102 protein-coding genes and 1 tRNA gene (2 of these 103 running past the window's edge) are annotated in these 112,994 nt (G+C 62.6%); 60 read left to right on the plus strand and 43 right to left on the minus strand.

Going from position 1 to position 112,994, the window contains the following annotated elements; genetic code table 11:
- Window positions 1-768, minus strand: partial view of an SDR family oxidoreductase gene (locus tag HK107_RS01950; protein ID WP_173196277.1) — the 5' portion only. The gene continues 27 nt to the left of window position 1, outside the view; only the first 768 of its 795 coding nucleotides appear in the window; it begins with the start codon at window positions 766-768; the stop codon falls past the left edge of the window.
- A 179-nt stretch (window positions 769-947) separates the two neighbouring features.
- Here HK107_RS01950 and HK107_RS01955 point away from each other — a divergent pair, with 179 nt between their 5' ends.
- Complete coding sequence (locus tag HK107_RS01955) at window positions 948-3,044, plus strand: M13 family metallopeptidase (protein ID WP_173196279.1); 2,097 nt, start codon at window positions 948-950, stop codon at window positions 3,042-3,044.
- A 76-nt stretch (window positions 3,045-3,120) separates the two neighbouring features.
- A complete protein-coding gene (locus tag HK107_RS01960; RefSeq protein WP_173196281.1) occupies window positions 3,121-3,960 on the plus strand; it encodes an alpha/beta hydrolase in 840 nt (279 codons plus the stop codon).
- Window positions 3,961-4,092: 132 nt separating this feature from the next.
- Here the strand turns inward: HK107_RS01960 and HK107_RS01965 are convergent, their stop codons facing one another.
- A complete protein-coding gene (locus HK107_RS01965) occupies window positions 4,093-5,223 on the minus strand; it encodes a M14 family metallopeptidase (protein ID WP_173196283.1) in 1,131 nt (376 codons plus the stop codon).
- A 63-nt stretch (window positions 5,224-5,286) separates the two neighbouring features.
- Between HK107_RS01965 and aat the strand changes: the two genes are divergently transcribed.
- Complete coding sequence (gene aat, locus HK107_RS01970; protein ID WP_173196285.1) at window positions 5,287-5,934, plus strand: leucyl/phenylalanyl-tRNA--protein transferase; 648 nt, start codon at window positions 5,287-5,289, stop codon at window positions 5,932-5,934.
- Here the strand turns inward: aat and HK107_RS01975 are convergent.
- The 3 genes from HK107_RS01975 to HK107_RS01985 all read right to left on the minus strand — a co-directional run bounded on the left by HK107_RS01975 (window position 5,886) and on the right by HK107_RS01985 (window position 7,572).
- Window positions 5,886-6,536 (minus strand): DUF2155 domain-containing protein, encoded by a 651-nt coding sequence (locus HK107_RS01975; protein WP_173196287.1) that lies wholly within the window; start codon window positions 6,534-6,536, stop codon window positions 5,886-5,888. The genes aat and HK107_RS01975 overlap by 49 nt on opposite strands.
- Before the next feature lie 37 nt (window positions 6,537-6,573).
- A complete protein-coding gene (locus HK107_RS01980; RefSeq protein ID WP_173196289.1) occupies window positions 6,574-6,993 on the minus strand; it encodes an NADH:ubiquinone oxidoreductase subunit NDUFA12 in 420 nt (139 codons plus the stop codon).
- A gap of 78 nt (window positions 6,994-7,071) precedes the next feature.
- Window positions 7,072-7,572 carry a GAF domain-containing protein gene (locus HK107_RS01985; protein ID WP_173196291.1) on the minus strand — a complete coding sequence of 167 codons (501 nt, stop codon included), beginning with the start codon at window positions 7,570-7,572 and terminating at the stop codon, window positions 7,072-7,074.
- 108 nt (window positions 7,573-7,680) lie between these two features.
- Here HK107_RS01985 and HK107_RS01990 point away from each other — a divergent pair, with 108 nt between their 5' ends.
- Window positions 7,681-8,826: a M48 family metalloprotease gene (locus HK107_RS01990; protein ID WP_173196292.1), complete on the plus strand. Its 1,146-nt coding sequence runs from the start codon at window positions 7,681-7,683 to the stop codon at window positions 8,824-8,826.
- Here HK107_RS01990 and HK107_RS01995 read toward each other — a convergent pair.
- Complete coding sequence (locus tag HK107_RS01995) at window positions 8,814-9,104, minus strand: I78 family peptidase inhibitor (RefSeq protein ID WP_173196293.1); 291 nt, start codon at window positions 9,102-9,104, stop codon at window positions 8,814-8,816. The two genes, HK107_RS01990 and HK107_RS01995, sit on opposite strands and share 13 nt — an antisense overlap.
- 83 nt (window positions 9,105-9,187) lie before the next feature.
- Here HK107_RS01995 and HK107_RS02000 point away from each other — a divergent pair, with 83 nt between their 5' ends.
- The 7 genes from HK107_RS02000 (at window position 9,188) to HK107_RS02030 (ending at window position 15,905) form a co-directional block, all read left to right on the plus strand.
- Window positions 9,188-9,970 (plus strand): SDR family oxidoreductase, encoded by a 783-nt coding sequence (locus HK107_RS02000; protein ID WP_173196294.1) that lies wholly within the window; start codon window positions 9,188-9,190, stop codon window positions 9,968-9,970.
- Between the two features lie 112 nt (window positions 9,971-10,082).
- Complete coding sequence (locus HK107_RS02005; protein WP_173196295.1) at window positions 10,083-10,664, plus strand: VPLPA-CTERM sorting domain-containing protein; 582 nt, start codon at window positions 10,083-10,085, stop codon at window positions 10,662-10,664.
- A 93-nt stretch (window positions 10,665-10,757) separates the two neighbouring features.
- Entirely contained in the window at window positions 10,758-13,571 is a 2,814-nt protein-coding gene (locus HK107_RS02010) for a TonB-dependent receptor (RefSeq protein ID WP_173196296.1), read from the plus strand.
- A 147-nt stretch (window positions 13,572-13,718) separates the two neighbouring features.
- The gene (locus HK107_RS02015) at window positions 13,719-14,360 is read left to right on the plus strand and encodes a murein L,D-transpeptidase catalytic domain family protein (protein WP_173196297.1); all 642 of its coding nucleotides are present in this window, start codon (window positions 13,719-13,721) and stop codon (window positions 14,358-14,360) included.
- 78 nt (window positions 14,361-14,438) lie between these two features.
- Complete coding sequence (locus HK107_RS02020; RefSeq protein WP_173196298.1) at window positions 14,439-15,104, plus strand: hypothetical protein; 666 nt, start codon at window positions 14,439-14,441, stop codon at window positions 15,102-15,104.
- Window positions 15,105-15,161: 57 nt separating this feature from the next.
- Window positions 15,162-15,437 (plus strand): hypothetical protein, encoded by a 276-nt coding sequence (locus tag HK107_RS02025; protein ID WP_173196300.1) that lies wholly within the window; start codon window positions 15,162-15,164, stop codon window positions 15,435-15,437.
- 12 nt (window positions 15,438-15,449) lie between these two features.
- Window positions 15,450-15,905 carry a hypothetical protein gene (locus HK107_RS02030; protein WP_173196302.1) on the plus strand — a complete coding sequence of 152 codons (456 nt, stop codon included), beginning with the start codon at window positions 15,450-15,452 and terminating at the stop codon, window positions 15,903-15,905.
- A 6-nt stretch (window positions 15,906-15,911) separates the two neighbouring features.
- Here the strand turns inward: HK107_RS02030 and HK107_RS02035 are convergent, their stop codons facing one another.
- The 3 genes from HK107_RS02035 to HK107_RS02045 all read right to left on the minus strand — a co-directional run bounded on the left by HK107_RS02035 (window position 15,912) and on the right by HK107_RS02045 (window position 19,548).
- Complete coding sequence (locus HK107_RS02035; protein ID WP_173196304.1) at window positions 15,912-17,396, minus strand: ShlB/FhaC/HecB family hemolysin secretion/activation protein; 1,485 nt, start codon at window positions 17,394-17,396, stop codon at window positions 15,912-15,914.
- A gap of 277 nt (window positions 17,397-17,673) precedes the next feature.
- The gene (locus HK107_RS02040; RefSeq protein ID WP_173196306.1) at window positions 17,674-19,023 is read right to left on the minus strand and encodes a glycoside hydrolase 5 family protein; all 1,350 of its coding nucleotides are present in this window, start codon (window positions 19,021-19,023) and stop codon (window positions 17,674-17,676) included.
- Between the two features lie 339 nt (window positions 19,024-19,362).
- Complete coding sequence (locus HK107_RS02045; protein ID WP_173196308.1) at window positions 19,363-19,548, minus strand: hypothetical protein; 186 nt, start codon at window positions 19,546-19,548, stop codon at window positions 19,363-19,365.
- 748 nt (window positions 19,549-20,296) lie between these two features.
- Between HK107_RS02045 and HK107_RS02050 the strand changes: the two genes are divergently transcribed.
- Window positions 20,297-22,999: a S8 family serine peptidase gene (locus HK107_RS02050; RefSeq protein WP_173196310.1), complete on the plus strand. Its 2,703-nt coding sequence runs from the start codon at window positions 20,297-20,299 to the stop codon at window positions 22,997-22,999.
- Between the two features lie 1,075 nt (window positions 23,000-24,074).
- Here the strand turns inward: HK107_RS02050 and HK107_RS02055 are convergent.
- The 3 genes from HK107_RS02055 to HK107_RS02065 all read right to left on the minus strand — a co-directional run bounded on the left by HK107_RS02055 (window position 24,075) and on the right by HK107_RS02065 (window position 27,856).
- Entirely contained in the window at window positions 24,075-24,641 is a 567-nt protein-coding gene (locus HK107_RS02055; protein WP_173196312.1) for a recombinase family protein, read from the minus strand.
- A 253-nt stretch (window positions 24,642-24,894) separates the two neighbouring features.
- Window positions 24,895-26,190, minus strand: coding sequence for a DUF6538 domain-containing protein (locus tag HK107_RS02060; RefSeq protein WP_173196314.1), 1,296 nt, complete (start codon window positions 26,188-26,190; stop codon window positions 24,895-24,897).
- 532 nt (window positions 26,191-26,722) lie between these two features.
- Window positions 26,723-27,856, minus strand: a complete 1,134-nt coding sequence (locus HK107_RS02065; protein ID WP_332871470.1) for an AAA family ATPase — start codon at window positions 27,854-27,856, stop codon at window positions 26,723-26,725.
- A 334-nt stretch (window positions 27,857-28,190) separates the two neighbouring features.
- Here HK107_RS02065 and HK107_RS16050 point away from each other — a divergent pair, with 334 nt between their 5' ends.
- Both HK107_RS16050 and HK107_RS02075 read left to right on the plus strand, forming a co-directional pair.
- Window positions 28,191-28,598, plus strand: coding sequence for a very short patch repair endonuclease (locus tag HK107_RS16050; RefSeq protein ID WP_173196318.1), 408 nt, complete (start codon window positions 28,191-28,193; stop codon window positions 28,596-28,598).
- 64 nt (window positions 28,599-28,662) lie between these two features.
- Window positions 28,663-30,174: a DNA cytosine methyltransferase gene (locus HK107_RS02075; protein ID WP_198912270.1), complete on the plus strand. Its 1,512-nt coding sequence runs from the start codon at window positions 28,663-28,665 to the stop codon at window positions 30,172-30,174.
- Window positions 30,175-30,179: 5 nt separating this feature from the next.
- On the opposite strand, the gene HK107_RS02080 is transcribed toward HK107_RS02075, so the two are convergent.
- The 7 genes from HK107_RS02080 to HK107_RS02110 all read right to left on the minus strand — a co-directional run bounded on the left by HK107_RS02080 (window position 30,180) and on the right by HK107_RS02110 (window position 36,365).
- The gene (locus tag HK107_RS02080) at window positions 30,180-31,277 is read right to left on the minus strand and encodes an MvaI/BcnI family restriction endonuclease (protein WP_173196320.1); all 1,098 of its coding nucleotides are present in this window, start codon (window positions 31,275-31,277) and stop codon (window positions 30,180-30,182) included.
- A gap of 286 nt (window positions 31,278-31,563) precedes the next feature.
- Window positions 31,564-32,859, minus strand: a complete 1,296-nt coding sequence (locus HK107_RS15930; RefSeq protein ID WP_173196322.1) for a DUF6538 domain-containing protein — start codon at window positions 32,857-32,859, stop codon at window positions 31,564-31,566.
- Between the two features lie 94 nt (window positions 32,860-32,953).
- Window positions 32,954-33,030, minus strand: a tRNA-Lys gene (locus HK107_RS02090).
- 98 nt (window positions 33,031-33,128) lie between these two features.
- Window positions 33,129-34,037: an alpha/beta hydrolase gene (locus HK107_RS02095; RefSeq protein WP_173196324.1), complete on the minus strand. Its 909-nt coding sequence runs from the start codon at window positions 34,035-34,037 to the stop codon at window positions 33,129-33,131.
- 131 nt (window positions 34,038-34,168) lie between these two features.
- Window positions 34,169-35,293, minus strand: a complete 1,125-nt coding sequence (gene tgt, locus HK107_RS02100) for a tRNA guanosine(34) transglycosylase Tgt (protein WP_173196326.1) — start codon at window positions 35,291-35,293, stop codon at window positions 34,169-34,171.
- Window positions 35,294-35,888: 595 nt separating this feature from the next.
- Window positions 35,889-36,068, minus strand: a complete 180-nt coding sequence (locus tag HK107_RS02105) for a hypothetical protein (protein ID WP_173196328.1) — start codon at window positions 36,066-36,068, stop codon at window positions 35,889-35,891.
- A 6-nt stretch (window positions 36,069-36,074) separates the two neighbouring features.
- The gene (locus HK107_RS02110; protein ID WP_173196330.1) at window positions 36,075-36,365 is read right to left on the minus strand and encodes a hypothetical protein; all 291 of its coding nucleotides are present in this window, start codon (window positions 36,363-36,365) and stop codon (window positions 36,075-36,077) included.
- Window positions 36,366-36,514: 149 nt separating this feature from the next.
- Here HK107_RS02110 and HK107_RS02115 point away from each other — a divergent pair, with 149 nt between their 5' ends.
- The gene (locus HK107_RS02115) at window positions 36,515-37,723 is read left to right on the plus strand and encodes a serine hydrolase domain-containing protein (RefSeq protein WP_173196332.1); all 1,209 of its coding nucleotides are present in this window, start codon (window positions 36,515-36,517) and stop codon (window positions 37,721-37,723) included.
- Here the strand turns inward: HK107_RS02115 and queA are convergent.
- Window positions 37,720-38,775 carry a tRNA preQ1(34) S-adenosylmethionine ribosyltransferase-isomerase QueA gene (gene queA / locus HK107_RS02120; protein WP_173196334.1) on the minus strand — a complete coding sequence of 352 codons (1,056 nt, stop codon included), beginning with the start codon at window positions 38,773-38,775 and terminating at the stop codon, window positions 37,720-37,722. The two genes, HK107_RS02115 and queA, sit on opposite strands and share 4 nt — an antisense overlap.
- 163 nt (window positions 38,776-38,938) lie before the next feature.
- On the opposite strand from queA, the gene HK107_RS02125 reads away from it, so the two are divergent.
- Window positions 38,939-39,613, plus strand: a complete 675-nt coding sequence (locus tag HK107_RS02125; protein WP_173196336.1) for a DUF1013 domain-containing protein — start codon at window positions 38,939-38,941, stop codon at window positions 39,611-39,613.
- A 71-nt stretch (window positions 39,614-39,684) separates the two neighbouring features.
- Here HK107_RS02125 and HK107_RS02130 read toward each other — a convergent pair whose 3' ends face one another.
- The gene (locus HK107_RS02130) at window positions 39,685-40,248 is read right to left on the minus strand and encodes a hypothetical protein (RefSeq protein ID WP_173196338.1); all 564 of its coding nucleotides are present in this window, start codon (window positions 40,246-40,248) and stop codon (window positions 39,685-39,687) included.
- 206 nt (window positions 40,249-40,454) lie between these two features.
- Here HK107_RS02130 and HK107_RS02135 point away from each other — a divergent pair, with 206 nt between their 5' ends.
- The 4 genes from HK107_RS02135 (at window position 40,455) to HK107_RS02150 (ending at window position 44,859) form a co-directional block, all read left to right on the plus strand.
- The gene (locus HK107_RS02135; RefSeq protein WP_173196340.1) at window positions 40,455-41,885 is read left to right on the plus strand and encodes an MATE family efflux transporter; all 1,431 of its coding nucleotides are present in this window, start codon (window positions 40,455-40,457) and stop codon (window positions 41,883-41,885) included.
- A gap of 55 nt (window positions 41,886-41,940) precedes the next feature.
- Window positions 41,941-43,035 carry a PA0069 family radical SAM protein gene (locus HK107_RS02140; RefSeq protein WP_233061110.1) on the plus strand — a complete coding sequence of 365 codons (1,095 nt, stop codon included), beginning with the start codon at window positions 41,941-41,943 and terminating at the stop codon, window positions 43,033-43,035.
- A 42-nt stretch (window positions 43,036-43,077) separates the two neighbouring features.
- Window positions 43,078-43,686, plus strand: coding sequence for a ribonuclease HII (locus HK107_RS02145; protein ID WP_173196345.1), 609 nt, complete (start codon window positions 43,078-43,080; stop codon window positions 43,684-43,686).
- 144 nt (window positions 43,687-43,830) lie between these two features.
- A complete protein-coding gene (locus HK107_RS02150; protein ID WP_173198698.1) occupies window positions 43,831-44,859 on the plus strand; it encodes a site-specific DNA-methyltransferase in 1,029 nt (342 codons plus the stop codon).
- On the opposite strand, the gene HK107_RS02155 is transcribed toward HK107_RS02150, so the two are convergent.
- Window positions 44,852-45,877 (minus strand): A/G-specific adenine glycosylase, encoded by a 1,026-nt coding sequence (locus HK107_RS02155; protein WP_173196347.1) that lies wholly within the window; start codon window positions 45,875-45,877, stop codon window positions 44,852-44,854. The two genes, HK107_RS02150 and HK107_RS02155, sit on opposite strands and share 8 nt — an antisense overlap.
- A gap of 30 nt (window positions 45,878-45,907) precedes the next feature.
- Between HK107_RS02155 and HK107_RS02160 the strand changes: the two genes are divergently transcribed.
- From HK107_RS02160 to HK107_RS02170, 3 genes are all read left to right on the plus strand, one after another.
- Complete coding sequence (locus HK107_RS02160) at window positions 45,908-46,414, plus strand: DUF721 domain-containing protein (protein ID WP_173196349.1); 507 nt, start codon at window positions 45,908-45,910, stop codon at window positions 46,412-46,414.
- A gap of 32 nt (window positions 46,415-46,446) precedes the next feature.
- Window positions 46,447-47,166 carry a DsbA family protein gene (locus HK107_RS02165; RefSeq protein WP_173196351.1) on the plus strand — a complete coding sequence of 240 codons (720 nt, stop codon included), beginning with the start codon at window positions 46,447-46,449 and terminating at the stop codon, window positions 47,164-47,166.
- A gap of 63 nt (window positions 47,167-47,229) precedes the next feature.
- Window positions 47,230-50,667: a chromosome segregation SMC family protein gene (locus HK107_RS02170; protein ID WP_173196353.1), complete on the plus strand. Its 3,438-nt coding sequence runs from the start codon at window positions 47,230-47,232 to the stop codon at window positions 50,665-50,667.
- Here the strand turns inward: HK107_RS02170 and HK107_RS02175 are convergent.
- The 4 genes from HK107_RS02175 to sppA form a co-directional block, all read right to left on the minus strand.
- Complete coding sequence (locus HK107_RS02175; RefSeq protein WP_173196356.1) at window positions 50,656-51,852, minus strand: CCA tRNA nucleotidyltransferase; 1,197 nt, start codon at window positions 51,850-51,852, stop codon at window positions 50,656-50,658. The genes HK107_RS02170 and HK107_RS02175 overlap by 12 nt on opposite strands.
- Window positions 51,839-52,480, minus strand: coding sequence for an NUDIX hydrolase (locus HK107_RS02180; protein WP_173196358.1), 642 nt, complete (start codon window positions 52,478-52,480; stop codon window positions 51,839-51,841). The genes HK107_RS02175 and HK107_RS02180 overlap by 14 nt, the downstream gene beginning before the upstream one ends.
- Window positions 52,477-53,016 (minus strand): DUF1285 domain-containing protein, encoded by a 540-nt coding sequence (locus HK107_RS02185; protein WP_198912271.1) that lies wholly within the window; start codon window positions 53,014-53,016, stop codon window positions 52,477-52,479. Before HK107_RS02185 ends, HK107_RS02180 begins: the two co-directional genes overlap by 4 nt.
- Before the next feature lie 81 nt (window positions 53,017-53,097).
- On the minus strand, window positions 53,098-55,041 hold the full coding sequence (sppA, locus tag HK107_RS02190) for a signal peptide peptidase SppA (RefSeq protein ID WP_173196359.1): 1,944 nt from the start codon (window positions 55,039-55,041) through the stop codon (window positions 53,098-53,100).
- A gap of 181 nt (window positions 55,042-55,222) precedes the next feature.
- Between sppA and HK107_RS02195 the strand changes: the two genes are divergently transcribed.
- The 5 genes from HK107_RS02195 to HK107_RS02215 are packed head-to-tail and all read left to right on the plus strand — an operon-like array spanning window position 55,223 to window position 62,781.
- Window positions 55,223-56,200 (plus strand): AAA family ATPase, encoded by a 978-nt coding sequence (locus tag HK107_RS02195; protein ID WP_173196360.1) that lies wholly within the window; start codon window positions 55,223-55,225, stop codon window positions 56,198-56,200.
- Window positions 56,197-57,066 (plus strand): DUF58 domain-containing protein, encoded by an 870-nt coding sequence (locus HK107_RS02200; protein ID WP_173196361.1) that lies wholly within the window; start codon window positions 56,197-56,199, stop codon window positions 57,064-57,066. The genes HK107_RS02195 and HK107_RS02200 overlap by 4 nt, the downstream gene beginning before the upstream one ends.
- Window positions 57,063-59,693, plus strand: a complete 2,631-nt coding sequence (locus tag HK107_RS15935; RefSeq protein WP_173196362.1) for a DUF4159 domain-containing protein — start codon at window positions 57,063-57,065, stop codon at window positions 59,691-59,693. The genes HK107_RS02200 and HK107_RS15935 overlap by 4 nt, the downstream gene beginning before the upstream one ends.
- Window positions 59,683-61,788 carry a hypothetical protein gene (locus tag HK107_RS02210; protein WP_173196363.1) on the plus strand — a complete coding sequence of 702 codons (2,106 nt, stop codon included), beginning with the start codon at window positions 59,683-59,685 and terminating at the stop codon, window positions 61,786-61,788. The genes HK107_RS15935 and HK107_RS02210 overlap by 11 nt, the downstream gene beginning before the upstream one ends.
- Before the next feature lie 45 nt (window positions 61,789-61,833).
- Window positions 61,834-62,781 (plus strand): tyrosine recombinase XerC, encoded by a 948-nt coding sequence (locus tag HK107_RS02215; RefSeq protein WP_198912272.1) that lies wholly within the window; start codon window positions 61,834-61,836, stop codon window positions 62,779-62,781.
- On the opposite strand, the gene HK107_RS02220 is transcribed toward HK107_RS02215, so the two are convergent.
- Window positions 62,687-62,962, minus strand: a complete 276-nt coding sequence (locus HK107_RS02220; RefSeq protein WP_173196364.1) for a hypothetical protein — start codon at window positions 62,960-62,962, stop codon at window positions 62,687-62,689. The two genes, HK107_RS02215 and HK107_RS02220, sit on opposite strands and share 95 nt — an antisense overlap.
- Window positions 62,963-63,114: 152 nt before the next feature.
- Here HK107_RS02220 and topA point away from each other — a divergent pair, with 152 nt between their 5' ends.
- From topA to HK107_RS02235, 3 genes are all read left to right on the plus strand, one after another.
- Complete coding sequence (gene topA / locus HK107_RS02225; protein ID WP_173196366.1) at window positions 63,115-65,715, plus strand: type I DNA topoisomerase; 2,601 nt, start codon at window positions 63,115-63,117, stop codon at window positions 65,713-65,715.
- A 173-nt stretch (window positions 65,716-65,888) separates the two neighbouring features.
- Window positions 65,889-66,209, plus strand: coding sequence for an antibiotic biosynthesis monooxygenase family protein (locus HK107_RS02230; protein ID WP_173196368.1), 321 nt, complete (start codon window positions 65,889-65,891; stop codon window positions 66,207-66,209).
- 82 nt (window positions 66,210-66,291) lie between these two features.
- Window positions 66,292-66,444, plus strand: coding sequence for a hypothetical protein (locus HK107_RS02235; protein WP_173196370.1), 153 nt, complete (start codon window positions 66,292-66,294; stop codon window positions 66,442-66,444).
- A gap of 2 nt (window positions 66,445-66,446) precedes the next feature.
- Here the strand turns inward: HK107_RS02235 and HK107_RS02240 are convergent, their stop codons facing one another.
- Both HK107_RS02240 and HK107_RS02245 read right to left on the minus strand, forming a co-directional pair.
- Window positions 66,447-68,120, minus strand: a complete 1,674-nt coding sequence (locus HK107_RS02240) for a CRTAC1 family protein (protein WP_173196371.1) — start codon at window positions 68,118-68,120, stop codon at window positions 66,447-66,449.
- 92 nt (window positions 68,121-68,212) lie between these two features.
- A complete protein-coding gene (locus HK107_RS02245; protein WP_173196372.1) occupies window positions 68,213-69,391 on the minus strand; it encodes a dipeptidase in 1,179 nt (392 codons plus the stop codon).
- 108 nt (window positions 69,392-69,499) lie between these two features.
- Between HK107_RS02245 and HK107_RS02250 the strand changes: the two genes are divergently transcribed.
- The gene (locus HK107_RS02250) at window positions 69,500-70,807 is read left to right on the plus strand and encodes an amidohydrolase (RefSeq protein WP_173196374.1); all 1,308 of its coding nucleotides are present in this window, start codon (window positions 69,500-69,502) and stop codon (window positions 70,805-70,807) included.
- A 143-nt stretch (window positions 70,808-70,950) separates the two neighbouring features.
- Here the strand turns inward: HK107_RS02250 and HK107_RS02255 are convergent, their stop codons facing one another.
- On the minus strand, window positions 70,951-73,572 hold the full coding sequence (locus tag HK107_RS02255; protein ID WP_173196376.1) for a M14 family metallopeptidase: 2,622 nt from the start codon (window positions 73,570-73,572) through the stop codon (window positions 70,951-70,953).
- Window positions 73,573-73,813: 241 nt separating this feature from the next.
- On the opposite strand from HK107_RS02255, the gene HK107_RS02260 reads away from it, so the two are divergent.
- The 8 genes from HK107_RS02260 to HK107_RS02295 all read left to right on the plus strand — a co-directional run bounded on the left by HK107_RS02260 (window position 73,814) and on the right by HK107_RS02295 (window position 82,099).
- Window positions 73,814-74,356: an ECF-type sigma factor gene (locus tag HK107_RS02260; protein ID WP_173196384.1), complete on the plus strand. Its 543-nt coding sequence runs from the start codon at window positions 73,814-73,816 to the stop codon at window positions 74,354-74,356.
- On the plus strand, window positions 74,343-76,700 hold the full coding sequence (locus tag HK107_RS02265) for a protein kinase domain-containing protein (RefSeq protein WP_173196393.1): 2,358 nt from the start codon (window positions 74,343-74,345) through the stop codon (window positions 76,698-76,700). The genes HK107_RS02260 and HK107_RS02265 overlap by 14 nt, the downstream gene beginning before the upstream one ends.
- A 180-nt stretch (window positions 76,701-76,880) precedes the next feature.
- On the plus strand, window positions 76,881-78,089 hold the full coding sequence (locus HK107_RS02270) for an MFS transporter (RefSeq protein WP_173196395.1): 1,209 nt from the start codon (window positions 76,881-76,883) through the stop codon (window positions 78,087-78,089).
- Between the two features lie 64 nt (window positions 78,090-78,153).
- The gene (locus tag HK107_RS02275; protein WP_173196397.1) at window positions 78,154-79,398 is read left to right on the plus strand and encodes a putative DNA modification/repair radical SAM protein; all 1,245 of its coding nucleotides are present in this window, start codon (window positions 78,154-78,156) and stop codon (window positions 79,396-79,398) included.
- A gap of 125 nt (window positions 79,399-79,523) precedes the next feature.
- A complete protein-coding gene (locus HK107_RS02280; RefSeq protein ID WP_173196399.1) occupies window positions 79,524-79,934 on the plus strand; it encodes a hypothetical protein in 411 nt (136 codons plus the stop codon).
- The gene (locus HK107_RS15940; RefSeq protein WP_198912273.1) at window positions 79,931-81,379 is read left to right on the plus strand and encodes a UdgX family uracil-DNA binding protein; all 1,449 of its coding nucleotides are present in this window, start codon (window positions 79,931-79,933) and stop codon (window positions 81,377-81,379) included. Before HK107_RS02280 ends, HK107_RS15940 begins: the two co-directional genes overlap by 4 nt.
- Window positions 81,376-81,672 (plus strand): RNA-binding S4 domain-containing protein, encoded by a 297-nt coding sequence (locus HK107_RS02290; protein ID WP_173196401.1) that lies wholly within the window; start codon window positions 81,376-81,378, stop codon window positions 81,670-81,672. Before HK107_RS15940 ends, HK107_RS02290 begins: the two co-directional genes overlap by 4 nt.
- The gene (locus HK107_RS02295) at window positions 81,665-82,099 is read left to right on the plus strand and encodes a tellurite resistance TerB family protein (RefSeq protein ID WP_173196403.1); all 435 of its coding nucleotides are present in this window, start codon (window positions 81,665-81,667) and stop codon (window positions 82,097-82,099) included. Before HK107_RS02290 ends, HK107_RS02295 begins: the two co-directional genes overlap by 8 nt.
- A gap of 74 nt (window positions 82,100-82,173) precedes the next feature.
- Here the strand turns inward: HK107_RS02295 and HK107_RS02300 are convergent, their stop codons facing one another.
- From HK107_RS02300 to gyrA, 4 genes are all read right to left on the minus strand, one after another.
- Window positions 82,174-82,617, minus strand: a complete 444-nt coding sequence (locus HK107_RS02300) for a peptidylprolyl isomerase (protein WP_173196405.1) — start codon at window positions 82,615-82,617, stop codon at window positions 82,174-82,176.
- On the minus strand, window positions 82,617-83,504 hold the full coding sequence (locus HK107_RS02305) for a peptidylprolyl isomerase (protein WP_173196407.1): 888 nt from the start codon (window positions 83,502-83,504) through the stop codon (window positions 82,617-82,619). Before HK107_RS02305 ends, HK107_RS02300 begins: the two co-directional genes overlap by 1 nt.
- Window positions 83,505-83,561: 57 nt before the next feature.
- The gene (gene coaD / locus HK107_RS02310) at window positions 83,562-84,065 is read right to left on the minus strand and encodes a pantetheine-phosphate adenylyltransferase (protein ID WP_173196409.1); all 504 of its coding nucleotides are present in this window, start codon (window positions 84,063-84,065) and stop codon (window positions 83,562-83,564) included.
- A gap of 826 nt (window positions 84,066-84,891) precedes the next feature.
- Window positions 84,892-87,621, minus strand: a complete 2,730-nt coding sequence (gyrA, locus tag HK107_RS02315) for a DNA gyrase subunit A (protein ID WP_173196411.1) — start codon at window positions 87,619-87,621, stop codon at window positions 84,892-84,894.
- 91 nt (window positions 87,622-87,712) lie between these two features.
- On the opposite strand from gyrA, the gene HK107_RS02320 reads away from it, so the two are divergent.
- Window positions 87,713-88,276, plus strand: a complete 564-nt coding sequence (locus HK107_RS02320) for a superoxide dismutase family protein (RefSeq protein ID WP_173196413.1) — start codon at window positions 87,713-87,715, stop codon at window positions 88,274-88,276.
- Here the strand turns inward: HK107_RS02320 and HK107_RS16055 are convergent.
- Both HK107_RS16055 and HK107_RS02330 read right to left on the minus strand, forming a co-directional pair.
- Window positions 88,273-88,500: a DUF1272 domain-containing protein gene (locus HK107_RS16055; protein WP_173196415.1), complete on the minus strand. Its 228-nt coding sequence runs from the start codon at window positions 88,498-88,500 to the stop codon at window positions 88,273-88,275. The genes HK107_RS02320 and HK107_RS16055 overlap by 4 nt on opposite strands.
- Before the next feature lie 3 nt (window positions 88,501-88,503).
- Entirely contained in the window at window positions 88,504-89,778 is a 1,275-nt protein-coding gene (locus HK107_RS02330) for an MFS transporter (protein ID WP_173196417.1), read from the minus strand.
- Window positions 89,779-89,870: 92 nt separating this feature from the next.
- Between HK107_RS02330 and HK107_RS02335 the strand changes: the two genes are divergently transcribed.
- Window positions 89,871-90,446, plus strand: coding sequence for a hypothetical protein (locus tag HK107_RS02335; protein ID WP_173196419.1), 576 nt, complete (start codon window positions 89,871-89,873; stop codon window positions 90,444-90,446).
- Here HK107_RS02335 and HK107_RS02340 read toward each other — a convergent pair whose 3' ends face one another.
- The gene (locus HK107_RS02340) at window positions 90,447-92,225 is read right to left on the minus strand and encodes a monovalent cation:proton antiporter-2 (CPA2) family protein (protein ID WP_173196422.1); all 1,779 of its coding nucleotides are present in this window, start codon (window positions 92,223-92,225) and stop codon (window positions 90,447-90,449) included.
- A 76-nt stretch (window positions 92,226-92,301) separates the two neighbouring features.
- The gene (aroA, locus tag HK107_RS02345; protein WP_173196424.1) at window positions 92,302-93,591 is read right to left on the minus strand and encodes a 3-phosphoshikimate 1-carboxyvinyltransferase; all 1,290 of its coding nucleotides are present in this window, start codon (window positions 93,589-93,591) and stop codon (window positions 92,302-92,304) included.
- Window positions 93,592-93,694: 103 nt separating this feature from the next.
- On the opposite strand from aroA, the gene HK107_RS02350 reads away from it, so the two are divergent.
- The 3 genes from HK107_RS02350 (at window position 93,695) to HK107_RS02360 (ending at window position 96,410) form a co-directional block, all read left to right on the plus strand.
- Window positions 93,695-94,180 carry a TIGR02300 family protein gene (locus tag HK107_RS02350; protein WP_173196426.1) on the plus strand — a complete coding sequence of 162 codons (486 nt, stop codon included), beginning with the start codon at window positions 93,695-93,697 and terminating at the stop codon, window positions 94,178-94,180.
- A 112-nt stretch (window positions 94,181-94,292) separates the two neighbouring features.
- On the plus strand, window positions 94,293-95,504 hold the full coding sequence (locus tag HK107_RS02355; protein ID WP_173196428.1) for an NADP-dependent isocitrate dehydrogenase: 1,212 nt from the start codon (window positions 94,293-94,295) through the stop codon (window positions 95,502-95,504).
- 249 nt (window positions 95,505-95,753) lie between these two features.
- Complete coding sequence (locus HK107_RS02360) at window positions 95,754-96,410, plus strand: hypothetical protein (protein WP_173196430.1); 657 nt, start codon at window positions 95,754-95,756, stop codon at window positions 96,408-96,410.
- Window positions 96,411-96,481: 71 nt separating this feature from the next.
- On the opposite strand, the gene HK107_RS02365 is transcribed toward HK107_RS02360, so the two are convergent.
- Window positions 96,482-97,144, minus strand: a complete 663-nt coding sequence (locus HK107_RS02365; RefSeq protein WP_173196433.1) for a hypothetical protein — start codon at window positions 97,142-97,144, stop codon at window positions 96,482-96,484.
- Between the two features lie 71 nt (window positions 97,145-97,215).
- Window positions 97,216-97,371, minus strand: coding sequence for a hypothetical protein (locus HK107_RS02370; RefSeq protein ID WP_173196435.1), 156 nt, complete (start codon window positions 97,369-97,371; stop codon window positions 97,216-97,218).
- A gap of 48 nt (window positions 97,372-97,419) precedes the next feature.
- Here HK107_RS02370 and recG point away from each other — a divergent pair, with 48 nt between their 5' ends.
- A complete protein-coding gene (gene recG, locus HK107_RS02375; RefSeq protein WP_173196436.1) occupies window positions 97,420-99,516 on the plus strand; it encodes an ATP-dependent DNA helicase RecG in 2,097 nt (698 codons plus the stop codon).
- Between the two features lie 4 nt (window positions 99,517-99,520).
- Here the strand turns inward: recG and HK107_RS02380 are convergent, their stop codons facing one another.
- Window positions 99,521-100,348, minus strand: coding sequence for a DUF502 domain-containing protein (locus tag HK107_RS02380; protein WP_173196438.1), 828 nt, complete (start codon window positions 100,346-100,348; stop codon window positions 99,521-99,523).
- A gap of 132 nt (window positions 100,349-100,480) precedes the next feature.
- On the opposite strand from HK107_RS02380, the gene HK107_RS02385 reads away from it, so the two are divergent.
- A complete protein-coding gene (locus tag HK107_RS02385) occupies window positions 100,481-101,584 on the plus strand; it encodes a DUF3089 domain-containing protein (protein ID WP_173196440.1) in 1,104 nt (367 codons plus the stop codon).
- Between the two features lie 33 nt (window positions 101,585-101,617).
- Here the strand turns inward: HK107_RS02385 and HK107_RS02390 are convergent, their stop codons facing one another.
- Both HK107_RS02390 and HK107_RS02395 read right to left on the minus strand, forming a co-directional pair.
- Window positions 101,618-102,058 (minus strand): hypothetical protein, encoded by a 441-nt coding sequence (locus tag HK107_RS02390; RefSeq protein WP_173196442.1) that lies wholly within the window; start codon window positions 102,056-102,058, stop codon window positions 101,618-101,620.
- A gap of 1 nt (window position 102,059) precedes the next feature.
- Window positions 102,060-103,343: a hypothetical protein gene (locus tag HK107_RS02395; protein ID WP_173196444.1), complete on the minus strand. Its 1,284-nt coding sequence runs from the start codon at window positions 103,341-103,343 to the stop codon at window positions 102,060-102,062.
- A gap of 156 nt (window positions 103,344-103,499) precedes the next feature.
- On the opposite strand from HK107_RS02395, the gene HK107_RS02400 reads away from it, so the two are divergent.
- From HK107_RS02400 to HK107_RS02460, 13 genes are all read left to right on the plus strand, one after another.
- Complete coding sequence (locus tag HK107_RS02400; RefSeq protein WP_173196446.1) at window positions 103,500-103,640, plus strand: hypothetical protein; 141 nt, start codon at window positions 103,500-103,502, stop codon at window positions 103,638-103,640.
- Window positions 103,641-103,676: 36 nt separating this feature from the next.
- Window positions 103,677-103,889: a twin transmembrane helix small protein gene (locus tag HK107_RS02405; RefSeq protein WP_173196448.1), complete on the plus strand. Its 213-nt coding sequence runs from the start codon at window positions 103,677-103,679 to the stop codon at window positions 103,887-103,889.
- A 51-nt stretch (window positions 103,890-103,940) separates the two neighbouring features.
- A complete protein-coding gene (locus HK107_RS02410) occupies window positions 103,941-104,507 on the plus strand; it encodes a cob(I)yrinic acid a,c-diamide adenosyltransferase (protein ID WP_173196450.1) in 567 nt (188 codons plus the stop codon).
- 126 nt (window positions 104,508-104,633) lie between these two features.
- A complete protein-coding gene (locus HK107_RS02415; protein ID WP_173196453.1) occupies window positions 104,634-105,383 on the plus strand; it encodes an electron transfer flavoprotein subunit beta/FixA family protein in 750 nt (249 codons plus the stop codon).
- A gap of 3 nt (window positions 105,384-105,386) precedes the next feature.
- Complete coding sequence (locus tag HK107_RS02420; RefSeq protein ID WP_173196455.1) at window positions 105,387-106,316, plus strand: electron transfer flavoprotein subunit alpha/FixB family protein; 930 nt, start codon at window positions 105,387-105,389, stop codon at window positions 106,314-106,316.
- 309 nt (window positions 106,317-106,625) lie between these two features.
- Complete coding sequence (locus HK107_RS02425; RefSeq protein ID WP_173196457.1) at window positions 106,626-107,144, plus strand: PEP-CTERM sorting domain-containing protein; 519 nt, start codon at window positions 106,626-106,628, stop codon at window positions 107,142-107,144.
- A gap of 145 nt (window positions 107,145-107,289) precedes the next feature.
- On the plus strand, window positions 107,290-107,823 hold the full coding sequence (locus HK107_RS02430) for a hypothetical protein (protein ID WP_173196459.1): 534 nt from the start codon (window positions 107,290-107,292) through the stop codon (window positions 107,821-107,823).
- Between the two features lie 45 nt (window positions 107,824-107,868).
- Window positions 107,869-109,032: a lycopene beta-cyclase CrtY gene (gene crtY / locus HK107_RS02435; RefSeq protein WP_173196461.1), complete on the plus strand. Its 1,164-nt coding sequence runs from the start codon at window positions 107,869-107,871 to the stop codon at window positions 109,030-109,032.
- Window positions 109,029-110,606 (plus strand): phytoene desaturase, encoded by a 1,578-nt coding sequence (locus tag HK107_RS02440; protein ID WP_173196463.1) that lies wholly within the window; start codon window positions 109,029-109,031, stop codon window positions 110,604-110,606. The genes crtY and HK107_RS02440 overlap by 4 nt, the downstream gene beginning before the upstream one ends.
- A 2-nt stretch (window positions 110,607-110,608) precedes the next feature.
- The gene (locus tag HK107_RS02445) at window positions 110,609-110,914 is read left to right on the plus strand and encodes a hypothetical protein (protein ID WP_173196465.1); all 306 of its coding nucleotides are present in this window, start codon (window positions 110,609-110,611) and stop codon (window positions 110,912-110,914) included.
- 1 nt (window position 110,915) lies between these two features.
- A complete protein-coding gene (locus tag HK107_RS02450; protein WP_173196467.1) occupies window positions 110,916-111,884 on the plus strand; it encodes a phytoene/squalene synthase family protein in 969 nt (322 codons plus the stop codon).
- Complete coding sequence (locus HK107_RS02455; protein WP_332871474.1) at window positions 111,881-112,609, plus strand: fatty acid desaturase; 729 nt, start codon at window positions 111,881-111,883, stop codon at window positions 112,607-112,609. Before HK107_RS02450 ends, HK107_RS02455 begins: the two co-directional genes overlap by 4 nt.
- A 93-nt stretch (window positions 112,610-112,702) precedes the next feature.
- Window positions 112,703-112,994 carry the 5' portion of a sterol desaturase family protein gene (locus tag HK107_RS02460; protein WP_173198708.1) on the plus strand. It continues 206 nt past the right edge of the window, so the window shows 292 of its 498 coding nt (coding positions 1-292); it begins with the start codon at window positions 112,703-112,705; the stop codon falls past the right edge of the window.

Here is a 112,994-nt window from a genome sequence, read left to right on the forward strand (position 1 = left end):
GCCGAGGGTGGTGCCGCCTTCGACCTCGAGGATCGTGCCGGTGACATAGTCGGCGCCTTGCGAGGTCAGCCACAGAGCGGCGTCAGCGATGTCGTCGCGGTTGCCGAATTCCTTTAGCGCGAGGGCCTGGCGGTACTTCTCCCGCATCTCCTCATTCGGCGCGAGGCGGTCCATCCCTTCGGTGCCGTCGATGGGGCCAGGGCTGATCGCATTCACACGGACGCCCGAGACGCCCCATTCCATCGCGAGGCATTTGACCAGCATGTTCACGCCAGCCTTCGCGGCGCAGACGTGGGACTGGAAGAGCCAGGGCTGGGTCGCCTGGGGCGCGGTGATCGCGATGAAGCTCGCGCCGGGACGGTTCGCCTCGTGCACGGCCGCGCGGAAGACGTTGAAGGTGCCAAGAAGGTCGATATCGACCACCGACTTGAAAGCATTGGCCGACATCTGGGCCGCGCCTGCGGGGAAGTTCCCCGCCTGCCCCGCAAGGCACATGTCGATCTTGCCGAACTTTTCAGCGCAGGCCTGCACGGCGGCTTCGACGTCAGGGTAGCTCCTCGCATCGACGGACTGGCCAGCGGCGTCTTCAGCGCCCGCTTCCTTGAGCATGGCGACGGTCGCCTCGACCTTCTCGATCGAGCGGCTGACGACGAAAACCTTGGCGCCAGCTTCGGCAAAGCGGCGGGCGATCTGTTCGTTGATGCCGGAGGTGGCACCGGACATGAAGCAGGTCTTGCCCTTCATGTCATAGGTCGGGGCGTTGGCCATTTTCGGTCTCCCTTGGAACTGTTTGGGGACCACTTAGCGCGCTCGCGAGCAGGCGCGAGGGTGAAGCGCAGGGCGCGACTCTCCGACCTTTCATTTCTGTTTTACGATAAGGGGTGTTGTTTCTCAGGGGTCTTTTTATCAAAACCCCGCGCATCGCTTACAAGAAAGTGGACCAGTTGATGATCCCGACGAAGCCCAAACCTTCTCTTCTCCTCAAGACCGCCCTTGGCGGCGCTCTCGCGCTGACCCTCGCGGCCTGTGCAGAGCAGGCTGGCGATTCGGCCAGCTCGAAGCCTGACATGGAGAAAGCAGAGGCCTCGAACACCCCAGAACTCGGCACCTTCGGCATCGAAACCGCCGACATGAAGCCCGAAGTCGACCCGGGCGACGATTTCTTCGAATACGTCAACGGCAAGTGGCTCGATACGTTCGAGATCCCTGCTGAGCGTTCGAGCTATTCGAGCTTCACGGCCCTCTTCGAGCGCTCCGAAGAGCGTATCCGCAAGATCATCGAGGAAGCCGCTGAGACCGACGCCCCTGCAGGCTCGGTCGAGCAGAAGATCGGCGACTACTACGCCGCCTTCATGGACACCGACGCCATCGAAGCTGCTGGCCTTGCTCCGATCCAGGACGAGCTTGGCCTCTACCGCTCGGCTGAGAGCCACGAGGACGTCGCGCTCCTGATGGTCAAGCCGGACCTCGGCACGCGCACCCCGTTCGGCGTTGGTGTTTCGATCGATGCGAAGCAGCCTGACCGGTATTCCGTCTACATCGGACAGTCGGGCCTCAGCATGCCTGACCGCGAATACTATCTCGACGAGAAGTTCGCCGACAAGGCTGATGCGTATAAAGAGTATCTCGTCACGATCCTCTCTGCCGCCGGCACCGAAAACGCCGAACAAGCCGCAGCCGACGTCTTCGCGTTCGAGATGGCCATCGCAGAGATCCACTGGACCCGCGCAGAGCGTCGTGACCGCGACAAGACCTACAACAAGTACACCCTCGCCGAGCTCGAAGAAATGGCTAGCGGCTTTCCGTGGCAGATGATGATGTCTGACCTCGGCATCGCCGATCAGGACTACTTCGTCGTCAGCACACCGAGCGCTATCGAAGGCGCAGCGGAAGTGTTCGCGAACACCCCTGTCGAGACCCTCCAGAACTACATGGTCGCCTCGGCCGTGCGTAGCTATGCGAGCGTGCTGCCGAAAGAAATCGACGACGCAGTCTTCGCCTTCTTCAGCACGGAGCTTTCGGGTGTTCCCGAGCAGCGCCCCCGCTGGAAGCGCGGCGTCTCGGCCGTTGGCGGTGCCCTCGGTGAGGCCGTTGGTGAGGTCTATGTCGAGCGCTACTTCCCGCCTGAAAGCAAGGCGCAGATGGAAGAGCTCGTCGCCAACCTCCGCGTTGCCTTCAGCCAGCGTCTCGATGAGCTCGACTGGATGGGTGAAGAAACCAAGGCCGAAGCGCAAGCCAAGCTCGAAGCCTTCACCCCGAAGATCGGCTACCCGGACAAGTGGACGGATTACTCCGCTCTCGAAGTGTCTGCGGACTCGCCCGTTGCGAACATCCGCGAGAACCGGATCTTCAACCACGAAGACAGCTTCTCCCAGCTCGGTCAGCCGATTGATAAGGATGAGTGGTTCATGACCCCGCAAACGGTCAATGCCTACTACTCCTCGACCCGCAACGAGATCGTCTTCCCGGCGGCTATCCTGCAGGCTCCGTTCTTCGATCCGAATGCTGACCTTGCGGTCAACTATGGCGGCATCGGCGCCGTCATCGGCCACGAGATCGGCCACGGCTTCGATGACCAGGGCCGCAAGTCCGACGGCACCGGCGCGCTGCGTGACTGGTGGACCGAAGAGGACAAGGCCCGCTTCCAGGAGAAGGCTGACGCCCTTGGTGCTCAGTATGCGACCTATGAGCCTGTCGAAGGCTACCCGCTGATCCCGAACCTGACGATGGGCGAGAACATTGGCGACCTTGGCGGCATGGCCATGGCCTACGCGGCCTACAAGCTGGCGACCGAAGGTCAGGACGTCCCCGTCATCGACGGCTTCACCGGTGACCAGCGCTTCTTCATGGCATGGGCGCAGGTCTGGAAAGGCCTCTACCGCGAGGAAGCCCTCAAGCGGCAGATCTCCACCGGGCCGCACTCGCCGGGCATGTTCCGCGTGAACGGCATCGTCCGCAACATGGACGCCTGGTACGACGCCTTCGAAGTCACCGAAGACGATGACCTCTACCTTCCGGAAGATGAGCGCGTTGCCATCTGGTAACGTCCTGCCAGCCGGTCTGGACCGGCGATGGAACTAACGACAAGCTCCCCCGCAGCGATGCAGGGGAGCTTTTTTCATGCGCGTTTTGGTCGGTCTTTCTCTCGCGCTGGCGCTCACCGCCTGTGACCCGGTGGGGATGCCCTATGGCAACGGCCCGATGGCCACAGCAGCGGCGCCGGAGATGGCGGTTGCTCCGCCTATGTCTCGGCCGACGCTGACTGCTGTGACCTCCGACGGCGTGACGGTGCACGGCAATATCTGGCAGCGCTTCAGGAACACCGGCGAGCATCCGACGCTGCTCCTCTTCCATCAGGGCGGCTCGAACGCCGATGGCGAGTATTCGGAGATCGCCGAGTGGCTGGCGTCCGAAGGGTTCGACGTCATCACCTGGGACAGCCGCGCAGGCGGCGAGCTTTATGGCGGCGAGAACCTGACCGTGAAGACCTTGCCCGACGGCGTGCCCTCAGGTTTTTGCGACGCCCTCCCCGACCTCCTCGCAGCCGTGGATGAGGCGGAGCGGAACGGGTTCGGCGATCGCGGCTTTATCCTCTGGGGTAGTTCGTACACGGGCGCGCTGGTCTTCCACGCTGCTGCCGAGCGGCCTGACGTGACCGAAGGCGTCATCGCCTTCTCACCAGCTTCAGGCGGGGCCATGCGCTCCTGCCTCGCGATTGAACGGGCGGCAGAGGTGAAAGCGCCGATGCTGGCTCTCAATCCTCCGTCAGAGATCGCCCGCCCGACCGCTGCCGAGCAACGCGAACAGCTCGAAGCCCTCGGTGCACGGTACATCATCCCGGAGAACGGCATCCACGGCTCTTCCATGCTGGTGGATGAGCGGACCGAAGCAGATATGAGCGCTCTGCGTGCTGAGGTTCTGGAGTGGTTGAAGGGGATTGGGGGAAGCGGGGAAAGCTGACGCTTTCTCTTCGGGCCCTTGATGGATCCTGGATCAAGTCCAGGATGACGATAATGGAGAAACCACCTCACCACCCGTCATCCTGGACTTGATCCAGGATCCATCTCGAAAAAAACGCGCGAAGCGCTCCGCCTACCGCAACCGCTCGGCCAGCCGTGCCATCACTTCGATGGAGTGCACCGCGAGTTGCTTGCAGCGGCGGGGGCTCCAGCCCTCCTCCGGCATGGCGTTCGTGCGGGCGTCCTTGAAGGGCATCTCCAGCGTCATGGAGAGGCATTCGAAGCGCTCACCGACCTGGTTGTTGGCGATCCTGAGGTTCGCCTTGCCAGCCGGGTCGATCGGGTAGCCTTCCTTGTCCTGAAAATCAGGGGTCGCCTGGATCAGCTGGTTCTTGAAGGTCGAGAGCAGCTCCGCCAGACGCGGCGACCATTTCGGGATGCCTTCGGAACCGGCGATGAAATTGTTCGCGATGGCTTCATCACCATGCGCATCGAGGAAGAGGTCACAGCCTAGCTCGTCCATCTTGTTCCGTACCGCGAGCACTTCCGGGCTCGCCTCGGCAGATGGTTCCGCCCACGCACGGTTGAGGTCCGTACCTGCAGCATTGGTGCGCAGGTGCCCGCGGGCCACGCCGTCGGGGTTCATGATCGGAACGACATAGACCGTTGCCTCGCGCAGGAGCTGCTGGGCCATATTGTTGTTCGGATCGGTCAGGGCCTCGCAGAAGCCCTCAGCATACCAACTGCCCATGCTTTCGCCGGGGTGCTGGCGCGCGATCACCCAGATCGTCTTCTTGGCTTCGGCTACCGAGCCGAAACGCAGCGCATCCACCGGACGCCCATCGAGAGACTTGCCGAGCGGCATCCATTCAACACCGTCCATGGCGCCGAAGCGCGCCGTCATCTCCATCGCACGGTGCGCCGTGTAGGGAGCAAAATAGGCGTAGTAGCAGACGGGTCCCTTCGCCTCGTGCTCGATCTCGAGCTTGCCATTCTCATAACGGCTCGGCACCCGGAACCAGTTTTCGAGGTCATAGGACGCGCAGGTGTTGTAGTCCTGCCAACCGCCTTCATAAGAGGCCCGCGCAGCGTTCTCGATCACCATGCGGCGGGATCCTTCGGGGGCTTCCACGCGGTAGAAGAACCACTGGAAGAAATCGGCCTTCCCGTCGCTCTCGATTTCGAGGCGTATGTCCTGAGGATCATGCGCGCTGACGACACGAATGTTGCCACATTCAAAGCTTGAGGTGATGGTGACCGACATGACGATGCTCCTCGGTTGCCCTGTTTTGCGGCACTTACGCCCCTTCGCGCCACGGGCAATGCCATGAAGCTGTCCCCACAGGTATTGATGGAGGCTTACCGCGCCGGGTACTTCCCGATGGCTGAAGGTAAGGATACCGATGAGCTGTTCTGGGTCAGGCCCCAGATGCGGGGCATCTTCCCGCTGGAGAACTTCCACGTCTCCAAGTCCCTGCGGAAGGTTGTTCGGCAGGACCGCTTCGAAGTCACGGTTGATGCGGCATTTTCGGAGGTCATGCATTTCTGCGCCTCCGACGAGGCCGGACGGGAAGATAGCTGGATCAATGACGACATTGTCCGGGTCTATTCAGAGCTTCACCGCATGGGCCGGGCGCATTCGGTGGAGTGCTGGGCTGAGGGCCAGCTCGTCGGCGGGCTCTATGGCGTCTCGATCCAGGCAGCGTTCTTCGGAGAGAGCATGTTCAGCCTGCGCCGGGACGCGAGCAAGGTCGCGCTCTGCCACCTGGTCGGGCGCTTGCGGATGGCCGGCTACCGCCTTCTCGATGCGCAGTTCCTGACCGACCACCTCGCCAGTCTTGGCGCAGTGGAGGTTTCGGACTTTGCCTATCAAAGCATGCTGGAGAACGCGCTGTCTGCGCAGGCGGACCTCAAGGCCCTGCCTGATCAGATCTCAGGCTCTTCCATACTGCACGAGATCACCCAGACATCATAGGTCGGGTGCTCGAGAGCGTTGAGCGACGGCGACGAGCCGAACATCCAACCCTTGAAGAGAGCCTCGCCGAAGAGCGCTTCGTCGATCGCGGCCTGGATCGAAGCGCCGTCCTGTTCCTCTTCGCCTTCCGCGGCGGCCATGTCCTCAGCGGTCATGATCGGCGGCAGCTCTTCTGCGGCGGCGTCGGCCTCGGCCTGACGGGCGCGCTGGCCAGCAACGTCGCGGTCACCTGCATAGACTTCGAGGAAGACGGTCGTCTCGGGGAATTCTTCCGGCGGCGTAGCCGAGCAGGTCCGGGCGAGAAGCTTCAGCGTGCCGAACTCGGCGACCTCACCGATCGGCAGGACAATGTCGGAGAAGCGTGCCGTGATCTTGTCGAGCGCGCGCACCGTGACGGAAATCGGCTCGCGGGCATCGTCGCCGCGGGAGCCATAAATCGTCGCTGCGAAGCCGCTGCCCGAGGGCGAGCGGGAGAGACGGTCGAGCTCGGTCTCTTCGCCGGGGATCGCCTCTGGCGGCTCCACGGTCCAGCCGAGCACGTTTTCAGGCTCGGAAGCCTGGAGCTGTGCCGCTGCGGCGAGGACGATGAGACTGGAAAGCATGGTCGAGCGACTCCGTCGTTTCGATAACCCTAGCGCATCAGAGCGCGTCGGGCGACCAGGCTTCGTAATCCTTTTTCGCGCCTTCGCCAGGCTGGCCAGCGACCGCGATCGAGCCTTTAGGCCTGTAAGCGAGCGGGGTTCCGGTCATGTTCGGAAGATGCGGCTTCTCGAATTTTTTGACAGGTACGGGATCGACCGTCGGCGGCTCTTCCCAAGTGTGGTGCAGCCAGCCGTGCCATTCGGGCGGCACACGGCTGCCTTCGGCGACGCCGTGGTAGACAACCCAGCGGCGACGTCCGCCTTCCGGGAAGGTGCCTTCATCGCCGCCCTCTTCGTAATAGCGGTTGCCTTGCGCATCTTCACCGATCAGGCGCGCCTTGGCCTTCCACAGGGTGAACCCCGTGCCGATGGTCGACTGGTGCCACCAGCTGAAGATACGCTTGAGAAGGTTGATCATCGAAGGCTCCGCGGGATCGTGCGGCCCCTCATGCAAAAGTGCGCCTGCGAAGTCCAGAGGCCTTGAGGCCCCTGCGCCTCAGGCGGCATCCGGCATCTTCGACTGGATGATCTCAGCAGCCCGTTCCGCGAGCTGCTTCAGCTCCTTCCGCTCCTCGGCGGAGAAGGCCTCGCGCGGCTCTCTTGCGATGACGCAGATGGAGCCAATGGGCATGTTGTTGATGGTGATCGGAGCGCCAGCGTAGAAGCGGATGTCCGGTGCGCCAGTGACCAGCGGGTTCTTGGCGAAGCGCTGGTCCTCCTCGGCATTGAGCACCACGAAGGGGTCCTTCTCACAGATCGTGTGGGCGCAGAAGGCTGACTTCCGATCGGTCTGGCGAACATCGAGACCCACCTGCGACTTGAAGAACTGCCGGTCCTGATCGACCAGCGACACCGCAGCGATAGGCGTGCCGTAGCTGTCCGAAGCAAAAGCCGTCAGCTCATCAAGCTCGGGCCAGAGCTCTTCGCCGAGGGCATGGGTGGAAAGGAGAACGTCGAGACGTTCGTTTTCTTCGGGGTGAATAGGGATGTCGGTCATGCGAAGATGCTACTTTAAGTTGTGTTGCGCAAAGCCTTTCGCCTCCTTGAGCATTTGATCTTTACCGAAAGCGTGATCCGGAAAGGCAAATCAGCTTAGGCTCTGCCCATGGCCAGAAGTCTCCTGCTCCCCGCCCTCCTCCTTCTCGCTGCATGCGCGACGCCTCGCGCTGACCTGCCGCAGCTTGGCAGGGCGGAGGTCGATGAGCGTCGCCGGGCGATCCAGAACGAAGCGCTGGCCGATGCGCTGGCGCGGGAGGAGCGGGTCCTGCGCCTTGCTTGGCCGGTGCTTCTTGAGAACGAGCCGCTTTGCCCGCGGGTCACGAACAGGATGGGCCTGAGGCTGGGCGACAAGGACACGGTGCATGGCCTCGCCAAGGGCCTGAAGCGTGACCATCTCGAAGAGCTAGGCTGGGGCGATGATGTCAGGGTGCTGAGCGTTGCTCCTGGCAGCCCCGCCGCTGGCGCGGGAATCATGCCGGGAGACGTGCTGACCAAGGTCGGCGACAGTGAGTTCGCGAGCGGCGACGGGGCGGGCCGCCTCCTCGCCGCCTACCTCCGCCCACAGAAGGAAGGCGATGACGCGGATGAGGACAAGCCCACTTCCCTCACCTTCGAACGCGATGGCGAAGCCTTCACCGTCAGCCCTGAGCCTGTCAGTACCTGCGATGTACGGGTCGTCAGCTCCCCTTCAGGCTCGATCAACGCCACCGCCAGCTTCGGTACACTGACCATGTACGCTGGCCTATTGCGCGCCGTGGAGGATGACGAGGTCATTGCCTTCATCATCGCCCATGAGCTTGCTCATTGGGCGGGCAAGCATCCGCGCAAGGTGGTGCGGAACAGCTTCGTCACCGGAGCCGCGTTCTGGGGGCCGCCCCTCTATCTCGCAGCGCAGGGTCTCGACCTGCTGACCGAGCCTGTCGCAAAAGCGATGGGTGCGGAGGTTCCGCCCTTCACCACCCTCACCTCCCGTGCTGCCGCCGGCGCTGTGAAGTCCGCAGATTTCGAACGGGAGGCTGACTATGCGGGCCTCTACATGCACGTCCGAGCGGGTGGAGAGACGGGAGGGCTGGCCGATGTCTTCCAGCTCTTCTCGAATATCTCGCCGAGGAACTCATGGCTCCTTGTCAGCCACCCGACGACGCCAGAGCGTCAGCTGCGCCTCAACGCGGCGGCTCAGGAGATCGCCGCCAAGCAGGCAGCGGGCGAGCCCCTGATCCCCGACGGATGGGAAGTGCGTCAGCCGCAGTAGACGCGGGTGATCATTCCGTCTTCGTCGACTTTGATATTCATCCGGGTGGCGATGTATTCCATCGTCATGATCATGCCCGGCTCGACGATGCGCACCTTCATGTCCGAGGGATAGGTCACCGCGGCCAGCGGCTTGCCGACGAAGCCCTGGTAGCCTTCAGCCCCGCAAGGCTGCTCTCCGGTCGGCCCCGGCAGGTCATTGGGCACTTCGTCCTCCTCCACGGCAGTCGGCGCGCAGGCCGTTAGAATGATGGCGGCGGCGGTCATGGCTCTCAGCATGGAACTGACTATGACCCCTCCGCCCCCTTTCGCCTAGCGCCCGGTGCGTGCACACGGATGACAAAACGAAAGGGAGGTCTCCCATGACCAATCCAGCAGAACTCTTCTCCGTGAAGGGCAAGACCGCCGTCATCACCGGCGGCACCCGCGGCATCGGCCTCGATATGGCCCGCGCTCTCGTCGCCAACGGCGCGAAGGTCATCATCTCCTCGCGCAAGGACGTCGCCGTCGAAGCGGCCGTCGAAGAACTCGCCAAGCATGGCGATGCGTCAGGCTTCGCCGCTGACCTCGGCACCATCGAAGGCGCGAAGGCCCTCGCTGAGTTCGTCGGCTCGAAGACTGACAAGGTCGACATCCTGATCAACAATGCCGGCGCGACCTGGGGCTCGACCCTGGAAGACTTCCCCGAGGACGGCTGGGACAAGATCATGAACGTGAACCTCAAGGGTCCGTTCTTCCTCACCCAGCAGATGCTGCCTTTCCTGAAGGCGGCCGCTGAGCCCAACAGCCCGGCCAAGGTGATCAACGTCGCCTCGGTCGAAGGCATGCGCGCAGGCCAGATGGAGACCTATTCCTACGGCGCATCAAAATCGGCGCTCATCCACCTGACCGAGCACCTCGCGCTGCAGCTCGCAGGACGGAACATCACGGTGAACGCCATCGCCCCTGGCCCCTTCGCCACGAAGATGATGGCCGGCACGATCCAGATGGCTGGCGAGGACACCATCGCCGCCATGGTGCCCCTCAAGCGCCTCGGCCAGTCCGAAGACCTCTATGCCATGGCGCTCTATCTCGGCTCTGGCGCATCCAACTACGTCACCGGACAAACGATCGCGCTCGGTGGCGGTCTCGGCACCATCGCCTAGCCCAGCTCAAGCTAAGACGTCGAAAAGCCTCAATATTAAGGCTTTTCGACTTCCTGTTTGATTCTATCACACTAAAGATGAGATTATTCCCTAAAGTTTTAGGAGAACTCTCATGAAAGCACTTCTCGCTGCTGCAACCGTTGGTGCGCTCGCCATGGGCGTTTCCCATGCTGCCACCATTTCCTACACCGAGGGCACCCGCGCCCAGGAGCCGGGATCGATCAAGATCTCTGACGTTCCTGCGAACCCGAACGGCTTCGACATCGACTTCATGATCGGCGACGATCTGAGCGCTGGCGACGTCATTCAGGTCTTTGGCCGCATCGTCGGCTCGGAAGACACCTACAACTTTACGGCCACCCAGGCGTTTGACTTCAGCCTCATCGCTGCACCGCTCGGCACCTCGGGTATCACCGACACGAACGGCCCGTCGCCTCACCAGATCGACTTCAAGTTCACGAACACCGACACGAACCTGATCACCACGATCACCGTGGACACGAGCGATCCCGTCGGCACCTACGGCACGCTGCTCGCCGGTAGCTACATCCTCGAGCTGGACATGGAGCCCGACAACCAGAAGCGCGTCGCTCTCTATGACTTCGAGCTTGCCAGTGTTCCGATCCCGGGCGCCCTGCCGCTCTTCGCAGCAGGCCTCGCAGGTCTCGGCCTGCGCCGTCGCCGCAAGGCGTAAGGGGTCGCAAGACAGTTTGCGACAATAGGGTCGTCGCTATTCCCGGCGGATCAGCTAACTCTTTAGCGATCCTACGGGGAAGCGGCGACACGCATGACTGACACCAGATGGGCGCTGAAGGCGCTGCTCCTCAGCGCGAGCCTTCTCGCCCTTTCGCCCGCAGCCGCAGAAACGGCCGGGCAGGACCCGCAGGACGACCAGCGGGTTGAGCCTTCCGGTGAACAGGACTCGGACGTCATCGTTGTCGACGCCGTTCGCCGCCGCGGCGTCACCCTCTCAACTGTCGAACCTGAACTTGTGCTCGGCGAGGAAGAGATCGCAGCCTACGGCGTCTCGTCGATCGCAGAGCTTCTCGAAGAACTCGCGCCTGAAACCACGTCAGGCCGTACACGGCGCAATTCCGGCGGTGGCCCTGTCGTCCTTCTCAATGGCAGGCGCATTTCCGGCTTCCGCGAAATCGGCCGCTATCCGCCAGAAGCCCTCGCTCGCGTCGAGGTCCTCCCCGAAGAAGCCGCTCTCGCCTATGGCTTCAGCGCCGACCGGCGGGTCATCAACTTCATCCTCAAGGACAATGTTGTCGTCCGCGCCGTCGAGAGCGAGCTTGAGACCCCTGACCAGGGCGGATCGAGTTCGACCGAGGCCAGCCTCCAGCGGCTGAAGGTGGACGGCAACCGCCGGTTCTCCGTGGACTTGCGTTATGAGCGGCAGTCTGAGCTTCTGGAAAAAGAGCGCGACTTTACTTCGGAGCAGCCGCTTCTGCCCTTCGCGAACCCCGGGAACCTAGGCGCGGCAAGCTTCGGCGATCCCATCGGTGCACTGATTGGCGCTGATCCGTCTGTCACTGTGGCAGCTCTCCAAGGTGCAAGCTTCGCCAGTCTGCTCCCCGGCGTAACCACGCCGGAGGATGCACAGGCCTTCCGTGCGCTCCGCCCTGAGACGGAGGAAATTGCGGCGGGCTTCAGCCGGTCGGGCCTCTTCCTCTTCGACAGCATCCTGACGATCAGCGGTGAGTTCGAAGCTGGCGAGACGATCAGCAAGCAGGGCCTCGGCAGTGCGGCTCTCGACTTACCAGCCAGCAACTCGTTCGTTCCGTTTGCGGACGGTGTGACCCTTTACGCCCAGCAAGGCGAGGACGGGCAGCTCTTCCAGGAGACGACGAACGAGGTCTTCACCGGTGGCCTTTCGGTGGTCAGCAAGCTCTCGCCCGTCAACTGGACGCTGACCGCGAACTACGAAGTCTCCGATCAGGAAGCGACGACCGACCTCGGCTTCGACCTCGTGGCGCTTCAGGCTGCGGTGGATGCGGGCGCAGACCCCTTTGCCCTGCTCAGCGGTGACATCGCGCGCGTCGAGCGGATCACTGAGAACCGCAGCGAGACAGCCAGCGCCGAGGGTGTCGTCAACTGGCGACCGTTCGAGCTGCCAGCGGGCGACGTCCGCGTTTCGGCGCAGGCCGGTGTCTTCTCCCGCGCCATCGAGACCGAAGCGCGTCAGGAAGGCGAGGTCACGGTCACTGACCTCGACCGCCAGACCTTCAGCACCCAGATTAACGTCGATGCACCCGTCACCGACCGTGTCGATGGCGGGATCGGCACCCTGTCGGTCAATGGCAACCTCAATTTCCGTGAGCTGTCGGACTTCGGCTCGCTCCTTACATGGGGCGCAGGCTTCAACTGGCGCCCGAATGACAAGCTGCGCTTCCTCGTCTCCTACACGGTTGAGGAAGGTGCGCCGGGAATCCAGCAGCTGGGCAACCCCGAACTCGTCACGCCCAACGTCCGGGTCTTCGACTTCGTGACAGGCGAGACCGTCCTTGTGGAAAGCATCTCAGGCGGCAACCCGAACCTCCTCGCGGACGCACGCGAGGTGTCCAAGATCGGTGTGCAGATCAAGCCTTGGGAAGAGAAGGACGTCACCTTCAACATCGACTATACCGAAAGCAGAATCGACGATGAAGCTCGCGGCTTCCCTGCCCTGACGGCAGAGGTCGAGGCCGCCTTCGCTGACCGCTTCGTGCGGGATACGGACGGGACGCTCCTGAGCATTGATCGGCGTCCGGTGAATTTCGAGGAAGGCACCCAACGCCAGCTCCGCTCCAGCATCAACTGGTCCAAGCGCCTTGGCCGTAGAGGCGGCAGGCCCGGTGGACGCCCAGGCGGCCCACCGTCCGGCGCACGGCCCGGCAGCAGACCCGGCGGCCCTCCTGCCGCAGCAGCATCAGGTCGTCCGCAGGGCGAGCGTCCTCAGGGCGGACCACCGGCAGGGAGCGGAAGACCTTCTGGCCAACCCCCTGCAGCAAGCGGACGCCCCTCCGGACCTCCTCAAGGCGGGCAGGCGCAAGGCCAGCGCCGCGGACCTCCCCAAGGTGCAAACGCCGAGGGTGGTCGTCGCCAACCCAATCGTCAGCCGACCCGCTCGGGCAGACCGGGACGGATGGGCATTACGCTCACCCACACCTGGGTCCTCGAAGACGAACTCGTCATCGCAGCAGGCCTTCCGACACTCGATCTCCTGAACGGCTCAGCCATCGGCCAGAACGGGGGCACCGCGGCGCACCAGCTCACGGCATCGCTCAGGCGCTGGAACAAAGGCCTTGGCGTCTTCAGCCGGGTCAACTGGCAGAGCGGCAGTGAAGTCGATGGCAGCCTCACGGGCGGGTCCGACCTCAGCTTTTCCCAGACCCTAATCGCCGATGTGCGCATGGGCTATGACCTCGGCTACTCCGCCGCGATCATGCAGCGGGCGCCTTGGCTCAGGAACACGCGGATCAGTGTCGGCGTCGACAACATCTTCGATAGCCGGATCGACGTTGAAAACCCCGACGGCGAGACCCCGCTGCGCTACCAGCGGGACCTGATCGATCCTCTCGGCAGGGTCTTCGAACTCGAAATCCGCAAGCGTTTTTAGGGCTTTATCCGGGAGCCTGAAGATCCTTTCAGGTTCCCTCTACACCCTTTCGTGAGCCCCTTCAGACCCCATATGTTGAGTGTGGGAAGGACGGGGCGCGCCGCCTGTTGCAGGGCTTGGCAGCGCCTTTTCAACGAAGGGACATCCATGATTTTCAAGCGCTTCGCCGCATCGCTGGCTCTCGCCACCGCAGCCGCTTTCGCCGTTCCGGCAGCCGCCTCTTCAGCAGCGACAACAACGATCGAGGCAGGGTTCGTCCAGGCGGGCCTCAACCCGCTGGTCCTCGACCAGGCCATGAAAAACTACGCCGCGAATCAGGATGTCGTCGGCAATCAGCGCTACATCGGCATCATCGATTACACGATCCACTCGAGCCAGCCGCGCTTCTGGATCCTCGATACCGAGAGCGGCGAGGCTGAAGTTCTGCTGGTCTCCCACGGTGTCGGCTCGGACCCGAGCCATGAGGGGCGTCCTTCGGTCTTCTCGAACACGGTCGGCTCGCGCATGACCTCGCTGGGCTCCTACGTCACGGCGGAGACCTATTACGGCAAGCACGGCCTCAGCCTGAAGCTCGACGGCCTGTCCGAGACCAACAGCCGGGCCCGCGAGCGGGCCATCGTCATCCACGGCGCCGACTACGTGAACCCTGCCCGCGGCACCCAGGGCCGTAGCTGGGGCTGCCCCGCGGTGGAGCGCAAGGTCGCCAAAACCTTGATCGAGAAGTTCAAGGGCGGGGCCTTCCTCTACATCCACGGCACTTCGGGTGCCGACGCCACCACCACTGCGTGAGGGGCTGTCGATTTTGAAACGCGAAGACGCTAGGGGGCGGCGCATGAATGCGCGTGCCCCCTTTTCCGAGTTTGCCCGATGAAGAACGCTAGCCTCATCCGCGTGGGCCTGCTCGTCGGCACGCTGGTCGGCGGGGCCTTCATCGGCCGCAAGGCGATCGACAAGCAGATCGAGCGCAAGATGTCCGCTGCCACGGAGGAGGCCATCCGCCTCGCTGAGGAAGAGCTGGACCGTTCGGTGAAGTCGGTCCTGCGCGAGCGGATCGTGAAGTTCCTCCGCGTGATGGCCGTGAAGGTGCTGCTGCTCGGCATCGCAGCGCTGTTCTTCGCGCTTGAATGGCTGACCCTCTCGGGGCTCAGGGCGACCGTCCTGATCCTCGGCCTCAGCTATATCGTCTACGATTTGCGAGGCGCGCTGCCCCAGCTCCTACCAGCCCTCGCCTATGCGCGGCGGCACAAGTTCAAGCCCAAGAGCATGGTGACCGACGCCGTGGCTGCCGCATCCTTCGAGCGAGCTTATGAGGAAGCCGTCGAGCGTATCGACGGCGAGAAGGGCCGCCACTGGATCACCCTGTCGAGCTTCAACACCCATGAGCTCTCCACCGAAATCGCCGGCGCAGTCTCCGAGGTCGCGCGCCATGCGAGCTACGACAAGGTCCGGCCCCGCGCCCTCATGTTCGCAGGCTTCACGGCGACGCTCTCCCTCGCCTATTTCGGTCTCGCCTGGCTCGTGGTGCATTTGTAGCCGCCAGGGAACTTTTCCGGTTCTGGCCCCGTTGCCTTCCTTGAAAAGGAGGGCTCCATGGCCAGCACCCAGTCCGCCAACAGCAATGACAGCCGCGTCGAAGAGCTGAACAAAGCCGTCGAGGACATCCGCGCCCGGATTCGGGCAGCAACCTCCGAAATCGACAGCGGCGAAGCTGTCGAAGAGCTGCAGCAGGCCGTCTCCATCGCCATGGAGGAGATGAGCGACCTGCAGAGCCGTCTTGAGGTCGCCACGCGCAAGAACCCGATGCTCGCCCTCGGCGGCGCGCTCGCCGTCGGCTACATGCTCGGCAACCTCTTCTCGAAGAAATAGGGTCTTCGCGTTTTGGGCATTCCAGGGGTCAAACCGAAGAAGCTTCGCAGGCTCGCAGTCAGGGTCGAGGTCGGCATCCTTGCAGGGACCGTCGGCCTGACCGGCGTTGCGCTGCTGATCGCCGCGGCCGTCGTGTGGCTGAACCAGACCATGTCGCTGCTCGCGGCTCTCGCCTATGTGGGGATGGGGCTCATCCTCGTTGCGGGGTGTTCGGTGCTGATCCAGCGGATCTGGGAGATGAACCAGAAAGCTCCGCAGCCTGATGAGCCAGATGAGGATGACGAGAACCCCCTCGAACGCGCCGTAGAGGTCGCCACGTCAGGCCCGCTCGGCATGGCCTCTTCTGCCCTCGTGGCGCGGCAGGTCCGCAAGGCACCCATCACCACCGCAGCAGGTCTCGCGGCCATCGGGCTCCTCATGGCAACCCGCGACCGGCGCGAGCAGCGCAAGGTCGAGATTGACCGCTAGGCCAGCCTAGAACTCCATCGCTACACTGAAGATCAAACGCGTGTCGTCTGCGAAGCCTTCAGGGAGGCCGCTCGACTGAATCGGGAAGCCGACCAGAAGGTCCGTGTCGAGCTTGTCGCCCCATGTCCCCCGCACACCAACGGAGACCGAGCTGCGCTCCACGGACCCTGCTCCGGCCTGGAGGCCAGCGCCTGCACCGGGTTTCAGCTTCAGGAAGCCGTAATCCACGGCGAGAAAGGGGCCGACCTCCAGGAACCATTCCGGCACGTCCTTCTGGTCACGGAATATCTCGATCAGGCCAATGACGCAGTCATCGCCTGAGGCTTCGAGCGGGTCATAGCCCCGGCCGATATCCGTGCCCCCATATTCGCATTGCTGGCTGACGGGTTTGTTCGTCTGCTGAGCATAGCCGGTCGCCATGAAGTGCCACTTGCCCGCCATGTGCCAGTCGATCTCGGCGCCCACGGAGGCCATCCAGAAACGGGGGTCCAGCTGGCTGGTCGACGCCTTCACGTCCATTGGGTCCGTCGCATCAAAGATGTCGACGCCCACCCTGCCGCCGAAGGTCAGGTTCGTGCTGATCCTCTTGCCATAATCCACATCGTTCGACCATTCCGACCCGACGCTCCAATTCACGTCATAGACCGGCGGCGTGGTCGTCCGCTTCAGGTTGAACTCGTCCCGGGTGAGGTCAACGGTCACGGACGTCTCAAGGCTTCCCCGCTCGAATGTCGGCAGCTCCAAGAAAAGCGAGTCCGTCTGTCCCCGGATGATGAAGTCGATGTCCCTCAGAAAGTCCGTTCCCGGCCTGATGCGTGAACGGAAGAAGTCATAGCCAACCTTGAAATTCGATCCGAAAACCGGGGTCTTGTACTCGCCGAAGCCGAACCAGGCCTGACCCTCCTCCAGCGAAGTGACGAACCCTGAGGAGAAGGCATCGCCATGCCGAAACAGGCTCTCGACCTCCCCGCGCAGCCGGGCACGCTTGCGGCCGGTAAAGACCGAGGCATCATTGCTGACCAGAGCACTCAAGGAGAAGGTGCGCGGCAACGGCTCGACCTTCGCGCCCTCGGGACAGCCCGAACAGGCTGGCGGCGTCAGCGTCACGAGGACGGGCCCGCCAAGCAACTCCTCTGCCCGGGCAAGCGCGGCGGGCCATGCGAATGGCGCGAGGCGGCGAAGCGCTGTCTCCGTCCTCTTCGACACCGCATCGGAGCGAGCAGCAACTGTAAACCGGGGAGCCCGGCCCGCTGGCACACCGGCCAGGTGGCTCTCTTCCCCGCAAGCGCTACCAGGCAAGAGGCCAAGCCGCTGCGCCGGACCACGATAGCTCTCGGCAAGCCTGAGAAACGAATCAGCGTGGAGACTGATCTGCTCGGGCCTTGGTGCTTCTTCGGCAGCACAGACGGTGGGTCCCCCGGCGAGGACGACCCGCGAGCCTGCGCGCTTGGGGCGGTCCGGTTCGCTGGTCCTGCCTTCTTGGGCAAGCACACGAAATTGTTGAAGAACTGGCCCTGCGCCAAAACTTGCTGAAGCCTGAGAGAGAAAAGCCGAAAGCACAAAAGAAGATGCTGCGCTCGTCATGAACGCACAGAGTATTCCTCTTCGCTCCCGCAAACACTTCACAAACGCCCGCTCCCGGCACGATGGTCGCACCTTGCCGAGTGTCCGTAAAGTTTAAAGCATCGGCCCGGCCAAGGATTCCCAAAGGGAATTTCGACTTAGCTTTATTTTCCAGAGACTAAGACGAAAAACCCACCCTCGGGCCTCATTCGACCATCAGCGGAATGTTGGCGGTGGCGATTTTCTGTCCCGGATCCGATGAGGTGGCGAACAGGCGGTACTCGCCGCTCTCGATCGGCGCACGGAACGTCACCGTCCGGGCGGTTGTCCCAACGACCGTCAGGGGCACCTCCGGCGGCGCAGCCTCAAGTCCTCCGCCCTCGGAGCGCTCGCTGACCTCACGTCGGAGGATCCATTCGGTGCTGAGGGGGTCGCTCTCTGGGTCCCACAGGTCGATCTCGGCCGTATACTCTGCACCAGGAGCAAGCTTGACGCTTTCAAGCGGCCCCTTCCCGGCCAGCGTAATCCACTCGATCATCGGCGCGCGGTTCGCCGGGTACGACCCAGTCCAGTACCGCGATAGCTCATCGGCACGGGCGTCGGGCCGACCCTCTGGCGTGAACATGCTGTACCAGGTCGAGGTCCGCTCCTGCTTGTGGCCCCAGTAGAAGGCGAAATTGCCGATAATCCGGCCAGACTGGTCGTTCGCGATGAAGCGGTCGATCCGCTCAGCCATGCCCCGCGCCTTGAGCGCTGAAGGCTCCTCGATCTCGCGGCCCCAGGCTGTCTTGGGCATCTCCCAATGGCCGATTGGTCCGTACTCGGTGATCATGATCGGGATGCCGCTGCGGTCGCCAGCGAGAAACTCAGGCATCCGCACAAGATCGCCATAGAGCTGCACCGACAGGATATCGAGGTTCGGAAGGTAAGGCAGCGCCCGGTCTACGTGGTGCGTCAGGTACCCTGCGAAAGCCGTCGATACCGGGTGGTGAGGGTCAACCTGATGGATGAACTCAGCAACGTCGTTGAGAGCGATGTAAGCCTTCGCGTTGACCGGAGCGACCTCCCCCTCATCATCGAAGAGCAGGTTCAACTCGTTGCCGACAATGTACATGAGGAGGTTCGGATGGTCCTTATACCGAAGAACTGCCTCCCGCGTGCGAGCGAACTGCTGGGCCACCGCCTCTTCATTGTCGTAGTCGAAGCCGTGAAGCTCCTGACCGAAATCAAGACCCAGCGCGACCATGACGCCGTGCTTCTCAGCGAGCTCGAAGACCTTGTCAGCTTCGTATTGGGACCATGTCCTGACCGTGTTCCCGCCTGCCTTCACAAGTGCAGCGAAGCGTTCATCCGAAGGCTGACCAATCCCAACGCCGTACACGGTGTAAGGGTGTCCGTTGACATGCAGCGCATAACCCGACTGAGCGTCGCCAACCACCTCCACATGACGCGCATGGCGCTCCGGCAGCCCGATGATCGGCGCCTGAAAAGCGGCTGCCGATGAAGCGATCGCAAGCCCCGTCGCAATAAGCGCGACGACAATTCTTCCCAGCACTGTTCCCTCCTGCCCGCCCTTAAAGCGGAACCTGTTTTCCACAGAGGCTAGTGAAAAGAAGCAGCGCCATCAATGAGAGCACCATGCCGCAAGGACGCAGCCTCGTAAGGCTACGTCAGAACAGTGACTTGGGGGAATGGTGAGCCCTCTCGGAGGCTCTACCGTCAAATCTTTCTTATCATAAGTGATTGTTATTATATCGTTTCGAAAATCGACTGCTCAGTGCGGAGCGGTTTATGTAGCACGTCTCGAGGCACGCAAGGCGTGGATAGCGGATGGTGAGAGCTTCTCCAGACGCCCCAAGGAGCCCTGCAGCTCCCCAGGTCTCCACTCTGTGACCTACGCAGGGACGCCCGCGATCAACCTGTCCAGCTCCGTTTCCGCTGCATTGACGGTCCCCATAGTAACCTCAAAGGCAATCAGGGCGGCTGTCAGGGTTCCCACCGTGGCAGTCGTCGGGTTCTCCCTAGCTATCCCCAGGGCGCTCTCTACGGGTTCGCTGATAATAGTGATTGTCGTCGGCATTGCCTTCTCCCTGCTGTTCGAAGACAGCCGGAGGATGATTTAGGCATAAGCCGGGGGCAACTCTAAATATCAGTATGCTGAGGTAGTGAATCGATTAGGTGCGCGACTTGATAGCAGTCAACATCACTGGTCGAGCAAGCCATCGCTTCGGCTATCGATACGAGGCTCGGAGCGGTTGGAATCACGTAGGGGAAAACCTAACCCTTCGTGTACTTCCCCCGCCAGCGGAGAGCGGAACCAGCAGCTCCCAACAGAGCTGACCCGAACAAGAGGCCGCCTGCTGGAACTGGAACAGCGCTGACAGCGACATCGCGAACCTGGACTTCAATACCGATGCCAGATGAGCGCGAGTACCCCTCGATTGAGACCGGATCGACTTCGAAGTTTGTACACTGAAGAGGTCGCGGTTGGGCGAAAGGAATTAGTACCCCGTCCGCTCAAGGTCGAGTAGGTGGCCAGGGTCAGGAAGATGGCGGTCTTACATTGCTAGCAAAATCGGCATGGCTCCTCCGCGTGCACTATGGAAGGTGAAATTAGGGCCTCCCGCAGTACTCCGGTGAGAGACTGTTGTCGTGATGAGAGTGCTGCTTCACTAAGTGTTTGCTCGACTTACCATAATTATAAGCCTGTTAACTGTTGTAGATTTTCCCCTTCGTTCCTGCATACTCTCAAGCCAGGTATTGGAGCGCCGCGGTAGGTGAATATGGGGCGGATTGTGCATTCTCGAAGCTGGGCCATTAAGACGTCAGTGAGCCTTTTGACGTGTCTCCTTTTAGCCAGCTGTGGACCTAGCGATCCGAAAAAACGTATCGCAGGTGGAGCTGATCAACCGGATGCTCCGACAGGCGAAGATGAGACCACCTTCACCCTGTCAGGCAACCTAGCTGCCTCCCAGTTCCTATCTGTGGATGGCGACACGAATGATACGTTTTCCGAACTGCGATTGAACAACGATTTTATCAGCGCACAAACAATCAGCAATCCCAGTATAGTCAAGGGGTTCGTCACTGTGATCGATCCGCCTGGATCAGGGAGATTCAATTTCTTTTCCACGGATCAATTTGACGTGTACTCGTTCACAGGGTTTTCCGGTCAGCAGATTTTTCTCGAGGCTGCAGATTTCGATCAGGCTACCCCAGCCCTCAACGATATCGATCTGATCCTATATGATAGCCTTGGTATTGCTCAGGCCGTCTCAATGTCTATCGATGGAGCGTACGAAGCTCTGTCGGTCCCTTCAGACGGACAGTACTTCATCGCAGTGCAGGCCAGATCGGGGGCCTCTAACTATACACTGAGCCTTTCCTCGATTGCGGGACCAATTAGTCTTGGCACAGATCGGATTGTTCAAAACCTTCAACCCAACGCAGTGATCTTGAACGGACCACCAGTGACGGACGCGGGAATTGCGTTTGTCGATGCCTTCGAGCACTCGAATTTCTCCGGTTCTGATGCAAGTGTTTTGCGGTCTGCAGATGTTCGTATCGTTGACTTGCAAGGCGCTCGCTCTCTTGTGGAAGACGATGTCGACGAGTTCGTTGCGGACCGATCGAATGTGTTTGCAGGGATTGGCCTCCCAAGCTCCTATCACTCCCAGTCACCCGAGTTTCTTCTGCTGGCCTTGTTGGATCGGTTGAACAGGCTTGAAGGACGTGACCTCTTTACTGCTATTGAGGCAGGGTCGACACTTCAAGCGCTCAACTCTGACCCCGTGCCGTTAAGATCTATCAACTGGAACCTCTATGATATTGGCTGGGAAGCTGCTGAGGCTCAGCTAACCGGGCTGACGTTCGCTAAGACGCCGGTCGTAGCTGTGATAGACAGTGGATACTTCACGGCTCACTCTGATCTCCGTACTCAGATTATTGATCAACGTGATTTCGTAGCTGCGCAGTTTGACGGCGATGGCTTTGACGCCGAGGCGGAGGAGATCGTCCGTCCAGGAGACAATCCAGCATGCCACGGCTTCCACGGTACTCACGTGGCAACCACCGCAGCGGCTTCGTCTGGAGACGGAGGAATGATAGGCGTTGCTCCACAGTCCGAGATTATTGCGCTGAAAATTGGGTTTAGTTCCGGGCCCCGTTGCAAGCAATTCTTTGGCGATCTCGCTCAGGCTATCCGATATGCTGCTAGGCTGCCAAACGCGAGCAACGCTCTACCGCCGAAGAAAGCTGACGTGATAAACATGTCCCTAGGTTATCGTCAGCCCGATCCGTCAGTTTCTGCGGCAATAGACGCTGCTGTGGCCGAGGGAGTGATCGTTGTGGCGGGCGTTGGCAACGATAGCGCCGCCGTCATCAACTATCCTGCATCGTTTCCCAACGTCATTGGCGTTGCTGCCACGGATTTTAGGCGATCACGTGCTCACTACAGCACGTTCAATTCAATGGTCGATATTGCTGCGCCGGGTGGTGACGTTCGCGTGGACGCCAACGGTGATGGCTACGGTGATGGCATTCTTGGGGGAATTGCGACGCTCAGTGGTGTAGCGGGCTTCAGGCAGGACTATACCTTGATGAACGGCACGTCGATGGCATCTCCCACCGTATCCGGAGGAATAGCACTGATGAAGGCGATTTCTCCAACACTAACCCAAGCGGACGTTGAGGGCATGCTGGCGTCAGGCCGCCTGACCGAAGACATAGGCGCTCAGGGTTATGACATCGAAACCGGTTATGGTCTCATGTCGCTGCCAAAAATGATCAACGCCGCACTGGAATTCTCTGGAGGCAACCCCTCCGAGCTCCCTGATCTCATTCTATCATCTCCTAGCCAAGTGAGTTTCGGCATTCTGGCTCAAGATGTTTCGATCAGCGTGGAGCGGATTCGCGGTCTCGACAATCGGATTCAGGGCATCACTCTGTCGCCGTCTCTGCGAACCTCAAGTGGGGGCGAGTGGATATCATTGGTCAACAGCGAAACCGATGCTGACGGATTCGGGACCTATACATTTCGAGCCAACAGACAAATCCTTGGCCTTGGAACGTTCCAGGGTACCATCGGTTTCGAGCAGTCGAATGGTTCTACACTGAACATTCCCGTGTCTCTCACGAACGCATCTGACGAGGGGACTGGAACCACAGGAGCGATCTTCTTTGTTGTCGAGAGGCTGAACGAGGCAGGAGAGTTCGTTACGGCAGTGGATGATTACCGGATTGAGGAGGGTGCTTCTGGCGGTAGCGCGATCGCATCGATTAGCGGCCTCCGAGCCGGGAGCTATCGAGTTATCTACGGAACCGATATGGATAGTGATAACCTGATTTGTGACGAGGGAGAGCTCTGCGGCGCACTCCCATTCAACAGTTCCCGGTTTGATGACACGATTGAAGTTGATCAAAACCTGTCCGGATTGGACTTTTCGCTGAACGATCTCTCAGGTGTTGCTCTCTCATCGGAAGATGACCAAGCCGGAGAGCGACCACTGTTGCGGAAGATCAACCGGGACTAGACCGTTCTTGAACGGACGGGCGTTTTGACTGGCTCACCAGGAGGTTCGCGATCGCGGGGATTGGCTAAATGTACCATCCCCGTCGCCGCCTCGAAGGCCACCGGGATTGCTGTGAGGGTTCCGGTCGAGGCAATCGCCGTGTTCTCGCTGGCTGCATTTAGGGCGCACTCTACAAGTTCACCGATGATAGCGAGAGTGGTCGGCATCGCCTTTTCCTTCCCGCTGTGATGCAGCTGGAGAATGGTCTATGACTGATTTAGGGGCAGCACTGAATATCAATACGCTCAGGTAGCAAGTCGCTGCACTTCTTGGAGTGAGTCCATAGGCTCTTATGGGGTGCACGGATGGAAAGAGAAAAACATCACAGCGACCATTTCTCAGCCGTGAGATATATTAGCAAGAACCAATAGGCGCGCGGGCGTCACCTTGGGTTGTCTCTGGGTAGGTTGATTGGAGGTGGTCTGATGATGACCACCGTCTCAGGGATGACGCTAGGCTAACCCTGGGCCTGTTCCTGGGTGGTGGTATCTGATGATGACCACCTCTCAGAGTGAACCCTGGGCAGACCTTGCGCCTCTAGGAGCCTCACCTGAGTGCTGTCCTGATGAATACCTTAGGTTAGACCTAGTGTATTCCTTAGGATAACACTGGGCCTCTCTCCAAGACTTGTGGTTATCACCTCCTCCTCCATACTCACCCCTTGTATTCATCCCCTCCGGGACAATCACAAGATATACCTATAGTTCTCTCCACCCAAGGTATGTGGGGACAAATCTAGGACCCAAGGAGTAAGCCAGTCTGATCGTCGACATCTTCTGGCCTTCGTCGACACCCCCGAGAGGGGGCTGGGGTTGGACTGTCGACCCTCTCAGCATAGACCCAGAGACTTCCCTGGGTTCACCCGGGGCCAGCCGGGCGATGCGGATGACGTAGAAACATCGGGATGACTCTGAGAGTCGCGAGGATGAGTCAGGGTGCGTCTTTGGCCTTCCGGCTACCCATCCAGCCTTTTTTCGCTCTCGCGAGTCCTGGGGCATCCTCAGGCGATCTAGAGGGATGCTGTCCTGATGGACCACTAAGCTGCTTTCTCCTCCCGTCTGATCCGCATGACGGTGCTTCGGGAGATGCCCAGCTCGTTGGCGCTAGACTGGCTTCCCTTCCCATCTGCCGTCATGGCGACCACCTGGGCTCTGTGCCTAGCTCTCTTGGCGTCCGCCCTCTTGTCATACTTCCCCTCGGCCTTGGCGCGGGCGATCCCCACGGCCTGCCTCTCCCGCCTGATGGCGTTCTCGAACTCGGCAACCGCTGCGAAGAGATGGATGGTCAGGCGTCCCGCTGCGCTGGCAGTGTTCACCGAACCGTCCAGGGCTCTCAGGGTCACCCCGCGTTCATCCAGGGTATCGATGATCCCGCACAGGTCGAGTACGCTCCGGCCTAGGCGGTCGAGTTTGGTTATCACCAACTCATCACCGTCCCTGAGCTGATCTAGGCAACGCTGCAACTCTGGCCTGTCGTCAGCCTTGGTGCCGCTCAGCTGCTCGCTGTAGACCTTCTCACAGCCGTCAGTCTGCAGAGCGTCCAGCTGCTCCTCTAGGCCGTACCTCTGCTCAACCGTGGATGTCCTGGCGTATCCGATGCGCATGTCTCTTGCTCCCTCGCTGGTACACTGAGTGTGTCATCGTTAAGCTGAGTGACACAGGTCCAGTCGTCAAGAGTCAGCCTACGGATTCTCTGGGTTCTGAGCAGGTGTCGATCTAGGCTAGAGGAAGTTTAAGATGTCCTGGCACACCCTGGGTAGCACCTTGTGAGAACCGAGGGGGTACGGGGGGAATGGCCTAAGGGACTCCTAGTGATATTCAGGGCCTCAGATACTCGCCAGAGTTAAGTGACCCCGCTCAGTCGTACCACGCCTCTAAGGTCGGGTACTCAAGTCGGTTGGCATAATCCCGCAGGTTCTCAGGCGAGTAGTCGGAGTAATACGCTCTCAGAATCTCATCACCTATCTTGTGCCCAGCGATCAGCTTGGCATGCATTAGTTCAACGCCGTGCTTGTTCGTCAGCCTCGATAGAGCTGTCCTTCGGAATCCGTGGAATACCTTCACGTTGTTGTCCGTGAAACCCAGGGATTGCTTGAGCTCTGTGAACCGATTGGAGATGGAACTCTTGGTGCGTGGATTGGCAACCCACTGGCGGACGGTTTCCCGTATCCTATCAGGACACGCAATGAGACGGTTCTCGGTTTCCCTCTTCATTTTGGGAAACCGTATCCAGTCCTCCGCAGGGAGATACTGCAGCTCTGCCACAGCTTCCTGCCGCGCTCCGGTGTGTGCTGCGATGATGATAGCGCGGCGTAGCCAGTCATATTCGCAGTTGCTCATCAGTAGGCTGATTTCGGCATCGGACCAGGGTTGGCGTTCAGTCCGCTGCTTCACTGTGGGGATTGATAGCCCTGTCAGAAAGGTCGGCTCTGTCCCATGTGTCTTTAGGGCCATGCGGAGCGCCCCTACCATTTTCTTGATGGTCGCCTCAGCGAGTCCCTCGTCCGTTCCCAGAGCGTTGGTCCAACGCTGAACGCGGACCTTAGCCTGGGGGTCGTCGCTGAGACTTCCTGGAGGCGGGAGGGCAGCAGAGGCCTTCTTATACGCTCTGCGGTACTCCTGTGCCGTCCCAGGCGGCTTCGGGTGCGCCTTAAGATGGTTCTCGCCTATCTCGATCCAGGTCAGTTCACCACGCCACAATCTCAGCTCTCGGTATAGATCGACTCCGGCCTTGGTGTTCTCCGTAACCCAGTCGAAGGCTTCCTCTTGGGATAGTCTTGGGTCAGCCTCTAGCTCCGCCCCGACCAAGGCATCGAGCGCATCCGTAATCTCGTCGAAAACGGGCTGATAGTCAGGGTCAAGACGTTCCTCATTCCCCTTCTCGATGATCGCCGCGTCGTCGGTGGGGAGCGCCGCTCGCTCGCCTAGGAGCGCCTGCTGCCGTCTCAGGGATGCCCAGCGCTGATCCTGCTGGCGGACTAGGGTGTCTCTCATCTTCCGGGCTTCATCCACGTTGGCGGTCTTCAGAGACTGCCGTTCCAACGTCTTCCCTAGTCGTTCTTGCAGGTCCTCGGGGATGCGCCGCTTGAACTGCCAGAACCTGGTGTCTGAGCGCCTCTCCAGATAGTTGTTCCTGAGCTTCATCTTCGGCATAGCGGTCTCGTTTGTGACCCGCCTTGTGGCGCGGTACGCTCGAGAAAGCCAAGGGATTACGGCACTATGCTGCCTAGAAGATGAATGGTGAGCCCTCTCGGAGGGCCAACTGTTGATATGCCCGACCTCGTTAGCCGTTGAAATTCCAAGCATACTGCATCGAAGGTAGCAGGGCAATTGGGAAGAAAAAGGCACGGAAAATGGCACGTTCGCCGCCCTAGCGTCGTTGTTTTGCTGACCTCACGATTGCCCCCCGGGGCCTTTCAGAAGGGGGTGGGGTTAGCAGGACCGCGTTTCAAAAAAACGGGTAAAGGTGCCGGGCCTGCTGCTTGCTGCTGCTAGGCTGGTGCTCGCCTTCCATTTCGGATTTACCCGCACATGCGAGGCGGCAAACCCTGACAGACACTCACCTCTTGAGGCTCTGAGGCCAAATTTACGCACCCTAAAGGGACCTTAGACGCGTAAGTGGCGAAGAAGAACCCGTAAGATATGCCTTTTCAATGGGTTAGATCCCGTCAAGGCTACCCGACACTCACTCTCCTCCAGACAGTCTGATTAACTCACGGGCCAGACGGTTGGTGGCGTCCGGATCGTTCTTCGCCGCCTGCTGGTGCCTGTTCCAATCCCTCAGCCCAATCATCCCACGGGAGATCGCCGCTGTCTTGGCCCGGCTGACCTGCTGTTGAGTCACCTCATCGCCAATTACTGCTGACAAGAGCTGCGCAAGTTCCGTTTGGTTCCGGCAGAGCTGCTTCCGATGCCACCGCACCACCATGGAGTGAAGGTCGATATCGGTGGCCTCCGTCCGCCAACGTTCCTCACCGTCTTCGGTCGCCTCAACCCACAGTTCGACGGGCGATTTCTCGTCGCCAATCAGGTTTCGGTGCTTCTCAAACTTCACCATCACCCCCCAACCGATCCCACGGTCTGGCTTGAGCTTAGTTAGCGATAGGACCGTGTTGAGAACCGTAGTCTTCGCTGACGAACCTCGCTGGTCGCCGCTCTTGTTGGTATGATGAACGAGGATCACGGCCTTCCCCTGCCTCCGCAACTCCAGCAGCGCCTCTTGCAGGTGGTAGAAAGAGTCCGGCCTGTTCTCGTCCTCCGGCTTCATTGACGTAGAGAGATTGTCGATGATCACGAGATCGAAACCCTCCGCCAGTCTTACCAACTCCTCGCATTCCTGCGGCTTGCTGAGGTCGCTGAGGTGCTGACCGGACGCCAGCCGCGTGACCGCGTATACTGACAAGTTTTTCTGACCCCGCCTGTCGGCTTCGGCGCTTACGTCGCGTGCCGATCGCTCCCGTACTTTCTGGAGACGGTCCTGCAGTTCCGAAACGGCCATCTCGAAGTCCATGACTAGGACCCGGTGCCCCTTCGCGTGTTTTCGATAGCCGTGACCGTTCCACGTTGCGAACGGGGAACCAGTCGCTACCGCCCATGCAACGCCGAGCGTGAACCAAGTCTTTCCGACCCCAGTTGGGGCGTATACCATCGATAGGTCACCCCTCCGGAGCCAAGGCGACAGTAGCGGCGCTGGCTTATCATACTCCTCCCGTAGAAAGTCAGAGAGCGTAACGACGGGCGAGCGGGCCGAGGGAGTGGCTGCATCGCGAGTTGCTATTCGGGTTGCCATTGATTGCCCCTGAAAGACCTGAGGATTCATCCAGATAAGCGAAACCTCTCAACGGCTGGTTGCCCCTCCGATGAATTTTGAGCCCCCTTCGGGCTCCCTAAAGGTTCCTAAAGGCCATTTGCTCGCTCTTGAGGCGAGGCGGAGGTTGGGAGCTCATGGCAGCATCGGTTCTCCGAAGGGAACTTCTGGAGGAGTCGCATAGCCTCCCTGCCAATATCGAAACCACGCAGTTACTGGCCTGCAGCTCCATCAACCCTTGTTTTTTTCTGGTCGCTGGCGAGCGATGGATCAATCCGCACCCGACTAGGCTTTGGTTTCGGAACGTTAGCTTTAGCAACGTTGCCAATCACAGTAGTTCACGCCGATGGCCGACTTTGTGACCCCAGAGAAGCGCTCGAAGATCATGCGGGCCGTGAAGCAGAAAGACACGAAGCCTGAACTGGCCGTCCGTCGGGCGCTGCACGCGCTTGGCTATCGCTTCAGGCTCCACCGAAGGGACCTTCCGGGACGACCTGACATCGTCCTTCCGAAGCACCGGACCGTTATATTCGTACACGGATGCTTTTGGCACCAACATTCGGAGTGCGTGAACGGGCATCGTCCGACGTCTAATAGTTCCTATTGGGGACCAAAGTTGGACCGGAACATCCAACGGGACGCAGAGAAGGCAGAAGCGCTTCGGGGTGCCGGTTGGACAGTCGCTACGATCTGGGAGTGCGAAACGAAACTGGAGGATGAACTAGCCGCTGCGATCGCCCGCGCCCTTGGGTGACTGTGCACAAAATCCTGGGAAAATTTCCTGGACTTCCGATAGGAATCAATTTTAGGTTGCCAAAATGTTCCAGCTACAACATGTTGCCGGAATGTTCTGGGAGAATGAGCGGATGTTCGACAACCTTAAGTATGTGGACCTCTTTGCGGGATGCGGTGGGCTGAGCCTCGGGCTGGAGAAAGCGGGTTTTGAGCTCGCTCTGGCTGTCGAGAAATCTCCCATGGCAGCGGAGACTTTCTACCACAACTTCATAGAACGAATTACTGACCGGACCGCATACGAGCGCTTCGCGTCCGAAGAGACTTCGGTAGAGGAGCAAGCGGCCAAAGGCCTCGTAATCAAAGAGCTCGAAGCGGTTTTAGAGTCCCCGGCGGTCCTCAAGAAACTCCGGGACCAGCAGATCGATCTCGTAGCTGGCGGGCCTCCGTGCCAAGGCTTCTCTTTGGCTGGAAGACGCAACCCGGACGATGTTCGCAACCAGCTGCCTTGGCAATTCATTGAATTCGTGGAGGCGGTGAATCCAAAGGCTGTCTTGGTGGAGAACGTCTCCGGGATGGCTCAGGACTTCCGCAAGCAAGGCAAGGCGTCCCCATTTGACGATCTGAGGATTGCTCTCGGGGAGTGCGGGGAAGGCTACGAGGTCCAACCGGCCCTCCTCAACGCCATGCATTTCGGTGCGCCACAGCATCGCCCGCGCGTTATGCTTCTGGCTCTTCGGACCGATATTGCGGCGACTGTCGGTTTCGAAGGGTCCGAGCATACGTGGCGCTCTGAGTACGATTCTATCGAGAACCTTCTGTTCCCTGAGCGTCCGTTGGTTGCTCCCCTAGCCACTCATTTCGATAGTGAAATCTTCACCGTCGCGGATGCAATCGGTGACCTTTCCCCGAAAGGATATCGTCGCCTCTCCAACCTCCCAGACTTCGCCCATGAGATGCGGACGGATTCTAGTTGGATGCCTGTACACATCGCGGAAGCAGCGGGCCGCAGTGGCCTGACGAACCATACGCTCCGCAAGCATACTGATGCGACCGCCACCCGGTTCCGAATCTATCAGTTCTTCCGTGACCAACAAATTCATCCGAAGACTATTGGGATCCCCAAGCAGGCTGAGGTCAGTGACGCTGGAAAACGCAAGCAGCTACGCGCAGCTCTAGCGGGGGCGTCTTTCCCAGCCAAGGGAGGCGACGGCGCGATCATAGCTTCGAGCATTAACGATCTCGTGGAGCTCATCATGGAGCTCGGCACGAAGAAGCATAGCCAGCGGCCGCTCGCTTGGAACAAGCCGAGCCCGACGGTAGTGAGCCTTCCCGACGATTACGTTCATCCGTCTGAACCCAGAACCCTCACTGTAAGGGAGATGGCTCGGTTTCAGTCGTTCCCGGACTCATTCGAATTCCGCTCCAAAGAAACGACTGGGAGCCATCGGAGGCGCTTCGAAGTCCCTCAGTACACGCAAGTCGGGAATGCGGTACCTCCAAAGATGGCGGAGGCTGCTGGCAAAGCGATGCGGGAAGCCCTGCAAGGCGCGGCACAGGCCAGCTCCGATTCCAACGGGCTGAAGCGGGCTGGATAACTCATTCAGGTCAGGAAGATTTCTTCGCTCGGAGGAAACAACCGATCTAGCGCATGAGGGGCGAGCTTGAACGAAGGGCCTCGCTCTCTTGCAGACCCGCTAGGCGAACGTTTTATCATGTGATCCATGGTTATCGTTCCCTCGCGCAGCAGAGCATCTAATTGAGCCAGCAGTGGTCCTTTGGTGTGCGTCACAGAACGATAGTGGAAGTACTCCCTCCCATCAATAACCTCCGCGTCAGCAGCGATCCAGAACGTTTCGTGATGCTTGTTCGCAAGCGCCTCTCGAAGTCCCTCAAGACGCCAAGTAGCAAATGGTCCAATCGGATCTTTGGTTGAGCATTCGTTGAGCAGGCCAGCACCCTCTTTAACTTCAAAGGTCAGACCTTGAGAATTGATGTTGGCTGCACTCACCGTGCAATTCAGCCGATCTGCGCCATCACGGAAGTATCCGAATAGATCTAGAACCTCCGTCATGCTATTCAGCCTACTGACATCCCAGTCTGGAACCTTAGCAAAGAGTTGCTTGCGGTTCTGTTTCGACGGGGTATGTGAGCTCCGGAAAGCCTTTAGTTCTATACCTTGGAAGTCGGGACCCTGCGACGAGTTCATCGGTATACCAAGGGCATCTTCTAGTGCCCGACCAACTGCCGTGTCTGCAGCCTGCGCCATCACTGAAGCGATGGGCCCTCGGCGAGAGAGCTGACGAAGCCGGTGCAGGAGCATTTTGGCCGGTGTCTCAGCCTCGTTCCGGCGTTGCAGGATCTCGCTTAGCGGTCCTCTCAGGTTCCCATCGAGAGCATCACAGACATCTACTCTGGTGATATTGATCGTATACAGATCGCCCTTCACAACAAATAGGGCTAGCAGATCGTCCGGACCGGCGTGGTCTGGCAAGCCGTAGAGCCAAATTCTCGGGTCACCAGCCTTGTTGGGCTTAGCTTCGGGCTTGTAAAGGGAAGCGATGACCGAATGAGACTCGTCGAGACCAACGATCGTGCATTTCAACTGAACGCCGTTCTTTCGCGCTCCTCTACCTTGTTTTTCGTAGTCATGCAGCGCCGTTCGCTTAAAGAAGCTGCGAACCGGCTCCGTCGCGTCCATGATGCCCTTCCTCAACGCAGTAGCGGTAGGCTGTAGGAGGACAGAGTCTAGGCCAGCGCGAGCGAGCCTGCGTAGTCGCTCATCCTCGACGGCACTGGCACTCCGGATGGCCACTATGCCACCCCACGCTTTCGAGACTTCCGACAACATTTAGCTCGTACGTTTTCGGCTAGTTCGAGAAGCTTTTTCCGACGTTCCATGCGGAACGGGTCAACCGACTCGCTCCCGAAAGCAACTTGCAAGCCGCCTTAAAAACGGAACGGCTCTACACTGGCTTAGGCCAAGCTCACCGCAAGAACCTATCCAAACGGGGAAATCTGATGAGGTTGATCGATCGCCGGAGATCTTCGGCAGTATGGTGCGTGTAGTACCGCTGCAGGATCTCATCCGGTTGTCTGTGTCCGGAGATTATCCTCGCCGCCACGGAGTCTACGCCAAGCTGAATAAGCTTCGACAACGCGAGGTGGCGCAGTGAATGAAAGACCTTCACCTGATCGTAGCTAGTGCCGACAAACCCGCTCCGGCGCTTCAGCTTCGTAAACTCGTTGGACAACGAGCTCTTTGTCCGAGGTGAACTAACCCAGAAACGTACGGTTTCGCGGAGGCCATCGGGGCACGGAATAACTCGCTCACTTCGTTCCAGCTTTTGTTTCGGGAAACGAATAACATCGGATGCGCTGTCATAAGACATGTCTACGAGAGCGCCTGCGCGGGGCCCGGTGAAGGTTGCAACCAGAATGGCAGCGGCAAGCCAGTCCTTGTCACAGGTGTTGAGAAGAAGCTCAAGCTCCTCCTCAGTCCACGGTTGGCGTACGATCTCTGTTTTTGGAGAGCTCACACTGATGTTAGAGAACGGCTCGGAATGGAACCCGGCTTGTCGGATTGACGAGCGGACGCCCGTGAGCATCTTCCTCAGTGTCGCCGCTGCAAACTCGCCGCTAGCCGCAAGTGAATTGACCCAGACTTGTACGTCTTGACGGGAGACGCGGTTCACAGGCGGCAAGGCAGCTTCTGCGAGAGCCAAGCCCCGCCGGTACTCGGACTCCGTACTGGCCGAGAGGTTCCGAACGGCAAACAGCTGTTCCCCGAGCATGGGATAGGTAAGTTCGCCTCGCCAGAGCTGAAGTTCCTTCGCGAGCTGCCTACCTTCCGGAGTGCGAGCCTCCACATACGAGCGAGCATCTTCGATCTCCTCGGGGGTGTCAGGAAGGCCATTAGCTCGGAGATAAGCAAAGGCTGCCTCATCAAGCTGCTCCTGAATCGTATCGAGAACAACTGTATCGCGCAGACCATCCGCTCTCTCCAGACGCCCGGCCTCTACGATCGAACTTTCTTCGGTGGTCAGCGTCCCTTGGCCCAAAGGTCGCGACATTTTCCGTCTACGGATCCTCAACCATTGCGATTCGAATTGCCGGTTGAGGGTATCCCGAAGCTCTCTCGCCACCTGCTTCTCTGAGGTCTTCAGGGACTGGCGGATCCTGCTCTTGCCGAATGCATCACGCACATCGGTAGGCACGTTCCTGCGATATTCGAAGTTCGCGCTGTCGGCACGCCGGAACAAGTAGCGGTCTTTCGTCTTCACCAGCCATTCCCTCCAAGGAAAGGGACACAGAAAAAGGCACAGTATGGCCTCGAAAGACCAACGATGCCTTACGTTTCAACGGCTTGAAGATGAATGGTGAGCCCTCTCGGATTCGAACCGAGGACCTACTGATTAAAAGTCAGTTGCTCTAACCAACTGAGCTAAGGGCCCATCCAGAGCGAGCGGCATTAAGGGTCTGCGGCAGAGGCGTCAACCGTTTTTGGGCGGCTTTTTCTGGATCGTTTTGTCACCTCTGCAGACGAGGGTTTTCAAGGGTTCGCGGCTGGCTGCGCGAGACCGTTCTTGATGAAGTGGACGATCTGGTCGCGGTAGGCGCTGCTCTCGGCATCCGAGAGGTCCCGCCAGAGCGGCCCGTGGTCGAGGTGCCTGACATGGGTGATGGCGAGCTGGCTTTTCTCAGCCTCTGCGAGCGCATCCTCGAATAGCTTGGTATAGCGGTAGGTCCGCGCATCAGACATGAGGAGGAGCGGCCGGTCGAACTGGTCGATGTAGGAGGCTGGCGAGGCGTCCCTGATCCCGTCCATATCGGCGCCGAAGACCGCCTCCACATGCTGCTCGGCCATCTCAGGCGTCGGGCTCTCTCTAAAGACCCGATGATAGTCCGCCATGTCGTAGGCTCCGCCGACGGCCACGACGCCTGCGTAGACCTCGGGGTTCAGATCGTGCGCCGTGAGGTATTGCGGGTCGGCCGCCACCAGCGAAGCGAGGTGCGCGCCTGAGGAGAAGCCGCCGATCACCACGCGCTCAAGATCGAAGCCGTACTTCTCAGCATTCGCGATCAGCCACGCGGTCGCCGCTGCGATATCTTCGACGTGGGCCGGGTGCTGGACACCTTCGGTCTTCTCCGGGTCCTGCCAGACAGCGGAGCTCAGGCGGTGGCCGACAGAGGCGACGGCGATCCCCTCCTCCGCAACCCGCTCGGCGAGGTCCATCTCACGGTTCCGGTCGACATAGGACCAGGCGCCTCCGCCGATCCAGATGAAGAGCGGCACTGCCTCATCAGACTGAGGGAGGACGAGGTTCAGCTTCTGAAGCGCGTCCGCCTCCGGCCCTGTCGTATAGGCCAGGTCGCGGACGACGCGCGGCTCCAGCCCCTCACCGGTCGCGGGTTGGAGAAGGAAGACGCCGGAGATGATGGCGAGGAAGGTGCGCAGCATTTTTGGTCCTTATCGTTTTTCAATAAGGATGGAGATGTTCCGGCTTCTGCGCAAGTCTTCTAGGCAGCGTCACTTCATCTCTCCCTCCGGGAGAGGTGAGCCAGCCCGTTGTTCAGTACAGGGAGAAGGTCCTAGCTCTTCTCGCGGTGCCGCGCCCTGAACTCGGCGGCAAACTGCGCAAACCTGTCCTCGGCGATGGCAGCGCGCATGGCGGCCATCAGGCGCTGATAGAAGTCGAGATTGTGCCAGCTCAGAAGCATCGGCCCCAAATACTCGCCCGCGCGGAAGAGGTGGTTGAGATAGCCCTTGGTGTAGTCGCGACTGGCGGGGCAATCGCTGTCCGGGTCGAGCGGCGTCTCGTCATCGACGAACTTCGCATTCTTGAGATTGAGCGGCCCGTCCCAGGTCCAGGCTTGCCCATGGCGCCCTGAACGGGTTGGCAGCACACAGTCGAACATGTCGATGCCGCGCTCGACCGCGCCGACGAGGTCGAGGGGCTTGCCCACACCCATCAGGTAGCGTGGTTTGTCCTTGGGAAGTACAGGCGTCGTGAAGTCCAGCACACGGAACATCTGCTCCCTGCCCTCACCCACCGCCAGACCGCCGACAGAGTAGCCGGGAAAGCCGATCTCTTGCAGGCTCTCGGCCGAGCGCTTCCTCTGATCCTCGAAGACCGAGCCCTGCACGATGCCGTAGAGCGCCTGATGCGGCCCAGCCATGTCGGCGAAGGCGTCCTTGGACCGCTGGGCCCAGCGCAGGGAGAGCTCGAGGCTTTCGAGCGACGCTTCCTCCGTGATCGGAAAAGGCGGGCACTCGTCGAGCTGCATCTGGATGTCTGCACCCAGAAGGCACTGGATCTCGATCGAACGCTCAGGCGTCAGCATGTGCTTCGAGCCGTCAATGTGAGAACGGAATTCGACCCCCTTCTCCGTCAGCTTGCGCATCTGCGCGAGGGACATGACCTGGAACCCGCCTGAGTCGGTCAGGATCGGCCCCTTCCACGTCGAGAACTTATGCAGCCCCCCGAACTTCGCCACACGCTCCGCCGTCGGACGAAGCATCAGGTGATAGGTGTTGCCGAGGATGATATCAGCGCCCGTCGCCTCCACATCCCGCATCTGAACAGCCTTCACCGTCCCTGCTGTGCCGACAGGCATAAACGCAGGTGTACGGATGACCCCGCGGGACGTTGTGATCTCGCCGGTCCGCGCCTGGCCATCGGTGTGGTGGAGGGAAAAGCTGAAAGGGGTGGTCATCAGGTCTGTCTGTTTCTAGCCAGCATTGCTAAGGAAGTGGACCACAGCCGCTCCTGCAGCGAAGCCTAGGACCAAGCCTAACAGTGCAAACCCTGCACCCCCAGGCTTCGTTTCGAGTTGCTGCGTGAGGGGCTTACTCATTTCGTTAGTGTAAGAAGCATTCCAACCACGCGAGAATTCATGAAGCCGTACAAACAACGACGGGTCGCCTTCGAGCAGGCCTCCGCCGCCCAACTCTAGAGCTTTGGCGTGGTGAGCAACCTGCTCTTCCAGGCTTGCTTCTGAACCAACGAATGAGCTGTCAGCGTTGAAGAACCTAGGGAGCAGATGCGTTGAGTACTGACGGCCTGGACGATCGAATTGTTCCGCCAACCCAATATCGCACTCGACGAACCTTGGGTCCCGATCCAATACAAACTGAATGAAGGTCGTTTGTGAACGGAGGCATACTAAATGCCCTCGGACTTCGAGGTGGAAACCGTACTGCTCCCGGATTGCAGTCGTTTGGCACTTTACAGCTACCTCGAGCTCTCTCGTCTTTGCCATCTGCCTATTCCGCTAAGACCGCCATCTACATGGCACATCTGCCAGCTGGTCATTTCTTAGACCCCCGCGGCCTGTTGAAGTACATCAAAAACACCGCCGCAATCCATGAGAGGAGCTGCACCCAGACTGGCACCTCCGGCAGCCATTCGGGTGGCCTCGTGTTCACGACGAGCAGGAAGCCGATCACGAGGATGCCGAGTGCGAACTGGATCTGGGCGCTGCGCGTCATCCCTGCCTAGCCCTCGGGATAGAGGTGCATGGAGCGGTACTGGATCGGGAAGCTGTCGAGCTCTGCGACGAGGGCTGCGGCTTTGGGATCTTCCGGAGTGCGGTCGATCTTGCGCTGCTCTTCGGTGCTGACGACGTCGTAGCGGAAGTGGCGACGGAAGTGGTGGGTAACCTCTTCCTCGAAGGTGTCGAAGTCCTCGAACCGGCCATAGACCCAGGCATAGCCGCCAGCAGGCCCACCCGGCGCAGCACCGCGGTTCCTGGTCTTAAAGTGGATCACCATCGCAAGGTCCTGCATGGCCGGGGCTCCCATAGTCTCGTTTTGGCGGGCGGTTAGCAGGAAGCTGCGCGCCTGTCTCGCCCTGTCTCGGGATGCGCCAAAGCCCCGCGCTGGTTTTCGGGGCCGAGGCCTCTTAGGCTCTCAGGAAAAAGCTCTGGGAGGGGCGTATGGGAACCCTGGCGAAGAAAGCTGCGCTCGCAGCTGGCGCAGTGGCCGCCGTACTCGGCGTGACGTGGATCGCGATCGGCGAGGACTGGCGCAGCCTGATCTCCAACCCGCCGAGCGACACCAACGTGCTCTTCTGGGAACAGGAGCAGCGCGATACCGGCTTCCGGATGCTCGATAAGCTGCCGATGCTCGTCAAGACCTCGAAGATTGAGCGCAGCCGCGACCCACGCGCCCTCCCCGATGGCGAGCCGCTGGACCTTGGCTTCGATCTCGACACGTATTTCAAGGACAACAGGATTGCCTCCGTCGTCATCCTCCATAACGGGAAGGTCCGTACAGAGAAATATGGCCTTGGCTTCGAGGCTGACGAACGCTGGACGAGCTTCTCGGTGGCCAAGTCCGTGACCTCGACCCTTGTTGGCGCGGCCATTGAGGATGGGTACATCGAAAGCCTTGATGCTCCGATCACGGACTCGATCACCGACCTCAAGGGCAGTGCCTATGAAGGCGTGAGCGTCAGGCAGCTCCTGACCATGACCTCGGGCGTCGACTGGAACGAGGACTACGAGGACCCGAACTCCGACGTGGCGCAGTTCAATCTCCACACGCCCGAAGACCCCGACATGCCGGTGATCGTCAGCTACATGAAAACCCTCGGCAGGGATGCGCCTGCAGGTGAGCGGTGGCTCTATTCGACTGGTGAGACGAACCTGATCGGGATCCTCGTTACCGAAGCCACGGGCAAGTCGCTCGCCGATTACCTCTCCGAGAAGATCTGGTCCGTCTACGGAATGGAAGCGGACGCAACCTGGCTCCTCGGCACCGACGGACAGGAGATCAGCGGCTGCTGCATCCAGGCGACGACCCGCGACTTCGCAAGGTTCGGACAGTTCATCCTCGACGGCGCAATGGTCGATGGCGAGCGCATCGTCCCTGACGAATGGCTTGGCCTCGCGACGACGAAGCAAGCGGACATCGGCTTCCCCGGCGCAGGTTATGGCTACCAATGGTGGACCCTCGACGACGGCGCGTTCCAGGCGCGCGGCATCTTCGGTCAGGGGATCTTCATCGACCCTGAGCGAAACCTCGTGATCGCCTCGAACAGCAGCTGGTCATCAGCCCTCGGAGCAAGAGGCGGAGAGCGCGACGCTCGGGAAGCCTTCTACAAAGCCGTCCGCGACGCCGTGGACCGCGAGGCCGGTCGCTAGCCTGCGTTCCGCTCCAGCAGGCACGCATCGCCATAGCTGAAGAACCTGTACCCCTCGCGCACCGCATGGGCATAGGCCGCCTTCATCGTCTCGGTGCCTGCATAGCCGCAGACCAGCATGAAGAGCGTCGACTTCGGCAGGTGGAAGTTCGTCAGTAGAAGGTCCGAAGCGGGGAAAGCATCGCCGGGCTTGAGGAAAATATCCGTATGCCCCCTGAAAGGAGCCACACGCTCTCCATCCCAGGCTGATTCCAGAAGGCGGAGGCTCGTCGTCCCAACGGCGATGACCCGGCCTCCCTTCGCGCGGGTCTCAGCAATGGCGGCGACTGCCTCTTCAGACACCACACCGAACTCGGAGTGCATCTTGTGCTCCGAAAGGTCCTCGGCGCTCACCGGCAGGAACGTGCCCGCGCCGACATGCAGCGTCACGGCAGTGCGCCCGACGCCCTTCGCCTCAAGCTGCGCGAAGAGTTCATCCGTGAAGTGAAGGCCTGCCGTCGGCGCAGCCACGCTCCCCGCCTCCCGAGCAAAGATGGTCTGGTAGCGCTCACGGTCATCCTCACGCACCGCCCGCTTCCTCGCGATGTAAGGCGGCAGCGGCGGCATCCCCGCAGCATCGAGCGCGGCGTCGAACGTCTCCTCGGCCACGTCGAAGACGAGATCTGTCTCGATCCCGTCGCGCGCTGACACAGTGGCCATCAGGCCCCTGAAATTGATCCGGTCACCAACCTTCAGCCGCTTACCCGGCCGCGCGAAGCTCTTCCAATGGGCACAGCCTTCGACAGGCTCAAGGTGCTCGATGAGGTTGGCCTCCACTTGAACCGGCGTTCCGCCCTCACGAGGCTCGCGCTCACCTTCCAGCGCGGCGGGGATCACCTTCGTATCGTTCAGGACGAGCAAATCGCCGTCGCGCAAAATCTCCGGCAGCTCCGCCACCCGGCGGTCCAAAATCCCCTCACCCACCTGCAGCAGGCGCGCAGCCGTGCGCTCCTCAGGCGGGTTCAGCGCAATCAGCTCTTCAGGCAGGTCAAAGTCAAAATCAGCGGTCTTCATGGGCCGCCGTTTGGCGTCCGCGAAGCCTGCTTGCAACCGCGGGCCTTCCGCCCTAGTTCAGGGGCTCTTCCCCATTGTCATTCAGCGACCACCCGCCGGACGACGCGCCGGGGGACATCTATTCTCGCGCGGCAGGGCCCGCACCCGAACTCAGGAGGTCATCATGTCCGACACACTTCTCAACCCGAAGGCGACCGCCGTCTGGCTGATCGACAACACCGCCCTCACCTTCGACCAGATCGCGGACTTCTGCGGCCTGCACCCGCTCGAAGTGAAGGGTATCGCTGACGGTGACGTGGCCCAGGGCCTGCGCGGCATCAACCCGATCAACAATGACCAGCTGACCCGCGACGAGATCGAAAAGGCCGAGAAGGACGAGGACTACCGCATGGTGCTCCTCAAGAAGAAAGTCGCCGTCCCGACCGTCAAGAAGAAGCAGGCGCGCTACATCCCGACCTCGCGCCGCCAGAAACGCCCGGCCGCCATTGCGTGGATCGTCAAGAATCACCCCGAAGTTCCGGATCGCGTAATCTCGAAGCTCCTCGGCACGACCAAGACCACCATCCAGGCAATCCGCGACAAGAGCCACTGGGACTATTCGAACCTTGAGCCGGTCGATCCCGTGACGGAAGGCTTCTGCACCCAGTTCGACCTCGACATGGCGGTTCAGAAGGCATCCGATGAGCGCGCCCGCATGGAAGCCGAGGGCACAGTTCCCGAAGGCGCAACCCTTCAGCCTGCTGACGAAAGCACGGCCGAGAGCGAACCCGAAGAGGAAACGAGCAACGCGCCTGACCTCGACAAGGTCTTCGCGAACTTCGGCTCCTCGGACGACTAGGCGCCCGGTATCACCGAACACAAAAAAGGCGGGGCTCAAGCCCCGCCTTTTTCTTTGGGAGATCGTTCCGACTAGTAGCGGAAGCGGTAGCCGAGCGAGATCGACTCGTTGCCGTAGCCGACTTCGAACTCGGTGCCGTCCTGGGTCTGACGGAAGCCGTCCGTGTTCACCCAGCCAGCTTGCAGGCTGACATAGTGCGGGCCGACAACCTGGAGGTCAGCGCCGACCTTCAGCTGCGTGGCGAAGCCGTTGCCGCCGTCTTCGATGTTGTTCGAAGCGAAGCCTGCACCGGCGCCGCCCCAGACGATGATGCGCTGGTCGACAGGCGTCGAGACAACAGCGTTCGCGAAGAACGAGGTCACCGAATAGTCCTCGTCACCGACGAAAAACTCGCTGTCATTGGTCGCGCCGACGATCTCAAGCTCGCCCGCGAAGAACTTCGAGAACTGGAAGCCGCCGAGGAGGCCAAAGTTCACGCCGTCATCATAGATGACTTCGCCGATTCCTTCGCCCTCGATGGAGAGGTTGGCGTCGGTGACGGAGCTGACACCGAGGTGCGCGCCGAAATAGCCCTGAGCGGATGCAATGCCGACCAGCGAGACGCCAGCCGCGGCAAGTGCGATGAGGTTTTTCATATCCCTACCCTGATCTGAAAGCGGCTCTGCCACCGCCAAAGACGAAAGCTCTGCCGGGGGCGTGATTAAGTCAACCGCAATGTCGGCTCACGGGATGTAAGTTAATGTTTTCATTGATGCTGATCCCAGACGTCCATAAGCAGCAAAGGAGCTGTCACGTGACCGTGCCCTTGCTTCCTGCGTCGACGGGGCCGATGTAGCCCCTCATGGCGCGAACGTCGTTCCAACTCGAAGAGCGGCGCACCCGCCTCCTTGAAGCTCCGGTCCCGAAGGTCCTGTTCGACCTCAGCTGGCCGATGACGCTCGGCCTTTTCTCGGTGATCGCGATCAACGTCACCGACACCTTCTATATCGGACAGCTCGGTGGACAGGAGCTGGCGGCCATCGGTTTCTGCTTTCCCGTCATCTTCGGGATGAGCGCCATCGCCATCGGCATGGGCAATGGCGGAGCAGCCGTGGTCTCGCGGGCCATCGGCGCAGGGCGCGAAGGTCAGGCGCGGTCACTGATCAGCTCGACGCTGATCTTCGTGACGCTCTTCGCGATCGTACTCGCGCTGATCATGTTGCAGGTCTCGGACACGGTTTTCCTTGCGCTCGGCGCACCACGCGAGCTTCTTCAGTACATCAATCAATTCATGACGATCTGGTACATCGGCCTGCCGCTGCTGGTGGCGCCGATCGTGCTCAACGGCCTGATCCGCGCCACCGGAGAGGCAAAGGTCCCGAGCGTCCTCATGGTGCTGGCCGCCGTGATCAACGCCGTGATCTCGCCCTTCATCATCTTCGGGCTCTTCGGCCTTCCCGCCCTCGGCATGTCAGGCGCAGCGATCGCGACGGTGACAGCGCGGCTGGTCATCACGGTCATGGCCATCATGTGGCTCTTCCGCGAATCCCTGATCGAGGTCAGCGCCTCCGCCCTCAAGACCTTCCTGCCTTGCACGTTGCAGGTCCTCCGCTACGGCGCGCCAGCATTCTTCGCGCAGCTTTCCTCGCCGATCGCAGGGGCCATCGTCACGCGGATCATCGCGGAGTCCGGGCCAGACGCTGTGGCAGGCTTCGCCGTCGGTGCACGGATTGAAGCTCTGGTGCTCATCCCCTTCTTCGCGCTTCAGACAGGCGTGACGCCGTTCATCGGCCAAAACGTCGGCGCCGATAACACGGCCCGGCTCAGGCAGGCGGAGGGCAGCATCTGGGCCTTTGCGGGTCTCTGGGGAGCGGTCGGCGCGGCGATCCTCTTCTGCTTCGGCGGCAGCCTCTCAGGCCTCTTCACCGACAACCCGGCGATTGCCGCGACAGGCGATGCCTATCTCGAAGCCATTGCCTTCGGCCTCTGGGGCGCAGGGCTCCTGGCGGTCAGCATCGGCGTCTTCAATCCCCTCGGCTATCCGAACCTTGCTCTCGCAGCAAATGCCCTCCGCTATGTCGGCTTCTATGCCGGTGGAGCGCTGGTCGCTGTTACAGCGTTCGGGGTGAGCGGTCAGGACGCAGTGTTCTTCGCCGCCAGCCTCTCATACATCGGAGCAGGTCTGGCGGCGGCGTTTTTGGTGCGCCTCCTGCTCGAAAGACCCAACCGCAAGGATTTGGGCCCGGTTTCGGCACCGGCCCCCAAGGTTGCACAAACTTCTACCAAAGGTTGAGGTTCGGGAAAACTCGTTCCTTGCCTGTTCTCATGTTCTGTGTATGTTCTCGTGCATGGCCCATGCTGCGCACCTTTCTTTCGAACCCGGTACGGCCGCGAAGAAGAAAGGCCGGGGAGCGTTCTCGAACCAGACCGGACGCTACGAACCGGAGGTCCGCGAGACCACAAGCGATGGTTGGGTCCCCGATGAGGCCACTCCCCTGAGGACCGAGGTCACCCAGGAGAACGCAAAGAAGATCGTCACCTTCAACGACAGCCCGTTCGTGGGCTTTGACAGGTCGATCAATCCCTACAGGGGCTGCGAGCATGGCTGCGTCTACTGTTTCGCAAGGCCGACCCATGCCTATCTGGGCCTCTCACCCGGCCTCGATTTCGAAAGCCGCCTGACCGTCAAACCCGGCGCCGCGCAGCTCCTCAGGAAGGAACTCTCGGCCAAGGGCTACAAGGTCCGTCCTATCGCCATCGGCACGAACACCGACCCCTACCAGCCGATCGAGAAGCGCTACGGCATCATGCGCCAAATCCTCGAAGTGCTGCTGGAGTTTCGGCACCCCGTCAGTATTCTGACGAAATCTGACACGATCCTTAGAGACCTCGATCTCCTTAAGAAGCTGCAGAAGCATGACCTCGTCAGGACGCTGGTCTCCATCACCACCCTCGACGGTGCCCTCGCGAGGACGATGGAGCCGCGCGCGCCCACTCCGAAGAAGCGCCTCGCGGCCGTTCAGGCGCTGGCCGAAGCGGGCCTCCCCACCGGCACAGTGCACGGCCCGATGATCCCCGGCCTCTCCGACCACGAGCTCGAGCGCCTGATGGAAGCCTCGCGGGACGCAGGCGCGACCTTCGTCTCCTACACCCTCCTCCGCCTGCCTCAGGAAGTCGGCCCGCTGTTCGAGGAATGGTTGGAGGCCGCTGCACCGGGCCGCAAGGATCGGGTCCTGAACCATATCCGCGAGATCAATGGCGGCAGGCTCTACGACGTCGGCCGCTCCCGCGGCGGCGGACCGAAAGGAGCCTACGCTGAATTGCTCGACCAGCGCTTCCGCGCGGCGAAGGTCCGGCTCGGCTTCTGCGAAATGCCTGTGCCGTCCTGCGCGCACTTCAAGGTTCCGGCGACCGAAGCGCCCCAAGGCGACCTCTTTGGATAAGTCGGGCTTGGCGAGGCGCGCGACGCGGGCGACCTTCCTCGCATGGACCATCCCTGCCCCGACTATGAACGCAAGCTCTCCCAAGGACGCCCCGTCATCGGCATCGACGAGGTCGGCCGCGGCCCCCTCGCAGGCCCCGTGGTCGCGGCAGCCGCCTATCTTGGCGACGCGCAGATCGAGGGTCTGCGCGACTCCAAGAAGCTTAGCGAAAAAAAGCGCGAGGCGCTGGCCCCCATCATCCTGCGCGAAGCGAAAGTCGGCATAGGCCGCGTCTCCGCGGACGAGATCGACAGCCTTGGCATCGAGCCTGCCACCAAGCTCGCCATGCGCCGCGCCGTCGAAGCCCTCGGCCCGCTCGAAGGCATTGATGCCCCTCTCGCCATCGTCGACGGCAACCGTCCTCCAGACCTCGGGGCCCTCGACGTCCTGACCGAGGTAAAGGCCGACACGAGCTGCCCTTCGGTCTCCGCCGCCTCCATCGTCGCCAAGGTCGAGCGCGACCGGGAGATGAAGGAGCTGGCGCAGACCTTCGACGCCTATGGTTGGCACACGAACAAAGGCTATGGTTCCAAGGCCCACCGGGACGCCATCGTCGAAGCGGGCGTCACGCCCCACCACCGGCGCAGCTTCCTTCGCAACATAGCCTGTTAACCTTCCTTGCACGGAGGTTAAACCGCCTTCTGGTAAGACCTCCTTTACCCTGAGGACTCAGATCATCTGAGCAGACTTCAGGAGCGAGCGGGCGTGGCAAAACTTCCCAAGGATCAGATCCTCAATGGTTGTTGCATCGAGGAAATGAGGAAGCTGCCAGACGGCTCGGTCGATCTCGTCTTCGCAGACCCACCCTACAACCTGCAGCTCAAGGACGGCCTCACCCGCCCGGACCAGTCCAAGGTCGATGGCGTCCATGACGAGTGGGACCAGTTCGCAAGCTTCGAAGCCTATGACGCCTTTATCCGCGAATGGCTGACCGAAGCGCGCCGTGTGCTGAAGAAAGACGGTGCGATCTGGGTCATTGGCTCCTACCACAACATCTTCCGCCTCGGTACGGCGATCCAGGACCTCGGCTTCTGGGTCCAGAATGATATCGTCTGGGTCAAGAGCAATCCGATGCCGAACTTCCGCGGCACCCGCTTCACCAACGCCCACGAGACACTGATCTGGGCTGGCAAGAGCAAGGCCTCGCGCCCGAAATTCAACTATCACAGCCTGAAGGCCGCCAATGAGGACGTGCAGATGCGCTCCGACTGGACCTTCCCGCTCTGCACCGGCGGCGAGCGCCTGAAGCAGGACGGTGCCAAGCTGCACCCAACGCAAAAGCCCGAAGCGCTCCTCCACCGCATCATCACCGCAACGACGGACCCAGGCGACGTCATTCTCGACCCGTTCTTCGGTACAGGGACGACTGGCGCAGTCGCCAAGAAGCTCGGCCGTCACTTTATCGGCATTGAGCGGGACATGAGCTACATCCCGGCTGCCGCGAAGCGCATCGCAGGGATCAGCCGTCCGAAGAACCCCGACATGGTCGCCCCCCTGCCTGCACCCCGCAAGGCGCCGCGCGTCGGCTTCGGTCAGGTGGTCGAGGCAGGCCTCCTCTCTCCGGGTACGAAGCTTTTCTGCCCGAAGCGGAAGCACACCGCTCGCGTGAAAGCTGACGGCTCGATCAGTGCACCAAGCATTGAAGGCTCGATCCACAAGGTCGGCGCCACGCTCCAGAACGCGCCGAGCTGCAATGGCTGGACCTTCTGGCACTATGAAGAGGGCAAGGGCCAGCTCATGCCCATCGACAGCCTGCGCCAAGCTTTCCGCGCGCGCCCTAGCTGAGCCCGCGGTCCAGCGCCTTCTTGAACAGCGTCGGCAGGCTCTCCCGAGCCTCGTCGGCGCTCAGCCATGCCCCTTTGGTCCCACCTGGCGCAGGCCCGGAATAGACGTCAATCTCAAGCCGGCGATGGGTCAGGATGTGGGTGATCCCGCCCTTGAGCTTAAAACCTTCCGTAGGCGGCGCATCTGATCCGTCCCATCCCCCTCCGGGCAGACCGAGCATCCCAGCGAAGAGACCTTCCTCAGGCCGCCTCACGCAGAGAACTTCACCAGCCTCGTTCGAAAAGACGAAGATCGCGCCCTTCACGACCTTCTTCTCCCGCTTCGGCGCCTTCCTTGGCAGGCTCTCCGCATACGCCGTTCCCGCAGCCTTACAGAAGCTCCGTACCGGACAGAGAAGGCAGTCAGGCCCCTTCGGCCGGCAGACACCCGCGCCGAGATCCATCAGCGCCTGCGCATAGTCACCCGGTCGGCTCTCTGGCATCAGCTCTGCAGCAGCCGCCTTGATCGCCTTCTTCCCCTTGGGCAATTCATCCGTGACAAGAGCAACCCGCGCCACGATCCGCTCGATGTTCCCATCGACCACCACGGCCGGCTCGCCAAACGCAATCGAAGCAATCGCCGCTGCCGTATAGTCACCAACCCCCGGAAGGCCCCGTAGCTTATCCTCCGTCTGCGGAAAGACGCCGCCATGCTCCTCCATGATCGCCTTCGCGCAGGCATGGAGCGACCGCGCACGACGATAGTAGCCAAGCCCCGCCCACGCATCCGTCACCGCGCCCTCCTCTGCGTCTGCCAGAGCCGACACAGTAGGAAACCGCTCAAGGAACTCACCGAACCGCTTGCGGATCACCGCAACCGTCGTCTGCTGCAGCATCACTTCGGAGAGAAGCACGTGGTATGGATCAGCCCGCCGCGCCTCGCCCGGAGGCACCCGCCAGGGCAGCTCGCGCGCATGGCGGTCGTACCAGGCGAGCAGCACCTCGCCAAATTCCTCCGCCTGCTGCTTATCCCGTGCCATCACTTGCTTCCCGGGCGCTGATCGCCCATCATGCTGCCCGGTATGGAAGAGCATCGCGGCCCCAATCAAGAGACCATCAAGACGCGTCCCGTCCGGCGCGGCGCGCCCAAGCTTGCGCGCTCGCTGGGTCCCCATCTCGCCCGCCTCGCCAAGGCATCAGGCGCCATGGACCCGCGCCTCGCCTCCGACTGGCCAAAGCTCGCCGGGCCCGACATCGCTGAGCTCTGCCGGCCGGTCAGGATCATCCATCGCGGCCGCGCCCAAGCGCTCGAGCTTTCGGTGAAAAGCGGCGCGGCAGCGATGAAGATCCGCTACCAGCAGGACGCCCTCCTCGGCCGCATCCGCCAGCATCTGGGCCTGCCCCGCCTGACCCAGATCGTCTTCCGCGAAGGCCATGAGCAGAAGCGCGGCTGGGAATCCCGCAGGATGGCCAAAGCCACCCCGCCTCCGCAACGGCCCCAGAACCAGCCAAAGAGCGAAAACCTCAAGGCAGCGCTCGACCAGATGCGACAAACAATTCACACAGCGGACGACTAGCCCACAGGGCCCACGCGCTTTAAGGAACCACCATGACCAGCACGCGTTTCCGCCTCGCCCTCGTTGCCGCTGCTTCCGGACTTCTCGCTGCCTGCGGCGGCGGAGATGCCGAGACCGAGGCTCCTGAAACCGCCGCGCCGGCAGAAGAAGCGCCGGAAGAGAGCCAAGCTCCTGCCGAACCGCAGATGATCCCTGCCCCCGAAGGCAGCCAGGCCGCCGACGCCATGATCATCGGCGCCGAAGACGCGCCGGTCACAATCGTCGAGTATGCTTCGGTCACCTGCCCCGGCTGCGCCGCCTTCCACACTCAGGTCTATCCCTCGATCAAGGAAGAGCTGATCGAGACCGGCATGATGCGGATGGAGTTCCGCGAGCTGCCGACCGCACCGCAGCGCGTCTCGTTCGCGGGCTTCATCCTCGCCCGCTGCGCCGCGACGGACGCTGGCCCGGCCGCCTATTTCGGTGTCATCGACGCTCTCTTCAAACGTCAGAACCAGTGGGTCCGCGCCCAGAACCCTGGCGCTGAGCTCCGCAACATCGGCGCCCAGGCAGGCATCGACGGCGAAGCCTTCGACCAGTGCTACCAGCGCCAGGACATTCGCGACGCCATCGTCGAGAACATCGAAGAGGCCCGTGACCGCGGCGTTCAAGGCACTCCGTCATTCTACGTCGACGGAAAGCCCTTCGACATGCCTTTCGTGCCGGAAGACGCCGTTGCGGCTCTCAAAGCCGAGGTCGAGAAACGTCGCTGACGCTCGAATCGCGTATGTTAACCTTTCGGCGGCGGCCCATTCGCCGCCATAAGGACCCTACCCATGCGCTTTGAACGCCTCCGCCTTTGCGGCTTCAAATCCTTCGTCGAGCCCGTCGACATCGAAATCCGTCCCGGCCTCACAGGTGTTGTCGGACCGAACGGCTGCGGGAAATCGAACCTCGTCGAAGGCCTCCGCTGGCTGATGGGCGCGAACTCCGCCAAGGCGATGCGCGCCAGCGGCATGGACGAAGTGATCTTCGCAGGCACCGCAGGCGGACGGCCTGCCCGCAGCTGGGCGGAGGTCAGCCTCGAGATCGACAACTCCAGCCGCCGCGCCCCTGCCCAGTTCAATGACAGCGACCAGCTCGTCGTAACCCGCCGGGTCGTGCGCCGCGCCGATGGCTCGGTTTCCCAGTACTCGATCAATGGCAAAGAAGTCCGCGCCCGCGACGTGCAGATGCTCTTCGCTGACGCCTCCACTGGCGCCACCTCACCGGCTCTCGTCCGCCAGGGCCAGATCAGCGAGCTGATCAACGCCAAGCCGACCGAGCGCCGCCGGTTCCTCGAAGAAGCCGCAGGCGTCACCGGCCTCGCCGCCCGCCGCCATGAAGCCCAGCTTCGCCTCAACGCCGCCGCTGACAATATCGAACGCCTCGACGACGTGATCGGCGAGCTCGACGTTCAGTCAGAGCAGCTCGCGCGTCAGGCCCGCAAGGCGTCGAAGTACCGTGCCCTGACGGACGACATCAAGGATCTCGGCAAGCGCCTCGGCGTGGCGCGGGTCCGCGAGACCTACAAGCAGCACGAAACGCTCGAGCGCCAAGTCGGCGAACGCCGCGGCGCCGTGGCCGACGCCGTCGAGGCTGCTGCCAAAGCGGATCGTCTGACGACCGAGGGCCTCGACGCTCTCGAAGAGGCTCGCTCGACGGAACGCGACCTTTCCCTCGTCATGACCAAGGCCGAAGCAGCGCTCCGGTCCTTCGAAACCAACGCCGCCATGCGCAAGCAGGCTGCCGAGGAGCGCGAGCGCGCCCTTGAACGCTTCGGCGCCAACGAGGCCCGCGAGCAGGAGCTGATCACCGAGGCCGACGAAGCGATCACAGCCGCTTCCAACCGCATCCAGCACCTCAAGAGCGCCATCGGGGAAGAAGGCGACACCAGCCAGACCCTCGAGGACGCAGCCAAGCGCGCCGACGCCGCCGCACAAGAAGCTGAGCGCCTCTTCGAGGAAGCCCAGCGCGTCTCCGCCGAACGCGCCGCCGAGGCGCGCGCCGCCGAGCAGCAACGCCGCGAAGCCGAGAGCCGGGTCGAGAGCGTCCGTGCCGAGCGCAGCCGCCTCAGCGAAAAGCTCGCCAGCATCCCCACCCTCGACGAAGGGGCTCTCGCGCTGGCCGCCGAGCGTGCAGAAACGTCACGCATCGCCCTCGGCGAAGCTGAAGAGCTCCTCCGCGTGCGGACCACTGAGCGCGAAGAGGCCCGCACCAAGGCTGACGAGGCCAAGTCTTCCCTGCGCGAAGCTAAAGAGCTGCTCCGCCTCCTCGAGAACGAGCGCAAGGTCCTCGCGCCTCTGATCCCGAAGGTCCGCAACGAAGAAACAAACGGCCTGACCGCGCTCAGTGCACTCTCCGCGCCGGAAGAGCTGCGCGCCGCCCTCGCCTCAGCGCTTGGAGATGCGCTGAACGCCACCATCGGCGACGAGGCCGACCACGCCTGGACCGAGATCGGAACGAACACGGACGGTGTGCCCGCGCTTCCAGCTGGCGTCATGCCGCTGGCCCAGCTCCTGACGCCGCCGCCGGCTCTCCTCCGCCGTTTTCTGACGATCGGCATCGTCGATGGGAAGCCTACGGATGACCAGCTGCAGGCCCTCGCGCCGGGGCAGCTGCTTCTCAACCGCCAAGGCCAGCTCTGGCGCTGGGACGGCTACCGCCGCCTCGATGCCGCCAACGACCACCTCGAAGAGCTGCTCGCTGCTTCTGCGCGCCTGCGTGCTCTCGATGCTGAGGAGGACGAGGCGAAGAAGGCGCTCGCCCAGGCCGAGCTCGACGCCGAGACCGCGCAACGTCTCCTGACCGAGGCCGAGCGCGCCTTCACCGAGGCCCGCGAAAGCCAAGGCAAAGCCGTCAGCGAAGAGCGCTACGCCGAGCAGGCGCTCTCCAAGCTGAACCGCGACACGGATGCCATCCGCCTGCGGAGGGAAGGTCTCGACGAGCAGCTCGCGACCAACAAGATTGCCCTCAACGAGGCCGAGATGCGCCTGTCGCAGCTCGGTGAGAAGAGCACCGCGCCATCCGTCGACCCGCGCGCTCTCGACGAAGCGCGCGCTGCCCGCGACGAGGCACGCCGCCGTGCTGGCCAGGCTCGAGGCCAGGCCGCAGAGCATCGCCGCGCCTCGACCGAACGCCGCGACAGTCTCCGCCGCGAGGAGACCCAGCTCACCGCATGGCGCGACCGCCGCGGCGCTGCCTCCACCCGTCTTGATCAGCTTACTGACCAACGGGCGGTGCTCGAAGAAGAGATCCGCAACCAGCAGCCGGTCACCGACGACAAGGAACAAGCCGAAGCCCTCGAACTCGCTGCCTTCGAGGCCAAGGGCAAATGGGAGAAAGCACGCGACGCCCTCGGCGATCTGCAGCAGAACCAGTCCGCTGCCGAGAAGACCCGCCGCGAAGCCGAGGCCCGCGCCGCCACAGCGCGCGAAGCCCTGGCAGAGCTCGGCGCAGAGCTGAAGAACGCGAAGGCCCGCCTCGATGAAGTCCTCGAAGCGGCCAATGTCAGCATCGAGAATATCAGCGCGCTCCTCGTCGCAACCGGCGAAGGCGAGACGGTCGATGATCTCGCTCGAAAGCTCGAAAAGCTGGAGCGGGACCGCGAGCGCCTCGGCGCAGTGAACCTTCTTGCGGCTGACGAGCAGGAGCAGGTTAACGAACGCCTCGAAACCCTGCGTCGTGAGCGCAGCGATTGCGAAGCCGCATCCTCGCAGCTTCAGACCGCCGTCAACGCCATCAACCGCGAAGGCCGCCAGCGCCTCCTCGCAGCCTTCGAGGCCGTGGACGGCCACTTCCGTGAACTCTTCACCAGCCTCTTCGGCGGCGGCGAAGCGCATCTCAAATTCGTGGACAGCGATGATCCGCTCACGGCAGGTCTCGAGATCTTCGCTTGCCCTCCCGGTAAGAAGCTTCAGTCTCTCAGCCTGATGTCAGGCGGCGAGCAGGCCCTGACCGCAACTGCACTGATCTTCGCGGCGTTCAAGACGAACCCGGCTCCGATCTGCGTGCTCGATGAGGTCGATGCGCCGCTCGATGACGCGAACGTTGAGCGCTTCTGCGATCTCCTTGCCCTGATGGCGAAGTCCTCGACGACGCGCTTCCTCGTGGTGACCCACCACCCGCTGACCATGTCAAGGATGGACCGCCTGTTCGGTGTGACGATGATGGAGCGGGGCGTCAGCCGCCTCTTCAGCCTCGACCTGGAGTCAGCGCGGCGCCTAGCAGCCTAGGGCCTTCGCGAGCAGTTCCTCGGTGCGCTGACTGTCTGTCGGCGCACCGTCTTCAAGCCACAGCCTCTCGAACCGCGCCAGCGCCTCGCCAATCGCCGGGCCAGGCTTGTGGCCCCTGGCGATCAGATCCTTGCCGCCATAGGGCAGCACAGGGATCGGCGCAGATGCCACGGCCTGAACGAAGCCCGGATCAACGGCATCCCCTTCAGCCAACGCAAGCGCGCAGGCATCGCGGCTCGCGTCCCTGCCGAAGCGATAGAGCAGCTCGTGCGCCTGCATCTTCGCGGAAATCGCATCGCGCGCCTTCTCGATCGCGGCGTAGCGACCCAGCTCCTCATTGGAGGGCTTGAAGCTCTCCTTCAGCGTATCGCGGGACAGACCAGCCCAGATCGCGGCAACGCTGACCATGACGTCAGCTGCGCCAGCCTCGTGCAGCCGGCGGAAAACATCCGTTCGGGGACCGCAGGCAACAAGGTGCTGCAAAACCCCGTGTTTTTCCGCATGCTCCAACGCTTCCGGCGCTTTCTCAGCCGCGAACGTCCGGCGCAGTTCCGACCAGATTCGCTCTTTGGACAGAATATCAAGGAGATCGGTCTTCGCCTCGATTGCAGCGAGCGCCGTCTCATCGAACGCTACTGCAAACCGGGCTGAGAAACGGAAAAAGCGCAAGATCCGGAGGGCATCTTCTCTGATCCGCTCGTCAGCCTCGCCGATGAACCGCACGACGCCCGCGTCGAGATCCGCCAAGCCACCAGCAGGATCACGCAGCTCACCTGTTGCGGTCCGGTAGATCGCGTTGATCGTGAAGTCCCGGCGGCGCCAGTCTTCGTTCCAGTCGCGGGTAAAGCGCACCTGCGCATGGCGCCCGTCGGTCTCGGTATCCGCACGGTAGGTCGTGCACTCCGCAACGAGCCCGTCTTCAACGACGGTGATCGTGCCGTGCTCTTCGCCCGTCGCGATCCATCGCAGGCCTGCGCCCTCAAAGATCGCCTTCATCTCGTCAGGCGTCCTATCGGTCGCGATATCGATGTCGATGGCATCGTTCGTGAGCGGATCAAGGCCCAGAAGGCTGTCTCTGACACAGCCACCAACGAAAGCAGCCTCGCCCTCTTTCGTCAGAGCCGAGAGGATGCGGACCAGCCATGCATCCGAGGTCCAGCCGAACCGGTCGTCACGCGCTTCCATGGACGATTTCCGAGAGGGTCAGGAGGATGCCTGCCGTCAAACCCCAGATATTTCGGTGCTGCCCCTGGGTGTCTTCCACGGGGACGGCGAACATCTTGTAGGGTTGCCCGCTGAACTCGCGGTCCTGAATGACGTGGTTGGCCGGGTCGACGATAGCATCGAAGGAGACCTCGAACGCCTCATCCACCTCGCGAGGGCATGGCAGGATCTCCGCAGACGGATCGATCAGACCCACTACCGGCGTGACCACATACCCAAGCCCACCGAAATGCTCGCCCAGCGTCCCGCGCACATTGACGGCCGAGGGCGGCACGCCGATCTCCTCGTCCGTCTCCCGCAGGGCGGTCCCGACCGGGCCATCATCCTCGTCCTTGGGCGTACCGCCGGGAAGGCTGATCTGGCCAGCATGGGATGGCATGGTCGGTGCCCGGAGCGTTAGAATGATCGTCGGGTCAGCCGTATCGCGAATGCCGATCATCACCGCAGCAGGCCTCGGCGTCGTCGGTGGACGTTTCAGGATCGGCGAGTGGTCAGCACCGGGGTTCAGCTCCTGAAAGAGCCGCCTCTGCCGCACAGCTGCAGGAGCGCTCAGCCCCTCGGCCAGCCGTTCTTTCCAGGTGAACCTCACGCGCCCTCCGTGACCGGAAGCCGGTATTCAGCGCCTGCGCTTCTGAGGACGAGCGCGCCATCCTCTTCAGGAAGCTCAGCAGCCAGACGGTAATAGGCAGGGCGGTCGAGCCGCGCCTCGAGACCGCCGCGAACGAGAATATAGGGGGCAGACTGACCGATGGCGGGGCTCTCCTTCAACGTGATCGGATGGTCCCCGTCGATCAGGACCCTGTCGCCTACGTTCGTGCGGAAGGTGTATCCGGTTTCGTCCCGGTCGAAATCCACCGCGAGGAAAGGTGCATCCTCGACAGTGATCGAGATCTTCTCGGCCGGTGTGACCAGCACGTGGCCGTCATTATCCTTCCGCAGGACGCGGGAGAAGAGCCTGACCAGCGGAGCGCGGGTGATTCGCGTGCCCTCATGCCACCATGAGCCATCGGCGCGGATCACCATGTCCATCTCGCCGCAATGCTCAGGATGCCACTTTTCCACAGGGAGTGGAGCATCGTCCCCTTCGTCGCTCAGCTGAGCGGCCAGTCGCGCAAGGTCAGTCACCCCCCAGACATGGAAGAGCCCCGGGGGGCGGTCAAGCTGGCCCCGGGGCTCTTCACTTAAAAGTCGCGGGCGTGCGGCGCCTTACGGCGCGGCACACTCGAGGCAGCGCGCGTAGAGCGCGTCGGGATCATCGAAGCTGCGCTGGAAGCGGAGCTCACGGTCAACGATCGTAGCTGCCTGGCCAAGCGTCGTCCGGTCAAAGCCGGTGCGCCGCGAGGCGAAGAGCTCGTCGTCCATGTCGACAAGGCCATAGGCTTCGGCTTCGCCAGCAAGGCCTTCAAGGAAGAGCTCGAACCTGGTCTTCTCCTTGACCATGCCGACGACGTCCCAGTCCTCGGTCCCGGCCAGCTCGGCCGCCGAAGCGATGGCGTCGTCGAGGCCACCGAGCTCGTCCACGAGGCCAAGCTCGAGAGCCTTGGCACCGATCCAGACGCGGCCCTGGGCGATCTCATTGACCTGGTCCTTGGTCATGCCCCGGCCCTCGGCGACCACCGTCAGGAAGTCGTCATAGCCGTCTTCGATATTCAGCTGCAGGTAGCGGCGGAACTCTTCAGGCAGCTCGCTGAGCGGCATGCCGGAGATCGCCGACATCGGCGTGGTGCCGACACCGTCGACGAAGACGCCGTACTTGTTGGCCAGCTTCTCGAAGGTCGGGAGGTAGCTGAAGATGCCGATCGAACCGGTGATGGTATCCGGCTGAGCGAAGATCCGGTCGCCGGGTGCGGCGATCCAGTAACCGCCAGACGCAGCGAGTGAGCTCATCGAGACCACGACCGGCTTGCCATCGGCTTTCAGCGCGAGGACTTCGTCGCGCATGATTTCCGAAGCGAAGGCCGAGCCGCCCGGGCTGTCGACGCGCAGGACCACGGCCTTGACGTCTTCGTCCTTGCGGGCATCGCGAAGCTGCTTGGCAACATAGCCGCCCGAAGCGACGCCAGGCTCCTGAGGACCGTCAACGATTGCGCCTTCCACGGTGATGACGGCGATATCAGCAACGTCTTCGCGGTTGGTAGGTGCTTCGAGGCCGAGGAGATACTTCTGGAGCATCACCTTGTTCAGCTCACCCTCGTCGTCTCGGCCGACATACTCGGCGAGGAAGTCGCGGGTCTGCGAACGGTTGGCGAGCTTATCGATGAAGCCAGCTTCAACCAGCGCAAGGCCAGCGTCGCCGCCGCCTAGGTTGGCTACAGCGTCAGACTGGGCATTGGCGAAGGCCGCCGTTGCGCCAGCTTCAAAGCCGCGATTCTGGTCGACGCGCGCGGTGAAGCTGCCCCACATCGCTTCGAGGCGCTCAACGTTCGCAAGCTCGGCTTCGGGCGACATGTCATCGCGAAGCACAGGCTCAAGCGCGGACTTGAAGGTGCCGACGCGGAAGACGTTGACCGAGACTTCGAGCCTTTCGAGCAGCGATGCGTAGTAGGTCCGGAACGAGCCGAAGCCGGTGAAGAGCATCAGGCCATCATCGTGGAGCAGGATCTCGTCCGCTTCCGAAGCGACCATGTACTGGTTCTGGCTGTAATAATCGCCGATCGCCACGACCGTCTTGCCGCTGTCACGGAAGTCCTCGATCGCATCTGCGAGCAGGTGCGCCTTGGACAGGTAGGCATCAGGGATGATCAGGCCGCCAAGGTCGAGCACGAGAATCTCGACGCGCTCATCGTCCTTCGCCTTTTCGAGAACGCGAATCAGCTGGTGAACGCTGACCTGGCCGATGCTCGAGCCGCCAAACGCCTCGTTGATTGCGTCCTGGAAGGGATCGCTTTCAGGCGCCTTCTCGGCAAGCAGGCCATTGGGATTGAAGATGAGGGCCGAGCTATCGGGAATCTTGAGATTCGGACCGTCCTCGTTTTTCCCAGCCATCTGGTCATTCAGGCCGCCGAAAACCGACAGCAGGACGGAGAAGAGCGCAATGAACAGAAGCGCCTGGAAAAACAGGGCACCCCCAACCACGACCTTCGCTAGGCCTTTGAAAAATTGCCAAACCGTCAATCGCGAGCGTTCCTGCCCGCCTACATACTCGGTCAAAAGAGCCTCCCAGAGAATTTCACGACCACCCTATCAGGACAGCCTAAACGTCTTATCGATAAATAATCAATCTGATTGCTGTCGCAGGGGCAAAAAGTGCCACTGATGGTTGCAAATTCGCCATTTGCGTGAGCCGCCCGGCTTTCGTTAGCCAAAGATACCGGTTTTGAGAGAGTGCCCGATGAACAATCCCGCCCATGACCTCCTTGCGAAGTTCGATGCGCTGTCCGCGCGGCTGGAGAAGGCACAGGCCGCTCTGGGCGAAGTGGTTTTCGGCCAGGACCGAGTCATCGAAGAGACGCTGATCACCATTCTTTGCGGTGGTCATGGCCTCCTCGTCGGCACGCCGGGCCTCGCGAAGACGCGGCTCGTGACCTCTGTCGGGACGGTGCTCGGCCTCTCAGGCAAGCGGGTGCAGTTCACACCTGACCTCATGCCCTCGGACATTCTCGGCATCGAAGTGCTCGACGAGAGCCCGGACGGAAAGCGCAGCTTCCGGTTCATCGAAGGCCCGGTCTTCTGCCAGCTCCTGATGGCCGACGAGATCAACCGCGCCAGCCCGCGGACCCAGTCCGCACTCCTCGAAGCCATGCAGGAGCGTCAGGTGACCATCGCAGGCGAGCGCCGCGCCCTGCCCGCACCGTTCCACGTCCTCGCGACCCAGAACCCGATCGAGCAGGAGGGTACCTATCCCCTGCCGGAGGCACAGCTCGACCGCTTCCTCCTCCAGATCAATGTCGACCAGCCGCCCTATGAGGCCGAGCGCGAGATGCTGAAGGCGACGACCTTCACCTCGAACCCGCAGCCTAGCCAAGTGCTCGGCGCCGAGGAGCTGCAGGAAGCGCAGGACCTCGTGCGCGCCATGCCGATCGGCGACAACCTCATCGACAAGGTGCTCCAGCTCGTCCGCATGGCTCGTCCGGGCGGTCAGTTCGCTGAGCATCTCCGCTGGGGCCCTGGTCCGCGTGCAAGTCAGGCCTTCTCGCTTGCGCTCAGGGCCCGCGCCCTTCTTCGCGGCGCGCCCGCTCCTGAGACAGAAGACCTCATCGCGCTGGCCCAGCCGATCCTCCGGCACCGCATGGCGCTCAACTTCTCTGCGCGCGCTGAAGGCCTGACCATCGATGCGCTGATCGACCGGATGGTCGAGGCGAGCCTGTGACGGGAGCGCAAGAGCGCATCTCCCTCGAACGCCGCGCGGCTGAGACAGCGGCCCGCCTGCCTGACCTCATCGCGAGGGCAGAGGCAGCGGCGCAGGTCGTTATGTCCGGCCGTCACCCGCGCCAGAAGGAGGGACGCAGCGACACCTTTTGGCAGTTCCGCGACTACGCCCAGGGCGACCCGGTCAGCTCCATCGACTGGCGCCAATCCTCCAAGCTCGACCGCAGGCTCCTCGTCCGCCAGACCGAGTGGGAGCAGCCCCAGACCGTCCTTCTCTGGTGCGGCGGCGGCGAAGACTTCGACTATGGCTCAGGCGAGGAGACCAAGCGCTTCCGTGGCCTGACGATTACCCTCGCGCTAGCCATCCTGGCCCTCAGGTCCGGCGAACGCGTCGGCATCTGGGGCTCCGAAGAGCCGCCCCGCGCTGGCCAGCACGCCCTGCCCCTCATCGCGGAGGAGCTCCTCCGTCAGGGGGCTGAGCTTCCCCGCGTTGCTCCGAGGCAAGGCGCCCTCGTCCTCCTCGTCAGCGATTTCCACGACGATCCGCAAGCGCTCAGCGACGCCTTCACCCGAATCCGCGACGCTCGCGGCCACGCCACCGCCATCGTCGTCGAGGACCCCAAGGAAACCGACTTCCCCTTCCAAGGCAGCCAGCGCTTCGAAGGTCCGCGTGCGGAACGGCGCAAGTTCTTTGGCGAGGCCTCAGCCGTGCGCGAGGGCTATCTCGACCTCCGCCAGCAGCACCATGCGGCCCTGTCGGACGCCGTGCGCGGTCCCGGCGAAGCGGTCCTCTTCCACCGCTCGGACGAGCCCACCACCCCGCTCCTCCTTCAAGTCAACCAGATTTTCGCAGGTGAGTCCCGGTGAGTTTCGCCAGCCCCCTCCTCCTCGCAGGGCTCCTCGCCCTGCCGCTCCTCGTCTGGCTCCTGCGCGCCATGCCGCCCCAGCCAGAGCGTCAGGTCTTCGGCGGCATGTTCTTCCTCGACAAGCTCGCGACACCCAAGCAACAGCCCGTCCGCACACCCCTCATCATCCTCATCATCAGGCTCCTCGCCTTCGCTCTCCTCGTCCTCGCACTGGCAGGGCCAAAGCTCGGTCCCGAAACCGTCCGTATGCCGGGGCCAATGGTCGTCGTCTTCGGCGACGGCTGGGACGCAGCCCAGCGCTGGGAAGACCGCCTCGACGCCGCGCGCCGCGCGATCGACGAGGCAGGCGGCGAGGTCCGTATCCTGACCACCTCGAACGGTGAGCTCTCCCCTCCCTATTCCCGGACGGCAGCGGAGAAGGCCCTGACCCGGATCACGCCCCAGCCGCGCCTTGCCGATTGGGAAGCCGTCAGCGCAGCCCTTGCCGACAACGAAGCACGGACAATTCTCATCCCCGGCGGCCTCGCCCCGGTTGGCGAAGTGTCGATGCAGCTCACGCCTCCGCTCACGGCATATCTTCCCGAAGGCCGCACCCTCGCCCTCGGCCTGCCGCGCATCACCGGCGATGCGATCAGTGCACCGGTCTTCCGCTCTTCCGCCGAAGGCGAAGCAGAGGTCCGCGTCCGCGGGCTCTCCCGCGACGGCAGGGTCATCTCCTCCGTCGACGTCACTTTCAACGCGGGCGAGCGCGAAGCTGAAGCCGTCTTCCGCCTCCCCCTCGCCCTCCGCAACGAAGTCGCCCGCCTTGATATCGAAGGCTTCCGCAGCGCAGGCGCCACGGCGCTCCTAGGCTCCAGCGCACGGCGCACCCTCGCTGGCATCGTCTCTGGCGGCTCGGAGTCCTTGCGCGATGGCGGCTTCTACCTTGAACGCGCCCTCGCGCCCTCAGCTGAGATCATCGAAGCACCGATCCGTGAGCTGATAGCTCTTTCCCCCGGCCTCGTCATTCTCGACGATGTCGGCACCTTCCGCCCCGGCGATCGCGAGGCTCTTGAAGCCTTCGTCACCGAAGGCGGCATCCTCCTGCGCTTTGCAGGCCCCGCCATGGTTTCAGGCGAGAACGTCCCCGGCGACCTTTTGCTGCCAGCCCCGATCCTCGGCGGCGAGCGTGCCCTTGGCGGAGCCCTTACCTGGGCCGAGCCCCAGCGCGTGGCGCAGGTCAATCAGGACACGCCCCTTGGCGGCATCACCCTCAACGAAGAAATCGCCGTCAGGCGGCAGGTCCTCACCCGTCCGGGTGCTGACGTAGAGGTCTGGGCGAGCCTCGCCGATGGCACGCCGCTCATCACCGCGGCCGAGCGCGGCGACGGCCTCGTGGTCCTGATCCATGTCAGCGCCGCGCCGACATGGTCGGACCTTCCCATCTCCGGCCTCTTCGCTGGCCTGATGCAACGCCTCGCCACCCTCGCAGAGACCGACATCGACGCCGATCTGTCGGGTGCGGAGGAACCGCTTCTCGCCCAGCGCCTCCTCGACGGACGCGGCGCGCTCATTGAACCGCGCGGCGATGCCGATCCGCTGATCGTTGGCCAGCCGCTCCCCGCCCCCGGCCTCTACGGCGAGGGCGCAGACGAGCGCGCCGTCAACGCCTACCGCGAGCCTGAAGCACCTCAGGCCTTCACCGCCTCCATGCTCCCCCGCGGCGCGCGCGTCCTGACCGCAGGCAGCGGCCCCCAGCGCGACTTCACCCCTTGGCTCCTCGCGGCAGCGCTGATCCTCCTCTCGATCGACGCCGTCATCAGCCTCTCCCGCCAGGGCCTCTTCCGCTTTGCGGGCGCAGCCGTCCTTGCCCTGATGGTCCTCCCCCTGACGATCCCCGACGCCAGCGCCCAGCTCCGCCCACCGCTCCCCGGTAAAGCAGAAGACGCAGCCCTCGACCTGCGCTTCGCTTACGTCAGGACCGGCGACCAGGCCCTCGACCGCCTGAGCGAAGCGGGCCTCTCCGGCCTCACCCGCATCGCGACCATGCGCAGCTCCCTCGAACCGGCAGCGCCCCAGGGGGTGGACCCGGACCGGGACGAGCTCTCCGTCTACGCCCTCATCTACTGGCCCGTCAGGCGCGGACAGGAGCCGCCGTCCGACGCCGCGCTCCAGCGCCTCGAAGCCTTCATGGATGGCGGCGGTATGCTGATCATCGACACAGGCTCCGACGCGACCTTCGGCGCCGAGAGCGCGGTGGGTCAGGTCCTTGGCAGGCTCGACGCCCCGCCGCTTGAGCCGCTGCCGGACGATCACGTCCTCCTCTTCTCCTTCTACCGCCTCGATCAGCTCTGGGGGCGGAACCCCGGCGGCCAGGTATGGGTGGAGACCCGCGGTGCTCTCGACCAGCGGCGGGACGGCGTCCCCTCGCTGATCGTCGCCCCCCGCGACTGGTCCAGCGCTTGGGCGCTGGACGCCTCTGGCTCGCCGCTCAGACCGGGCGGCCCCGGCGGCGAGGGCCGTCGCGAGATGGCCTTCCGTGCAGGGATCAACATGGCGATGGTGGCCATCACCGGAAACTACAAGGCGGATCAGGCCGACGTGCAGGACATGCTCGACAAGCTAGGGCAGGATAATGATGAGCGTTGATTTCACGCCCCTCCTTCCCCTCTGGGCGATCGTCGCTCTCGGCGCGGTTATCCTCCTCACCGCAGCCCTGCGCCTCCGCGCCCAGCCCATAGGCGCCCTCCTCCGTGTCCTGATGGGCGCTGCCGCGGTTCTGTTCCTTCTGGGTCCAGAGCATGTGCGCCAGACCTTCGACAACCTGCCGAACCAGGCCCTCATCCTCCTCGACCAGAGCGCCAGCATGGAGCTGGGGCAACGCGCAGCCATCCGTGACGCGAGCGCTGAGCGCCTGCGCGAAACGCTCGAGGCTGACGGCGTCGAAGTCGCCACAGCACGCTTCGGCGATGGCCAGTCGAGCGACGTCAGCGAAGGCCTCGTTGACGGCCTCGCCTCGGTAAACCGAGACCAGCTCGGCGCCGTCTTCGTGCTCACGGACGGTCAGGTCGCCGGCGCAGAAGGAGCGACCCCGCTCGATCTCCCGGTCCCTGTCCACGGCATCCTGACGGGTGCGCAGGACCAAGAGCAGGACCGCCGCATCGCATGGGTGCAGGAACCCCGCTTCGGCCTTGTGGGCGAGGAAGTCAGTCTCCAGTTCCGCATCGAGGACAGCGCCGGCGCGCCGACTATCCCCGTCACCTTGCGCGTCGATGGCGAGACCATCCTCTCCCGCGCCGTCCCCGTTGGCGAAGATGTTACCATCAATCTGCCTGCGGACCGTCCGGGCGAGCGGGTGATCGAGCTTGGCATCGAGACTGTCCCGAATGAGCTGACGACGCGCAACAACGCGATCTCCACCCGCGTTAACGTCATCCGTGACAGGCTCCGTGTGCTGCTGATCTCCGGTGAGCCCCACGCGGGCGAACGGGTCTGGCGTAATGTCCTGAAGTCCGACCCAGCCGTCGACCTCGTCCACTTCACCATCCTCAAGCCCGCCGACAAGGTGGCCGCAGCGGGCCCCGACGACCTCAACCTCATCCCCTTCCCGAGCCGCGAACTGTTCCTCGACAAGCTCCAGGAATTCAATGTCGTCATCTTCGACCGCTACACCTACAGGGGCGTCATCAGCTCCTTCGAGCTGGCCGAGGTGGCGCGGTTTGTCGACGAAGGCGGCGCGGTGCTGATCGCCGCAGGCCCCGAGCTGACCGTCGGCGGCGGCCTGACCGAGCAGCCTGCGCTGAGCTACATCCTCCCCGCGCTCCCCAATGGTGAGGCGATCCAGGAATCCTTCGTCCCAACACTGACCGATCTCGGCGGTCGCCATCCCATCACGTCGAGCCTCACGGGCCGTGAGGACTGGGGACGCTGGCTGCGCGCGATCCCGTCGACCGTCCGCCGGGGCAATGTCCTCATGGAGACCGAAGACGGCCAGCCGCTCCTCGTCACCGACCGCGTTGGCGAAGGCCGCGTGGCTATGCTTCTCTCCGACCATCTCTGGCTCTGGGCGCGAGGCTTTGATGGCGGTGGTCCGCATAGGGAGTTTCTCCGACGCCTTGTCCATTGGCTGATGGCCGAGCCCGAGCTCGAGGAGGAAGCCCTAACGGCGAATCTCGATGCCGAGGGAAACCTCACCGTCACCCGCCGTACCCTGAGCGATCAGGTAGGCGACGTGATGGCCAGCCTCGACGGCGCAGCACCCGAAGCTCTGACGCTGGAAGAGCGCCTCCCCGGTCAATTCTCCGCGACCGTCGGGGGCACCGACGCCGACCGTGCCACCCTCGAAACAGCGACCTCAGGCGGCGATGTCCTCACTGCCGCCGCCGTTCGCGAACGCGGTGCCAGCTCGGAGTTCTCCGCCGTTACCCTCACCCGCGAAGCCCTCGCTCCCATCGTCAGCGCCACAGGAGGCGGCTTCGCTGCTGCCGAGAGCTCCAGCGCGCCCCTCCCCCGCCTCCGCACCGTATCCCCGAGCCGCGGCGAGAAAAGCGGCAGAGGCTGGCTCGGGATCACCGATAGGAATGCGAGGGCGATCCTCTCCGAAGAACGCGCACCGCTCCTCCCGCGTTGGGCGAGCCTTTTGATCATCGCCGGGCTCCTCCTCCTCGCATGGCTGGTGGAGAGCGGCAGGCTCACCATCACCCGTGAGCAGGGCGTGAACCTCGGCGCAGCGCAGGCGGCTTAGCTGCGTTAAGCTTGCCTTTACGCTCACGGGCGCTGATTGCCGTCTGTGAGCGATCAATTCGACAGCCTGGCCGAGCGCTTCTTATCCGCGATGCAGAACGAGCGTCGCGCGAGCGCCTATACCGTGCGGAATTACCGGCACGCGCTGACTCTTTTCGGCGGATTCCTGCGCGGCCATCTGGGTTCTGAGCCCGACGCGAAGGCCCTCTCCTCTCTCAAGACCAGAGATTTCCGCGCCTTCCTCGCCAGCCGCCACCGGGACGACCTCGACGCAGCGACCCTGCGCCTCGACCTCTCGGCCATCCGCAGCTTTTACCGCTATTGGGACCGGCAGGGCGTCCTCTCCGCCGCCGCCCTCTCCGCCCTCAAATCACCCAAGAAGCGGCAGGTCCTGCCAAGACCCGTCAGCGCACTGGACGCGGAAAAGCTCTTGGGCCTCACCACCGCCGACGAGAGCGACCCGGGCTGGATCAGGGCGCGGGACAAGGCGCTCTTCACCCTCCTCTTCGGCGCAGGCCTTCGCATTAGCGAAGCCCTCGGCCTCGACTGGGACGTCGGCGGCACTCATCTCAGGATCGACGGTAAGGGCGGCAAGACACGCGACGTGCCTCTGCTCCCAGCCGTCCTCGACGCCATCGACATCTACAGGCAGGCGGTCGAAACCGAAGCCCCGCACCTCACCCTCGGCGACCCACCACGCCCGCTCTTCTACGGCGTGCGCGGAGGAAGGCTGAGCCCCACGGTAGCGCAAGCCCGGATGCGGCGCCTTCGCGCCCAGCTCGGCCTCGACGATACCGCCACGCCCCACGCCCTACGCCACGCTTTCGCAACGGAGCTCCTGGCTGGAGGCGCGGATCTGCGCGTGATCCAGGAGCTGCTCGGCCACGCCTCGCTCGCGTCTACCCAGCGCTATACCGCCGTCGACCCGGATCGGCTGGCACAGGCACATCGCTTTGCGCATCCTCGATCAGGCTCTCGGCCTCGGGGATCTTGATGCCGGGCATGTCTTCTGCCGACGTGATCTTCAAAAGCCGCTCGACCTCATCGAGCACCGTGTCGATTCCCGTCGCGAGCTGTTCGAGCCCGTGAATGCGGTAATACGCCTCCAGCCGGATCAGATGATCCAACGATGGGTGAATGATGGTCTGTACCGTCTCAAGTTCCTGCTCGCCCATGGGAATCATCTCCGCCTCGCTACACTACCTCTACGAGAGTTCCATCTAGGGCACAACCTTCTGTCGCCAAGCTGCGTTGACAGATCGCACCAGCGTCACCACTTTGCCGCCGCCTTGCCCAATCGCATGTTTCCCGAAAGGCCCCCATCATAATGCAGGTCGTCATCGTCGAGTCGCCGTCCAAAGCGAAAACCATCGGCAAATATCTGGGTAAGGATTATGAGGTGCTGGCCAGCTATGGCCACATCCGTGATCTTCCGTCCAAGGACGGATCGGTTGACCCCGAGAAAGACTTCGAAATGATCTGGGACATGGACTCCAAGTCCAAGGCCCGGATGAAGGAGATCACCGACGCGCTGAAGGATGCCGACGGCGTGATCCTCGCCACTGACCCTGACAGGGAAGGCGAAGCGATCTCGTGGCACCTGTATGACGTCCTCGAGAAGAAGAAGGCGCTGAAGGACAAGTCGGTCCAGCGGGTCGCCTTCAACGCGGTCACGAAAAAGGCCGTGCAGGAAGCCATCTCCAACCCGCGCGATATCGATCAGGACCTCGTCGATGCCTACCTTGCGCGACGCGCGCTGGACTATCTTGTCGGCTTCTCCCTCTCGCCCATCCTTTGGCGCAAGCTTCCGGGCTCACGGTCCGCAGGCCGGGTGCAGTCCGTCGCCCTCAGGCTGATCTGCGAGCGCGAGCTCGACATCGAGAAATTCGTCGCCGAGGAGTTCTGGACCGTCGAGGCTGACGTGAAGGCAGGCTCCGACCCTTTCACCGCGCGCCTCACCACGCTCGACGGCGAGAAGGTCCAGAAGTTCACCCTCACCACAGAGGCTGACGGCCACCGCGCCCGTGACCTGATCGAGGCTGCGGACTTCACCATTGCTTCGGTCGAGGCCAAGCCCACGAAGCGCAATCCTTCCGCCCCCTTCACCACCTCTACCATGCAGCAGGAGGCGAGCCGCAAGATCGGCTTCACCGCCAAGCGCACCATGCAGGCGGCCCAGCGCCTCTACGAAGCGGGCCTCATCACCTATATGCGGACCGACGGCATCGACATGGCGCCCGAAGCCGTCATGGCCTGCCGCGACGAGATCAAGGCGCGCTATGGCGACCGCTTCGTCCCTTCCTCGCCACGCATGTACAAATCCAAGCAGAAGAACGCCCAGGAAGCGCACGAGTGTATCCGGCCGACGAATTTCGGTCAGCACCCTGACGACATCCGTATGGGTGAGGACGAGGCGAAGCTCTACCGCCTGATCTGGCGCCGCGCCGTGGCCTGCCAGATGGCTTCGGCCGAGCTTGAGCAGACAACGATCGACGTTCGCTCCTCCGACCAGCAGATCGGCCTCCGCGCAACGGGCTCCGTCATCACCTTCGAAGGCTTCATCGCCGTCTACACCGAAGGCCGCGATGACGAAGAAGAAGAGAAAGAAGGCGTCCTGCCCAAAGTCTCCCAGGGCGCAACCGCCGACCTCTCTAAGGTGAACCCCGAGCAGCACTTCACCCAGCCCCCGCCCCGCTTCACCGAGGCTTCGCTGGTCAAGGCCCTCGAAGAGAACGGCATCGGCCGCCCCTCCACCTACGCCTCTATCATCAGTACCCTGCAGGACCGCTCTTACGTCCGCATGGACAAGAACCGCTTCGTGCCGGAAGACCGCGGGCGCCTGGTCACGGCATTTCTCGAGAACTTCTTCGGCAAATATGTCGAGTACGACTTCACGGCCCAGCTCGAGAACACCCTCGACGAGATCTCCGACGGCAAGGAGGAATGGCGCAAGTTCCTCGCCCGCTTCTGGGAGGAGTTCCACGCCAAGATCGACGGCATGAAGGAGCTCCGCATCACGGAAGTTCTCGACGCCCTCAACGAAGCCCTCGGCCCCCACGTCTTCCCGGACAAGGGCGACGGCACCGACCCGCGCCTCTGCCCGACCTGCGGCGAAGGCCAGCTTTCCTTGAAGGTCGGCCGCTTCGGCGCCTTTGTCGGCTGCTCGCGCTACCCCGACTGCAAACACACTCGCCAGCTGGGTGAGACCGAGGGCGAGAGCAAAGAGGACAAGATCCTCGGCATCGACCCTGATACGTCCACGGAGGTTTCCCTCAAGCATGGCCGCTTCGGCCCCTATGTCGAGCGCGCCTCCGAAGCCGAGGGCGAGAAGCCCAAGCGCGGCTCGATCCCTAAAGGCTGGGACCCTCACGATATCGACCTCGAACAGGCCCTGAAGCTCATCAACCTGCCTCGCGATGTCGGTCCGCACCCAGAGGATGGTGAGAAGATCGAAGCCGGCATCGGCCGCTTCGGTCCCTTCGTGAAGCACGGCAAGACCTACGCTTCCCTCGAAAGCGTCGATGACGTCTGGGAAGTCGGCATCAACCGCGCCGTGACCCTGATCGCGGACAAGATCGCCAACCCAAGGGGCCGTGGTCGCGCCGCTGCCAAGCCCAAGAAGGAGCTCGGCAAGCATCCGGATACGGAGGAAGTCGTCGGCGTCTACGAAGGCCGCTACGGCCCCTACGTAAAGCACCAGAAGACGAACGCCACGATCCCCAAGGGCGAAAACCCTGACGAGATCACCCTCGAACGCGCCCTCGAGCTGATCGCCGAACGCGAAGCCAAGAAGCCGACGAAGAAGAAGGCTGCCAAAAAGAAGAAAGCCGCGAAGAAAAAAGCGACCAAGAAGAAGGCAGCTAAGAAGACGACCAAGAAGGCTACGAAGAAAGCCACCAAGAAAAAAGCTACGTCTACGGAGGAGTAAGCTCAATCGCTGCGCTCACCTCTCCCTCCGGGAGAGGTCGAAGGTTGACGCAGTCAGACTTCGGGTGAGGGCCTTCGAGGTCAGAATACCATCCACCCTCACCCGAAATCGTAGATTTCGACCTCTCCCGGAGGGAGAGGTGACCCCGCCACGAAGCGCCCTACCTCCCTCCCATGCCGACCATCACCCCAGACCTCCACATCCAGATCGTCCGCTTCAAGATCGCGCCCGAGAAGGCCGACGGCCTTATCGAGGCGGTACGTGGCGAGCTGGGCCGCTGGGTTAGCCATTGCGACGGCTTCGTCTCCTCAACCTTCCACAAGTCCGAGGACGGCCAACACGTGATCAACTACGCCCAATGGCGCGACCGCGCGGCGTTCGATGCCTTCCTTCAGCATGAAGAACAGCAAGCCCTCCGAAAGGTGCTCGGAGCCGCAGGCGCCGGCCGCGCCGAAGCCGACAGTTTCGACCTCATCTTCACCGTCGAACGCTGAAGTCACCTCTCCCTCCGGGAGAGGTGAACCTTGCATCGGCCCAAAGGAGTTCCCACCTCTTAACCAGCAGGAGGAACACCCCATGTGGCTAGGCATACTTTGGTGGGCGTTTGACGATCATCTGGCCGAGGCGCTGGGCACGCCAGGGCTTGGCTCCCTGCCGATCTGGGTACCTTTCCTGATCGGCTTCGCCTTCAGCTTCACCATCTCCGCGTCGGTCAAGAACCGCGACTAGGGTCACGCATCCGGGTGCGTGATGGTCAGGGCGCTGCCTGCCTGTACATTCACCCGCATACTGACATTCCCGTCTGGCCAGGTGACCGAAATCCGCGTCGCCTCGTCCGCATCGCCAAGGCCGAAGATCGCCTCTGCTGAGCTAACAGCCGTGAAGGATGAATTGATCCCAACACGGCGGAACTGCGAACGGCCGTCCGTCTCCACTTCGATCCGCGCGCCAATACCGGCGGTGTTCGGCGCGACGCCAGCCAGCTTCACCGAGATCGCGTTGCCGTTCTGGAGGTCGTTGATCCAGAGGAATTGCTGCCGCTGAGGATCAAACGTCAGCTGCAGGACATCCACATCGCCATCGCGGTCGAAATCATCGCAGACCACGGAGCGACCCTGGCGGTCATCAGCAACGCCAGAGACCGCAGCCATGTCCGTGAACCGGCCTTCGCCGTTGTTCATCCAGAGGCGCGTGGTGTCTGAGGAATATTCGCTGGCGGCAGGGTTCTCCGCGAACCAGCCATTAGTCTGGTAGATGTCGAGATGCCCATCGAGGTTGAAGTCGGCAAAGCACGACCCCCAGCCCCATCCGCCATCGGAGACATCCACCGTACCCTGACGGTTCTCGAAGCGTCCACCGACATTCTCATAAAGCCGGTTGCCGTCGATCGAGCTGACGAACCAGTCGTCGTCGCCATCGGAATCGAAGTCCCCGTGGGCAGAGCCCATTCCGTTCGAGTCGTTGATCGTGCTGTCCGACGTTGCGTGGGTGAAGGTGCCGTCGCCATTGTTCGTGAACACCTGGCTCGTGTCGAAGTCCGCGACGAGCAGAAGATCCGGGTACCGATCGCCATTGATATCCACCAGCGACGGCGCAAAGGAATAGTCAATATCGACCCCCATCACGCCCGTCGATGCAGAGAGCTCAAGCCCGGCGGAAATGCCCGCGACCCCGCTCACTGGTACAAAGCGCAACGTCCCGCCGCTGCTGTCATTGCGCCAGAGGGTCTCCGTCTCGCCGGGGTTGGAGGCCTGACGCTCGGTCCCCCAGTGCGCCATCGCAATGTCGAGATCGCCGTCGAGGTCATAGTCGCCGAACGCAGCCGACACCGTATGAAGCGAGGTCATCCGGTCGAGCCCTGAGCCTGCCGTTGCGTCCGAAAACCGTCCGGACCCGTCATTCAGGAACACCCGCGAGGAATCTCCCTGCAATCCCCCAAGGAAAAGATCGAGGTCACCATCGCCATCAAGGTCGCCAAGCACAGGACCCGAATGCCGCTCGCTGCCCGTGACAAGCCCGCGCGTGCTGGCTTCGTCCGTGAACGAGGTCCTGTTGTTGATGTAGAGCCGCAGCGGGAAGTCCCCGCCGCCCACCATCACCACGTCAGGGTCACCATCGCCGTCCACATCGCCTGATGCTGCACCGCCCGCAAACTGGCGGACCATCGGGTTGATATCGCCCGAGTAGCGGTAATTATGCGTCATGCCCCGCACCGCCGCCTGCTCGCGGAAGCTCGTGGGAACAGCCTCTTTCGAAGGCGGCTGGCTGGTCGTGGTGGGCGGTGTTCCGCCTCCTGACGAGCCGCCCGAAGGGGCGGGGCCTACGTTGTCTCCCCCGCCTCCACTGCATGCTGATAGAATGAGTGCTGCGAGCCCTGCGGCCCGGACCGGTGACATGGCGCCCATAGCGCTCGCCCTCCCATGGGCGCGCAGTGCCCTGCCGCGCTGCCCTTTTGGGAGAAGTCTAAGCGAAAAGAGGCCCCTGTGCCAAGCGCCGCCTAGCGGGTCCTGCGCGCAACCCGCTCGACCTCTTCCCAGACACGCAGCGCATTGCCGGAGAGGATCTTGACGATGTCCTCCTCCGAATACCCCCGCTCCATCAGACCCTGCACTAGGTTCGGCATGGTCGAGGCATCCTTGAGACCCGTCGGCAGGCTGTCACCCACGCCGTCATAGTCCGAACCCAGACCGACATGGTCGATCCCGGCCAGCTCCACCGCTCGGTCAATATGGTCAAGCACGTCAGAAAGATCAGCAAACGGATAAGGGTTCTCGGCCGTCCACTGCTCCGTAAACGCAGCCTGCCGCTCCGGCGTGTCCTCAAGCCCCTCAGCCTCAAGGTAAGCGGCATAATCAGCGGCGCCGCGAGCCCGGTACGTGTTCGCCTCCTCAGTCACGAAGCTCGACCCGTAATTGATCATGATCACGCCGCCATTCTCGCCAAGCTTGCGCACCATGTCGTCGGACATGTTCCGCTCGAACCCTGGCGTGAAGTGCCTCAGCGAGGAGTGCGAGGCGATGACCGGAGCCTTGGTCACCTCCATGATATCCTCGAACGCTTCATCGGAGACATGGCTGACGTCTACCATGATGCCTAGCGCATTCATTCGTTCAACGAGCATCGCGCCGAAAGGCGACAACCCGCCCCAGCGGCGCTCCTCATCATACGAACTGTCCGAGATATGGTTCACCTTGGAGTGGGTCAGGGTGATGTAGCGGATGCCGCGATTGTAGAAGTGCTTGAGGTTGCCGATATCCCCCTCGATCGGCGCACCGTTCTCCATGCCAAGAGGCAGCGCGATCTTCCCCGATGCGGTGATCTTGCGCACATCGCGCGGAGACTTGGCGATGGCAAACTTGTCAGGGTGCGCATGAACCAGACCCTCGATCTGCCCGATAAGGCGATCCGCCTGCGCCTTCGCGCCGCCCGTTTCCTGATAGGTCGCCGCCACATAGATCGACATGAACGGCGCATTCAGCCCGCCTGCCATCGCGCGGGGGTAGTCGAAATCGCCCTTCTCCGTCGCGAGCCCCACATCCTCGCCAGAGCGCGCCACCCGGTAGGGCACATCCACATGGCCATCGAGAATGATCGTCTCCTTGGCAATCCGCACGGCGTCCTCGGACGGTGCCGGTTGCAGGGTCAGGGCAGTGGTCAGCAGGATCGCATGCAGCATCGGAAGCTCCTTCGTTGGCCCCGAACGGACCGCCGCCCGCTCGCCGGGTCAAGGGCCTGCAGCTGTGCCGCGTGGACAAGCCCCCTCCTCTCTGAAAGGATCGCCGGCATGATCAGGACAGCCCTCGCCGCCTCCGCCCTCGCCCTCTTCGCCAGCGCCACGGCCCAGGACCTCAAGGCCGACGCCGCTGCGGACTGGAAGAACCTCAAGCCTCTCTACGAGCATCTCCACGCCAATCCCGAGCTCTCCTTCATGGAAGTCGAGACCGCGAAACGCATGGCGAAGGAGCTGAGGAAGCTTGGCTTCAAGGTCACCGAGAAGGTCGGCAAGACCGGCGTCGTCGGTGTCATCGAGAATGGCGAAGGCCCGACCATCATGGTCCGCGCGGACATGGACGGCCTGCCGGTCGTTGAGGACACAGGGCTTCCCTACGCCTCCAAGAAAACGCAGGCCAACCGCTATGGCGACGTGCAGCCGACCATGCACGCCTGCGGCCATGACGTGCACATGACGGCCCTCATCGGCACCCTTCGCCAGCTGATGGACCGCAAGGAAGACTGGTCAGGCACCCTTGTCGCGATCCTTCAGCCTGCCGAGGAAATCGGCGAAGGCGCCAAGGCGATGATCGATGACGGCCTCTATGAGCGCTTCCCCAAGCCCGATTTCGTCCTCGGACTCCATGACGCCGCACAGATGCCCGTGGGCATGGTCGGCTACGCCTCAGGCTGGGCTCTCGCCAATGTCGACAGCGTCGATCTCTACGTCAAAGGCGTCGGCGGCCACGGTGCCTATCCGCATACGGCGAAAGACCCGATCGTCATCGCCTCCCAGATCGTGAACAGCCTCCAGACACTCGTCAGCCGCGAGACCAATCCGCTCGACAGCGCCGTGGTCACGGTCGGCGCCTTCAACGCAGGCTTCAAGCACAACATCATCTCCGATGAGGCACACCTTCAGCTCACGGTACGGAGTTATTCCGACGAGACCCGCGACAGGCTCCTCAAGGGCATCGAGCGCATCGCCAAGGCCCAGGCGATGGCCGCTGGCCTGCCCGAAGAGCTGATGCCCCGCATGACCATCGCAGACCCTTACACCCCCGCGACCTACAACGACCCTGACCTCTCTGTCCGCGCAGCCAACGCCATGCGCGAAATCCTCGGCGAGCAGGCTGTGATGGAGACGCCTCCCGTCATGGGCGGTGAGGATTTTTCCCAATACGGACGAACCGAGGACGACATCCCTACCATGATCTTCTGGGTCGGCGCGGTCGATGAAGAAGTGTTCGCCGCCAGCCAGCGCGGCGAGGTCGAGCTGCCCTCGCTCCACTCGCCGTTCTTCGCCCCGGACGCCGAGCCCGCGATCGTCACCGGCGTCACGGCAATGACCGCCGCCGTGCTCGACCTGATGGGTGAGTGAGTTCGGAACGCTCTGCGTTCTTCTTTTTGGCGATGGATCCCGGATCAAGTCCGGGATGACGATAGTTTAGAGGTGATCTCCCCACCCGTCATCCTGGACTCGATCCAGGATCCATCGAAGAAAAGAGCGCGCGCAGCGCTCAATCAATCCGCATACGCCGGGGCCATCACCAGCGCATTGGCCAGCATCAGGTCCAGACCGCCAAGATAGGCCCGCGTCGTCGGGTCCTGCGCAAACCCGATCACCATGCCGTCGCCTGAATTGGTCGCGACAAGATAAGGCTTCCGCGCCAGCTGCGTCCGCACATCGTCCCAAAGGTAGCCCGAAGCCAGAAGCTCGTCGGCGCCCTTGTAGGTGAAAACGTTCGTGCCCTGATTAGCCTTAAGAGGCGCATAGATCGTCGAGCCGCGGAACAGCGCGACCGCTTCATCATAACCAGCGCTCATGAAGTGGTCCTTGTTCGGCGCAGCCCTGACCAGGACGCCAGGCACCCGGTCCGGACGGCCGCTCTCAGGCGCGATGGCTTTGCGGTAGTCTTCTTCCGACCAGAGCTCTGTGCCCGGAACGGTTGAACCGCTGGCAGGAGCCGAACCCGAACTCTTCGCCCGGTTCTCGCGCTTCAGCGCAAGGAGCCCGAAGCTGTCCGATGAGAACGCATCAAGCGCCGAGCCAAAGCCAACCAGCACGCCGCCGTCCGACACCCAGTCCTTGACTGCAGAAGCACCGCGGCTGCCAAGCCGGTCCGTGAAGCCCCAGGTCTCAGCAACCAGGATCACGTCGTAGCGCGAGAGATCCGCACTCCCCATGCTGCGCACACGAATGGTCGTCACCGGCAGGCCAAGCCTCCGCTCGATCACATAGCGCGTGGACCCGACCGACAGCGGCGAAACACCCTCACCCCATGCCAGCGCGACACGAGGCATGGAGACCTCGTGGAACGAGCGCGACCCAAGGTTCGGGCCACTCTCGACCCAGCTTGAGTCGAGCGGCATCACCTTGCCGCCATGCTCCGCAATCAACGCCCGGAGCTTACCCGTCAGGCCCTCATTCATGGCGTGGGAGAAGACGACGCTGCCCCGGCCATAGGTCTCGCCGCCCACTTCGAAGGCCGCGCCAGTGGTCTTGCCGCGCAGGCCATCCTTCAGCGCCGCGATCAGGAACTGCGCCTGCGTCGCGTCATCCCACGGGAGGACATAGCCGAACTCAGCATCCACAAGCTCCGGCCTTCCCTGATCAGGAAGCCCATCCTCAAGAGACGCCGACCGCACCGAACCGCAGGTGGAGAACGTCACGCCTTCCATCAGCGGCATGGACCACGCCGTCACGTCATAAAGCTCATGGCCAAGCCCGCGCTTGCGGCGGCCTTCCTGCTCCTTGACGTAATCCTCAGCCAGCTTCGTATTCCGGTCGAGAAGCGTCCGCACGAGGCGCCCATCAGCCTGTGAGCGGTCGACCACGATCGCGCCATCGGCATACTCGGTCCCGCAAGCCGTCGTGCCCGCTTCGATGTGTTGAACCTCGATCCCCTGATCAACGAGCTTCTGGCCGAGGCTCATCGCCTGACCCTTGCGCATGGACAGGTCGATCAGGGTGAACCGATCCTCGACATTGGCGTTCTCATCAATGGCCGTCGCGCGGTCCTCCGCATACGCCATCAGGAAGCGCTCTTTGTTCTCAGCGATGCCCTTCGCGGTCATCAGCGTCGAGACGAACTGGTTTCGAACGCCTTTCTGGTAGGTCAGCGCCTCGCCATTGTCGCGGTCATACTTCAGGCCCCGGGGCGAGGCCTGCTCGAACGTCATGGCCACGGCACCGCGCAGCGCAGGCCACATATCGCCAAAGCCCGGATAGAAGTTGTCGTAGACCTCACGGGTAAAATAGGGCTGGCCGATCTCGTCAAACGCCGTGGCAATCGTCTTGCCCAGGATCTCCTGCCCCTCGCGGGTATTCTCCGTCAGCTGAGGGTTGAAGGGCCGCGCCGCCGGGGGGAAGTAGTAGGTGCTGGACGAGCCCATCTCGTGGATGTCGACGAACACCACCGGGTTCCATTCGACAACCGCCGCGACCTTCCCGCGGGTCTCGGGCTGGGAAAGAGTGAACCAGTCGCGGTTCATGTCGAACAGCATGTGGTTGTACCGACCGCCAGGCCAGGGCTCGTCACGCTCCGCAGCATAGGTCGCGCCCTGCGCTTCGAGGCCCCTCGTCTGGGCGAAGTGGTTCGTGAACCGCGCCCGGCCGTCCGGGTTCTGGGATGGGTCGATGATGACGATCGTCTCTTCGAAGATCTTCTCGACCGTCGCGTCATCCTCTGCCGCCAGCAGGTGATAGGCGAGCGCTAGACCCGCATCGGGTCCCGTAATCTCGTTGCCGTGCACACCGTAGGCAAGCCACGTGACAGCAGGCGTCTGGCTGATGGCACGCTCAAGATCGCGCCCGCCGAGGCTCTTTCCGTCGGAAATCTCGGCGAGCCGCGCTTTGATGCGCTCAGCGTTCTCGATGTTTTCCTTCGAGCCGATCACGCCATAGACCAGCGGGCGGCCTTCCCAGGTCTCAGCATACTGAACGAGCTTCATCCGCCCGTCCGACGCCGCTTCGAGGGCCTCCATGTAGTCAATGATCCCGCGGGGCGTCGTGATCTCCTCGCCATTATCGTGGCCGAGGACCTCCTTCAGGGTCGGGATGTCGTCATCATACTCCCCCTCCCAGAAGGGAAGCTGGGCGTGGGCGAAGGACAGCGAGGCAACGAGGGTGGCGAGGATGCGCATGACAGCTCCTTGGACAGCGCCGCGACGCTAGCCCTCAAGGGTTAGGAAAGGAACGACATGCGGTACGAATTCACGCCTTCGGGACAGCCTATCGCAGTTTTTGCAATCGCCGGGGGAACTGGCCAATTCTGCTGCTCGCCACGGTTGCGACAAAAGGTTTGACCAGTTTCCCGGGCGTTCTTCGCATTCCCTACTGCAGAGTGTGATTTCCCAAAGCGCACTCTCGTGGTGGAGTAGTCTCATGCTGTCAGGAAGGTCCGACCTCGAAGCCCATATCGCCAGCGCGCACAGCGACATGGCATCCCTCGCCTCTGCCCTCCTCCGGCGGAACGAGCGGCACGTGCTCCTGCAGACCCAGGATCTCGTCGGAGAGGCTGTGCTCCGGCTCCTCAAGTCCGAAGAAATCTCCGTCTCCGACCGCAGCCATTTCCTCGCCCTGACCGCCCGGACCATGCGCCGGGTGCTGGTCGATGCTGCCCGCGCTCGCAACGCGAACAAGCGCAAGGGCAAGCACGTCACCCTCATCTCGGCCAATGGCGACAGCTCCAAGGCCCACGCCGTCGACCTCCTCCGCCTCGACCATGCCTTGAAGCGCCTCAAAGCCATCGACCCCGACCGCGCCACGCTCGTGGAGCTCAGATACTTCGCAGGGCTCACCTTGGAGGAGACCGCCGACGCGATGGATGTCTCGATCTCCAGCGTCCAGCGCTCGTGGAACGTCGCGCGGATCTGGCTCCGCGAGGCCGTCGCCACCGTAGAGGAAGGCAAGGATGGATTCTTCTGAGCGCGAGCGTCAGGCGCTCGATATTCTCGACCTGGCGCTCCAGCAGCCCGAGGCCGAGCAGGAAGCTTTTGTCCGCAATCTCGACGTGGTCCCAGAGGACGTCCGGAACCGCGTGCTCGAGCTTCTCGGCTGGCGCGAGGAGAGCGGCACCGACATCAAAACCGCCGGCGCCCTAATCGACGAAGCGGGCGAAGGCGCTGTCTCCGCGCCTGCCCAGCTCAAGGCATGGAAGCTCACGGGCATGATCGGCCAGGGCGGCATGGGCGCCGTCTATAAAGGCGAACGCTGGATCGGGGACTTCGACCAGACCGTCGCCATCAAGCTCCTGCGTCGCCTCTCACCGACCCTCGCCGAACGTCTGCGTGCGGAACGCCAGACCCTTGCGCGCCTCTCCCATCCTAACATCCGCCAGCTGTTCGACGGCGGCGAGACGGAGGATGGCCGCCCCTACATCGTCATGGAGTATCTCGAAGGCCAGCCACTCCACGTCCTGTTCGAAGGGCGCGACGTGCAGCTGGAAGAGCGCCTCGATTTCTACGATGCTGTCCTCGACGCCATTCAGTATGCGCACCGTTTCGGCGTCGCCCACGGCGACCTCTCCCCTGCGAACATCCTCGTCACCGACGAAGGCGTCCTCAAGGTCATCGACTTCGGCATCTCCGAAACCCTAGCCGAGGAACCCGCAGAAGAAAGCCCGAGCCTCGGCACCGCAGGCTTCGTCGCCCCGGAGCGTGAGGCAGGCAGGCCCGGCGGGGTCCCCGGGGACATCTATTCCTTGGGCAAGCTCCTCGCCTTCATCACCGATGACATGGACGCACCAAGGCCATCGGACCTCGGCGCCATCATCGACAAGGCCACCCGCGAAGAGCCATCCCAACGCTATGCCAGCGCGAGTTCCCTCCGCGAAGATTTCCACCGGTACCGCGAAGCCCGCGCCGTGGAGGCCAGCGACCCCAGCGCCCTCCTCCGCTTTAGCCGCTTCGCAGGCAGGCACCCGCTTTCCATCGGCTCCTCCTTTGCAGGCGCCCTTGTCCTCATCGCCGCACTTGCCATCATCTCGACCCTCTTCGTCCGTGCCCAGACGGCCGAGGCCGAAGCCATCCGCCGTTATGATGCTGTCAGGAGCCTTGCTCGCTCGGTCCTCTTCGACGTTTACGACGAACTCAAAGGCATCCCGCGCACCGAAGACGCCAAGCAGCTCGTCACCGAGCTTGGCCAGCAGTACCTCAACGACCTCGAAACCGATCCGCGTGCGGATGCTTCCCTCCGCCGCGAGGTAGCCGAAGGCTATGTCCAGCTCGGCTCGATCCTCGGGGACAGCAACAAGGACTTCTTCTACGACCCCGATCGCGCGAAAGAGCTCTGGACCGAAGCCGATGCGCGCCTGACCGCTATCCTCTCGGAAGAACCGCAAAATCGCGAAGCCCTCCTCGCACTCGCCCGCTTGAGGCAGCTTCAGGGACAGACCGCCTACATCGCCGAAAGCGACCGCGAAGGCGGCAAGGCGCTCTATCAGGAGGCAGAAACCCTCTTCACCCGCGCCCGCGAGGCAGGCCCCCTGCCCGAAGAGCATCTCGTCAGCCTCCTGATGACCAAGCGCACCATCGCTGACATCGACTTCCGCGAGGGCGCAAGGGACGAAGCCACCACAAAGATGGAGGAGACCTTCGCAACCCTTGGCGAAGAGATCCCGGAGGACGGGCTCACCCCAGCCCTCCTCAGCACCCGCTCCAACATGCTCCGTACCCGCGCAAGACAGTCGATCCTCAAGGGCGAAACCGAAAGCGCCATCGCCGACCTCGACGCAGCGCTGGCCGACCTTGTCCACGCCGAGGAGCAAGGCAAGGAAACAGCAGAAACCCTCCGCTCACGGTCGATCATCCATTGGCGCCGCGCCTACGCCTACCACCAGCTCGGCCAGTCGGAGAAATCCATCGAGGACTATGAGCAGGCGATAGCCCTCAACGACCGCCGCCTCGCCATCGAGCCTGACAGCGAAGACGCTCAGTACAATGATCGCTCATGGTCGGCTGAACTCTCACTCCCGCTCGGCGCCGTCGGCCGCTTCGAAGAAGCCGCCGCAGCCTTAGAGCCCGCAGGCCGCTGGTACGAAGCCCGCCACGCCGAAGCCCCGGACGATGCCCGCTACCAGCGCAACCTCCTCGTCCACCACTTCCAGATCTCCGAGCTCCACAGGCAGTCGGGCGACGCCGAGGCAAGGTGCGGAGAGCTCGCCGCAGCGCTCTCCTACGCTGACATGATGGAAGCTTCAGGCGCCCTCGCCAACGAAGACGCTCAAGCCCTAGAGCCCTTCAGGCAGCAACTAGCCGCGTGCGAGAGCTGACAGCTAGCGCCTCCCTCTCCCGAGATCGGGAGAGGGATCGAGGGTGAGGGCAACCGCCTCAACGGCGTTGCCGATGCCCTCACCCAAAGCCTGACCTTGTCAGCCTTCGAGCTTTCCCGGAGGGAGAGGTGAGCCCAGCACCCCTTGCTCTCGACACACCACTCCGCCACAGCCCGCCCCATGGGCTTCTACCGCAACAATGCACGCTGGCTCTTCGGCGGCTTCCTCCTCACCCTGTTCTCAGGGTTCGGGCAGACGATCTTCATCGGCGCCAGCGGAGGAGAACTGCGCGAGGCGTTCGGGCTCAGCAATGGTCAGTGGGGGAACCTCTACGGCCTCGCGACCCTCGCCAGCGCAGCCACCCTCCCCTTCGTCGGCAGGGTCATGGACTACTGCCCCGGCTGGCAGGTCGCCGCCGTCACCATCCCGCTGCTCGCGCTGGCCTGCGTGTCGATGGCGTTCAGCCAGACCATCCTCATGCTCGGCATATCGCTCTTCATGCTCCGCCTCCTGGGTCAGGGCATGATGAGCCATATCGCACTCACCGAAACCGCCCGCTGGTTCGCCGCCACGAGGGGTAAGGCCGTCAGCCTCGTTGTCCTTGGCTTTCAGGCGCAGGAGGCGATCCTCCCCCTCACCTTCACCCTCCTCGTCGCCACCTACGGGTACCAGGTCGGCTGGCTCTCGGGCGCAGCGGCCCTCCTCCTCATCGGCCTCCCGGCCATCGTCTTCCTCTACAGGAAAACCCGGGAGCCCAAGGGCGAGGCCGAGCTCAACATCACCGAAGGCAAGAGCTGGACCCGCGGCGAAGTCCTCCGAGACCCTCTTTTCTACGCGATGGCCACCGGCGTCCTCGCCCCGCCTTTCATCGGCACGACGCTCTTCTTCCACAGGGACCATCTGGCAGAACTGCGCGGCATCTCCGACGCAACGATGGGTTCAGGCATCCCCGTCATGGCAGGGCTCACGGTCATCTTTGCACTGATCACCGGCAGGCTCGTCGACCGCTACTCCGCCAGCCGCATCCTGCCCGCCACGATGATCCCCCTCGCCCTGGGCAGCCTCGCCGTCAGCGTCTTCGACGGCTCGACAGGCGTCGTCATCTTCTTCGGCCTCTTCGGCGTCAGCTACGGCCTCTCATCGACCCTCTTCGGCTCCCTCTGGCCAGAGGTCTATGGCACCAAATATCTGGGCTCGATCCGCTCCGTGACCCAGTCCGCCATGGTCTTCGCCACGGCGCTAGGCCCCTGGATCACCGGCGCGCTCATCGACAGGGGCACATCCCTGCCGACCCAATTCGGCTGGATGGCCCTCTACTGCGCAGCCGTCTTCGTGGTCCTCCTTTTCGCCTCCCGCAGGCTCGTCGCCCGGGCCAAAGCCGAAGCCTGAGACATCTCGCCCGATCGCATGGGTTCCGTCTTGCCTTCTGGGGCGAATGGAACATACTGCGAACATGGCTATTTCCGAGAAGACCATCGCCAAGCTGCGCATCCTCGCTGACGCTGCGAAGTACGATGCCTCCTGCGCGTCCTCCGGCTCGACCAAGCGCGACAGCCGCGGCGGCAAAGGCGTCGGCTCGGTGGAGGGCATGGGCATCTGCCACGCCTACGCACCCGATGGCCGGTGCATCAGCCTGCTGAAGGTTCTCCTCACAAACAGCTGCATCTTCGACTGCGCCTACTGCATCAGCCGCGCGAGCTCCAACGTCGAGCGCGCCCGCTTCACCCCGGCCGAAGTCGCCGACCTCACGGTGGAGTTCTACAAGCGGAACTACATCGAAGGCCTGTTCCTCAGTTCAGGGATCATCCGCTCCCCCGACTACACGATGGAGCAGATCGTCGAGGTCGCGAGGCTCCTCCGCGAGGTCCACGACTTCCGCGGCTACGTCCACCTCAAGACCATCCCAGAAGCCTCCCCCGAGCTGATCGAAGCTGCAGGCCGCCACGCCGACCGCGTCTCGATCAATGTCGAACTGCCGACCAAGGGCAGCCTCAAAAAGCTCGCGCCCGAGAAAGACCGCGACGGCATCGAAGGCGCGATGGCCAAGATGCGCGCCAACATTGACGCCTTCAAAGCCGACAAGACGCGCCGCGCGAAAAAGCCCCGCTTCGCTCCGGGCGGCCAGTCCACCCAGATGATCGTCGGCGCCGATGGCGAGAACGATGCCGAAATCCTGACCACCGCCACCGACCTTTACGGCAAGCACCGCCTTCGGCGCGTCTATTACTCCGCCTACTCACCAATCCCGGATGCCAAGCCGGGTATGCCGGTCAATCGCCCGCCCCTGATCCGCGAACACCGGCTCTATCAGGCCGATTGGCTGACAAGGTTCTACGGTTTCAAGCGCGACGAGATCATCAGCGTCATGGACGGCGGTATGCTCGACCTCGCCGCCGACCCCAAGCTGATGTGGGCCCTTAAGAACCAGGGCTTCTTCCCCATCGACGTGAACAGCGCGACGAAGGAGCAACTCCTCCGCATACCCGGCATCGGCACAAAAGGCGTCCAGAAGATCCTCGCCGCCCGCCGCTACGGAAGGCTCCGCTACGACGACCTCTCCCGCGTCGCAGCCTCGGTCAAGAAGATCCGGCCCTTCGTCACCACCCCCGACTGGCGCCCCACCAGCCTCCTTGACTCAGGAGCGTTGGAAGCAAGAATGCGTCAGCCTGCGGAGCAGCAGGATCTTTTCGCAGCCTGAGGCCCTACCCCAACCTCTCCCTCGGGAGAGGTCCAAATCTACAGATTTGGGGAGAGGGGTATGGGGCTCTACAGTCGCACCTCTTCCCCCTAGACTCCCATCCCGACGTTCGCTATCCGTTCCGCATGACCCTCGATCGGAAAACCTGGGCCCGCAATATGGAGGCCCTCGACCGCGACATCGAGAAACAGCGGGAGCGAGAGCGCAAGGCGCGCGAGCGTTCGGCCCGCAATGCCCAACGCAAGATCGACCGTCTGCGTAAGGAGCTCTCTGACGCAGGCGAGCTCAACGATTTCGAAGAACAGTTCGCCGAATCCGTCGGTGAGCGGATCGACAAATACGGCTCGGCCTTCGCCAATCCGTCGCTCGGCCGCCCCGGCGATGCCCTCTCCTCGGCACAAAAGCGCGTCGTCTCCGCCATGAAAAAGAAGGCCAAGGACGCGAAGAAAGCCGCCAAGGCTGCGCAGGCTGAAGAACCCGAACCGGAGGCCGAGGCTCCGCCAAGGGCACCCTTCAAGCCCCGCATCGTCGAGTGATCGCCGCAGCGTCCCCATCGGTCGTCGCAACCCTCGAACGTGAAGACGACCTTGAGGGCTGGAAGGCAAAAGCCCGCGCGCTCATCGCACAGCGCGTCCCGCCCGAGGCTGTCGTCTGGCGAACCCAAGGCGAAGGCGACCTCTTCGGTGGCAGCACGGACCAATTCCCCCCGCCAGCTGCAGAAATCAAGCTCCCCCGCAAGGCGGTGCAGCTCGCAGGCACCGCCATCTACCATGCGAGCCGCGAGCGCTTTGACCTCCTCTACCGCTTCTTATGGCGCAGCCAGTCTGAACCCGGCCTCGCCGAGAAGATGAGCGACCCGGACACCGCTGCCGTCCATCGCCTCGCGAAAGCTATCCGCCGTGACGCCCATAAAATGCACGCCTTCGTCCGCTTCCGGAAGGTTGGCGAGATCGGAGGCCGCGAGCAGTTCGGCGCTTGGTTCGAGCCTGACCACCATATCGTCGAACGCGAAGCGCCCTTCTTTGTACGCCGTTTCTCCAACATGGACTGGGTCATCGTGACGCCGCGAAAGACGGCGATCTATCAGAATGGGAAACTGTTCTTCCGAGACGGTGGACGTCGCGAGGACGTTCCCGGCGATGACAGCTTCGAGGATGCGTGGAAGGCCTATTATGCCAGCATCTTCAACCCGGCGAGGATCATGACCGATGCGATGCGCGCGGAGATGCCCAAGAAATACTGGAAGAATATGCCCGAGGCGAGCCTCATCCCAGAGCTCCTCGAAAGCGCCCCGCGCCGGGTCGCCGAGATGAACACCCGCGCCATGACTGATCCCAAGCAGGCCATCAGTGCCAAGATGATCCGCGAAAGCGCTCAGTACGGATCACTGGAAGAGCTGAACGCGACCCTCCTAGCCTTCGCGGAAGAACACGACTTAGGAAACGGCGTCCGCCTTGTCGCTGGCGAAGGCTCAGCCGACGCCGACCTCTTCTTCATTGGCGAACAGCCAGGCGATCAGGAGGATCTCGCAGGCCGCCCCTTCGTCGGTCCCGCAGGCCAGCTCTTCGGCCAGTACTTGCAATCTGCGGACATCGACCGATCCTCCGCCTACGTCACGAATGCCGTCAAGCGCTTCAACTTTCAGGAGCGCGGCAAGCGCCGCATCCACCAGACGCCCAAGGCTGGCGAAATCGACCTCTGGGCGCCATTCCTGATGCAGGAGCACCAGCTCGTGAAGCCGAAGGTCTCCGTGACCCTCGGCGCCACCGCCCTGCGCGGCTTCTTCGGACGGCCGGTCAAGCTCTCGGAGGTGCGCGGCGAAACCATTCCGCTCCCTGACGACGTCGGCGGCGTCTGCGTTCCGACCTTCCACCCCTCCTACCTCCTCCGCATTCAGGACGAAGGCCAGCGGCAGGTGGAGGGAAGAAAGTTCAAAGCCGACCTTGAAAAGGCCCGCGCCCTCGCTTTGGATGGGGCGTGAGCGAAGAATTCTGCCGTCTCGACAAATGGCTCTGGGCCGTGCGCATCTTCAAGACGCGCAGCCTCGCGGCTGAGATCATCGCCAAGAAGAGCCCCCGCATCACCCGCGATGGCCAGACCCTGCGCACCGGCAAGCCCGGCTTCAAACTCAGGCTCGGTGACCAAGTGACCGTCATGCGCGCGCGCCAGCTTTTCGTTCTCGAGGTCCTCGCGCTCCCTGAGAAACGCCTCTCTGCGTCAGAAGCCCAAGCGTGCTACAACGACCTGACCCCCAAGGAGGACGCCGATGCTTGATCGCCTTTTCAAGAACTTCCGCAAAGAGGAAGCCCCCACCAAGGACGAAAACGCCCTCCCTCGCGCCGTCGCCGCCCTCCTCGTGGAAGCCGCCCGTGCAGATGAAGAGTATACGGACGATGAGCGCGATCTCATCGTCAAGCTCCTCCGAGGCGAGTTCGACCTCACAGAAGAAGAGGCCGTGGAGCTCCGCCGCGAAGCCGAAGAAGCCCAGGCTGCGGCCAACGACCTCTACGGCTTCTCCCGCGTCGTAAAAGAAGAGCTGGACCGCGAAGGCAAGATGCAGCTCATCGAAGCCATGTGGCGCGTCGTCCTGACCGACGCCGAACGCGACCCCCACGAAGAAATGGTGATCCGCCGCCTCGTCGGCCTCATCCACCTCGAAGACCGCGACTCCACCGAGGCACGGCGCCGGGCGGAGAAATAGTCTACCCGACCTTCGAACGACGGGCATAATAAAGCTCCCCGTAGGGAGCTTTTTCTCAGAGCCTGAAGGCCGCGTTAGTCCGCTTTGCGGAACTCAACGATCTTCGTCGGGTTCGCAGGCGGCTCGCCTTTCGCGATGGCGTGGACGTTTTCCATGCCTTCGACAACCTTCCCCCAGACCGTGTACTGCTTGTCGAGGAAGCTCGCGTCATCGAGGCAGATGAAGAACTGGCTCGAAGCCGAGTTCGGATCCTGCGCGCGCGCCATGGAGCAGACGCCTTCCTGGTGGGACACATCATTGAACTCTGCCGGAAGGTGCTCACCCGAGCCGCCCATGCCGTTACCGTCGGGGCAGCCGCCCTGGGCCATGAAGCCGTCAATGACCCGGTGGAAGGTCAGGCCATCATAGAAGCCGTCTTCGGCAAGCTTGGTGATCTGCGCAACGTGCTTCGGGGCTTTGTCCTCGAAGGTTTCGATCGTCACGTCGCCCGTCTCGAGCTTCAGTTTCAGCATTCCCATCAGACATTCTCTCCATCAATTCGAACCGGGACATTGACCGCGCACGCGTCGACGAAGAAGCCGTCATCGGTGATCGAATCGGTCGCCCGGAGCCACGCCTTGAAGGTTTCGCTATCGCTCCTCAAGACCTCGACCCGCTGTTTCTCGTCCGCTGGCAGGTCCGCCATCACGCGGGCCCGCAGCATCGGCGTCGGCCGCTCAGGCGGCTCGCCCCGGTTGATCCGGCGCACATTCCGCTCGCCAGAGACTACCCGGCCCCAGGCCGTATAGGACTTGTCGAGGGTCCGGCGGTTGTCCGCGAACATGATGAAGAACTGGCTGTTCGCCGAATCGGGCCCGGCCCGCGCCATCGAAACGACGCCCGGACAGTGAAGCGGCCATGCAGCGACATCTTCGGTGATGACGAAGTCGGTCAGCGCTGGGGTCTGGCTGCCCATCGGAAGGCTGCCGAGAAAGCCGATCTGCGAAGCGCGGTCATCGCGGCCGAGCGGCACGAAGTTCGGAAGCTGCTTACGCTCCGAAGCAAACCGGCCCTTGAGGTCAGGATATTCCGAACCGCCAGCGCCGGTGCCCGTCGGGTCCCCGCCTTGGGCCATGAATCCGTCGATCACCCGGTGGAAGATCGTGTTGTCGTAGAAGCCCTCCCGCGCGAGGCGCTTGACCCTCTCCACGTGGAGCGGCGCGTATTCGGGCTGCATCTCGATCAGGACCGGGCCCGAAGGCAGGTCCATGACGAGGATGTTTTCAGGATCGACCGTCCGCCATTCGCTGGCGTCGGCGGTACTCAGGATACGCTCCGAAACTGTCGGCTCAGAAGTCTGGGCCACGGCGGAGGCGCTGAAGGCGATGCCCGTCGATACGAGAAGGGCAGAAAGAAGACGTCTCATGCCTCTCCGGTAGCCGATCACGGTTCCGCCCGCTAGCGGGAACCCTCTTAAACCTTGTCAGGCTTTGAGCTTCTCTTTCATTGGGGCCACGACGGCCTCGGGGACGAAGTGCTCGAAGTCGCCTTTGAGCTGTGCGATCTGCTTTACGAGGCGGCTGGCGATCGACTGGTACTTGGCGTCCGCCATCAGGAAGACGGTTTCGATATCGTCATTCATGGTCGAGTTCATGCCGACCATCTGGAACTCGTACTCAAAGTCCGACACCGCGCGCAGGCCGCGAATGATCAGATTGCAGTTCAGGCTCTCGGCATAGTGTATCAGCAGCCCTTCGAACGGCTCGACCCGGACCGTGGCCCGTGCGCCCTCGTCCATGTCGGCAATCGACGCGCGGACGAGGTCCTGGCGCTCTTCAAGACTGAACAGCGGATCCTTGCCGGAGTGCCGGGCGACGCCGATGACGAGCTCATCACAGAGCTTCACCGCCCGCTTGATAATGTCGACGTGGCCGAGCGTAATCGGGTCAAACGTGCCGGGATAAAGGCCGATTAGCGGTTTGGTCATGGGATGGCTGCCCCGACTGACTGATACAGCCCTCTTCACTTGCACAGAGTTCCTCCGGGGTGAAGGTTCCGGCTGCAGCGGGGTTCGCGGGGCGCTTTGCGCGCGCTCCCTTTCTTGGATGGATCCCGGATCAAGTCCGGGATGACGATCATGGAGAGATCACTTCCCACCACCGTCATCCTGAACTCGATTCAGGATCCATCTTGAGAAGAAGCGCGCAGCACCTTCAACCGCCCTTGGGCGGTTCTTCGGAAGAACGGGAGTCCGGGCGCGGCGTCGGCCGTGCTGGAGCAAAAAAGGATGCGCGACGAACGCCGCGCCCGGCGGTGCTTTGTGCGAGAGGCCATGTCCGCGGGGCTTTGAGGCCGGCGGCTAAGCACTTCAAACTCTCGGATGATCCGTAGGGGGAGTGACCCCGAACCCATCATCGGCACCGCCCCTGAAGCCATGAACGGAACGACCGGTCAGGTCCGTGGTCCTTCAGGAGACGGGGTGAGGATAGAGCAGTGGGGATTTGCGGGGATAAGATTGGTGGGCGAGGAGTGATTGCTGACCGCCTTGGAGAGTGTCATTCCGGGTCGCTCGGAGAGCGGGCCCGGAACCCATACGCCGGACCTATGGGTTCCGGGCTCAACCCCGGAGCAAGTCCAGGGCTGCCCCGGAATGACAGAGCATTTCGTTCACCGTCTTCCCGAAAAGCCGCAGGCTTATCCGGGACCCATGGACCATCCGTATCAAGATGGCTCGGCGGTCAGTCCATGGATCCCGGATATTCGCGATGCGAATTCCGGGAGAGCGTTTCGGGGAATGGCTAGAGAGAAAAGGCTTACGCCTCTTCTTCCCCTTCACCTTCTTCCTCACCGGCCTCGCCGACCCCTTCGACCGAGACGACTTTCTCGTCCTTCTTGGTCTTCAGGATCGTGACGCCTTGGGTGTTCCGGCCTGCGATGCGGATGTCGTCGACCGGGGTGCGGATCAGCTGGCCGCCATCGGTGACGAGCATGATTTCCTCGCCGTCAGACGCCGGGAAGCTGGCCACGACGCGGCCGTTCCGTTCGGAGGTGACGATGGCGATGATGCCCTTACCGCCGCGGCCAGACGTTCTGTACTCGAACGAAGAGGTCCGCTTGCCGTAGCCGTTCTCGGTCACGGTCAGGAGGAACTCCTCCGCTGCGGCCATGGCAGCGATCTGCTCCGAGCTGAGCGCCACGTCTGCGGTCGCTTCGTCCTCGGTGCCCTCGGTCTCGCCGTCACCAGCAGCACGGCGCATGGCGGCGGCGTGCTTGAGGTAGGCGGCTTTCTCGTCAGGCGTTGCGTCGAAGCTTCTCACCACGGACATGCCGATGACCTCGTCACCGTCCGCCAGCCTAATACCTCTGACGCCAGTAGACGTCCGTCCACTGAAGACCCGGACGGCATCCATCGGGAAGCGGATGGCCATGCCCTCGGCAGTGGTCAGGAGCACGTCCTGATCCTCCCGCGCGAGGCGGACGCCGACGAGCTGGTCGCCTTCGTCGAGCTTCATGGCGATCTTGCCGGCGCGGTTGATGCGCTCAAAGTCCGCCAGCTTGTTGCGTCGGACATTGCCCGACTTGGTGGCGAAGAGAATGTCGAAACTCTCCTGATCCTCCGGCATCGGAAGAATGACGTTGACGCGCTCCCCCTGCTCCAGCGGAAGGAGGTTCACGAACGCCTTGCCCCGCGAGGTCGGCCCACCCTCCGGCAAGCGCCAGAGTTTGAGGCGGTAGACCATGCCGCGGTCAGTGAAGAACAGAAGCGGCGTATGCGTATTACCGACAAAGAGCTGGGAGACGAAATCCTCGTCCTTCATCGACATGCCCGAGCGGCCCTTCCCGCCCCGGCGCTGGGCCCGGTAGGTGGAGAGCGGCGTGCGCTTGACATAGCCCGAATGGCTGACGGTCACGACCATGTCTTCGCGGTCGATGAGGTCCTCGTCCTCCATCTCGATGGCGTCGATGAACTCCGAACGGCGCGGCGTTGCGAACTTCTCGCGGACTTCGGACAGCTCCTCCTTGGCAATCGTCTGCACACGGGAGCGGTTGGAGAGGATATCGAGATAGTCCTCGATCTCGGCGGCGAGCTTTTGCAGCTCGTCACCGATCTCGTTACTGCCAAGGGCCGTCAGGCGCTGGAGCCTCAGGTCGAGGATCGCCCGGGCTTGTGTCTCCGAAAGCCTGAGCGTGCCTTCGTCCGACAGCTTGTGCCGCGGGTCAGCCACGAGGCGGATCAGCGGCGCCATGTCGGCGGCGGGCCAGTCGCGGGCCATCAGGGCCTCGCGCGCTTCGGCAGGGGTTTGCGAGGCGCGAATGAGGCGGACCACCTCGTCGATATTGGCGACGGCGATGGCGAGGCCGGTCAGGACGTGGGCACGGTCACGGGCCTTGCCGAGATCGTGCTTCGTCCGCCTGGTGATGACTTCTTCGCGGAAGCGGATGAAGCTCATCAGCACACTGCGCAGGTTCATCTGCTCAGGGCGGCCGCCGTTGAGCGCCAGCATATTGACCCCGAAGGAGGTCTGGAGCGGGCTCTGCTTGTAGAGATTGTTGAGGACGACCTCGGCATTCGCGTCGCGCTTCAGCTCGATCACCACGCGGATGCCGTGGCGGTCGCTTTCGTCGCGCAGGTCGGCAATGCCTTCGATCTTCTTCTCACGGACGAGAAGCGCGATCTTCTCGACCATCGCGGCCTTGTTCACCTGGAAGGGAACCTCGGTGACGATGATCGCGTAGCGGTCCTTGCGGATCTCTTCGATGGCCGTCTTGCCGCGCATCACGACCGAGCCCCTGCCCGTCAGAAGGCCAGAGCGGGCGCCGGACTGGCCGAGGATCTGACCACCGGTGGGGAAGTCAGGACCGGGCACGATCTCGAGAAGGCGGCTATCGTCCGCCTCCGGATTGTCGATAAGCTCGACGGTGGCGTCGATGATCTCGCCAAGGTTATGGGGCGGGATGTTGGTCGCCATGCCGACGGCGATGCCGCCCGCGCCGTTGACGAGGAGGTTCGGGAACCGCGCGGGAAGGCAGACAGGCTCCTGCCGCTCGCCATCATAGGTGTCCTGGAAGTCGACCGTGTCTTTTTCAATGTCCGCGAGGAGCGACATGGCCGGATGGTCCATCCGGCATTCCGTGTACCGCATGGCGGCGGGCGGGTCATTGTCGATGGAACCGAAGTTCCCCTGCCCGTCGATCAGCGGCAGGCGCATCGAAAAGTCCTGCGCCATCCGCACGAGCGCATCGTAGACCGCGCTATCGCCGTGGGGGTGGTACTTACCGATCACGTCGCCAACGACGTTGGCCGACTTCTTGTGCTTCTTGTCCGGGGTGAAGCCGTTCTGGTGCATCGACCAGAGGATCCGCCGGTGGACGGGTTTGAGGCCATCGCGCGCATCAGGGATCGCCCGGGAGACGATCACCGACATGGCGTAGTCGAGGTAGCTCTTCTCCATCTCACCGGAGATCGAGACGGTGCTCACTCCGGGGGGCAGATCGGCAGGTTTTTCGTTGTCGGGGGCGCCGTCGTCGTTTTGGTCGGTCACGAGATCGCGCTAGTTTGTTGAGAATGAATCATGGTCCCGAAGCGTTAGCAATTTTCGAGACCCACCGCCACTGAACCGTTGGAGAATCCTCATGCTCAAAGCCCTTGCCCCGATTGCCCTTCTCCCCCTGCTTGCGGCCTGTGGAGGCGAGGTCGGCGTAGCCTCTTCGGCCAATGCGGTGCCTGTCGACGTGCCGGACGACGCCGATCCGACCGGCGCCATGGAGGTGATGATCACCGGCACCGATGGAACCTCGATCGGCAAAGCGTCGGTCAGGCCCGGTCCTCACGGCATGGTGATCCGGCTCAAGGCGTCGGGCATTCCCGAAGGCTGGCATGGCGCGCACCTGCACCAGGTCGGCGACTGCACGGATTTCGACAAGGGCTTCAAAGCGTCGGGCAGCCACATCAATATCTCAGGGACTGAGCACGGCCTCCTGAACCCCGCGGGCTATCACACGGGCGCTGACTTCCCGAATCTCTATGCGACGGAGGAGAAGGGTCTGGTCGGAGAGCTTTTCGCCGGTGGGCTGCTCCTTGAGCAGGCCAATGACGATGACGGTTTCGCGCTGATCATCCACGAGAACGAGGACGACCATATCACCCAGCCCATTGGCGGCGCGGGTGCGCGGCTCGCCTGCGCGGCTTTCCGCTAAGACTTCGCGAGAACTCGCTTCGTTGAGGCGGGGTATTTCTCTAGCGCTGCGCCGACGCGGGTCGGGCGCGGCGCGAAGCCTCCACCGCAGTTGGGGCAGACGCCTTTCAGCTCTTCCGTACACGGCGCGCAGAACGTGCACTCGAAGGAGCAGATCCGCGCGTCGCCGCTACCAGGAGGCAGGTCACGGTCGCAGCGTTCGCAGTTCGGGCGCATTTGCAGCATGGGTCAGACCCTCTCCCCTGCGACCGCATCCTCGGGCTGAGGGATATCGGGCCTGTCTTCCTCAGGGTCACGGCGCGGGTCGAGTTCGAACATACCCGGCTGGGTCCTGAGGACCGGAACGTAATCCTCACGGGTCTCCGGTGCTGCACGCTGGCGGAGCCTCAACAAGCCGAAGACGACGAGCGCAATGTGGATGATCGCGATCCAGTAATAGAGGAAGTTCGAGCCGAAGAGGCCCATGAGCTGGCTCGCCACGATCGGGCCGATAGTTGCTGCTGAGCCATAGAGAAGAAGCAGCCCGCCATTGACCGCCACGCTGGTTCCCGGCTCAGCATGGTCGTTGGCGTGGGCGATGGTGAGCCCGAAGCTCGGCACCGACACCGCTCCGAACATAAGCCCTGCGAGGATGAGGGTTGTCTGGCTGACCGCCGCAATGGTCGGGACAAGGAAGGCGAGGACCACGGCCAGGCTCGCAAGCCCAATGATGACGTAGCGCCTGTCGGTCTTGTCCGAGACCCAGCCCAGCGGCCACTGAGCCAGCGCGCCGCCGAAGATCAGGGCACCGACGAAAAGACCTGTCGTCTCTGCCGGATAGCCGAGGCCTGACACGAATATTGGCCCCATCGCCCAATAGGAGCTGGCGGACAGGCCAATGAGCGCGGCCCCTGCCGCAGCCAGGGGCGAGACGGTCCAGAGCCGCTTGAGATCGAGCTTGGCGCTCTTGGGCACCTTGGGAGCCTCGATCCGCGTGAGGGCCACCGGGACCAGCGCGAAGGAAATGAGGATCGTCAGCACACCGAAGGGCACGAAGCTTTCGGGATTGAAGACCGGGAGGAGCGCCTGGAAGAACGTCGCCGAGGTGAAGTCCACGATCCGGTAGACCGACAGGACCTGCCCCCTGTTCTCATTGGTGGCGCGGTCGTTGATCCAACTCTCGATGATCATCTGGAGCCCTGCGAAACAGAAGCCCGTGGCGATGCGGGTGATGATCCAGAACCAGCTCTCGACGAACAGCGCATGGCTGATTGCGGCGGCGCTCGCGACGGAGGCGAGCGCTGTGAAGACGCGAATGTGGCCGACCTGCCTGATGAACCTCGGCACGAAGCGGCAGCCGAGGATGAAGCCGCCGAAATAAGCGGTCATCAGAAGCGCGATTTCAGCTCCCGCAAAGCCCTCGATCGTGCCGCGCACGCCGAGCAGCGTCGAATGCATGCCGTTCGATCCGAACAAGAGCGCGGCAGCGAGAAGGAGCGATCCAAGGGAGGCGACGACTTTCATGCCCACGCCGCTAATTGGAACCATCGAGCCGCGCAAGACGCTTGCTCTTCACGGGTTTGAGGGGTCCAAATACCTGCAGGGAGAGAGGGATCATGGAGCTGATTGACGACGGGAAGCGGCTGGTCTTCCAGGCTTCGGAAACAGGAGCAGAAACCGCAGGCTATGCTGCGCTGATTGCCATGATCGTCGGAGGGGCAATGGTCCTCCTCCTCGCGGGCCTCGTCGTTTTGATGGTGATGCCGGAAAAGGGTGAGCCCTTTCCCTTCATGAAAGCAGCGGTCGCCGTGGCCGTGATCGTGGTGCCGATGGCGGTCCTTGTGCGCTTTGCGATGCCGCAGCTCTTTGTCGTGAAGAATGCGGTGGCCTCTGGGACGGTGACGAAAGCCGTCTTCGACCCTCGCGAAGAATCGGTGCGCCTACGTGTGCGCCGGGCAACGCGGTGGGCGGAGGAAGATGTCGCGAACGATGCGATCTCCGAGGTGACGCTCGACATGGTCTACATCCGTAACCGGCACTTTGCGATGATCGGCTTGCGCGGCTCTGGGAGAGAGCCAGCGCTCCTGACCTTCCCGTCGGAGGAAGAAGCTGAGGTCGCTTTCGCGCGGCTGAAGGAGCTCTACCGGGAGAGCGAAGGCATGGCCTTTACCGACCGTCGGCGCGGGGACTGATCAGGCGCGCTGCTTTTCCTTGGTGCCCTCTTCCTGCATCGGCGGGAGGGGCTGGTTCAGCACTTCCTTCTGGGCGTGGAGGCCGTCGGCCTTCTGGGCGAGGAGGCGCGAGCGGTCGCGCTCACGGAACGCCGCCTCGACATCTGCGATGACCGCGTCGTTGCGGCCGAGGAAGGAGAGCGTCCTCGTCGCCATCCTGACGGCGCTCTCGAAGGTCTCGCGCACGATGGCGTCGATGTCTTCATCGAGGAGCTCGATCTCATGGAGGCGGTCGGCGGCGCGGACGATGATCTTCACCTTGGGGCAGCGCTCGCGCAGGGCCGCGACGGCCTCTTGCACATGCTCCCGGTCGTCGAGGGCGAAGACCACGGCGTCGGCATTTATCGCCCCTGCCGAGAGGAGAAGGTGGAGGTCGGTGCCGTTGCCGTAGAAGACCTTGGCCCCGAACGCGCGGGCAGTCTCGATGCGGACGGGGTCATTGTCGATGGCGGTGACGGAGATGTTCGAGCCGCGAAGCATCTGGCTGACGATCTGGCCAACACGGCCATAGCCGACGACAAGGACCTGGCCTTCTGCGCCGTCTGGTCCCTCGGGCATCTCGACGGAGCGCGCCGAGCCCTGACGGCTGAGGACCATCATGATGACAGGCGTTGCGACCATGGTGAGGGTGACGATTGCGGAGCTGACCGTGGCGAACTCCACGTCGAAGATGCCCCTGCCGACGCCGAGGCTGAAGACCACGAAGCCGAACTCGCCGCCCTGGCTCAGGACACCGCCGACGCGCATGGCGTTGGGGTGGGTGGCGCCAAAGAGCCTCGCGAGACCGTAGAGGACAGCGCCCTTGAAGACGATCAGCCCGACCGCGCCGAGGATCACGATCCACCAGTTCTGCAGCATCACGCCGAGGTCGAGCTGCATCCCCACGCCGATGAAGAAGAGGCCGAGAAGCAGTTCGCGGAACGGCTCGATGTCGGCCTCGATCTGGTGACGGAAGGAGCTCTCCGCGAGGAGGACCCCCGCGATGAACGCACCGAGGGCCATCGACAGGCCCGCCTCGTTCAGGAGAAGCGCGGTGGCTGCCACGACGAAGAGCGCCGCAGCCGTGAATGCTTCCCTCGAGCCTGAGACGGCGACGAGCTTGAAGAACCGGTTGAGGACAAACCGGCCGAGAACGATCAGCAGGATGATCGCGCCCGCTGCCCGCGCCACGGCCAGAAGGTCGAGGGGCATCGCCTCTTCGCCTGCAGACAACTGCGCGACGAAGGGGATCGCTGCGAGGAGTGGGATGACCGCGATGTCCTGGAACAGGAGCACCGAGAAAGCCTTGGTGCCGTAGGGCGTATTGAGCTCGCCCCTCTCCTCCATGAGGCTCAAGGCGAACGCCGTCGATGAACAGGCGAGCGCGAAGCCTGCGATCAGCGAGGGGCCTTTGCCCATGGGCGAGAAATAGAAGATGCCGAAACCGATCACCGCGCCTGTGATGATCATCTGGAGAAGGCCGAGGCCGAAGATCGTTTTCCTCAGTGCCCAGAGCCTCGGTACACTGAGTTCCAATCCTATGACAAAGAGGAAGAGGACGACCCCAAGTTCGGCAATCTGGAAGACCCCCTCCTCCGCCGTGAGGACGCCGAGGGCCGAGGGACCGAAAAGGACGCCTGCTGCGAGGAAGCCGAGAATGGTGCCGAGCTTGAGTTTCTTGAAGACCGGGACGGCGACAGCCACCGCGCCTAGATAGACAGCGGCGTCAAACAGAAACTCCGATCCACCAGACGCTGCCATGTGCTCTCCCTTTGTCTGTCCCCGCGCTTAACCGTGATTGCCGCAGGTGCAAACTGCGGAAGCAGGCTTGTGATCGTCAGGCCGGACCGACGTTCGCACCCAAGCCTGCCAGCTTTCCGTGAAAGTCCGGGAAACTTGTGCCGATGGATTCGGCATCTTCCGCGATCATGGGCGCTTCGCTGGCGAGACCTAGGACGAGGGTCGCCATGCCGATGCGGTGGTCATGGTCCGTGGCGACTGTGCCGCCCCCGGGTATCGACTTCGCGCCGTCGATCTCCAGCCAGTCCTCTCCCGTGCGGCAGGTGACACCTGCTGCGGTGAGGATGCGGGCGGTGGCGGCGAGGCGGTCGCTCTCTTTGACCTTCAGCTCTTCGAGACCTTCTATCCGCGTGGTGCCCTCGGCGCAGGCCGCGGCGACGCTGAGGATCGGGATTTCGTCGATCATGTCGGGGACGTCTTCTGCGGGAACGTGGACAGCCTTGAGCTTCGAGCCCCTGACGAGAAGGTCGGCGACCTCCTCACCCCCGATGGTCCGGCGGTTCTCTTCGGTGATGTCGGCGCCCATCCGGCGGAGTGTCTTGAAGAGCCCGGTGCGGCGTGCGTTGAGCATCACTTCCGGCAGGCGCACTTCCGAGCCTTCGCGGATGAGGGCGGCAACGGTCGGGAAGGCTGCGGAGGATGGGTCGGCCGGGATGTTGAGGGTCTGGCCGACGAGGCGGGGCTTAGGCCGAAGCGTCACGGCGAGGCCGTCCACGGAGACTTCAGCGCCGAAGGCCGTCAGCATCCGTTCGGTGTGATCCCGGGTGGCGGTCTTCTCGGTGACGGTCACGGGACCCGTCGCGCCGAGGCCTGCGAGGAGCACCGCCGACTTCACCTGCGCGGACGCCATCGGCGGGGCATAGGAAAAACCGCTGATCCTGGAAGGGTGGAGCGTCACGGGCAGCTTGCCGTCATGGTCGTCCGCCTTGAGGCCCATCTCACGCAAGGGGTTCAGGACCCGGCCCATCGGCCTTCGCGAGAGGCTGGGGTCACCAACGATCGTGCAGCTGACCCCCTGCCCCGCAGCGAGACCCATCATCAGGCGCGAGCCGGTGCCCGCATTGCCGAAGTCCAGCGCGCGGTCAGGCGTCCGCCAGGGCGCGCCGTGCACGGTCCACTGACCGCCCTTGCGCTCGATCTCGATGCCGAAGGCCCTGAGCGCTGAAGCGGTGGAGAGGACATCGCCCGCCTCAAGCAGCGAATCGATCCGGGTCACGCCGGTGGCGACAGCGCCGAACATCAGCGCCCGGTGGCTCATACTCTTGTCGCTGGGGACCCTGAGCGTGCCTTTGAGAGAGCCGGACTTGCTCGCTGTCAGCCGTGTCATGGTGGACCTCTCAGTTTACCTGCGGCAGGTGCTTTGACAGCGCGGTCAGGCTCTGCCAACTGGCGGCGTTCAGAATTCCCAACCGACGAAAATTGGACCTTACGTGGCGAACGAAGACCTTGGTGTGAAACGCGACTGCCCGAACTGCGGCGCGCGCTTCTACGATCTCAAGAAAGACCCCGCGCACTGCCCCAAGTGCGACCATGAATTCACCCCTGACGTCCTCCTGAAATCGCGCAAACGCCTGCGCGAGGAAGAAGAGGCCGCGGCGAAACCCTCCGACAAAGTGGATGATGACGCCGACGAGCTCGATGAGGATCAGGTCAAGGAAGTCTCCCTCGACGACGATAACGAGAACGAGACGAGCCTTGCGGATGCCGAAGACGAAGCGGCTCCGGCCAAGTCGAAGAAGGCCAAGTCCCTCGACGATGATGATGACGATGACGACGATGAAGACGACGAGCTCGCCGACATCGACGACATCGACCTGCCGGACGAGGAGGACGATGACACGCTCCTCGACGACGAGGACGATGACAGCGACATTGCAGTCATTGCCACCGGTAAGGACGACGACGACGACCGCTAAGCTTCAGGGGCCTCGGCCCCTGACCCCCGCGCCCCTTGGCGCGACTGGAACTGAATAGCCCGGCCTCTATTTCCCCGCCGGGCCTGAACGACAGGATTTGAGGAGAAGAGGCATGGCCAAGATCAAGGTCAAGAACCCGGTCGTCGAGCTCGACGGCGATGAGATGACGCGGATCATCTGGCAGCTCATCAAAGACAAGCTGATCCACCCCTATCTCGACATCGACCTGCACTATTACGACCTCGGCATGGAGGAGCGTGACCGCACCGACGACCAGATCACGGTCGACGCAGCGAACGCGATCAAAGAGCATGGCGTCGGCGTCAAATGTGCGACGATCACTCCTGACGAAGCACGGGTCGAAGAGTTCGGCCTCAAGAAGATGTGGCGCTCGCCCAACGGCACCATCCGCAACATCCTTGGCGGCGTTGTCTTCCGTGAGCCGATCATCATCCGCAACGTGCCGCGCCTCGTGCCCGGCTGGACCCAGCCGATCATCATCGGCCGCCACGCCTTTGGCGACCAGTACCGCGCCACCGACTTCCTCTTCCCCGGCAAGGGCAAGATCTCGATGAAGTGGGAAGGCGAAACCGGCGAAATCCAGGAGTACGAGATCTTTGACGCGCCGGGCTCCGGCGTCGCGATGGGCATGTACAACCTCGACGAGTCAATCCGCGACTTCGCCCGGGCCTGCTTCAACTACGGCCTGCAGCGCAACTACCCGGTGTACCTGTCGACCAAGAACACCATCATGAAAAAGTATGATGGCCGCTTCAAAGACATCTTCGCCGAGATCTACGAGACCGAGTTCAAGGACGCCTTCGAGAAGATGGGCCAGCACTACGAGCACCGCCTGATCGACGACATGGTCGCGGCCTGCATGAAATGGTCGGGCGGCTATGTCTGGGCCTGTAAGAACTATGACGGCGACGTCCAGTCGGACACCGTTGCCCAAGGCTTCGGCTCGCTGGGCCTGATGACCTCGGTCCTTCTGACCCCGGACGGGAAGACCGCCGAGGCAGAAGCTGCCCACGGCACCGTCACCCGCCACTACCGCGCCCACCAGCGCGGCGAGGAGACCTCGACCAACTCGATCGCCTCGATGTTCGCATGGACCCGCGGCCTTAAGCACCGCGCCAAGCTCGACGAAACGCCGGACCTCGCCAAGTTCGCCGAGACCCTGGAATCGACCATCATCAAGACCGTCGAAAGCGGCTCGATGACCAAGGACCTCGCGCTCCTCATCGGCGCCGAGCAGGGCTGGCTCACCACGACCCAGTTCCTCGACAAGGTCGACGAGAACTTCCAGAAGGCAATGGGCTAAGACCTCCGCCTACGGACATATCAATTGTGAGGGAGCCCGGCCTTTGTGCCGGGCTTTTTCTTGAGCGCTTGGTCGGTAGAAGGACTAATTCGCTCTTTTGACGTGCAGTTGGAGTGTTCGAGACACAAGCTCCTGTTTTTGAGGAATATCCCCACCGACCGTTTGAGGGAACGCTTCTGAAGCACAGTTCACAGCCTTGCGATCTCCCGAAAAGGCGCCGACCCTCTTCCCGTTCAAGGGGAGAACTTTATGGCTCATACAATCAAACTAGCGGCGCTCGCCTGCGCTGGAACGCTTTTGGGCGTGTCGCAAGCGGCGGTGCTGGACTTCCAGACACTCAGCGACGGCGTCACGACACCGCCTAATGTCACGGGCGCGGGCGTCCCGAACCCCGGCGATGCGACGTCGGAGATCGGTAGCGAGTACGCAGGGATCGGGATCGTCTTCTCGAGCAACGGCGAAGACAGCGGTGACCTCGGGCCCACCTTCGGCAACTTTTCCGGGTTCCTTGCCCCGGGCAACATCGCGGCACAAGACTTCAAGCGCAGCGCTTCGACATTCAATATACGGATGGATTTCGCCTTCGGCACCAGCTTCCTCTCGGGGGACATCATCGGGCCAGACGGCGATATGATGACCGGTACCGCCTACGATGCTGGCGGGAACATTCTCGACACCTTCACGACGGGCCCGATCAGCGGCGCCGGTGGCTCCGAAGCTTTCCTGCTTTCCTCGGCAGGGCCGCTGATCGCATACGTGATCGTTCAGTCTGCTGACTCGCCAATCGTCAGTGGGGTCGCCGTGGACAATCTCGACTTCGACGCAGTGCCCATTCCCGGCGCGGCGATCCTCTTCGGCTCAGCCTTCGCGGCCTACAGCGCAGCGCGGAAGCGCAAGAAGGCCTGACGCTCGCCGAAACCCAATGAAAAAGCCCGGCCTCGATGGCCGGGCTTTTTGTTTCTGGAATGCGTCTCGCGTCAGCGGGCGAGCTTCTTCCTGAGGAACGCACCGCCTCCGAGTACGGAGAGCATGAGCGGAAGCGCGCCAGGCACCGGGATCGGTGCATCAACGTCGACGTCGACAACGTTCGTATAGAACGCGAGGTCATAGCCATCGTCCTGGCCCGGGACCATCGTGCCGCTAACCGACATCACGGCCGTCTGGAACGTGTAGAGGACGAAGGCGCCGAGCGCCTGATTGTTGATCGTATAAGCGGTACCGTTGAGCGGTGCGGTACCCGCAACGTCGTCGGCGATCTTGCCCAGATCGATGGCAGTTGTCCTGCCAGTATTGTCATTCTGGGCGAGGAACAGAATGCTCGTGATCGGAGCATCGAACGTAATATCGAAGCCGCCGACATGAACGTGCTCCACATCGAAGGCACCGAACGGCACCGCGTTCAGGATCCGGGTCGAGCTTGTGTCCGTCAACGGATTGAATGCCGAGGCGAGCGACCAGCCAACCGTACCGCTCTCAGACGTAGAGGTACCGGTGTAGCTTGCGATCTGATCAGGGCTCGTGATCGGCGTTTCGGTCTGAACGTCGAAGCCCAGCGCGCCGAGATTGACTTCGCTAATGGAAGCTGCGTGTGCGGACCCTGCAAAGGCAAGCGCAGCACAGGCAAGAAGTGTTGTCTTCATGATGATCCCCCTCAAGGATTGACGTGGAAAGCGCACCGTGCGCCATCACGCTTCGCGCCCATCTTCAATTGTCAAAACGAAAAATCAATTCTTAACTGTTGAGTTCTATTGATTATTTCTGATTTCTGAAACAAACAACACGTTTCTCCCCTTAATTCATTTTCTTTGACCGATTTTTCTTCCTTTCTACGCTTACCGGTCACAGGCGGCTTGATGGCATTGCTCATCATCCTGCTCCCTTGCAGCGGGCGCGCAGACCGGGGCAGAAGGCGAGCGTGCGCCCTTCTGTTCTGAACCCCCTCTTCTCGGACATCACGACCCTGCCCGGTGTCGGGCCGAAGATGGCTGCGCTGATCGCCAAGGTCGCGGGGCCGCGGCTTGTGGATCTTGCCTTCACGATGCCGACAGGGGTGATCGACAGAAGCTACCGTCCGCAGCTGGCGGAGACGACAGACGGGGTGCATGCGACCCTGACCCTCACGGTGGAGGCCCATGAGCCACCGCCATCGGACCGTCCGCGTTCGCCCTACCGCATCCTTTGCTCCGATGGATCAGGCTACATCAGGCTGGTGTTCTTCCGTGCACGGCGCGATTGGCTGGAGAAGCAGCTGCCCGAGGGTGAGACCCGCCTCGTCTCAGGCAAGATCGAGGAATATGGCAGCCAGCGGCAAATGGTGCATCCCGACGCGATCATCGATCCTGAGAAGGAAGGCGACATGCCGCCCGCGGAGGCCGTCTATCCGCTGACCGCTGGTCTTCAGCAAAAGGTCATGCAGCGCGCGGTGCAGGGTGCCGTGGCGCAGGTGCCCGATATGCCCGAATGGCAGCGTAGGGATATTCTGCAGAAGGAGGATTTCGCGCCTTTCACCGACGCGCTTCGCGATGTGCACAGCCCCCTCTCCCGCCTCGACCTGCAGGAGAGCTCCCTACCCCGGCGCCGCCTTGCCTATGACGAGCTGCTCGCGAGCCAGCTCGCGCTTGCGCTGACCCGGCATCGCCAGCGGGCCAAGGGTGGCCGGGCGTTTCGCGGTGACGGTAGCCTCGCGCGCGCCGCAGAGTCTGCCCTGCCCTTCGCCCTGACCGGTGACCAGCAGAAGGCACTGGCGGAGATCCGCGAGGACCTTACCGCGCCGCGCAAGATGGTGCGGTTGGTCCAGGGCGATGTCGGCTCAGGGAAGACAGTGGTCGGCCTTCTCGCGGCGCTGAGCGTCATTGAGGCAGGGGCTCAAGCGGTGCTGATGGCGCCGACGGAGATCCTCGCGCGGCAGCATTTCGAGACGATGGAGCCGCTATTAGAGGCTGCGGGCGTCTCCTCCGTGCTGCTCACCGGGCGGGACAAGGGGCAGGAGCGGCAGGCGAAGCTCCGTGCCCTGAAGGAAGGGTTCGTGAAGCTGGCGGTGGGGACCCATGCTGTCTTCTCTGACGATGTGGAATTCGATGATCTCGGCCTCGCCATCATCGACGAGCAACACCGCTTCGGCGTGCAGCAGCGCCTGAAGCTGCAGGAGAAAGGCGCGGGTACGGACGTTCTCGTCATGACCGCAACGCCAATCCCGCGCACCCTCGCCCTCACCGCCTATGGCGACATGGATGTGAGCCAGATCCGCGAGAAGCCGCCGGGGAGGAAGCCCGTCGACACCCGCGCTGTGCCGATCGCGCGGCTCGCGGATGTCGTGGAGGGCGTCGCGCGCGCAATCTCCGCAGGGGGACAGGTTTACTGGGTCTGCCCGTTGGTCGAGGCCAACGAAGACTTCGGCGCGACGGCTGCCGAGGAGCGGTTCGAAGAGATCAGGGCCCGCTTCGGCGAGGCGGCGGAGCTCGTCCACGGCAAGATGAAAGCGGCGGAGAAGGATGCCGCTGTCTCCCGCTTTGCCCGGGGCGATGCCAAGATCCTCGTCGCGACGACAGTGATCGAGGTGGGCGTCAACGCGCCCGACGCTACGGTCATCGTGATCGAACACGCCGAGCGCTTCGGCCTTGCCCAGCTTCACCAGCTACGCGGCAGGGTCGGACGCGGCGACAAGCCGGGGAGCTGCATTCTTCTCTACGCGCAGGGCGATGGCGGGCTGTCCGAGACGACCAAGGCACGGCTCAACGTGCTTCGTCAGTCTCAGGACGGTTTCGAGATTGCCGAAGAGGATTTGCGCCTGCGCGGCGCTGGCGATGCGCTGGGGACGGCGCAGTCAGGCTTTCCGGAGTTCGCTCTTGCCAACCTTGCGGAGCACCAGAACCTGCTGGAAACCGCCGTGGCCGATGCGAAGCTCGTGGTGGACGAGGACCCTGAGCTCAGGTCAGAGCGCGGCGAGGCGCTCCGTGTGCTGCTCTATCTCTTCCAGCGGGATGACGCGATCAAGCGGCTGCGGTCGGGCTAGCGCCCTACTCCGCACCCACTTCGCGCTCGAGGGCTTCCTGGATTTCAGGGTCTTCCTCTGTCTTCTTGCGCTTCAGGAAGCTGAAGGCGCCGCCGGTGGTCGAATGATCGACCGGTTTGCCGTCCATGCCCTCTTCGATGAACTCAGGTGCGACGAGGCCAGCGGAGAAGATCATCTTCGCGCCGTCCTCCACGGTCATGCTCAGCACGCGAAGCTTTGAGCGCGGGACGAAGAGGAGAAAGCCGGATGTCGGGTTGGGCGTCGTTGGGACAAAGACGTTCGTCATGTCGTCGCCAATGTCTTTCAGCATGTGCGCAGTCTCGCCCTTCGTGCTCGTCACGACGAAGCAGAGGGTCCAGAGGCCGGGCCGCGGATACTCGATCATCGCGACTTCCTTGAAGGACTGCTCCGACTGCTGAAGAGCCATCTCGAAGACGTTCTTGAAGAAGCCGTAAAGGTTCCGGACCAGCGGGGTCGAATCGACGACGCTTTCGCCAAGCCTGATGAAGAAGCGCCCGATCACGTTCTTCGCGAACATGCCCAGCAGCGTCAGCAAGACGATCGTCACGAGGATACCAAAGCCCGGAACGTAGAGGTCGTTCCACTCGGCCGGCAGCCATGCGTCGGGGATATACTCTTGGACGGTGCCGTCGACTTGGGCCAGCGGACCGGTGATTGCCCAGTAGACGACCCCCGCAGTGATCAGGAGCGGCGCGGCGATGACGACGCCTGCGAAGAAGCTGTTCCGCAGCCCTGCAAGCGGACCCGGCTTGCCGATGGCCAGTCCCTGGTCGCCTGTTTTCTTGCGATCAACTCGTTCTTTTTTCGCCATCATCTTTCCCTAGGCGTGTCCTCATCTTACGAGAAACACGTTACGCCTGCATGTAGGGGCTTAGCGGTCTCGCCAACAGGCGCTAGCGTCATGTTCGTCCCAGAGGAAAACTTCACGAGAGTTGATGCAGTCATGACATCTTTGCGCATCATCCTTTTGGCGCTGATGGCCTCGCTCCTCGGAGTTGGCGTCCTGGCCTTTGTTTTCCAGGACGAGGTCACGCTAGCGGTGATCAATCCTGACCGTAGTTACGAAGCCTACACACCGCCGCCTGCCCCCGATCCCTCGGACGATCTTGCATGGTTCGCGCGGCGCGCTGGCGAGGGTCAGGCTGCGATTTTCATCATCCATTCCAATGTCTATCGCGGTGACGGGAACTGGAACGCGCCGTTCGACCGGGTGACCCAGAGCGACTTTCTCGCGCATGTGCAGATCCCGGCTGAGGCCTGGCCTTTCCTGGGGCGCGGGGCAATCTGGGTGCCGCGCTATCGCCAGCCGACCCTATTCGCCCGCTTCACCCAGAAGCAGCCGGGCGAAGGCGCGCGCGAGACGGCTTACGGCGACATCGCTGCTGCCTTCCGCCAGTTCGTCGCCGAGGCCGGGCCGGAGAAGCCTCTGGTGGTGGCCGGATATGGCGACGGGGCGCTCTTCGCCGGACGGCTCTGGCTTGAGGCGATTGAGCCGAACGCGCTTCTCAGGGACAGGACGGCTGCGGTCTATGCGATGGGGATGCCCCTGCCCGCGCGGCCGTTCGAAGATGCTGTCTGCGGCAGGCGGGACGAGCCGCGCTGTGTGGTCAGTTTTGCCCCCGTGGATACGCGGTTTGAGAGCTATCAGGAGCGGCTGCGGACGCGGACCCTGACGCTTGATGGGCGGGGCGGGCTCCAGTCGGCGCAGGGTGTCGGCAAGCTCTGCGCACCGCCGCCGATGGCTCCGACCGTGACGGCCTTCGATGGGAACACTGGCAAGACCGTCGACTTCACCCACGGCGCGAGCTGTGCCGATGGGCTCTTCGTTCACCAGACGCCCGAGGACGAGCTGATCCGGCAGAAGCGGCACTTCGGTCAGAAATGGTATCCCAACGGGGTGAACCTCTTCGCGGGGCCGCTTCAAAAGGATGTGGACCAGCGGATCATCGGGCTGCTCAGGGCCCGGGCGAAGGTGACAAACACGGTTCCGCCCCTACCTGATGCTGAAGAGATCATTGAGAGCGAAATCAACACGATACCGCGTTGATCTCAGACTTCATCAAGCCGTTCGGAAACGTCTTCAGAAGATGCCGAGGAACTTCTTCCGGCGGCCCTTCTGCCAGGCTTCCTGCTTGGTCCGGGCATAGTTCAAATAGTCAGAACCTGAGCGGCGCACGCGGGCTTCGGTGAATTTGAGGTCGGCCAGCAGGCGCTCATCAAGGCCCGAAGGGGCCGTCACGTCAGCCTCGGCGGAGAAGCTCGTTTGAGCTTCAGGACCACGGCGGCGGCGCGAAGCGCGCTTGCCCTTCTGCTCAATTTCGGCGTGGAGCGCGGCGAAGGCGGCCTGCACGGCATCGCTCTCGTCAGCCTTGCCAGCGGCGAGGGCTGCATCGGTGTCGAAGCTCTCCTCCAGCCTGCGGGAGACCGAAGGGCGCGCCATGGCACTCATCTCGCGGGTCGTGAGGTTGGCGCCCGTGGTGCGGGTGAAGCCGGTCCAGATCTCTTTCAAACGGTCGGTCATATCAGAGCTCCGCCTTCTCTTTGCCCATCACCATGCCCTCGTTCCGGGAGATGGTGGCGAGGCTGATCGGCCCGCCGACGGTCTCCACGGAGTTCATCACCTTCTGCTGGAAGGAGTTGAGCTTGATGAGCGATGCGGCCGTCTCGCCGAGCTCCTTCTTGGGGAGGACGCTGACCGCGCGCAGGATCGGCGCGGTGTGGACGGCGTATTGGAACTGGTCGATCGACTGGAAGAAGGCCCGGAGCGCGGTGCCGAGGCTGCCTTCGGAATAGTCCGAGAGGAGCTGCGCGCGCTGCTGGTCGTTGAGGCCCGGCGCGCGGCCGATCACGTCGGTAACGAGGTGGCTGGAGAGCTTCAGCGTCTCACCGAAGAGGAACATGCGGAGGTTCGCATCCATGCCCGTGAGGAAGGTGCGGATCATCCGGTCCTGGGCGAAGGGCGCGATCACCGGCCCGCCGTCAGCGGTCATGTCCTGGGCCCGGTCCATGCGGTTCTTGAGCTTGCCCAGCACCACGGTGGAGGTCAGGTAGCTCCGCATCGAGGGAAACTTCTCGGCCCGGCCGAAGCCCGCGAAGACGACACCCGTGTAGTGCTCGTAAAAAGCGTCTTGGGTCACCGACATGACGGCGATCTCGCGGAGCTTCTGGACGATGTCAGATGGCACCGAGAGCATCGGGAATTCGTTCTTGAGGGACTGGATCAGCGAGCCGATCAGCTCGTCTATCTCTGCGCCATAGCGGCGCATCAGCTGCTCTTCGGTCCCCTCTGGGAAGACGTCGAGACGGCCACGCGAGGTGCCGTCGAGATTGCCCACGAGGTCGCCGTAAAGCTCTTCCACCACATAGCCGAAGACGGCCGAGACATGCTCGCGCAGGCGGCCGGCCTTGGACTGCTTCAGCTGGTGGAGCTGGTAATCGAAATCGTCCGCGACGATCGAGAGGACCACGGCCACGTGCTTGAAAAACTCAGTGTCCTGGTGATCCGGGGGGAAAAGCTCGGGATTGTCGGAGAGGAAATTGATGAAGTCCCTTGCGTGGGCCTCCAGCGTGTCGAGGGAGCGCCCGCGGTTCTGATCGCGATAGAGGGAGATGATCGTCTCCCACGGCGTGCTCATCAGCTCGGCATTGTTGTAGATCATCACGCCGATCGGCTGGCCGTCGACCAGTGGGAACAGCTTGTCCACAGACTGATAGGTCTTGAGGTAATTCGTACCCGAGATCGTCACGGCACTGTCGGCAGCCATAGCCACCGCAGACCGGTTCATTAGGACCACTTCAGACGTCATGCCCCACCCGTCTCCCGTTCCTTCCTGCCCAGACTAAGGCAGGCGCTGACCATTGGACAGCTTTGACGCGGGCGGGAACTCAACCGCCCTTCCTACCGTCTCTATTCCATATTTGGCGTCGTCGCCAGTCGCGGCGGCGGGAAAGGGTTAAGAATTATGAACGAGCAGCTTCCAACCGTCGAAGCCAGGCAGGGCCGTAACCGTCAGTTTCAGTGGAGGACCTTCCTGATCTCTACTGGTCTGGCTGCGTCAATTCTCGCGCTTCTCTACCTCGCGTTTTCCGCGGGAACTGCCTAACTGCAGGACCTGAACGCGTGAGCGAAAGGACCATTCATGCTGACCGCTCTTCAGTACTTTCTCATTCCCCTCGCCCTTCTGGCGACAGCGGGCTTTCTTGCGGTCGGGATCTATTCCCTCGCGAAGGGTGGTGAGTTTGCCGAGAAGAACTCGAACAAGCTCATGCGGATGCGCGTGACGGCCCAGGCCATCGCGGTCGCGTTGCTGATGCTGTTCGTCTACCTGCTGACGCAGAATTCGGGCGGCTGAAGCCCATTTTGACCACTGGCGGGACTGGGCAGTGCGGCCTAGGTCTCGGCCATGGTTACTCTCAACAAGATCTACACGAAGACCGGCGACGGCGGCGACACGGGCGTCGTTACCGGTGAGCGCCTTCCCAAGACCCACCCGCGGATCGTTGCCATCGGCGATGTCGATGAGCTGAACGCTGCGATTGGCGTTGCGATGGGTCATGCCCTCGGTGATGAGCTGATGGGGATGCTGCTGGCGATCCAGAACGACCTCTTCGACTTGGGCGCAGACCTTGCGACGCCGAAGACGCTAAAGGGGGAGCTTCGCCTTGATGCTGGCCGGATTGGTCGGCTCGAGGAGATGATCGATGCGCTCAATGAGAGCCTTCCGCCGCTTGAAAGCTTCGTCCTGCCATCAGGGCCCGGCGGCGCAGGCGCCCTCCACCTCGCCCGCGCCATTGCAAGGCGTGCGGAGCGCTCGGTCTGGGCGCTCAAGGATGATGGAGGCGAAGTCTCAGGGCCCGTACCGACCTTCCTCAACCGCCTCTCCGACTTCCTCTTCGTAGCCGCCCGCAAGGCCAGCCGAAATGGCGGGGGCGAAGTCCTCTGGGTGCCTGGCGGGGCCAAGGACGAGTAGCGAAGCGTTTGGAAACGCTGCCTGACGGATCGTGAGCGAATGCGCGGCTTCGCGACATTGCTTCCCCCATCAGCGCAGCCTAGACCCCGCTTCAACTGAGCAAAACCAACCATAAGGGAGACGCCCATGAAGGTTCTCGTCCCGGTCAAACGGGTGGTCGATTATAACGTCAAAGTCCGCGTCAAATCGGACAATACCGACGTCGATCTCGCCAACGTCAAAATGTCCATGAACCCCTTCGACGAAATCGCCGTCGAGGAAGCTGTGCGCCTGAAAGAGGCTGGCACGGCGGAAGAGATCGTCGTGGTCTCGATCGGCCCTGAGAAGGCGCAGGACCAGATCCGCCAGGCCCTCGCCATGGGCGCGGATCGCGGCATCCTGGTCACCTCCGACGACGACGTCGAGAGCCTCGGCGTTGCCAAGGTCCTCCAGAAGATCGTCGAGGAAGAGAGCCCAGAGCTCGTCATCATGGGCAAGCAGGCGATCGACGATGACCGCAACCAGACGGGCCAGATGCTCGCTGCCCTCCTCGGCTGGCCGCAGGGCACCTTCGCTTCGGAAGTGAAGAAGGACGGCGACAAGCTGCACGTCACCCGTGAGATCGACGGCGGCCTGCAGACCGTGGCGCTGAACCTGCCCGCAGTGGTCACGACGGACCTGCGCCTCAACGAGCCGCGCTATGCGTCGCTGCCGAACATCATGAAGGCTAAGAAGAAGCCGCTCGACAAGAAGACGGCCGCTGACTTCGGCGTCGATATCGCGCCGCGCCTCAAGAAGCTGAAAGTGACCGAGCCGCCGAAGCGCGAAGCCGGCATCAAGGTCGAGTCGGTCGCCGAACTCGTCGCGAAACTCAAAAACGAAGCGGGGGTCCTCTAAGCCATGGCTATTCTCGTTATCGCCGATCACGACAACAACGAACTCAACGACGCGACCCTGAAGGTCGTCGCTGCAGCCCAGAAAATGGGCGGCGACATCGACGTACTGGTCGCTGGCGAAGGCGCTTCTGGCGTTGCCGAGGCTGCGTCGAAGATCAACGGCGTGCGCAAGGTCCTGCACGCAGACGATGCCAACTATGCCAAGCGTCTGGCTGAGCCGATGGGCGAGCTGATCACCGGCATGGCCGATGGCTACAGCCACATCGTCGCCTCCTCGGGCACGGACGGTAAGAACTTCATGCCGCGCGTCGCAGCCAAACTCGACGTGATGCAGATCTCGGTGATCACCGGGGTCGAGAGCGAAGACACCTTCGTCCGCCCGATCTATGCAGGCAACGCGATGGCCACGGTCCAGTCCTCGGACGCCACCAAGGTCATCACCGTCCAGCCGACCGCGTTCGACGCCGTCGCCACGGACGGCTCGGCCTCGGTCGAGACCGTCGGCAATGGCGCGTTCCCGGGCATCTCGGAGTTCGTCGCCGAAGAGCTGACCAAGTCGGACCGTCCTGAGCTGGCCGGTGCGAAGATCGTCATCTCCGGTGGCCGTGCCCTCGGCTCCAACGAAGCGTTCGAGCAGTATATCTACCCGGTCGCTGACAAGCTGAACGCCGCCATCGGTGCCTCGCGCGCCGCTGTCGACGCTGGCTACATGCCGAACGACTACCAGGTCGGCCAGACCGGTAAGGTCGTCGCGCCTGAGCTCTACATCGCCGTCGGCATCTCCGGCGCCATCCAGCACCTCGCTGGCATGAAGGACTCCAAGGTCATCGTCGCCATCAACAAGGACGAAGAAGCCCCGATCTTCCAGGTCGCGGACTACGGTCTTGTCGGCGATCTGTTCGACCTGATGCCTGAGCTGGAAAAAGCTCTCTAAAGGCATGCTTATCTACCTGAGCGCATTTCGCGCTCAGGTAGTGTTTGCGGCCCGGCAAGGGCAATTGTTACAGACCTGAAGACCCCATTTCGAAGAGTGTTTTCTCGCTGGACGTCGAGCAGCTTTCTCTTCCACGTGGATTATCGCGCTTCTTCAGTCATTTATCCCACCTCTACTTCTGCATCACCGTAAGAACACTCGGGGCAACCTGTCGCAGCTCTAGGTAGAGTCACGTTTTTCGCTGCCCCATTTCGTGGCTCTCGTGTCTGTGATAAATGCTAACCCGGGTTAACTGAGGGGGAACGCACCATGTTCCGCAAAATCTTCGCGCTGATCGCCAGCGCAGTGATGCTCACCGGCATCGCATCGGCAGCAACCGTCGTGAACATCGGGACCTTCCCGGGCAACGACTCCAACCAAGAGCCGGGCAGCCAGATTCCGGCAACGTTCATCGAGCTCGGCAAGTTCGACTGCGATAATGACAGCTGCTCGACCGCTTCCGGTTCCGGCGTTGCCATCGGCAGCTTCAGCTATGCTGTGACGTCCACGTCGGGCGCAACCGAAGGCACGTTCACGCTGAACCCTGGCTCGGGCTACGAGCTGGCTTACTTCGTGGTGAAAGCTGGCAACGAGTATGATCTCTACCAGATCATCGGCCCCGTCGTGTCGGGCACGTTCAACTGGGACACCAGCAATCTGAACGGCAGGAACCTTTCGCACCTGAGCTTCTACGGCAACCTCGCCGAAGTTCCGGTCCCGGCTGCAGCCCTGCTGTTCCCGGCTGGTCTCGCCGCGATGGCATGGCGCCGGAAAAAGCGCGCCGCGTAACGCCGCAAGGCATCTCAACACTGCAGAGAGCCCGGTCGCTTCGATGTGACCGGGCTCTTTCTCGTTTTAACCACGTCTTTGAACGCCGTGGTCACCCTGATCTCCGAAACTGTCCCCTAGCACTCGGGTTTCCGTGGGGACGCACATGGCACTTTTCAGGTTTTTCGCTGCAGCACTCATCATGATGACAGCAGCTCCGGCTTCGGCGGCCATCATCACCGCGACGGAGCTTGGCGACACCCGCGGCAATGACAATAGGCGTGGCGACAAGCTGGCTCCGGTGAACGACCTGCTGGCGTCCCTCGGCTACGGCCCGGTTGATCTCTACCTCGGCAAGCTCGAAGAAGAGGGCGGCGGTGAGAGCGGCGCCGTCGACATGAGCGCCTTCTCGATCACCGGCTACTCCAAGCCGAATGGCACGTTCACGTTCGACCTGCCCGATGGCTTCGTCCTGACCCACTTCACGGCCAAGGCAGGCAACGGCTTCGCGGTCTTCCTGATGGACGAAGTTGTGAACGCCGGCACCGTCGACTTCGACACCGGCTTCACCCGCTCCGGCCTCTCGCACCTCAGCTTCTTCGGCACCCAGTTCTCCGACGTCGCACAGGTCCCCCTCCCGGCAGCAGCAGGCCTCTTCGCAGCAGGCATCCTCCTGTTGGCAGGCCGGAAACTGCGCTGATCTGAGGAGTTCCCTCAGGAGGGGAACTGCCGCTAGGCGGATGGGGTGCGCTACGACCTTATCTTCGCCGGCGGCGGCCTAGCTTCTTCCCTGACGGCCTATCGGCTGGCTCAGCTTCGGCCCGAGCTGAAGCTGGCGATTGCCGAGAAGGGCGAGGCGGCAGGTGGGAACCACACCTGGTGCTTTCACGGCACGGACGTGACGCCTGGGCAGCTGAGCTGGCTCGACCCGTTCATCACGACGCGGTGGATGGAGGGGCAGGATGTGCGCTTCCCTCAACGCGCGCGGACGCTCTCGACCCCCTATTTCAGCGCTACCTCGGACAGGCTGGCCGAGGTGATGGCGGCTTCTCCTGTGACGCTGCTGACCGATGCAGAGGCCGTGGCGATCTCTCCGGGGAAGGTGACGCTGGCGGATCAGTCCACGCTTGAGGGTACGGTGCTCGATGGCCGGGGCGCGCAGGCCTCCGAGCATATCAATGTCGCCTTCCAGAAGTTCTTGGGCCTCGAAGTGCGCTTCAAGGAGCCCCACGGGCTGACCCGGCCGATCATCATGGACGCGACAGTGCCCCAGACGGATGGCTACCGCTTCGTCTATGTGCTGCCCTTCTCCGAGGACACGGCGCTTCTCGAGGACACCTACTATGCCGACGGCGCGCAGTTCTCCCGCGAGGAGCTGCGTGACGGGCTCTCCCGCTATGCCGCCAAGCAGGGCTGGGAAATCGCCGAGGTGATTCGCGAGGAGGAAGGCGTGCTGCCGATCGTCCTCGAGGGCGACATCGACGCTTATTATGAGAGCTTCCGGGGCGAGCCCGCGCCGGTGGGCCTGCGCGCCGCCCTCTTCCACCCGGTCACAGGATACTCCCTCCCTGAGGCGGCGGGCCTCGCCGACAAGATCGCTCAACAGACTGACTTTTCGCCGGAAAACCTGGCCCGGGTGGTCGAAGCCCACGCCAAGGAGCGGTGGCACGCGCACCGGTTCTCAAGGCTTCTCAACAGAATGCTGTTCCGCGCTGCAGATCCGGCCTTGCGATACGTTGTCCTGCAGCGCTTCTATGGGTTGCCCCAGGGCCTGATCGAACGATTTTATGCTGGGCAGACAACCCTCGGTGACAAGGCGCGGATCCTCGCAGGAAAGCCCCCCGTGCCAATATCGAGGGCCATCAGGGCACTGGCACCAGCCAGCCCAAGGAAGGATGTGAGAGCATGAGTGAAGCGGTTCGGATCGATGGTGACGAAAGCGCGCCTCTCTCCCCGGCAAATGACAGCGCGAAGCCGACGGCTTGCGTCGTTGGCGCAGGGTTCGGCGGTCTCGCCCTCGCCTGCCGCCTGCAGTCGATGGGATTCCAGACGACGCTGATCGAAGCGCGGGACAAGCTCGGTGGGCGTGCCTACGTCTATGAGAAGGGTGAGTTCTTCTTTGACGGCGGGCCGACGGTGATCACCGACCCCTCCTGCCTTGAGGAAGTGTTCGCACTCTCAGGCCGGAAGATGTCGGACTATGTCGAGCTCCTGCCCGTCGAGCCGATGTACCGCCTCGCCTGGGAAGACGGGAAGGTCTTCGACTATTTTCAGGAGACGGAGAAACTCGTCAAGGAGATCGAGAAGTTCAATCCTGACGATGTCGCGGGCTATCACAAGTTCTACAATTACTCGGAAGCTCTGTTCAAAGAGGGTTACCTGAAGCTCGGCCACGTGCCGTTCCTCAACTTCTGGTCGATGATCAAGCAGGCGCCTTCGCTTGCGACGCTGCAGGCGCAACGCTCCGTGGCCGGACGGGTTGGCGACTTCATCAAGGACCCGCAGCTGCGCCAGGCGTTCAGCTTCCACACGCTGCTCGTCGGCGGTGACCCGCACAAGACCTCGGCCATCTATGCGCTGATCCACGCGCTGGAGCGGAAATGGGGCGTCTGGTTCCCGCGCGGCGGCACGGGCGCCTTGGTCCGGGCCTTTGGCAAGCTGTTCGAAGACCTGGGCGGCAAGACGATCATTGGTGACGCCGTTGAGGAGATCACTGAGGTCGGCGGTAAGCTCCGTACCGTGAAGACCAAGGGCGGGTTCGAGCAGGACTTCGACTGCGTCGCGTCCAATGCCGACATCGTCCACACCTATGAAAAGCTCCTCGGCAAGACCCCGCGCGGCCGTGCGGTGACGCCTGGCCTCAAGAACAAGCGCTTCTCCATGTCGCTCTTCGTCGCCTACTTCGCGACCGATCGTAAGTATGAGGACATTGCGCACCACACGATCTGCTTTGGCCCTCGTTACAAGGAGCTGATCGCGGAGATCTTCTCCGGGCCGAACCTGCCCGACGACTTCTCTCTCTACCTCCACCGCCCGACGGCGACGGACCCGGGCATGGCGCCTGAGGGGCATGACAGCTGGTATGTCCTCTCGCCGGTGCCGCACCTTGGCAAAGCGTCGATCGACTGGTCGGTCGAAGGCGAGAAGTACAAGCAGAAGATTTATCAGTACCTTGAGGAACGCTATATTCCTGACCTCAGGAAGCACATCGTGGCGGACCATTTCATCACGCCCGAGAGCTTCAAGAAGGACCTCGTGGCCCACCACGGCTCGGCCTTCAGTCTCGAGCCTGTGCTGACCCAATCGGCGTTCTTCCGCACCCACAACCGCGATGACGAGATCCCGAACCTCTACTTCGCGGGCGCAGGCACCCACCCCGGCGCAGGCATCCCCGGCGTCGTCGGCTCAGCCAAGGCCACGGCCCGCATCATGGCCGAAGATTTCGGCATGGGCGCTGCCTATGAGGCGATGGCGGCGGAGTAGGAATGACGCAGGCGGAGCAAATCGACGATTTCGCGGCCTCGATCGGCACAAGTCGATCGAGCCGAGCGCTAGACCTCCGCTGGTCTGATGCTCTTGCGTTTGGAGCGATGTTTCTGGTCGGAATGCCCGCGATACTCCTCGCCCATGAAGGCCGCTGGCTCCTCGCTGTTCCTATCTATCTTGGCCTTCTGGTAGCCATGGGAGCTTACTGGTGGGCTGAACACCCGCGACCCTTCGGGCGTCTGCCTTTTATAATGAGCATCGCTACCGTTGGCGCGCAGTTCATCGCGCAGATTTGGATAGAATAAGATGGACGGCACCCTCGCAAAGCTTTCCAGTGAATCCATCGCCAAGGGCTCGAAGTCCTTTGCGATTGCTTCGCTTCTGTTCCGCCCACAGATGAAGCGGCATGCGCATATGCTTTATGCGTGGTGCCGGTTCTGTGATGATGTGATCGACGGGCAGAACCTCGGCTTTGGCGAAACCATTGCGGCGGGCAGCGAAGGTGCTCCTGATGCGGACGATCTCAGGATGCTGTGGGAGCAGACCGAGGCCGCCTACAGAGGCGATCAGCTCAAGACCTGGCAGTTCGATGCCTTCCAGCAGGTGGTCCTTGAGACCGGGATGCCGAAGCAGCACCCGCTTGACCTCCTGCGGGGGTTCGAGATGGACGTGGCGCAGCACTCCTACGATACGCTCGAGGACACGTTGAAATACAGCTACCACGTGGCGGGCGTCGTCGGTGTGATGATGGCCATCGTCATGGGGGTCAGCCCCGATGACGAGAACACGCTCGACCGTGCATCGGACCTCGGCATCGCCTTTCAGCTCACGAACATTTGCCGCGACGTGATCGACGATGCCGCGATCGGCAGGATCTACGTCCCCGGAGCATGGCTCGAGGAAGAAGGCGTCCGCGCCGATCCGCAAGCCGTGCTGGCGGAGGAGAATCGCGAGGCCGTCTGGCGTGTCGCGCTGAGGCTGCTTGGCGAGGCGGACCGTTATTACCAGAGCTCAGGCCCGGGTGTCCGGCGCCTGCCGATCCGCGCAGGGTTTGCCGTTGCAGCGGCGCGCGGCGTCTATCGCGATATTGGCCGGGTGGTCAGGACCAAGGGCCCAAGGGTCTGGGACAAGCGTGCCCGCACGTCGGGTCGGCGCAAGCTGGCACTGGCGGGCCTTGGCTGCCTTCAGGGCGCGGGATCGAAGTCCCTCGCCTTCCGACAGCTCCCGCCGCGCGGTGACCTCTGGAAACGGCCCTCGCTGGAGCTGCCTTCGTGAACGTGAAAGAGATGCAGAAGCGGAGCGTGATCGGCGTCGGCCTCGCGGCCGCGCTGACGCTCGCATGGCTGTTTCTGCATATTTATTCCGTACACTTCTTTGAGGTCACGCTGGCCAGCCTGCCGCTGGTTCCCGTGCTGATGGCAACGCTCTGCTGGCTGTCCGTGGGGCTCTTCATCATCAGCCATGACGCAATCCATGGCAGCCTTGCGCCGGGGCATCCGAGAGTGAACCGGGTCATGGGCTGGATCGTCACGACCTTCTACGCGGGCTTTGATTTCGACCGCCTGACGGTGAACCATAACCGCCACCATGACGCTCCGGGGACGGAGCATGACCCTGATTTCTCGGTCACCCATCCGAAGAGGTTCGTTCCGTGGTTCAGGGAGTTCTTCCTGAGGCATTTCGGCTGGCGGCCCCTTATCTTCGTGAATACGGTCGTGGCGATTTACTGGCTGGTGCTTGGAGCGCCGATGCTGAACATCGTGCTGTTCTACGGCATCCCGGCGCTGGGGAGCGCGGTGCAGCTCTTCTATTTCGGTACCTTTCGCCCCCACCGGCATGAGGGCGACAGCTTCGCCGATGACCATAGGACGCGCAGTTCAGGCTATGGCTGGCTCACGAGCCTCCTGACGTGCTATCATTTCGGCTACCATCACGAGCACCATCTCCACCCTGAAGAGCCGTGGTGGCGCCTGCCCGCCCGGCGGAAAGAGGCGGCGTGAAGAGACCATGGACGAAGCTGACCACCATTCTGCTCATCATCCTGGCGGCGATCATCGCGGTCAGGGCCTACATTCTGTTTGGGTGACGCCATGATGACCCTCGCGCTTTGGCAGAAGATTGCCCTCGTCCTCGGCACCGCCTGCTTCATGGAGTTCTTCGCGTGGTGGGCGCACAAGTACATCATGCATGGCTGGGGATGGGACTGGCATGCTGACCATCACGAACCCCATGACAACATGTTCGAGAAGAACGATCTTTATGCGGTGGTTTTCGGTGTGTTCACGACGATCCTGTTCACCGTAGGCTGGCTCTATTTCCCGCCGCTCTGGTGGATCGCTGCTGGTATCTCCGTCTACGGACTGGTCTATACCTTCGTCCATGACG

This window comes from Parvularcula mediterranea (assembly GCF_013085255.1).
GTDB lineage: Bacteria > Pseudomonadota > Alphaproteobacteria > Caulobacterales > Parvularculaceae > Parvularcula > Parvularcula mediterranea.

What these genes read in the sequence shown, in the direction of transcription:
- HK107_RS01955 (WP_173196279.1), top strand. Translation starts at nt 948, where the DNA reads ATGATCCCGACGAAGCCCAAACCTTCTCTTCTCCTCAAGACCGCCCTT.
- HK107_RS01960 (WP_173196281.1), top strand. Translation starts at nt 3,121, where the DNA reads ATGCGCGTTTTGGTCGGTCTTTCTCTCGCGCTGGCGCTCACCGCCTGT.
- HK107_RS01965 (WP_173196283.1), bottom strand. Translation starts at nt 5,223, where the DNA reads ATGTCGGTCACCATCACCTCAAGCTTTGAATGTGGCAACATTCGTGTC.
- aat (WP_173196285.1), top strand. Translation starts at nt 5,287, where the DNA reads ATGAAGCTGTCCCCACAGGTATTGATGGAGGCTTACCGCGCCGGGTAC.
- HK107_RS01975 (WP_173196287.1), bottom strand. Translation starts at nt 6,536, where the DNA reads ATGCTTTCCAGTCTCATCGTCCTCGCCGCAGCGGCACAGCTCCAGGCT.
- HK107_RS01980 (WP_173196289.1), bottom strand. Translation starts at nt 6,993, where the DNA reads ATGATCAACCTTCTCAAGCGTATCTTCAGCTGGTGGCACCAGTCGACC.
- HK107_RS01985 (WP_173196291.1), bottom strand. Translation starts at nt 7,572, where the DNA reads ATGACCGACATCCCTATTCACCCCGAAGAAAACGAACGTCTCGACGTT.
- HK107_RS01990 (WP_173196292.1), top strand. Translation starts at nt 7,681, where the DNA reads ATGGCCAGAAGTCTCCTGCTCCCCGCCCTCCTCCTTCTCGCTGCATGC.
- HK107_RS01995 (WP_173196293.1), bottom strand. Translation starts at nt 9,104, where the DNA reads ATGCTGAGAGCCATGACCGCCGCCGCCATCATTCTAACGGCCTGCGCG.
- HK107_RS02000 (WP_173196294.1), top strand. Translation starts at nt 9,188, where the DNA reads ATGACCAATCCAGCAGAACTCTTCTCCGTGAAGGGCAAGACCGCCGTC.
- HK107_RS02005 (WP_173196295.1), top strand. Translation starts at nt 10,083, where the DNA reads ATGAAAGCACTTCTCGCTGCTGCAACCGTTGGTGCGCTCGCCATGGGC.
- HK107_RS02010 (WP_173196296.1), top strand. Translation starts at nt 10,758, where the DNA reads ATGACTGACACCAGATGGGCGCTGAAGGCGCTGCTCCTCAGCGCGAGC.
- HK107_RS02015 (WP_173196297.1), top strand. Translation starts at nt 13,719, where the DNA reads ATGATTTTCAAGCGCTTCGCCGCATCGCTGGCTCTCGCCACCGCAGCC.
- HK107_RS02020 (WP_173196298.1), top strand. Translation starts at nt 14,439, where the DNA reads ATGAAGAACGCTAGCCTCATCCGCGTGGGCCTGCTCGTCGGCACGCTG.
- HK107_RS02025 (WP_173196300.1), top strand. Translation starts at nt 15,162, where the DNA reads ATGGCCAGCACCCAGTCCGCCAACAGCAATGACAGCCGCGTCGAAGAG.
- HK107_RS02045 (WP_173196308.1), bottom strand. Translation starts at nt 19,548, where the DNA reads ATGCCGACGACAATCACTATTATCAGCGAACCCGTAGAGAGCGCCCTG.
- HK107_RS02055 (WP_173196312.1), bottom strand. Translation starts at nt 24,641, where the DNA reads ATGCGCATCGGATACGCCAGGACATCCACGGTTGAGCAGAGGTACGGC.
- HK107_RS02060 (WP_173196314.1), bottom strand. Translation starts at nt 26,190, where the DNA reads ATGCCGAAGATGAAGCTCAGGAACAACTATCTGGAGAGGCGCTCAGAC.
- HK107_RS02065 (WP_332871470.1), bottom strand. Translation starts at nt 27,856, where the DNA reads ATGAATCCTCAGGTCTTTCAGGGGCAATCAATGGCAACCCGAATAGCA.
- HK107_RS16050 (WP_173196318.1), top strand. Translation starts at nt 28,191, where the DNA reads ATGGCCGACTTTGTGACCCCAGAGAAGCGCTCGAAGATCATGCGGGCC.
- HK107_RS02075 (WP_198912270.1), top strand. Translation starts at nt 28,663, where the DNA reads ATGTTCCAGCTACAACATGTTGCCGGAATGTTCTGGGAGAATGAGCGG.
- HK107_RS02080 (WP_173196320.1), bottom strand. Translation starts at nt 31,277, where the DNA reads ATGGACGCGACGGAGCCGGTTCGCAGCTTCTTTAAGCGAACGGCGCTG.
- HK107_RS02095 (WP_173196324.1), bottom strand. Translation starts at nt 34,037, where the DNA reads ATGCTGCGCACCTTCCTCGCCATCATCTCCGGCGTCTTCCTTCTCCAA.
- tgt (WP_173196326.1), bottom strand. Translation starts at nt 35,293, where the DNA reads ATGACCACCCCTTTCAGCTTTTCCCTCCACCACACCGATGGCCAGGCG.
- HK107_RS02105 (WP_173196328.1), bottom strand. Translation starts at nt 36,068, where the DNA reads ATGACGCGCAGCGCCCAGATCCAGTTCGCACTCGGCATCCTCGTGATC.
- HK107_RS02110 (WP_173196330.1), bottom strand. Translation starts at nt 36,365, where the DNA reads ATGCAGGACCTTGCGATGGTGATCCACTTTAAGACCAGGAACCGCGGT.
- HK107_RS02115 (WP_173196332.1), top strand. Translation starts at nt 36,515, where the DNA reads ATGGGAACCCTGGCGAAGAAAGCTGCGCTCGCAGCTGGCGCAGTGGCC.
- queA (WP_173196334.1), bottom strand. Translation starts at nt 38,775, where the DNA reads ATGAAGACCGCTGATTTTGACTTTGACCTGCCTGAAGAGCTGATTGCG.
- HK107_RS02125 (WP_173196336.1), top strand. Translation starts at nt 38,939, where the DNA reads ATGTCCGACACACTTCTCAACCCGAAGGCGACCGCCGTCTGGCTGATC.
- HK107_RS02130 (WP_173196338.1), bottom strand. Translation starts at nt 40,248, where the DNA reads ATGAAAAACCTCATCGCACTTGCCGCGGCTGGCGTCTCGCTGGTCGGC.
- HK107_RS02135 (WP_173196340.1), top strand. Translation starts at nt 40,455, where the DNA reads ATGGCGCGAACGTCGTTCCAACTCGAAGAGCGGCGCACCCGCCTCCTT.
- HK107_RS02140 (WP_233061110.1), top strand. Translation starts at nt 41,941, where the DNA reads ATGGCCCATGCTGCGCACCTTTCTTTCGAACCCGGTACGGCCGCGAAG.
- HK107_RS02145 (WP_173196345.1), top strand. Translation starts at nt 43,078, where the DNA reads ATGGACCATCCCTGCCCCGACTATGAACGCAAGCTCTCCCAAGGACGC.
- HK107_RS02150 (WP_173198698.1), top strand. Translation starts at nt 43,831, where the DNA reads ATGAGGAAGCTGCCAGACGGCTCGGTCGATCTCGTCTTCGCAGACCCA.
- HK107_RS02155 (WP_173196347.1), bottom strand. Translation starts at nt 45,877, where the DNA reads ATGGCACGGGATAAGCAGCAGGCGGAGGAATTTGGCGAGGTGCTGCTC.
- HK107_RS02160 (WP_173196349.1), top strand. Translation starts at nt 45,908, where the DNA reads ATGCTGCCCGGTATGGAAGAGCATCGCGGCCCCAATCAAGAGACCATC.
- HK107_RS02165 (WP_173196351.1), top strand. Translation starts at nt 46,447, where the DNA reads ATGACCAGCACGCGTTTCCGCCTCGCCCTCGTTGCCGCTGCTTCCGGA.
- HK107_RS02170 (WP_173196353.1), top strand. Translation starts at nt 47,230, where the DNA reads ATGCGCTTTGAACGCCTCCGCCTTTGCGGCTTCAAATCCTTCGTCGAG.
- HK107_RS02175 (WP_173196356.1), bottom strand. Translation starts at nt 51,852, where the DNA reads ATGGAAGCGCGTGACGACCGGTTCGGCTGGACCTCGGATGCATGGCTG.
- HK107_RS02195 (WP_173196360.1), top strand. Translation starts at nt 55,223, where the DNA reads ATGAACAATCCCGCCCATGACCTCCTTGCGAAGTTCGATGCGCTGTCC.
- HK107_RS02210 (WP_173196363.1), top strand. Translation starts at nt 59,683, where the DNA reads ATGAGCGTTGATTTCACGCCCCTCCTTCCCCTCTGGGCGATCGTCGCT.
- HK107_RS02220 (WP_173196364.1), bottom strand. Translation starts at nt 62,962, where the DNA reads ATGGGCGAGCAGGAACTTGAGACGGTACAGACCATCATTCACCCATCG.
- topA (WP_173196366.1), top strand. Translation starts at nt 63,115, where the DNA reads ATGCAGGTCGTCATCGTCGAGTCGCCGTCCAAAGCGAAAACCATCGGC.
- HK107_RS02230 (WP_173196368.1), top strand. Translation starts at nt 65,889, where the DNA reads ATGCCGACCATCACCCCAGACCTCCACATCCAGATCGTCCGCTTCAAG.
- HK107_RS02235 (WP_173196370.1), top strand. Translation starts at nt 66,292, where the DNA reads ATGTGGCTAGGCATACTTTGGTGGGCGTTTGACGATCATCTGGCCGAG.
- HK107_RS02240 (WP_173196371.1), bottom strand. Translation starts at nt 68,120, where the DNA reads ATGGGCGCCATGTCACCGGTCCGGGCCGCAGGGCTCGCAGCACTCATT.
- HK107_RS02245 (WP_173196372.1), bottom strand. Translation starts at nt 69,391, where the DNA reads ATGCTGCATGCGATCCTGCTGACCACTGCCCTGACCCTGCAACCGGCA.
- HK107_RS02250 (WP_173196374.1), top strand. Translation starts at nt 69,500, where the DNA reads ATGATCAGGACAGCCCTCGCCGCCTCCGCCCTCGCCCTCTTCGCCAGC.
- HK107_RS02255 (WP_173196376.1), bottom strand. Translation starts at nt 73,572, where the DNA reads ATGCGCATCCTCGCCACCCTCGTTGCCTCGCTGTCCTTCGCCCACGCC.
- HK107_RS02260 (WP_173196384.1), top strand. Translation starts at nt 73,814, where the DNA reads ATGCTGTCAGGAAGGTCCGACCTCGAAGCCCATATCGCCAGCGCGCAC.
- HK107_RS02265 (WP_173196393.1), top strand. Translation starts at nt 74,343, where the DNA reads ATGGATTCTTCTGAGCGCGAGCGTCAGGCGCTCGATATTCTCGACCTG.
- HK107_RS02270 (WP_173196395.1), top strand. Translation starts at nt 76,881, where the DNA reads ATGGGCTTCTACCGCAACAATGCACGCTGGCTCTTCGGCGGCTTCCTC.
- HK107_RS02275 (WP_173196397.1), top strand. Translation starts at nt 78,154, where the DNA reads ATGGCTATTTCCGAGAAGACCATCGCCAAGCTGCGCATCCTCGCTGAC.
- HK107_RS02280 (WP_173196399.1), top strand. Translation starts at nt 79,524, where the DNA reads ATGACCCTCGATCGGAAAACCTGGGCCCGCAATATGGAGGCCCTCGAC.
- HK107_RS02295 (WP_173196403.1), top strand. Translation starts at nt 81,665, where the DNA reads ATGCTTGATCGCCTTTTCAAGAACTTCCGCAAAGAGGAAGCCCCCACC.
- HK107_RS02300 (WP_173196405.1), bottom strand. Translation starts at nt 82,617, where the DNA reads ATGGGAATGCTGAAACTGAAGCTCGAGACGGGCGACGTGACGATCGAA.
- HK107_RS02305 (WP_173196407.1), bottom strand. Translation starts at nt 83,504, where the DNA reads ATGAGACGTCTTCTTTCTGCCCTTCTCGTATCGACGGGCATCGCCTTC.
- coaD (WP_173196409.1), bottom strand. Translation starts at nt 84,065, where the DNA reads ATGACCAAACCGCTAATCGGCCTTTATCCCGGCACGTTTGACCCGATT.
- HK107_RS02320 (WP_173196413.1), top strand. Translation starts at nt 87,713, where the DNA reads ATGCTCAAAGCCCTTGCCCCGATTGCCCTTCTCCCCCTGCTTGCGGCC.
- HK107_RS16055 (WP_173196415.1), bottom strand. Translation starts at nt 88,500, where the DNA reads ATGCTGCAAATGCGCCCGAACTGCGAACGCTGCGACCGTGACCTGCCT.
- HK107_RS02330 (WP_173196417.1), bottom strand. Translation starts at nt 89,778, where the DNA reads ATGAAAGTCGTCGCCTCCCTTGGATCGCTCCTTCTCGCTGCCGCGCTC.
- HK107_RS02335 (WP_173196419.1), top strand. Translation starts at nt 89,871, where the DNA reads ATGGAGCTGATTGACGACGGGAAGCGGCTGGTCTTCCAGGCTTCGGAA.
- HK107_RS02340 (WP_173196422.1), bottom strand. Translation starts at nt 92,225, where the DNA reads ATGGCAGCGTCTGGTGGATCGGAGTTTCTGTTTGACGCCGCTGTCTAT.
- aroA (WP_173196424.1), bottom strand. Translation starts at nt 93,591, where the DNA reads ATGACACGGCTGACAGCGAGCAAGTCCGGCTCTCTCAAAGGCACGCTC.
- HK107_RS02355 (WP_173196428.1), top strand. Translation starts at nt 94,293, where the DNA reads ATGGCCAAGATCAAGGTCAAGAACCCGGTCGTCGAGCTCGACGGCGAT.
- HK107_RS02360 (WP_173196430.1), top strand. Translation starts at nt 95,754, where the DNA reads ATGGCTCATACAATCAAACTAGCGGCGCTCGCCTGCGCTGGAACGCTT.
- HK107_RS02365 (WP_173196433.1), bottom strand. Translation starts at nt 97,144, where the DNA reads ATGAAGACAACACTTCTTGCCTGTGCTGCGCTTGCCTTTGCAGGGTCC.
- HK107_RS02370 (WP_173196435.1), bottom strand. Translation starts at nt 97,371, where the DNA reads ATGAGCAATGCCATCAAGCCGCCTGTGACCGGTAAGCGTAGAAAGGAA.
- HK107_RS02380 (WP_173196438.1), bottom strand. Translation starts at nt 100,348, where the DNA reads ATGGCGAAAAAAGAACGAGTTGATCGCAAGAAAACAGGCGACCAGGGA.
- HK107_RS02385 (WP_173196440.1), top strand. Translation starts at nt 100,481, where the DNA reads ATGACATCTTTGCGCATCATCCTTTTGGCGCTGATGGCCTCGCTCCTC.
- HK107_RS02390 (WP_173196442.1), bottom strand. Translation starts at nt 102,058, where the DNA reads ATGACCGACCGTTTGAAAGAGATCTGGACCGGCTTCACCCGCACCACG.
- HK107_RS02395 (WP_173196444.1), bottom strand. Translation starts at nt 103,343, where the DNA reads ATGACGTCTGAAGTGGTCCTAATGAACCGGTCTGCGGTGGCTATGGCT.
- HK107_RS02400 (WP_173196446.1), top strand. Translation starts at nt 103,500, where the DNA reads ATGAACGAGCAGCTTCCAACCGTCGAAGCCAGGCAGGGCCGTAACCGT.
- HK107_RS02405 (WP_173196448.1), top strand. Translation starts at nt 103,677, where the DNA reads ATGCTGACCGCTCTTCAGTACTTTCTCATTCCCCTCGCCCTTCTGGCG.
- HK107_RS02410 (WP_173196450.1), top strand. Translation starts at nt 103,941, where the DNA reads ATGGTTACTCTCAACAAGATCTACACGAAGACCGGCGACGGCGGCGAC.
- HK107_RS02415 (WP_173196453.1), top strand. Translation starts at nt 104,634, where the DNA reads ATGAAGGTTCTCGTCCCGGTCAAACGGGTGGTCGATTATAACGTCAAA.
- HK107_RS02420 (WP_173196455.1), top strand. Translation starts at nt 105,387, where the DNA reads ATGGCTATTCTCGTTATCGCCGATCACGACAACAACGAACTCAACGAC.
- HK107_RS02425 (WP_173196457.1), top strand. Translation starts at nt 106,626, where the DNA reads ATGTTCCGCAAAATCTTCGCGCTGATCGCCAGCGCAGTGATGCTCACC.
- HK107_RS02430 (WP_173196459.1), top strand. Translation starts at nt 107,290, where the DNA reads ATGGCACTTTTCAGGTTTTTCGCTGCAGCACTCATCATGATGACAGCA.
- HK107_RS02440 (WP_173196463.1), top strand. Translation starts at nt 109,029, where the DNA reads ATGAGTGAAGCGGTTCGGATCGATGGTGACGAAAGCGCGCCTCTCTCC.
- HK107_RS02445 (WP_173196465.1), top strand. Translation starts at nt 110,609, where the DNA reads ATGACGCAGGCGGAGCAAATCGACGATTTCGCGGCCTCGATCGGCACA.
- HK107_RS02450 (WP_173196467.1), top strand. Translation starts at nt 110,916, where the DNA reads ATGGACGGCACCCTCGCAAAGCTTTCCAGTGAATCCATCGCCAAGGGC.